The organism is Methanolinea mesophila (genome assembly GCF_017873855.1).
Classification (GTDB): domain Archaea; phylum Halobacteriota; class Methanomicrobia; order Methanomicrobiales; family Methanospirillaceae; genus Methanolinea_B; species Methanolinea_B mesophila.
In genome coordinates, this window is the sequence record NZ_JAGGKR010000001.1 from 2236624 (window position 1) to 2348745 (window position 112122).

The window sequence follows — 112122 nt, forward strand, 5'->3', positions numbered from 1 at the left end:
CGAAGGTCGTTGCCGAGTTTGCGAACGGCCCGGTGGACAACGAGGCCGACGAGCACCTGAGACGACAGGGCATCATCGTCCTTCCCGATTTCCTGTGCAATGCCGGCGGGGTAATAGTTTCATATTTCGAGATGGTCCAGAACACAAACCTGGACCACTGGGACGAGCAGGAGATCCATGAGAGGCTTGAAAAGAAGATGATTGAAGCCTACAATGCCGTGAGGGATCTGGTCGCCTCGGATAATGTCCCCTGGCGACAGGCGGCGTATGCCATCGCCGTGAGCCGTGTCGTCTCGGCCATGCGGCTCCGCGGCTGGGTGTGACCCTCACGGGCTCCCTATATCTTATCTGGTAGCAGGGACCACCTTTTTTATCACTCCGGAAGTGATGGCGTGGAATTCTCGGTCTCGGGTGATATTTTCGCATGGGTGATACTCCCCGCGCTGATCTTCTCGGCAAGGGTCGCCGATGTCAGCCTGGGGACGATCAGGGTCATCTTCATCTCCAAGGGCCTGAAGTACATCGCGCCGGTGATCGGCTTTTTCGAGGTGATCATCTGGCTCCTTGCCATCGGGCAGGTGATGCAGAACCTCACCAATGTCGCGTCCTATGTCGCGTACGGTGCAGGGTTCGCCACGGGCACGCTCATGGGGATGCTTGTCGAGGAGCGGCTTTCCCTGGGGACGGTGATAATCCGGGTAATCACCCGGGTAGATTCCGCCGAGCTGGTCGCGAAGCTCCGGGGGAGGAATTACGGGGTCACCGAGGTCGATGCCGTAGGTTCGACCGGGGAAGTGAAGGTGCTCCTGACCGTGGTCAGGAGGCAGGACGCGGGGGAGGTAATCGCACTGATCAAACAGTTCAATCCCCACGCGTTTTATTCCATCGAAGAGGTGAAATCGGTCAGGGAGGGGGTGTTCCCTGAGCACCACGGCTGGGTGATGTTCCGGGATCCCTGGGGTTTTTTCAGGAAAGGAAAGTGATCCCCCGCGTGGCAGATGGGGCGGCCGGGGAGGGCCGTAATCCTGCCCGCAGCCTACTCCGATGTGCGACCAAAACCGGGGACGCGGAAAGACAGGTAAGGGGGGCAATCCGGAATGAAAAAACGGGGGGGGGGTATTTTCGCTCTGCCGGTCACCCGGTGACGCTGGAGTCGTCCGGGACTCCCGGCCCCCGGGAATTGAAGGGAAAATCCTCCCCTTCTCCGCCCGCAAGACCGCAATCGTCGATCATCTCGGTATAATCGTCGAACCAGTACGCGTCCGGGTTGCTCCGGTAGACCATGAACCGACCCCGGTCGGCAGGGTCGGCCGCCTGGTGGTACTTGAAATACACTGCTCCCTCGGTCTTTCCCACCACCTCGATCTTGCCCGAGGCGTGCGACATGACGAAACGGGCTCTCTTCGCAAGGCCGGAGCAGGCCGTGCGTGCCCGTTCGAATATCTCGTATGCTTCCTCGACCGGGAGTTCGAAGTGCCGGTTCCCGAGCGTCGGGCGGCACTGGAACACATAGTAGGGGGGGATCCCGATGAAAGAGAGTTTCCTGAAGAGATCTGCAAGGACCTCCGGATCGCTGTTGATTCCCCGGGTGAGCGGGGTCTGGTTCACGATTATCGCTCCCGCCTCCCGCATCAGTTCCATGCCGCGGATAGCCTCGGGGGTAAGCTCCCGGGGGTGGTCGAAATGCGCCATAAGGTAGATCTTCTTCTCCGGGGTGCTGTAGTTCCGTATCATGGCGGGAAGCGTGGGATCGTTCGTTATCCTGAACGGGTTGAACGCAGGGATCTTGCTCCCGATGCGGATGATCTTCACGTGATCGATCTCCCTGATGCGGGAGATTATCGCCTCAAGCCGCGGAGTGGAAAGGATGAGCGGGTCACCCCCGGTGAGCAGGACGTTGGTGATCTCGGGATGGTGCCCGATATAGGACATCCCCTGCGAGAGGTCACGTGCGATCTCGTCTTCATGCCGCATAAAAAGCCGTTTTCTGAAGCAGAAACGGCAGACCCCGCCGCACACGTCGACGGCGAGGACCAGCGCAGTCTGCGGGTACTTGTGCTGGACCCCCGGTGCCACCGTGTAGGTCTTTTCGCCGGATGCATCGAGGGCTCCCCAGTCCTCGAGTTCCCGCGAATCGGGGATAATGATCTTCCGGATGGGATCTTCCGGGTCGTTCCAGTCGATCAGGGACAGGTAATACTCGTTGGCCCGGAACGAGAATTTCTTCGTCACATCCGCGAGGGATTCTTTCAGGGGAGGCGGGAGCCCTCCGACCCTGTCGAGCGAGGTGATGTACTGCGGATTCCCGCTGCCCCGGGCCGGGGTTTTTTTGCAACCTTCTCCGAATAGCTGCTGTTCATCAGGTTTCATTTCCGGTCTCTCCGTATGCGGTTTCATCCCTCGATCCCCGGGCCTGTCGGACGGGTGAAGGGACGATTGTGTGTGAAAGCCCCGATGAGAACTCATCGAAGTACTTAGAATGTGCGGTTTCTCTTCTGTATTCAATTCATAAAATAGTTGCTATCGGAACAGCATATAGGGCGGTTATAACTAATTTTTTTTTCTGGGGAAGGTAGAGCGCGGCAATGAAAGGACCCCGGAGCTCAGAGATGCCACCCCGCGTAAGGCAGCCTCGTTCCCGGAGCGGAAGTGCCGCAGCATGAAGTTTGTCACCCGACCTGTGAGGTCCGGGGGAACCAGGGGTGGAGTTATCGCGAGCCTGCCCGCCCGGTCCGCGGGCCGGAATTCCCGACACGCACCGGGGTTGCGGCCCGGCAGTTCTATACCCTTCCGCCCCCTATGCGGGAATGAGACGAGGAAACGTGATGAGTGACGAAAAGAGTGACCCCCTCGCGGGCATGCCCGCTCCAGGGTTCTGCCTCCCCTCGGCAGATGCGAAGGAGGTCTGCCTGGACTCGTTCCGGGGAAAGTGGGTGGTCGTATACTTTTACCCGAAGGACAATACCATGGGCTGCACCCTGGAAGCGAAGGGATTTACCGACGAGTTCGATGAATTTGCCCGGCTTGACGCGGTGATCCTTGGGATAAGCCCGGACACTGAGGAGAGCCACCGGAAATTCATCGGGAAGCATGATCTCCGTATCACCCTGCTCTCTGACACCGGACACGAGGTACTCGAGGCGTACGGAGTATGGAAGAAGAAAAAGATGATGGGCCGCGAGTTCGATGGCGTCGAGCGGAGCACGTTCCTCATCGATCCACGGGGAAACGTGGCGTCGGCCTGGAGGAAGGTCAGGGTTGCGGGACATGTGGCCGAGGTCCGGGAAACCCTGGAAAAGATGGCGGGACGGCCTGGTACGTGAGTAGAGAACAGCGAGGCGGGAACCGGGCTGGTTCCCGGGATAACCGGTTACCTTCCGGCCGCATGGCAAGGGCTATGAGCGGAACATGACGATCCAGGCCGCTGAAAACGTCCCGGACCCGGGAGATCGTTCCCCACGCGATGACGGACTTCCGGAAGATCCCGCGGTGTTTACTATAGGCCACTCGACACATACGCTCGAAGAGTTCATCGGGATCCTGAAAGAAGCGGGGATCTCACTGGTCATCGACGTGAGGACCGTCCCCCGCTCGAGGCACAACCCCTGGTTCAACCGGGAGGATCTCGCCCAGGCTCTCAGGGACTCCGGGATAGGGTACGTCCACTGCGCCGGGCTCGGGGGGTTCCGCCACCCGGTCCCGTTGCAGGAATCGGTCAACAAAGGGTGGAAACATGAAGCGTTCCGTGCATATGCCGATTACATGCAGACCGACGGGTTCTGGGCAAGCCTGCATGAGGCGATGGATCTCGCCCGTTCGGGGAAGGTGGCGCTGATGTGCGCCGAGGCGGTCCCCTGGCACTGCCACCGCTCGCTGATAGCGGATGCCCTCACGATATCGGGAGTGAGGGTCGTGCACATCCTCGATGCGGGAACGAGGATGGCGCACCATTTGACCCCCTTCGCCCGGGTGGCAGGGGGCAGGATTAGCTATCCGAAGGACCCCGGGCAGGAGACCCTCGGCCGGTTTATCGAAGAGGACAACGCGAAATAAAAACGCAGGAAGCGTGATTTGTAAGAGTGGGGGAGAAAGCCTGCCGTGACGGCCTTTCCCGGACCCGCTAAAACGGCAGTTTCCGGTCTCCTGCGGGGGTAAGGACCGCGGGGTCCTTGTTCTGTGGAGCGTTTACCGCGCCCGACACCTGGTAAGCTATCAGAAGGTCTTCCGGGTAGGGGGTGAGAATTTCCCCAAGATCCTCTTCCCCCGGGCTCCCGGGTTCGATCCACCTTTGCTCGAATCCTGGAAGAAGAATCGCAGGCATGCGGTCATGGTACCGCGCCACGAGGGGGTTCGGCGGGGTAGTCACGATGGTGAAGGTACTGAGCGGTTCCGGCGAATCGCACTGGCGGACCTCGTAAAGTCCTGCAAATGCCATTAGCTGTCCATCCTTCCGGCGTATATAGAACGGGACCTTTCCCCGGCCTTCATTCCGCCACTCGAGGAACCCGGTGGCCGGGACGAGGCACCGCCGGTGGAGGGTGGCGGAACGGAAGAGCGGCTGGGTGAGCAGGGTTTCGGCCCGTGCATTGATGGGACGGCGGGAGGTCGCAGGGTCCTTTACCCAGGAGGGGACGAGTCCCCACTGCATCATCCGTAATTCCCTTACACCTCTTTCCGCGGAAAAAAAGATCACCGGAGCCGTCTCCGAGGGGGCGATGTTGTACTGCGGTGCAGGATCCCTGTCAAGGTGCACCAAGAATCTCTCGCCGAGGCCGACGGTGAGGGTGATGGTGAACCTGCCGCACATCAGATTTCCCCCCGGTCCTCTCCGTCCGCCCCGACCAGGTCGAGGAGATCGTCGAACGTCATGAGGACGTGATGCGCACCGCCGTTTCCCGGAGCGGGGGAATAGTCCCCGTACCTGGCGTAGGCGGTGATCAGGCCGAGCCGGTGCCCGGGCTCGATGTCCCGGCGGGGGCTGTCCCCCACCAGGAGGGTCTCCGGCGCCCGTGTTCCGAGCAGGTCCAGCGCGAGGAGAAACGGTGCAGGGTCCGGCTTCTTTTTTCCCGTGTGGTCGCAGGTGACGATGTGGTCGAAATAGGGGGCGAGCCCCGAGATGCCGAGACGTTCGCAGGCGTCCTCGTGGTGAGCGTCCGTCACCAGGGCGGTGGGATATCCGCGGCTGCGGAGGCGGGAGAGGGTCAGGGCGACTCCCGGGTACGCGACGATATGGCGCATCTTCTCTCGCCGGTAAATCCGGCAGCATTCCCGGTAGCCCTCTTCGGTGTACAGCCCGGAGTCGAGGAGGTAGTCCCGGAGGTTCTCGGGGTCTTCGTACTCCCGGACCCTTCTCGTAAAATAGGAATAGATCCGGGCTCCGTCCCTCCTCCGCAGGCTCGCGGAGATCGCGTGGCATGCCTTCCTCTTCGCCCCCACGAGGTCGAACAGGGTGTTGTCCACGTCGAATATTAGAGCCTTGATAGGTTTTTGACACATATTTGGAGACTGAAATTCTATAGTTTCTCGCATTTTCCTGAGAGATTATCATTAATTCTGATATGATAAATGGATGGAATGAGGGAATGGGCTACCGTGATTATCCGCATGTCTCACCGGCACTTTATCTTCAGAAATGATGTTATTGGCCCCCGCACTACAAGTAGAAGGTTAGAATATCAGTGAAAATTTTTAAACGATATATGCAATTTATTTCAAGTTTGCGACTCATATGGGCATTTTTTATGGTGTTTTCGGTCATCGTATTTATCGCAAACTGGTTTTGGGTCACCTGGGGTTTTAACCGCGGCGATCTCTTAATTGAAAAGAGTTTGGAGGCTGGTCCCTACTATCACCTATGATCCCGGCCCCTTTTCCCTGGGGGGTCCATATCTTTTTTGCCTCTCAAATCTTTCAGAAAATTATGAAAGGGGGATTGGAAATTCTTGTTTTGGTGGTAGCTGCCGTTATTGTGTGTGGCTGCACGGATCAAGGAACAACGAGAGTGAATCAGCCAGACCCGATTGTTGGCGTCTGGATTGAAGATCTCATGGACATAAATTCTCCTTATATCGTAACGTTCACTTTTTTTGCTGATGGAACGTTCACCGCTCAAATTCCGGACAGGCCCATACCAGGTCATTGGACCAGGCTCCGGGAGAATCAATATGTAGTAACATACGATTTCGCTGAGGAAACAAGGTCGTTTATTTACGATCCAGATTCTGATACCCTGTCTGAGCCGCAATATCCCTCTTTGACAATTTATCGTGCTTTAAAGATGCCAATTTCCACGACTATCGCTCAAACCTCGATAGCAACACCAAATCCAACGCGGTAAAACTTGCACCGACAATTGGGGCATACGGCAGTCGGGAGCAGGGTGTCTCCGTATATCCCGAAACGACCTCGAAAGGTATTTACAACCGGAGATTCCAAAACCCCCCCTGGAGATTGCGAGAACGATGATCCTACGGCAGATAACCTCCCCTGGCCTTGCCCACAACTCCTACTTCCTGGGCTCGCAGGGAATGGCCATAGTAATAGACCCCAGGAGGGATTGCGAGGTCTTTTTGGAACTTGCGAGGGAGCACGATATGAGGATCACTCATATCTTCGAGACGCACAGGAACGAGGACTACGTCATCGGCTCGCTCGAGCTTGCCGCCCGGTGCGGTGCGGCGATCTTCCACGGGAAGGCGACAGAGTTTGCCTACGGGACCGCGGTCAGTGACGGAGACGAGTTCGCGGTCGGGAGCCTCCGGTGCAGGGTGCTCGAGACCCCCGGGCACACCATGGAGCACATCGCAGTGGCGGTCACCGATACGGAAGTCTCGGCTCTCCCCTTCCTTGTGTTTTCCGGAGACGCCCTTTTCGCCGGGGACGTGGGGAGGACCGATTTCTTCGGGCAGGAGAACAGGGCCCGGGTATCGGGGATGCTCTACGACAGCATCCACGAAAAGATCCTTCCGCTCGGTGACGGGGTCATCATGTGCCCGGCGCACGGTGCAGGGTCGGTGTGCGGTGCGGAGATCGCGGACCACCAGTTCTCCACCATCGGGTACGAAAAAGCGACCAATCCACTGCTGAAGATGGACAGGCAGCATTTTATCGGTTACAAGGTCGCGGAACATCACTATATGCCCCCTTACTTCGGGGAGATGGAGCGCCTCAACCAGTTCGGTCCTCCCGTAAAAGGTCATGTCCCCGACCTCGTCCCCATGGAGATCGGGCAGGTGAAGAACCTGATGGCGAACGGGGTACAGATCCTCGATATCCGGGCTCCGACCTCGTTCGCCGGGGGGCATATCCCGGGGAGCATCTCGATCTGGCGGGAGGGAATCTCCGCGTATGCCGGTTATTTCCTGGACTACCATACTCCCATCGTCCTGGTAGCTGACTTCGACCTGGGTCTGGGGCAGGTCGCCGAGTTCCTCTTCAGGATGGGATACGACAACCTGGAGGGATACCTTGCCGGAGGGTTCCCCGCGTGGTTCAAGGCCGGTGAGCGAACCGCCCAGTCAGGAGCATGGACTGTCCAGAAGTTGTCCTCCGTCCTTTCGGAGAACAGGGACCTTTTCCTGCTCGACGTGCGGGATATCAATAACCGCGAAGATGTCGGATATATCCCGGGTTCGGCGCATATTTACGCGGGGGAGCTCCCGGACCGTGCATGCGAGGTCCCGAAGGACAGGCTCGTCGTCGTCTATTGCGATGCGGGGTACAAAGGCTCGCTCGGGGCGAGCATCCTCTCCCGGCTCGGGTACCCCTCGGTGGTCAACCTGCTCGGCGGGATGGGGGCCTGGATAAAGGCAGGATACCCGGTCGCCGGGAAAAATACGGGAAAATAGTTTGAGAAATTGAGCAAGCGCCGGAATTAAAATTAAAAATATTTATGTAGCCCTGGCGATTACGCAACATCAGGTGAGCGAATGGAGATCGTGAAGATTCCCCGCATGGACAAGAAAGAATACGATAGCCTGATCGAGGAAGGATACGTGAGCCGGATCGCCTTCCAGGGAGAAAAATACCCGTATATCGCTCCCTTCATGTACGTATTCGACGGCAAGTTCATCTATTTCCTTTCCACCAAGTACGGAAAGAAGATTGAGTATTTCAGGAAAAGTCCCTACGTCGCGGTGGAGATAGAAAAATACACCAAGGACCTTTCGTGTTTACCTTCGTCACTATGCAGGGATATCTCGAGGAGGTCACCGACTCGATCGAGAAGAAGATCATCAGGAAGGAGTTCGTGGAGATGATCAAGAGCAAACACCTCTCGACGAACATCCTCGCGGCCCTCGGCCATTCGCCCTCGGACCCCCCGGAGGCGATCGCAAAGGAGGAGCGGTCCCTTGTCTGGAAACTGACCGGGGTCAAGGACCTGGTAGCCCTGAAATCATTGTAACAATTTTTTCGGCATACCGGAGCATACGGTATCATCCATCTCCCGCAGTACCGGCAGGATCAGAACTTCGCATTTTGCCTCGAATACGAACGCGTCTCACTACGCTCCCGACTCGCTGAGGAGGGCCAGGAGCGCGTCTTCCCCGGTGACAGGTGTCCTACAGGACTGGTCAACGCAGAGGTAGGCTGCCGCGGCGCCATCTTTTCCGTGGTACGTGGCACCCCCGTCTATATCCGGTAGTGCGACAGCCGGGTCTACCCTTGCCAGGACGGTCCTGGGATAAAAACCTGTCCTGATCACATCGCAGAGCCGGCTCGCGGCGGGGTCGTGTTTTCCGCCGGCGACGAGCACTCTTCCGGAAGGACCCTTCATCAGGTCGATGCCCATGATCATGAACGGAAAGGCCGAGGGAGAGGAGTGGAGCACCCCGCCCGTCCGGCGAAGGATCTCCCGGCCCCTGGCCTCGTACTTCCGGTCCCCGGTGATCAGGGAGAGGCGGAAAAGATTGTGGCATGCGACCCCGTTATAGGAGGGGATCGCGCCGCCATGGAGCTCTTTCGGGCGCGTTATCAGGTCTTTTTCCGTTTCCGGCGTCATGAAGTAGCCGCCAGAAGAGCTGTCCCAGAAGTGTGAGGAGAAATAGTGTTCCATGGCAAGGGCGGTCTCCAGGTGGCCGTAATCACCCGAAGCCTGGTACAGTTCGATCATCCCAAAGATGGAAAAGGCGTAATCCGGTGCTTTCCCCTCAATTCCTGCATCTCCTTCGCGGAAACGATGGAGCAGCCTCCCTTCGGCGCAAAGGAGGCGGTCGCGAAGGAACCCCGCCGCATGTTCCGCTGCCCCGACGATTCCTGGATCGCCGAACGCCGCACCGGCACGTGATGCGGCGGCGATCATAAGGCCGTTCCAGTCGGTGAGGACCTTGTCGTCCCGGAGCGGGGGGACCCTTTCCCGCCGTGTTGCGAGGAGTTTCTTCCTCGCGGATCCCAGCCGTTCTTCGAGCATGGAACGCGGAATCCCCATCGACCTGGCATGTTCGTCGAGAGGGGCGGAGAGATAGAGGATATTTTCTCCGGTCCGCCCGCCTGCGAATGGATCTACGAAGTTCCCTCCGCTTTGCACCCGGTAGATCTTCTTTACGAGCGCCGCCTCCCCGGGTCCGAGGGCCCGGTCGATGTCATCCCGCGTCCAGAGATAGTACTTACCTTCTTTCCCTTCACTGTCCGCATCGATCGCCGAATAAAACGCCCCTTCCGGGGAAGTGAGGTCGTTCTTCACAAATTCAAGGCATTCGAGAGCGATTTTCCGGTATCGTGGTTCCCGCGTGACGAGGAATGTTTCCGTATATGCCATTATTCCCAGTGCCTGGTCGTAGAGCATCTTTTCGAAATGCGGGACCAGCCAGCGATAATCCGTGGAATAACGGTGGAACCCGTACCCCAGATGATCATAGATCCCCCCCTGGTGCATCATATCCAGGCTTTTTTCGACCATCGACATGGCCGCAGAATCGCCAGACCTGTGGTGGACGCGGAGCAGCATCATGAGAGTATGGAACATGGGGAACTTCGGGGCGCCTCCGAAACCGCCGAACGAGTGATCGAACGCAAGTCTGAGGTCTGCTGAGGCCTGTGCCATCAGGTTCACGTCCGGCCTTCGCACCGGGGCTCTCCCCGGCCCCTCCCGGAGCGAGCGGGTGATCTCGCCTGCCGCGGCGACGGCCCTGTCGCGGTCAGATTTCCACAGATCCGCGATCCTGTCGAGGATTTCCAGGATTCCCGGCCTGCCTCCCGCCGCCCGCCGGGGGATATACGTTGCGGCGTAGAAGGGCTTTTTATCAGGGGTCATGAAGATGGAGAGCGGCCAGCCCCCGCTCCCGGTCAGCATCTGGCATACGTTCATGTAGACCTGGTCGATATCCGGGCGTTCCTCGCGGTCTACCTTCACGGAGATAAAACGACTGTTCAGCGCCAGAGCGACCTCCTCGTCCTCGAACGACTCCCGTTCCATTACGTGGCACCAGTGGCAGGTGGCGTACCCGATGGAGAGAAATACCGGTTTGTCTTCATCCGATGCGCGGGAGAAGGCCTCGTCGCTCCAGGGATACCAGTCGACCGGGTTGGTCGCGTGCTGGAGGAGATACGGGCTCTTCTCGCCTGCGAGGCGGTTCCGGTGCCGGGAACCTCCCCCGGGGCCGATCCCGATGGGGTCATCGCTCCTCATAATTCACACCATGCTCCTTTGAGACAAAAGGGCGGTGCGTCTCTTCAATGTTGTCCTGGAGAGTTATCGTCTTCGCAGGGATCCGGTTATCCCGTCGAAGCCGGGTCCGGGGGTTCACCCGGTTTCTCCGATATCATCCGCGGCCATATGCGGAAGATGAACGCCAGCCCGGCAAGGAAGAAAAGGAAGATCAGCCCTTCGGTGGCGGGAATCCCAATCGTCTGGGACGCGTACACCGCAATGGCATCGACCGCCGCATGCCATGCGATGGCGAGCAGGAGGTACGCGAACGTCCGGCGCATGACGGAGTACATGACCATCAGGGTGAACGCGATCTGAAGGGTGATGGTCATGAGCCGTTCCGCCAGTCCGAACAGGACGTCTACCGGAGTAATCTGGAGGAGGAGGGCGAACTGCGTTTCCGCGGTATTCGTGACCGCCCCCGGAGCGGAGAGGGCTGTTGCCGCATAGAGGTAGGACACCAGGGTGAGAGAGAGGAGGAACCCCACGATTATGCTCTCGACGCCTCCCCAGCCGGCCCCGAACATCAGGGCGTTCTCCCTCGTGTTCCGGGTCCCTTCCCTGGCGAAATAGTACCGGAATACGAGGTAGCGTCCGATCTCCTCGAAAAGCCCCGCCATTATCCCCAGGTACAGGGCCAGCACACCGAGAAGGACGAGAGGGTCGCTGGTAAAGCCCTGGAGTGCACGCGTCAGGGGTCCCTGGGTGAGCAGGACCAGAGGGGTGTGGACGACCTGGACGATGAGGAAGAACGCCAGTCCCAGCAGGAAAAGCCGCCATGAAACCTTCAGTCTCCTGGCGATGAAGAATCCCAGCAGGAGCGGGATGGCGATCTCGAGCGAGATAGTGAGGAGGAATGCGGCGACGACCAGGGGGTCCATACAGAGAGATGGAGGACGAACTTAAAAGGTTATAGCAGTCAGGTATCTGCACCGGTCAGCCGGACACCCGATCCGATCCGTTCCCGGCGGTATCCCAGGTTCTTGTGAGGCTCATGGGTCTGATCCTGTCCGGGATCGGGATCCAGTTAATTTCCTCGGTCTCGGGGCCCTCACTACAGGGGTCGTCGACATCCCGTCCTGAAAGTATTTGCGAGTCCGGCCGCACGAATGCCGGTCCGGAACGGCATCCGTGGATCTCATTACTTCAGGAGGGGGGACTTATCCCCCGGGTTACCGGATCGTTACACATTTCCCATGGGAAAATGATGGTATGGTGAAATGGGAAAGACCGGAGAAGAGTCCGGGCCTTCACCGGGGGGGCGCCTGACCCCGGCAATGGCCCAGTACCAGTCGATAAAGGCCCAATACCCGGGGACCATACTTCTCTTCCATATCGGTGATTTTTACGAGACGTTCGGCCGTGACGCGGAGACCATCTCCAGGGAGCTCGACATCACCCTCACCTCCCGTTCCCGCGACGGCGAAGGGAACCGGATCCCGCTTGCAGGGGTTCCCTGCCACGCGGTTGACGGGTACATCGCCCGGCTCCTTGCGAAGGGCTACCGGGTCGCGGTCTGCGACCAGGTGGAAAATTCCCGTGATGCAAAGGGTCTCGTGAACCGCGAGGTTGTACGGGTGATCACCCCGGGGACCGCGATAGACGAATCCATGCTCTCGTCTCCGGCGGCGCAGTACGTCATGGGAGTCCTTCCCGGTGAGAAGAGTAATGTCGGTCTTGCCTTCCTTGATATCACCACAGGGGAATTTTTCTGTATCCCTGCGTCCCTGGACCCTGCAGGGCACGACCTTCTGACCTTTGTATTCCGCTACCATCCCCGGGAATGCGTGATCCCGGCGAGCGAGGTCCGCCGGCTGGAACCACTTCTCGGGAACCGGGTGGTTCTCACCCCTCTCGAGGACAGCGCATGCGAACGTCAGGCCGGTGAGGACCTGCTCCGCGAACATTTCGGGGTTTCGGACCTCTCCGATCTGGGTATCGGAGAAGACCGGCTGCTTCTCGGTGCCGCTGCGATGGTACTCGGGTATGCAAAAGAGACACAGAAAGCGGGTTTGTCGCACATCCGCACCCTCTCGGTGAAGAACCCCGGGGCTCACCTGATAATGGACGCAATTACCCTGCGCAACCTGGAGATCCTGGAAGGAGTGCGGAGCGGGGGGGTGGAAGGGACTCTGTTCTCGACGATGGACCAGTCGGTGACCCCTATGGGAAGACGCATGCTCCGGGACTGGATCGCCCTCCCGCTCGCGGATGTCGATGCCATTAACCGCCGTCTCGATGCTGTTGAGTATCTTGCCAGGGACTCCCTGCTCCGTGCCGAGCTTCGGGGGCTCCTCAAACAGTGTTCGGACGTAGAGAGGATAGGGGGGAGGATCGCCTACGGCAATGCCGGACCCAGGGATCTCCGGGCGCTCGCAGGCACCCTGGCGCTGCTCCCTGAGATCAGGGCGACTCTGCGGCAGAGCGGGGAAAAAGAACCATCCGCAGTTTCCGAAGCGTCCCGCCTCCTCGTCGAATGCGGCGATATCGTTGACCTGATAGGGTCTGCCATCGTGGACGACCCTCCCGCCGTGGCGAGGAACGGGGGGATGATCCGGTCAGGTTTCGATGCAACGCTCGATTCCTACCGGCAGGCAACCGTATCGGGGAAGGAGTGGATTGCCGCGCTTCAGCAGAAGGAGCGGGAGCGGACGGGGATAAAATCCCTGAAGATCGGGTACAACTCGGTCTTCGGCTACTACATCGAGGTCACCAGATCGAATCTCCACCTTGTCCCGGAGGAGTATACCCGCAAACAGACCACCTCGGGCGGCGAACGCTACGTCCTGCCCGAACTCACCGAAAAAGAAGCCCAGATCGCCCACGCGGAAGAACGGCTCCTTGCACTCGAGATTGCGCTCTACCAGCGCCTGATCGAAACGCTCAAGGGCAGAATGGAGGAGTTCTGCTCCGTTGCAAGAGGTTCCGCGCTCCTCGACGTGTACGCAGCCCTCGCCGAAAGCAGCGCAAAATACGGGTACTGTCGTCCGGAGCTCGACGAGTCCCAGGAGATCCTGATCAGGGAAGGGCGCCACCCGGTGGTGGAGCGGAGTCTCCGGGGGCATTTCGTCCCGAACGATGCGAGGATCGACTCCCGGGACGAGCAGATCCTGATCATCACCGGAGCAAATATGGCCGGGAAGTCCACCTACATGAGGAGCATCGCCCTTATCGTGGTGATGGCCCAGACAGGGAGTTTCGTGCCGGCCTCCTATGCCAGAATCGGAATGGTGGACCGGATATTTACCCGCGTGGGGGCATTCGACGACCTCGCGAGCGGGCAGAGCACCTTCATGGTGGAGATGCTGGAGCTGGCCAATATCCTGAACAACGTCACTCCCCGGAGCCTCGCCGTCCTGGACGAGATCGGGAGGGGGACGAGCACGCTGGACGGGTACTGCATCGCCAGGGCGGTCCTCGAATTCCTGCACGGAAAAGGGAGCAGGGGGGCAAGAACCCTATTCGCGACTCATTTCCACGAGCTCGTGGGGGTTGAGGAGGAGCTCTCACGGGTAAGGAATTACCACTTCGCAGTCAGGGACACCGGGTCAGAGGTAATATTCCTCCGAAAGATCATCCCCGGAGCCACGGACAGGAGTTACGGTATCCACGTAGCCGCCCTGGCCGGGGTGCCTGAAAAGGTCACCCAGCGGGCGGAAGCACTCATGAAGGAACAGGTGTCCGGTGGCGGTGGTGGCGGCCCGGGAGTGAAACGCTATACCCAGATGCTTCTGGTTGACTCCCCGCTCCCCGAACCCCGGACCGATCCCCTCATCGAGGAGTTAAAGATTATCGACCCCGATTCACTCTCCCCCCGTGAAGCGCTCCAGCGACTCTATGATCTCCGGGAAGCCCTGAAAAAAAGGGGTGAGCGGTGATGGACACGGGCGGGCCGGGAGGCAGGATACATCTCCTTGACCCCGAGACAATCCGGCAGATCGCGGCGGGCGAGGTGGTGGAACGCCCCTCATCTGTGATAAAAGAGCTTGTAGAGAATTCCCTCGATGCAGGGGCGCAGACGGTTGAGGTGGAGATCCTTACCCGCGAGAAGAGCATATGGATGATCAGGGTCACGGACGACGGGTGCGGAATGTCGCCGGAAGATGCGGTACTGGCCTTCACCCGTCACGCAACCAGCAAGATCACGGGGATCGACGACCTCGCGAATGCGGGGACCCTCGGGTTCAGGGGTGAGGCGCTCGCAAGCATCGCGGCGGTATCGGCGACCACGCTCACCACACGCCTCCGTGGCGGGGGCCCGGGCGGGGCGAGGGTCGTATACCGGGGCGGAACATGCGAATCGCGGGGGGAATGCGGGTGTCCGGAAGGTACCACGGTCGAGGTTTCGGAGATCTTCTTCAATATCCCGGCAAGAGCGAAGTTCCAGAAGTCCCTCCAGGGTGAACTCGCCTCCATCTCGACGGTCCTCGAATCGATCATACTTTCCAATCCGACGATCGGGTTCCACTACCTGCTGAACGGAAAGGAGCGCCTCTCAATCGCCCCCGGGGGAGGCCTCGTCGACAGGGTCGGCGCCCTCTTCGGGACGGATGTCGCACGCCGCCTCATCCCGGTCCGTGAACAGAGGGAAAAGGTGAGTGTCGGGGGGGTCATCTCCCATCCTTCCATCACCCGGTCAAACCCTTACCAGGTGCTGATTTCGGTGAACGGGAGGTCGATCTACTCCCGCCCGCTTATCGCCGCGGTAAAGGAAGGGTACGGTTCTCTTCTCCCCGCGGACCGCTACCCCGTGGCGGTTCTCGAGCTTACCATTCCCAGGGACGAGATCGATGTGAACGTCCACCCCTCCAAGCGCCAGATACGGATCAGCGGTGAGCGGGAGGTTGCCTCGGGGCTGTCGGCGATGATACGGAACGCACTCCGGACACAAGACCTTCGCCCGAGGGACGTGGGTCTTTCCGCGGATACCCTGCCCGGCCAGGGCTGGAAGGGACCACTGCGATACGAGGAACAGGGGAAAGGCCCGGTGCCGGGGGTCAGGGAGATGTTCCCCGCAGCGCTCCGCACCACCGATCAGCAACTCCGGCAGACCGAGCTCGCGCCCCCCGGCCCTGACCACATCCCGCTCATCCCGGAGATGGAGTGTCTCGGCCAGCTCGGCGACTCCTATATCCTTGCCGCGACCGCCCGGGGCGAGCTGGTGATCATCGACCAGCACGCGGCGCACGAGCGGATTTTCTACGACCAGGTCACGGAGGCCACCAGGAAAGAGAGGATATCCCAGGACCTGCTCGTCCCGGTCGTCCTCGAATTCTCCCCGAGAGAGGCGGATATCCTCCGGACGGCGATACCCCGGATAAAAGAGGAGGGGTTCGGGATCGAGGAGTTCGGGAAGGATAGTTTTGCCGTCGGCGCAATCCCGGTCATCCTGGGAAGGTGCGAGGACCCCGGGGTGATCAGGGAGATACTCGCCGAGATCATCCGGGGAGAGGGGTCCCCAGGTATGGAGAGGGAGCGGATATGCAGGATCATCGCCTGCAGGGGAGCGCTGAAGGCGGGGACCGTATGCACATCCGAACAGTGCACCCGCCTCATCCGGCAGCTCGCGAGGACCAGGGATCCGTGGACCTGCCCGCACGGAAGGCCGACCATGATCGCCTTTTCCCGCGAGAGACTGGACAAGCTCTTCGGCAGGACGTGAATGTTACTTTATTTGTTCTCGTCCTTCGCGGTAACGCTTCCCACGGGTTATTCCCTCGACGTGACGTTCACCGGTTGGGAATAGTCCCGGGAGGAAACGTCCGGGTTGGTGCGCCGGGAAATGATTCCCAAAGACGCCCCTCCTGGCGGCTGTACCGGCCAGGAAATTCAAAACCGGAATCCCTCTCTCGCCATGGAGGCATTCCTCCGTTATTCCCCGCACTCGTGCTTCACCCGTGCCAGGTATCCTTCCATGTCGAATTTCCGTTCCAGGCCCCGGGCGTTCATATACCTGACCTTCCCGAACACGGGCCGCTCACCCCACGGACGGTCGTGTTTGCCGAAACACCAGGCGATCCCTGCATAGCCGTTCGGGTCCCTCCCGTCCAGCTGGTACCGGTCGTTTAACATAACCGCCCGGGTGAACGCGGTAGCGGGGTCGGGCGACCACTCGAGCAGTTTTTTGCCCCAGTACATCCGCATGTAGCCATGCATCCTTCCTGTGCAGCGCACCTGCCGCTGGGCGGCATTCCAGTACGGGTCGTGGGTGTCTCCCAGTTCAAGCTCGTCCATGGTGTAGAGGTAATCGCGCGGGTCCCGTGAATGGACCCCGAGGGTCTCTTTCGCCCACCGGGGGAGCCCGTCGATCGAATCGTAACGGGAGTTGTAATACACGTAGTTTACCGCGAGTTCCCTGCGGACGATGAGCTGCTCCAGGAATGCATCCCTCCCCTCCCCCTCGGTCGCCATGACCTCGCGGGCGATCCGCCCCGGCGAAACCTGCCCGAAGTGCAGGTAGGGGGAGAGGCCGGAGCTACGATCCACCGAGGGGTCGTTCCTCTCGCGGGCATAGCGCTCCAGGTTGCCCCGGATGAATCGTTCGAGTACTGAGGCCGCCGTCGCTGCCCCGCCCCGTATAGCGACCGGGGGGACGGACCGGTCCGGATCGAGAAGTGAGAGGACATATTCCGGTTTCTCAGCCGGTAACGTATCCACGTCGGGAAGTTTCCCCTGGTTCTCAAGTTCGAGCGAAGGAGGGAGGTCGAGAAAAACTGGTACACGGGCAGAGATCCGGGGACGGAATGTCGCCGCCGAATACTCTTCCTTCCCGGAGGCTACGGTCACGGGGACCAGGACATTGCTCTCGACCTGTTCCAGGGGGCAGGTCACAGAACGCGAAACCCGGTCGCACCATTCCCTGTTCGTACGCAGATATCCCTGGTCCGCCACCACCAGGGACGCCCTGCGGGCGAGCGCTATCATGCCGGTGGCAGGATCTTCATGGCGCAGGATGAAGCGGATTCCCCTGGCTTCGAGCTCCCTCGCCGCTTCCGCGAGTCCCTGGATCATGAAGGAATAATGTCTGAGGTTTGCCGAGGGGTAGTCCCTGGTGAGGCCGAAGTAGGCGATAAGGGGGAGATTCAGCCTGTTGGCACGGGATATGGCATGCTCGAGGGCATGGTTGTCAGAGGTCCGGTGGGAGGCCTGCATCCAGTAGATCACGTAATCGCCCTGGCGAAGGGTATGCGAGTTCCGCGGGTGTATCCGGCCGGGTGAGACGGGGGAACCGGGATCTTTCGGCATGCGGCATTACCTGTGCAGATATACTCCCCCTCATGGTTATTATGCTTACACCGGGACCGCAGGCCACACAGTTTTCCTGGAAGTGAAGGATTCGTGACGTGCGTGACCGGATCTGAATTTTTATTCCCGGGTAACGCTCAGATTACAGGTACTGTGAGATCAGCGGACAGGGAGAAAGACCCGGGATCGCCAGTCGCCCTTTCGCCGGAAACCTTTCGTGAACAGATATATCGTTACTATGCACGACACGCGAGGGATTTCTCCTGGAGGAGGGACATCACCCCGTACAGGATCGTGGTGTCCGAGGTCATGCTGCAGCAGACGCAGGTAGAGCGGGTAAGTACCGCATTTCCCCGGTTTATCAGGAGGTTTCCTGACTTTCCTTCCTTGTCCGGAGCCCCCCTTGGGGAGGTGCTCGCGGAGTGGCAGGGACTCGGATACAACCGGAGAGCCATTGCACTGAAGAAGACCGCAGAAAAGGTCGGGGCGGAGTTTTCCGGGGAACTGCCCTGCGACGAGCGGATACTGGAGACCTTTCCCGGGATAGGGAAGGCGACCGCTGCATCGATCATTGTGTTTGCATTCAATATTCCGGTCCCCTTCATCGAGACAAATATCAGGCGGGTGTTCCTGCATTGTTTCTTCCCGGGGGCGGAAGAGGTTCCGGACCGGGAGATCATTCCCCTTGTCCGGGAGACCATGGACCGGACCGATCCACGGACCTGGTTCTGGGCCCTGATGGACTATGGGGCGCATATCGGCCGGACCCGGGGAAATCCGAACCGCCGGAGTTCTCATTACCGGCGGCAGCCCGCGTTTCACGGGTCCGACCGGCAGATGCGGGGAGCAATCCTGCGGATACTCGTCAAAGAAGGCGGTATGGAGCGTGCTCATCTGTGCACCCTGGCCGGGGGGGATGCCGGGCGGGTCACAGACCTTTTAAAAGATCTTGAATCCGAGGGTTTCATCGAAATACGGGAACATATGGTGTCTATTTCCCGAAAATAAGGCGGATACGGATCAGGTTCTCCGGAACACGCCGGCCGGAACCCGGATCTCGAACCTTACACCCCTTCCTTCGCTCCCGCGCTCCCGGATCTCCATCCCGGTGATGGAGAGGATCTCTTTCACGAGGTAGAGCCCGTACCCATTGTTATCGCCCATCCCCGGCTTGAAAAGGTCTTCTTTTTTCCATTCCGGTATGCCTTTCCCGTCATCCGAGTAGCAGAGGAGGAGATCCGCGCCGTCCGGGGCAGAGGACCAGCGCATGGTGGTGAATTCCCCGGCATGGATGTGACTGTTCTCCATGAGGTTCTGGAACGCGGTACGTACCAACGGATCGGCATAGATCTCGATCCCTTCCACTTCGACCACCAGTTTGTCGCGGCAGTTCCGGGGAAGCGGGATCTCAGCGAGGCATCCTGCGATACTGATCCACTCGGGTTCTCTTGCCCCGAGGTCCTGGTAGACCCTGGTCAGAGCGATAGATTCCCGGATCTTCTCCACCGATTGGGATTCGCGGTTGAAATATTCCCCCAGTTCGCCTTCAGGGTTGAGAGCCTTACACAGTTCGATATATCCCTGCAACACGATGATCTGGTTCAGCACATCATGCCGAATGGAGCAGTTCAGGAGGCTCAGTCGTTTATTCGCCCGACGCAGGGACTCTTCGGCCATCTTCCTCCGCGTAATGTCCCGTGCTACAGTCTGGTATTCAAGGACTCCCCGTGAAGGCCCGTTGACGGCACATGTACAGGCCTCGTGCCAGCCGGATCTTCCGTCGGGGAGGGCCACCCGCTGATCGCATTCGACTACGGGTGAGGTGGAGCTTATCGAGGCAAGGTGGCGGGTCAGCGTTTCGCCCTCTTTCAGGTAATAATCCGGGTAAGGATTACCCACCAGGTTTTCCTCATCTTCTCCGAGGTATCTGCAGAAGGCCGGATTGCAGAATGTCAGCCGCATATCAGGAGTATACCGCACGATCAGGTCAACCTGGTTCTCGACGACGCTCCGGCAGGTCTCCAGTCTGGAGATACGTTCCTGCGCATTCTTACGTTCATCAAGGAGAGAGGCGACGGTATCCCGTATAAGACTGAAAAGAACGGTATAATCCTCGTTTTTCCTGAGGTAGAGCGTGGCTCCCAGGTTGAGGGCATTCATCGCCACCCCTTCAGAACCCCTGCCGGTAAAGATAATGAACGGCAGTGTCGGGTCTTTCTCCCGTATCGTGTGCAGAAGCGTGATCCCATCCATCTCCGGCATGGCATAGTCGGATATTACAAGGTCGGGGGAGAACTCTCCGAGTATGGTGATCGCCTCCTTCCCGTTCCGTGCAATTTTTACCTCGGTATCCGGTTCCCTCTCCAGGACTTCCCCAATCAGGCTGGCGATAGCGGGATCGTCATCAACAATCAGCAGTTTTTTTGTCACAGGCCCCCCCCGGATGCCTGAAATCTATCTGTTTTTTTATTGCTCCAATATCGATAAATGTTTTGAAAAAAAATTCGAAGCCGGGATACCTCCCGGCGTTAAAAAACGGACGGTGCATGAGAAGCGTCTGATAGGGAGGGCACTCGTTGCCACCCCCGTGAGAAAAAGAGACCGGGATTTTTGAGATATCCCTGCATATGTGCACGGTACCTTCCATTCCCGGGAATTCCAGGTCTCCTTCAGCCCCGGAGATAGTATCCGATCAGGATCAGGAGGAGCCCCGTGTAGAATATCACCGGGAAGAACCACGGTTCCGGGTTGATAGTATTGATGATGGTCTGGACCCGCTGGAGGTCCTGTATCAGGAGGAGTGCGAACCCGGCCACAAAAGTGACGAGGCTTAACTGTTTTTTGGTATTTTTGTCCATTGTACGCTCCGTTTTTCTCCTGATCAGAGTTGGTGGGTCCCCTCTATATAAGCTTCTCGCTAAATAAGGGCTTGATTCGGGAATTATTCCCCTTCCGCAGGGTTTGTCCTGCCAGGTTCGAGCACCAGGGAGTAAAGCCCCGGCAGGGTCCCGGTAAGCTCCCCGGGAGCAAGCTCCCTTACCACTTCACCGGGGTAGCCCATATCCTGGCAGAGGTATACCTTCACCGGACGTGAGAGTCCGCCGAGCACGGCACGGATATCCCCGAGGTCCAGCCCCGGGTCCGCGAGGAGAAACACGATCTTCCCCCGGGACAGTTCCTCACCCGCGTCCTTCAGCGGTTGTCCACGGTCCCTGCCGTGGGCATCGACCACCGCGACCCGGACGAGGGGGAGATGGAGCCTCGCGGCCGCCACCTGGAGCGACGAGATACCGGGGATCACCTCGCCTCCGAGGCGGCCGAGGCCCGCCAGCATCGGGTCCCCCGTCGAGAGGACGACTGCCTCATCGGGAAGAGTGTGGAGGGACCTGTAGTCCGGTATCGGGTGTACCGCCGTACCGGGAACTATCTGATCCCGGGCGAGATCGATGGCCCGGGACGATCCGTAGATGAGTTTCGCGTTCCCAATGGCGGCTATCGCCTCTTCGGTGAGCATCCCCGGACCGCATCCCACTCCGACGATCTTCATCCCGAGTCCCCCAGGATATTCCCGTCGCGGTCGACCAGCACTACCCGGAGTCCCGGATGCAGGCTCCTCGCCTGTTCAAACGCCGCGTCCATACGGGACAGAAATACCGGGTCACCTGCGAGCTCCTCCACAGTCCGGTAGTTCGTACCTTCCAGCAGCCGGGGGGTGAGGTACCGGAGTACGAGCGCGGGAAGCCCGCATAGAATGGCCGGCCCCTTCAGGACTTCCAGGGCCTGGCCGATCCTGCTCCCCACCAGGATCACCTCCCTTTCGGGGAAGAGCATCCTTGCATACCGGAGCCCGAGGCGTCCTGTGGTCAGGACAGGTCCGTGCGCCGCGGCAACGCGCTCCATCACGCTGGTCTCCAGGTGGTCGTCCCACGGCTCCACGAGGCCGGTGGTGCCAAGGATCGAGATGCCCCCCCCGACTCCCATCTTCGGGTTGAGGGTGAGTGACGCGACCCCCTCTCCGCCGGGAACGGAGAGGCGGACCTCGACTCCTGGGAACCCCGACATATCCAGGCCTTCCTGGATGGAGGAGAGAATACATGCGAGTGCCGGCGGGCTGATCGCCGGTTCTCCCTCGCTGAACCTGCGGGTGGTCCGGGTATACCTGCCGATTCCCTCTCCCGGGATGAGGACAATATCGTTCCCGAGCGGCCTCGCTTCAGCACGGAACTCAAGGCCTGCGGTGACATCCCCCGGGTAGCTCCCCGGGTATTTCTTCGCGATGCCCGATCCCGCTCTTCCCTCTGCCGGAACACAGACCCGGAACCCGGCAGGGATAAGGATCTCGACCACGTCCACCTCGCCCGCGAGGGAACACACCGAGGCCTTGCACGCCGCGGCCGCGGTGGTCCCGGTGGTATAGCCGCGCCGGAGCACCGTCCCCGAGGAGGTCAGGACCGCGAGGCCGGCACCCACGTCCGCAAGGAGTGCCGGGTCATTGCACGCATCGATCCAGGCATCGGGATAGTGGAAACCGGTGACCGGGTCGGAGAGGCCCATAGCGGTTTCACCGGCTCCGTTCCGTGTGGATCACTATCAGCTCGTTCATCGCCGCGACCGCAACCGGGGTGCCGCCCCGGGTCCCCCTGTTCGAGATGGAGGGTACGGAGAGGCTCCTCAGCTCGTCCTTCGACTCCGCGGCGTTCACGAATCCCACCGGGGTCCCGATCACCAGCCGCGGCCTCCTCCCTTCACGGATCATCCCGCAGAGGGATAGGAGGGCCGAAGGTGCGTTCCCGATGACCACGACCGCACCGTCGATCCTCGGCCCTAGCTCGAGCAGGCCCGCAGAGGTCCTGGTGATCCCTTTCTCCGCCGCTATCCCCTGCCCGTAGTCGAGGGCACAGAGCACCTCACTCCGGTGCCCTTTCTTCAGGATCCCGGTCTGGACCATCCTTATGTCGGTTATCAACGGTGCTCCGGCCTCGAGTGCCGCGAGCCCGGCGCCGACCGGGTTGTGGAGAAAGACCATAAGTTCGGCCATGGAAAAGTCACCCACGGCGATGGAACACCGCTGCCGGATCCGGTCTTCGGGGGATTCGTTCCCGACCGCACTCCTGGCGAGCTTCCTGCTCTTCTCTGATATTTCCAGCGCTTCCCTGGTGGTCGCCCCGGGGTCAGTATACGTATTTTTTATGGTATCCCCGGGGTGTAATGATTCCTCTGGCATCTCCGTTCACCTTCCAAATCCTGCTCTCCTCGCCGCCGATGATCACGGAAGAGTGCATGTCGACCTCGTCATTGCAATCCATGATCTCCCGGAGCGTGGTGATGATCACCGTCTCTTCTTCGCGGTATGCGTTCTTCACGATTCCGACCGGGGTATCCGGCCGGCGGAACCGGCCCGCGATCTCCATCGCCCGGGAGAAATTATGCGGTCTTCCCCGGCTCTTCGGGTTGTAGAGCACGATGGGGACTCCCATGGAGAGCGCCGCAGACAGCCTCTCCTCGATGACCTCGAGCGGCACCAGGAGGTCGGAGAGTGAGAGGACCACGAAGTCTCCCGAGAGGGGCGAACCGAGGAGCGACGCTGCAGCGGTTGCGGCGGTGATTCCCGGGACCACCTCCACGTCGACGACACGCCCGGTCCGCTCCACCAGTTCGAGCACGATGCTCGCCATGCCATATACCCCGGGATCTCCCCCGGATACCATCGCGACCCGGTGATCCTGCGCGAGTTCGACCGCTGTTCTGGCCCGTTCGACCTCCCTGCCCATGGAGCTGGAGATCACCTGCTTGCCTCCGAGGAGCTCCGCGAGGGGGGTCAGGTAGGCCGCGTTCCCGATGATATACTCGGCCTCCCCGAGCGCGTTCCTGGCCCTCGCGGTCAGCTGGTCGAGGTTGCCCGGACCCGTTCCGATGATGAACAATTTCCCTTTTCCTTTATCGTGCGATGGCAACAGTAACCCTCCCGTATACTCGCTTCTCCTGCACCAGGACTTTTGCCCTCGAGACCGCCAGGGCCGCTGGTTCGGCGACGCCCGACAGACCTATCCGTGTAGCTCCCGAGGGGCTGATCCCCGGGTTCTTCCGGATCGCCTCGTCATCGACATAGACCAGCACCCCGGAGAGATCCCTCACCGCATCGCGGAGGGCGGAATCTCCCGCCTTCTGGGATGTGGTGGCATAGGCAAGCACCTGGTGTCCGTCCAGTCCGGCGGCCTTAAGGCTCTCGCGTACGGCCAGGACGATGTCGTGCCCCGAAACCTCCTTTCTGCAGCCGATCCCGACGACATACTCGCCTTTCCGGGAGAGAAAGGAGACCCCCGGCCCGGCGATCACGACCCCCGGGCCCCCGATTGCATAGACCGGGACATCGCCCTCAAGAAACCCGGCGTTCACAGCCCTCGTAGATCCGGTGTTCAGGACCGTGCACCCGTGGTCCGCAGCGATCCCCTCGGCCGAGGGTCTCCCGAATACCTCTGTTGCGGTGGTGATCACGGGCGTGAGACCGATTCCGGCGAGTTCTTTCGCGAGCTCGTTTGCACCGTGGTGTCCTCCCACCAGCGGTATGGCCACCCGGCAGTCCGGCGATACGACCACCACCGCGGGATCGGTCCACTTGTCCCGCAGCAGGGGAGCGACGGACCGAACCGCGATGCCCACGGCCATCACCGCAACGATCCGGTCGGCCCGGGAGAACGCCAGGGAGAACGCTGACGGGTCGTAGATCTGAACTTCCGTCGACAGAAATTCTGCGATTCGCTCTGCACACGGAGTGAACTTCGGCAGGGTCACGACCAGATCGGTCATGAGTAGAGCACGGACCTCCGGTGCCCGTGGCGGGAAGGATCGAGAACTCCCCCGACGATCAGCAGCGCAGTCCTGGTAATTCCCGCAGCCCTCGCTTTCCCGGCGATATCAGCCACGGTTCCCCTGACCACTTTCTGGTCGGGCCAGGTGGCGTGATAGACGACTGCCGCCGGGGTGTCGGGCGGGCATTCCACCTTCGCCACGATCTCTTCGAGCTTCTCCGTACCGAGGAAGAACACCAGCGTTGCCTGGTGGCGGGAGAGAGAACGGATCTCGTCCTGTTCCAGCGTAGCGCCCGCGGGACGCGTGACGATGACCGTGTCGGCTACGCCCCCCAGGGTGAGCTGGGCCTGGAGCGCTGCCGCCGCCCCGAACATCGAGGAGACGCCGGGGACGACCTCCACCCGGAGCCCTTCGCGGGAGAGCCCCTCGATCTGCTCCACAATCGCACCGAAGATGGCCGGGTCGCCGGAATGAAGCCGCACCACGCGTTTTCCTTCCTTCGCGTAACGGGACATGGCCTCTACCATCTCCGGGAGTTTCATGCCGAAACTGTCCAGTTTTATCCCGGCAGGGCTTTCGGCCACGAGCTCGGGGTTCACCAGGGAGCCGGTGTAGATCAGTACTTCCGCGGCGAGCAGGAGATTCTTCCCCTTCACCGTGATCAGCCCGGGATCGCCCGGCCCGGCTCCCACGAAGTATACCGGCTCCATTCAACGCCTCGCGAAAAGAATGCTCATATAATCGCTCTCCTCGGGGAGATCCCCGTTTCGGAAGACTTTCATCCGGTCCATGAACATCCTCTCGACGAGGATGAATGTAGTGTAGCCCTCGTCCCGGAGCCTGGCCGCCGTTTCCCGGGGACTGCGCACCTTGAGCATGATCCGGGTCGCGGGTTCGCCCCCGTCGGTGACTGTGAAACCCTCGGTAAGCGAGATCCCGGCGACGGAAGCGAACGCGGTGATGGCGCTGATACCCGGTTCGGTCCTGCACTCGATACCCGGGTGGCGGACGAGCAGCACTTCGCAGAGCCGGGAGAAGGTGGAGAAGAAATTCGGGTCTCCCAGGATCCCGAGCACTGCAGTCCCGGAAGACGCCACCGGGGCGATCTTCTCCGCGTTCCGTTCCATGCACTCCCGGACGGACACGAGGTCGTCGGTCATGGGGAACTCAAGCACTTCCGCATCCCTGTAGGGGGCGACCAGCCGCCGGGCGATCCTCCCGGGGACGAATACCTTGTCTGCTTCCTGTAACAACCGGACCGCCCGGAGCGTCAGAAGCTCAGGGTCCCCGGGACCCAGCCCGAGCCCGATCAGCATACGGGTTCCCCCCCCACGATAATGTAGACAGGGTCGATGGGTCTGAACATGAGCCCGTTTCCGATCGAGGCGGTCCGGGATACCTGAACAGAGAGTGCCTCGGAAAAGATGCCCAGCCGCTGCATGGTCTTTATCGCGAGGTGCATGGTCTCGATCATCACTGCGTTCACCACAACAGAACGGACGCCTCCCCGGGCGAGGATCTCAAGGGTCTGCTCCAGGTCCCTCGATCCTCCGACAAAGGCCGTGTCGATGGGAAAAAGGCCCGGGAGCACTCTGGCAGCATCCCCGGTGAAGAATTCGATATTTTTTACGCCCTGCTTCCCGGCATCATGGCTGGCGTAACGGATGGCCTCCTTCCTTCGATCGATGGCGAAGACCTTCAGCACAGAAGGTGCCGCACAGAGCGACACTTTCCCGGTCCCGCATCCGACGTCCGCAAATATATCGCCCTCGCGGAGTCCCAGTTTCTGCAGGGATATGGCCATTATCTCGTCTTTCGTAGGCCCTCCGGAGGGTGGTGCCGGTTCCTGCATCTTCTAAAGTACAGTTGTGTTAATGTATTAATCCTTGTTTTCCCGGGTTTCGGGCTCCCCTGAATCAGGGGGAGAATTCCGGCCTGTTTCCGCTATTAAAGGGGAATAAGCCAGGGATCTCCTTCCCGGTAGAGCCTCACCACGTCGCCGATTACGATGACTGCCGGGGGTTTCACGCCCGCATCACCGGCGATCGCTCCTATCTCCCTGAGCGGTCCGGTGGTGACCCGCTGGTCCTTTCGGAGTCCCCTCTCGATGATAGCCACCGGGGTTTCCGGGTCTTTTCCGTTGGCGACGAGTGCCCCCGCGATCATGGGCAGATTCTTCACTCCCATGAGAATGACGATCGTTCCCCTCCCCCTCGCGAGCAGTTCCCAGTCCAGGGCCGATTCGGGCTTGGTAGGGTCCTCGTGACCGGTGAGGATGGTGACCTGCGACGCATATTTCCGGTGAGTGAGGGGGATCCCCACCGCACCAGGCACCGCCACCGCACTGGTCACCCCGGGGACGAGTTCGACTTGGATATCGTTCATCCGGAGGACCTCCATCTCCTCTCCTCCCCTGCCGAAGACAAAGGGGTCTCCTCCCTTGAGCCGGACCACCTGCTTCCCTTCCCGGGCATACCGGACCATCAGGTCCTCGATCTCTTCCTGCTCCAGCGTGTGCCGGTTCCCGTACTTCCCGCAGTCGATCTTCTCGGCATGCGCCGGGAGAGCCGAAAGGATCTCCTCTCCCGGGAGCTGGTCGAAGAGGATCACCTCTGCCCCGGCGATGACCTCCATCGCCCGGACCGTGAGCAGCCCCATTCCACCCGGGCCGGATCCGACCAGGTAGACCTTACCCTTTCTTTCCATCTTACTCGTCCTCCTTTAATCCGAGCTCCCGGTAGGCCTCGCGGATCAGGTCTCCCGCCTCGTCCCGGAGCAGCCTCCCCACCCGGCGTGCGTCTTTTAGGTCCGATATCCTCTCCTCCATCCGGACCCCGCGGGACCCGTCGAGGGAGAGCACCTCCGCGATAAGAAGACCGTCACGGCAGTAGATGCCCTGGGGCGTGTAACACCCGCCCCCCACTTCCTCCATGACGGCACGCTCGACGTTCACGTCCCTCCTAGAGGGGGGGTGATCGAGGATTTCCAGCGGGCCGGTGACGGAAGGGTCGTCCCTCGCCACTACCGCGATGGTGCCCTGGTTGGGGCTGGGGACGAAGCGATCCGGGGGGAGCCGGTTGCCGGGGACCGAGATCCCCATCCGCTGCAGCCCTGCCTCCGCGAGCACGATAGCGTCGTACTGCCCCTCCTCAAGTTTCCGGAGCCTGGTGTCCACGTTACCCCGCAACTGGGCCGGTTCCCAGGAACGGTTCATGCGCAGCAGCTGGGCGCGTCTCCGCGTGCTGCTGGTCCCGATGACCCTGATCCTGTCCTCCGGGACGAGATGCACCATGAAGTCCGCCGGGGAGTCCCGTTCGAGTATCGCACAGGTGGTGACCCCTTCCGGTCTGCGGGCAGGGATGTCTTTCATGCTGTGAACCGCGCAGTCGATCTCCCCCCGGAGGATGGCGTCATCCAGGGCGCGTACAAATACCCCCTGCCCCCCGATCTCGTGAAGGGGGACCCCGGTGATGGTGTCACCCGGCGTGGTGATCACCACGGTCTCCGCGGCGATACCCTCCCGATCCAGGAGCGCACAGACTCTCGCGGCCTGCGCCAGGGCGAGCCTGCTCCCCCTGGTCCCGATCAGGAGAGGCATGCCCCGTAGGCCTCCCCGATCAGTGCAGTCTCCGCGTCGCCGTGCGCGATGGAAAGGAAGTTGGTCTCGAACTGCGAAGGAGGAAGGAATATTCCCCGTTCCCGCATAGCGCTCCAGAACCTGAGGAAGGTCCCGGTATCGCATTCCTTCGCCTGGAGATAATTTTCAGGCGGGGAGTCCCGGAAGAAGTGCTTGAACATCGAGCCGATCCGGACGAACGAGCCCTTCTTTCCCTCGGCAGCCTCCCCAATCCTTCTCGCCCGGTCCTCGAGCACCCCGTACACCCCGCGGTTCCGGTGGATCCAGTCCAGCGTGCCGTACCCGGCCGCAAGCGAGAGGGGGTTACCCGAGAAGGTACCTGCCTGGTACACCGGGCCTTCGGGGGCGATGAGCGACATGATCTCCTTTCTCCCGCCGAACGCCCCGATAGGAAGCCCCCCTCCGAGGATCTTCCCGAGCGTGGTAAGGTCGGGTTCGACCCCGAACATGGCCTGGGCACCGCCGATACCCAGCCGGTACCCGGTGATGACCTCATCGAATATGAGCAGCACGTCGTGGGTCCTGGTGATCTCCCTGACATCGGCGAGGTATCCCGGCCGGGGGAGAATGGGGCCGATGTTACCCATCACCGGCTCCATGATAAGCGCAGCGATATCGCGGTTCTTCGAGAGCAGCTCCTCGAGGGCCTCGGAATCGTTGTAGGCGACCTGGCGGGTGCGGGCGGCGACCTCGGGGATGACACCCGCGGAGTCCGGGACCCCGAGCGTGGTGGCCCCCGACCCCGCCTTTATCAGGACCCCGTCGTGGGCGCCGTGGAACCCTCCCTCCAGCTTGACGAGGTCCTTCTTCCCGGAAAATCCCCTGGCCAGCCGGATCGCAGCCATGGTGGCCTCCGAGCCCGAGGAGACGAAACGGACCATGTCCATACCGGGGTGGTCCCTGGTAACCAGTCCGGCGAACTCGGGTTCGAGGGGTGTGGGAGTCCCGTAGAGCCATCCCCGGGAGAGCTGTTCCTCTATCGTCTTTTTTATCTCCGGGTGGGCGTGACCGAGGAGCAGGGGGCCGTAGGCCATGCAGCAGTCGATCAGCTCCTCGTCGTCAACGGTGGTCAGCCTGCACCCCTCCGCCCGGGCGGTATAGAAAGGATAGGGCTTGATCGCCCTGACGGGGCTGCTCACCCCGCCGGGCAGGAGCGTCCGGGCCCGGTCGAAGTACTCACTGCTCTTCATCCAGCCACCCCGCGATATCCTCCGCAAAATACGTGATCAGCAGGTCCGCCCCGGCACGTTTCATGCAGAGCATGCTCTCCATGACCACCTCACGCTCCTTTATCCAACCGCGTTCGGCCGCCGCTTTGATCTGGGAGTACTCGCCGCTTACCTGGTACGCCGCGACCGGGAGCCCGAACTCCCTGATCTTTGCGACAAGGTCGAGGTAGAGCCCCGCGGGTTTGACCATCAGGATGTCGGCGCCTTCATCCGCATCGAGCCGGGACTCCATCAGGGCTTCCCTGCCGTTCGAGGGAGGGAGCTGGTACGTGCTCCGGTCGCCGAAAAGGAATCCCGAGTCCGCAGCCTCCCGGAACGGCCCATAGAGTGCACTGGAAAACTTGGTGGAATAGGACATGATCAGTACCTCGGAGTACCCGTTTTCGTCCAGGGCATGCCGAATCGCACTTACTACCCCGTCCATCATGCACGAAGGGGCCACGATGTCCGCGCCTGCCTCTGCATGGCTCACGGCAATCCTGGCCATAAGGTCAAGCGAGGCATCGTTCTGCACATCCGGACCCCCCCGCCCCGGAGCGACTATCCCGCAGTGGCCGTGAGAAGTGTATTCGCAGGCACAGACGTCGGTGATGATCACCATGCCGGGCATCGCCGCCGCGATCGCACGGACCGCCTCCTGGACGATCCCCCGGGGATGGTAGGCCTGGCTCGCCATCTCGTCCTTCTGGTCGGGGATCCCGAAGAGGAGCACCGCCCTTACACCTTCCTCGGAGAGTTTCCTGACCACCGCCGGGATATCCAGGAGCGGGTAACGGAACTGTCCCGGCATCGAACCGATGGGGACCGGCGCGGACGCGGTCTGGTCTACGAACAGGGGCATGACCAGGTCTTCTTTCCGAACCGAATGCTCGGCGAGGAGAGGTCGGATCTTGCTCTCCCGCAGCCTTCTCATTCTTCGTTGGGGAAACACAGTTTATCACCTCGTGTAATTGCCGAGACCAGCGATTCCGCGGATTTCAGGTCGCCTTCCTCGGCGCACATCCTTACCGATACGGTCACGTCGGCAAGGATCTTGTTCACCAGTACCCTGGTGAGGTCTTCCACCACCTCTTTCGTCCGGGGGTCGCCCGCGCCCAGACGGGCAAGTGCCCGGTCCCGCTCCCGGATCCTGATGGACTCGGCCCAGGTGTGGAGGATCGCGAGTGTATCGTCGGCGGCCTTCCCGTTTAAGAGCCGGATGAACTGGCCGAGTTCCTGCTCGATGTAGTCCCTGGCCTTCTCGGCCTCGGACCTGCGGGTTGACATCGTCATCTCGTTGATCCTCCGCAGGCTGTCGATGGTGAACAGCCGGACCCCGTCGATCCGTTCCGCCCCCTCCTCGACGTCCCGCGGCTGGGCGATATCGATCACGATGAGAGGCCGGGGATGGCCGTCGAGAGGCCAGCACCGTGCCTTCATCACCTGCGCAAGTTCATCGGTCCTGATGACCGGGTGGGGAGCGGACGTGCAGGAGATGACCACGTCCGAGAGTGCCAGGTACCGGGGCAGGTCATTCATCCGCACCGCTTTCCCGTCGATCTTATGGGCCAGGATCTCCGCCCGTTCATAGGTCCGGTTCGCCACGTAGATCGCGGTGAGGTCTTTTGCCGCCAGTGCCTGGGCCACCAGCATCCCGATCTCGCCCGACCCGATTACCAGGATGTGTTTACCCCTGAGCGTGCCGAGTTCCTCCTCTGCGAGCGTGACCGCGGCTGATCCTATCGATACCGCCCCCCGGTTTATCTGCGTCCGCCGTCGGACCTCGACACCCACGTGGATAGCCTTGTTTACGCAGAGCTCGAGGATCGGGCTTGCGGTACCGCATTCCTGTGCGATCGTAAGCGATTTCTTGAGCTGCCCGAGGATCTGGTCCTCCCCGACGATCATGGAGTCCACCCCGCAGGCCAGTTCCAGCAGGTGCCGGAGGGCATCCGTGCCGGTATCCAGGGAGAATGCTTCGCGTCCTTCTTCCTGGAGCAGCGACGCGAGGTGTGCCGCCTCACCATGGACCAGCACCTCCACCCGGTTGCAGGTCTGGAGCAGGGTCACTCCCCGGAAACGGTCCCGGGCTTTTGCCAGGAAGGCCTCCTCGTCAGGGAAGCGGAACCTCTCCAGCTCGTCGACCGCTGCGGTATGGTGGGTGATGCCCGCGATTGCCACAGGCGCGAGGAGCGGGTCGTGAGTCAAAGGTATCGCTCCTTTACAAGGTTCCAGGCGGCCCCCTCTCCATGTGGTAAAAGGTTCCAGACCTCACGATCCTCGAGGACACGGTACAGCAGTTCCCTCCGCTTCTCCTGCGACGGTTCGGTCCGCCGGATCTCGTTCCGCAACCGCCCCTGGAGCGCGATCATCCTGTCGAGGCAGGGGAGTTCCCGCTGGATGTGCTCGCGGAGGTACCGGGAGATCGCGGGGCTCACCCCCCCGGTTCCGATTGCCAGGGCGTAGTTCTTTCCCTTCACTACGGAGGGGATGAGAAGGTCGCCCGACTCACCGTCCGCGTTGTTGAACAGGATCCCCGCCCCTTTCGCCAGCCGGCCGATCCGGTCGTTTAATTCCCGCTCCTGCGTTGCAGCCACGGCGATCGCAGCCCCCTCGAGCAGGCGGGCGAGATCCCGGTCGCCGAGGGCCGAGAGATCGACCTCCCTGCACTCGGCGTCGATTTCTGAAAACGATGGGTCGAACGATCGGGAGAATACCGTCACTCCGGTCTCCCCCGCAAAAAATCCGGCTTTTCGTGCCCCCACGGCGCCTCCGCCGAAGATCACCACCTTCTTCCCATGCAGATCCACGAAGAGAGGGGTCATGATTATAGTACCATGTGGCTCCTGTTTTTAATTAAACTGTTGGAATTGTTCCTAAAAATCCCTTAATCGTGGGAAAATCAGAAATGCGGCCAAAGGTATTATCTGTCTGATGATGGTAAGGAAACGTTGGTCATGTATGAACTGGCGACCCCGGTAAACATCCGCACGGTGATCCGGTATGCGGGCCAACTGCTGGTCGTGATCGGGGGGATACTCCTGGTACCGGCGATATTTGCGGTATTCCTGGGAATGTTGCACGATGCCCTGATCTTTACCCTCACCGCGATCGCCACCGGAGCTGCCGGGTATCTCCTGTTCAGATTCATCCCGGTCAGGGACCTGGAATGGAAGGAGGCCATGGTAGTGGCCGCGCTCGCGTTTCCCCTTGCCGGGGTGGTAAGTGCCGTTCCCCTTGCGCTCATCGCAGGGATCCCTTACCTCGATGCGCTCTTCGAGGCGGTCTCCGGAATCACCACCACGGGGCTCTCGGTCGCCCAGGCGGACCCCGGCCAGGTCTTTCTCTTCACCCGTTCGTGGCTGCAGTGGGTAGGCGGGATAGGGATTGTACTCCTGGTACTCTCGGTGCTGGTCTCACCCGGCCTGACCGCACGCCGCCTCTTCTCTCCGGCCATCGGGGACCAGAACCTCATCTCCGGGGCGAAAACCACAGTTATGATCCTTTTCCGGATATATGCCGGAATTACTCTTGCAATATTCGCCCTGCTGCTTATTGCCGGGATGACACCGTTCGACGCGATATGTCAGTCTTTCACCACGGTGTCCACAGGGGGATTCTCCACCAGGCCCGATTCGATAGCAGGTTTTTCCGGTGCGTTCATCCCGGCGATCATCACCATCGGGTGTATCATGGGGGCGACAAACTTCAGCCTCTACTACAGGGTCACCCGGGAACGGGGTGCATTTTTTAAGAGCATCCAGGTCCGCTGGTTCTTTGGAATCGCTCTCATAGGGATCGTTCTGCTGCTGATAGCGATGCTGCCCGCCGCGGATCCCGCAACTGCCGGGTCGGTCGCCGTCTTCCAGGCGTTTTCGGCACTCACTACATCGGGGTTCTCCACCACGTCGATCGCGTTGCTCCCGGATGCGGCGAAGGCGGTCCTCGCGGTTCTCATGTGGATCGGGGGAGGGGTGGGGTCCACGGCGGGAGGGATAAAGGTCCTCAGGATTGCGGTCCTGGTGAGTATGGTCTACCTTGTGTTCCTCCGCTACTTCCTGCCCCGTGAGGCGGTCACCCCTTTCCGGGTCGGAGGTATCCAGGTTTCCGAGGAGGATATCTTCAGGATCGTCGCCTATTTCTTCCTTTATATCGTGGTCCTGGTGGCTTCTGCGCTGATCTTCCTGTTCTCCGGGTTTCCTGCGCTCGATTCGCTGTTCGAGGTGTCGAGTGCGCTCGGGACCGTCGGCCTTTCCACCGGGATAACCGGAGCGGGGCTTGCTACGGTGCTCAAGGTGACGCTGATCGCGGACATGCTGCTCGGGAGGATCGAGATACTGCCGCTTCTTATAGTGGTTATGCCGCGGACGTGGTGGAAAAGAGGAGCTTAAACCAGGCCATGGGGGGAATTGCCCCTGCGGGGGTGAATACACTGCCTTATGCCGGGAGACGGTGTGGAAAGCCGGGGCGCCGATTGGCGAAACCCGGGCCGGGCGAAAACTACAAAGTGCATGGGGACAGGAGAAGGGTGCGTACAGGGGAACGAACATGACGGAAAGAATGATCGTATCGCAGGGGGAGGTCACATGAGGGTCATCATCGTCGGCGGCGGGTCGCTCGGGCTCGATCTCTCCAGGATCCTGATCGAAGAAAGGCACCAGGTGGTCCTGATCGAGAAGGAGGAGGCCCGGGCGATCGAGCTCGCAGAGTGCCTGGACTGCTCGGTGATTCATGCCGAAGGGACCCGTCCGGACATACTGGAGAAGGCAGAGATCGGAAGTGCCGATGCCGTCGTGGCGGTCACCACCCACGACCAGGACAACATCATCATCGGACTGATCGCGAGGACCTTTGGGATACCGCAGATCATCATCCGGACCGACGACCAGGACTACCTGACGGTGGCGAACAAGCTCGGGTTCCACCGGGTGGTCAACCCGGCTCACACCACTTCGGTCATCATTGCGGACGCCCTCCGGGGGATCGACACCGTGGAGCTCTCCACCCTGGTCCGGGGCGAGGTGCGGTTCGTCGGAGTCATGGTGGGTGAGCCCCATGACGGAAAACATCTCGCGGACCTCCCCCTCCCGGGGAATACCGATTATGTGGGGATCTACCGGGGGGAAGACTTCATCTTCGCCCGGGAAAATCCCGTGCTCGCGGAAGGCGACGAAGTGCTCGTGGTAACGAAGGAGGAGAACCCGAGAGAACTGGACCGGCTTATCCGGGAAGGGATACCCCCGATGCCCCTGTAACCGTTCCCGTTTCCCTCGAAGAATAATCCCGGTTGCCATGGGAGCGGTTTCCTGTTCCCCAGGAAAATCCTCCTGGAAACCTTCTTTTCGATATCCTTATAATCCAGCACCACGTATCATTTAGAGCACATTACGCGCCGATAGTGTAGTGGTTATCACTAGGCGTTGCCAACGCCTAAACCCGGGTTCGAGTCCCGGTCGGCGCATCGCATCTCTGTTTTGCCACATCTTCATTCGCAAATATTCACTGCATTCTTCACCCGACACCATCCACAACAAATACGACCCCGTAATTTCAAAGCAGTACAAGATATGCAGCACCGGAGCGCGATGAAGTGAAAATGACACCGAGAGGCTGGTTCGCTCTCTCCATCCTGGTCAGCCTGACAGTCATCGTCATCGTGTTCGTGACGACCTTCAACGAGCAGACCCTCCGGTATATCCTCACCTTCAACGTCGTCTTCCTCTTCCTTGCCATCTCCTTCCGCCTTCTCGCCCTGGTCTTCTGGGGCCTGCGGATCCAGCTGATGTCCCGCTCGCTCGGGTACCGGGTGCCGCTCCCGCACTGCGTGAACATGGTCCTCGCAGGGCTGCTCGTGGGGACCATCACCCCCGGCTCGGCCGGCGGGGAGCCGCTTCGGGCCCACGAGCTCTACCGGTCCGGCGTCAAGCTCGGCGATGCTGCGGCGGTGGTGATCGTCGAACGCATCCTGGACGGGGTCGTGCTTACTCTCATGGGCGTCATCCTCATGGCGGTCATCACCGAATACGTCCTGGCGACCTTCGGCCCGGCCCTGCTGTTCCTCGTCGTCATCGCATGGATCGTGATGGCCATGTTCCTCGCCATTCCTCTTCTCACCATCAGGTACCCGGAATGGACCAAGAGGCAGCTCCGGAGACTGGTGAACTGGCTGGTGCCGAAACTGTCGTTCTGGCGCTCGGCGAAGAGGTTCGGGGAGATGGCCGACAAGGAGATCGACAACCTCTTTATCAGTGGCAGGCGGTTCATCGGGACCGCACGGATGGGCCTGTTCCAGGGCGGGGTCATGACTGCGCTCTTCTGGGTCACGGAGTTCGCGGTGGCCTCGTTCGTTCTCATGGGCCTCGGGTTCGGTCCGTTTCTGGTGCAATCGTTCTTCTTCCAGATCGTGATCGCAATCATCGGGATGCTGCCCCTCACCCCCGGATCTTCGGGGGTCACCGAGATCTCCACGTCCTCGCTCTATGCGTTGATCATCCCCACTGCCTCGATCGGGGTTTTCGTCCTCTTATGGCGTTTCGTCACCTTCTATCTCAATATCCTGCTCGGCTTTGCCGCCAGCCTGGCGATATTCCGCCGGGAGATCGAGAGCAGGGAGAGGGAGAAAGGGGCAGAGGTAACCGGCGACGAAACCGGAGGAGAGGAGTAACACCCGAAAATCCTGCAGATATGGCGTAAATGGGAAATTAATGCCGGAGGATACGGAAGAAACCTGGTGCAAACAGGCGTGCAGTAAGACGGGATCAACCGGCGGATATGAAGAATGCGAGAAATAAAGCGAAATCTTCAGGCTCCCATGAAAAAAGCCTGATTATTACCGGTTCTTGCCTTCCGTATTAAGATTGCCTGAAACACCTGCCAGGGATGAGAGGGCAAGCCGGAGTTTCCACAGTTTTTTGTTCTTCTGCGTCTGGCCCGGTGGGAACGGTTGTCCTGGCGCTCCCGGTGTATGGTATGCCCGCTTGGTGTAGGAAAACCTTCTTGAGATTCCTCCCTGGAGGACGATGACGTACCATTCGATTATCGTTTTCCAGAACCCGAACTGTTCGTACCTCCGGAAGTCGAACCCGACCTTCATCCCTGGGTCGAACCTGACCCTGCCCCGCCTTCGCATCCGGACAGAGACCTCGAGGTCGTCCCCTGCATCCATGATCCTGTACATTCCCGCACGCCTGAATGCATCCGACCGGAAGGCGGTATTGCACCCCAGGGTGTAGTAGAAAAGCCGTGTTTTCGACCCGACCTTCATGAGAGTATTGAAAAGCAGGACATAGCGCCGGTTTTTCCTGGTGTCCTGGATGGGAGTCACCGGTCCGAATGCACAGACCACACCGGGATCGCTGAATGTAGCGAGGATATGCTCAATCCAGTCGGGGGCGACCAGGCTGTCCGCGTCAGTGGTGGCGAGGATGTCGTACTTCGCCCGGAGGAACCCGTCGTTCCGTGCCCCCGGCACCCGTTCGGACTCCTGGATGAACACGATATCGGCGTACTCGGCCGCGATCTCCCTAGTATTGTCCTCCGAGTTCCCGTCGACGACGATCAGCTCGTACATATCCCGCGGGACGGTCTGGCGGGAGAGTGCCTGCATGCACCGCCGTATGGTCTCGCCTTCGTTGTATGCGGGGACTATAACGGATATCATAATGATCGCCTCCCCGGGGGAACCGGGAAATAAATTCCTTTTAGAGCTAAGGAAACTCAATATTTAAGAGATTTTCTAAAAAGATTTTTCAGGAGTTCCCGGGAGGGCACTTCCGTTTGCCCTGTCACGCGCGGGGATGAAGTCACGCTCCCCCTTTCTGTCCCTTCCTGAATATTTTTGAACCCCGGTCTTTTAATTCTATAGAAGATGCAGAAGGATCTCCCCCGTCCGTACCAGAGGCATTACCTCGCGGTTATCCTGTTATTCTCGCTGGTCTCGACGACCGGGCTTATGTTCTGGGACAGCGGCACGATGGAGATCTCCACGCTTACCGTGAACGGGACCCCCGGCAGGATCGTATTCCTCGCCGATCCCCACATAAGGCCGAACAACCTGGACCAGGCGAGGGGTGTGGTGGAACGGATCAACGCGCTGCATCCTTCGCTTGTGCTCATCGGAGGGGATTTCGTGTACAGGAGCGGGGACGACCTTTCCCTCCAGGAGGTCTGGTCGGAGATCGATGCGCCGGTTTACGCGGTGCTCGGGAACCACGACTACAACGCAGGGATAAAGGGAAGTGGTGTGGAGGGAAAAGTCGCCTGCGCAATGGAGGAGGTGCTCCGTCTGCACGACTATAACACGAGTGAGTTCTATTCCGATACCTGTGACGATGCCTATGCCGATGCACTTGAGGCCGTGCTCGAGAAGAACGGGGTTACGGTGCTCCGGAACGAGTGGGTGACGGTCCCGGCAGGCGGAGGAAACGTCACCCTTGTAGGGGTCGACGATATCTGGGCCGGAAATGCGGCAGTGCCCGGTGACGTGCCGGGTGATTTTACGATCTACATGGTTCACGAGCCGGTGGAGACGCGGTACCCGGATGCGGACCTCATCCTCTCCGGTCATACACACGGCGGGCAGTTCGATATCCTCCCCTTGCAGCTGCTGAACTCGGTGGGGCTCATCAGGACAGGCGGGCTCTACTGGAATGGGGATATCCCGGTATTCATCACCAGGGGGCTCGGGACCTCCAATTTCGAGCATGAGTACCGTCTGGGAGCGACACCGGAGATCGTGGTGATCGACCCGGGCACCGGCGTGTCCGGTCCTGCCGGGATCCCCGCTACGGCCCGCGATTTCCTGACCGGGCTCGTATCCATCCGGGCCCTGTGAAGGGACCGGCACCGTGGCGGGCCGGTTGTATAACGTTAATTGTTCGCGAATTTCAGGGAAAATCCCTGGAAAACGAATGCTGGAAATCGTGGGCCGGGAGTGCCACCCATGAACACCGGCCTACTATAAACCGGAGATTATCCTCTGGAGGAAGAATCTCCAGTAGATTAGACGGATTTTCCCGTAAAAACCAGCATAACACTTAAATAATCCATCGGACGAATCTTATCGTAATTATGACTGAAACTTCAATGGCGCCCGCCGGAATGATGGAGGCGGCGCATTTCTTCCCCTGGTGGGCAGTCCTCATCCAGGGCCTGGTGGCATTTATCATCGGGATCCTTTTCCTGTATTACCCGTACTCGACCCTGTTCGTCCTGGTGGTCTTCCTGGGGGCGTACTGGTTCGTCAATGGAATCTTCTCCCTAATAAGCCTGGGAATGGACAAAACCCACATGGGCTGGAAGATCGTTATCGGGCTCATGGGTATCATAGCCGGGATCCTTATCCTGGCCTACCCGTACTACAGCACCATCATCGTGCCGACGATCTTCGTGATAATGATAGGAGTCTGGGGGATCATCATGGGGTTCCTGGGACTCGGAGCAGCGTTCAAGGGTGCAGGATGGGGCGTCGGGCTGCTCGGGATCCTGGGGATTATCTTCGGGTTCGTCATCCTGATCAACCCGCTGATCACCGCATTATTCCTCCCCTACATCCTCGGAGTGTTCGGGATCGTCGGTGGTCTCTCGGCGATCGTCTATTCTTTCAAGTTGAAGGGAGAACAGGCCGCCCCGGCGGCATGAGCCCCCCCGATTTTCTCTTTCATCCTCGTTGTTCTTCCCGGAAAAACTTCAATATCAGGCAGATTCTATTACCCGTACCATATACCTGCAGGTGAGGTTCCCCAATGCGTGTTATCCCGTCGATTCATCGGATGGAGGAAGGAAAGGAGATAATTGAACTCAGGTTCAAGGCCCTGGAGCAGTTGTTCGATCAAACCGACCCGTCTGTACTCTCACAGCGTGAACTGACTACCGAAACCGAGGAATGTATAATAAGCAATATGGATGTGGTTCACATGAGAAAACCTGTCCGGCTGGACCTTATTTTCCCTCCAGGATCCTCAACGCCTCCCGCCCCGGAGATAATTGCTGCGGTAAGGCACCATTTCGGGTATCTCCTCGAGGAGCACAAGAGGGAAGCGGTTATTTTCATCCGGCACAGGAGGGTAAGCGTGGTATTTGCCGGGGTCAATGTGATCTTCGGCATCATCTATGCCTCAATCCTCTATTTAAATCCGGAACTAGCCTACAACCTGGCCTGGCTCCTGCTCGGCGGCCTGATCATCATTCTCAACTGGACAACCATCTGGGATACCTATGAATTTTTCGTGTATGACGGGCGGTTAATGCACCGGAGAAAGAAAGTCATGCAGAAGGTCCTCGGTTCGGAAATTCGGGTGGTTATGGATGACGAGCCGGGTTCCGGCTCCTGAACCTTTTTCTTTCTCCCGGTTCACCGCCGGCATCGGATACCAGCGGGAACTGCCCCGGACCACCCGGAAAAAGTTAATCTCAACCTTCCCTGCCTCCTGATCGCGTATTCCGGAATATCCGGGGATCACTCCGTTTTGTTTTTCCTCGGGCGCATCATCGCGATGGTTGCGACAATGGAGACGATGATTATTGCAACTACGATAATTACCAGGAACGGGAGAATAGCCTGGAAAAAGGGAAGTTTTCCCAGGAAAAAACCGATCAGGACAAGCGGAACGGTCCACAGGAGGGCCCCGAGAAGGTTATAGACCGCAAACTTGTGCTGGTCCATCCTCCAGATCCCTGCAATGAAAGGCGCGAACTTGCGGACCATGGGGATGTAGTGGGAGATGATGATCGTCTCCGACCCGTAGCGCTCGAAGAAGACGGTCGTCTTCTCGACATGCTCCTTATCAAAGAGGCCCGGATACCTCTCCTGCAGAAATTTCAGCCCGAAATAATTTCCCGACCAGTAACTCACCACGTACCCGGAATATGCCGCCAGGACACCGACCATTATCAGCAGGAAGGGGTTCAGGCTGCCGTCCGACGCCGCTATGCCCCCGACAAACAGGATAGGATTGCCGGTAAGAGGGAGGAAGACCACCCCGCATTCGATAAAAATGACGACAAAGATCAGGAGGTAGATCCAGATCCCGTACTCGTGGATGTATGCCGGGAACGTGCTGTCGAAGTTGAGGATCAGGTTGAGTGGATCTGCCGGCATAGTGTAGCTTCGTGTTGTTTTCTCTATTGCAGGGGTCTGGAGGCCCGGTCAGGTCGAAAATTATCGTGTTCTTTGCATGGAAAGGGAATATTCGGCACTAAAAAAATAATAATAACCCGATCAGGGTTTATGCCGGTCCCTGATGGTGTGCAGCCGGAGCATCCCGTTGCACGAGTTGCAGAGGTAATACTCCTCCGTCCAGCACGAAGGGCAGGCCCACCTCCCGCATACCACGCACTGCCGGAGTTCGGAGAACGCAAACTGGGAGTTACAGAGGTCGCAAAGGAACCGGGAGAAACTCGTGGGGTCCTTGTCCGGGGGGTCCCCCGGTTTCCTTACCCTCGGGATGTCCCGCTTCAGCCGGGAGACGAGATCGTCTGGGTCCCTGCTACCGGTTGGTCTGCTCTTCCAGAGCTTCAATCCGCTCCTCCAGGTTCGAAAGGGTGGCATGCATGTTCTTCTCGAACTCCTTTAACGCATTCACCCTCTGCTCGTCGCTGGCCACGATCTTTGTCTTGTCTTCCCTCCACTTCAGGACCTTCTGGCGGTTCATCAGGGCCCATTCATCGACCATCGATTCAAACCTGCGGTCAAGGTATTCATCAACACGGCTCTCCATGGGCCGGGTAATCTCGACCCGTCCTGAAGATCCCCTGAAGTAGTAGTAGATGATGAACGCGATGATGATCAGGAGAATGATGATCAGCAATGCCTCGGCGGGTGTCATTTCCTCTTCCTCTCCTTAACGGACTCTAACCTTTTCTCAAGCTCGCCCAGTTTGGCAAAAGCCCCCGCCTCGAAACTCGAGATCTTGCGGGTCTCCTCCTCGAGGGCCATGAGACGGGCGGGAAAGTCTCCGAGATCCCCTCTCGTTGCCAGATCCCACTCGTCGATGAGCATCTTCATCCGACGGTCGAGATACCCTCCCATGTAGGAATCAAATCCCTTCATGATCCCTCCAGCTTCTTCAACTCCTTATCGAGGGCATCGGCACGCTTTTCTATAACAGGCCGTTCCTTTTCAAGACTGCTGATTTGTGTGGTCACCCGTGCCAGTCTGCGCTCCATGGTGTCGAGGTGCACGGCGGTGACCAGCCCCCACTCCTCGATAACCGCCGGCAGGTTCTGATCGAAATACCTGTCGAGGTTCTTGTCCATTGAGGGCAGTTTTTCGTCGAAATACCGGGGGATCGCCGCAAGCGATTCCCGAAACCCGTGTTTCTCCTTTACCGGTTCACCACTTCCGGTTACGTACTCGTCGCTCATCCTATTCGCTCCTCTTCTCTCTTGATCTTCTCTACCATCCGGTCCAGCTTGGCCACCTGGACCTTGTTCTCCAGCCGCTCGATCCTCTTCTCGACTTCGGTGTGCCGGGCGAAAATATCAGTCTCAAGGAGGGCGTTCTCGTCATCGATCACCTTGATGTCCTGAAGTTTCTCGGGACTCACCCGGAAGAACGGGCGCCCCTTCTGTTCCATGTCCGTCCTCATGAGGTTTATCTTCTCCTTCTCCAGGCCAATCTTCGCTTCGGTCGTCCTGGTATACATCACCCGTATCTCGCGGATGATGAAGTAGACGATGATCAGGCCGATAAAGAAGAGTATGAAGGGCCAGCTGTTCTCCACCAGCACCAGTATATCGGTCATTCTGACTCTTCTCCGGTTACTCTTGCTTCTCGCCTTTCTCGGGTTTTACTTTCTTTGCTACGGACTCCGCTCCTTTCTCGATGGACTCCTTTGCCGATGAAGCTCCGCTCTTGATACTCTCCGATGCCTTGTGCGCACCTCCTTTTATCGTTTCAGGTGCTTTCGATACCCCGGTCTTCACGCCTTCGGCCGTATCCGAAGCGCCCTTCTTAACCCTGTCCCCCAGGGGGGGACGCTTCTTGACGTTGACCATCGTACCGGGAGCGGTGCCGAGCTTCGCAATGTCCTCTGTACTGAGACGGATAGCACCTTCCTCCACAAGAGAATCGGCAAAAACAGTGACAATGACTGGTTTTTCAGTCTTTCCGGTGGTGAGCTCCACCTCGTCCCCTTCCTTGAGGTCGAGTTTCCCAAGAAGGGATTCATGAAGCCTGGCCCTCCCTTTACTGGGAAAAGCCCTCTGCTGTATCTTAAGCTCGATCGATTCCATGGGAAATCATGTACGACCAAGTTTATAAAGATTTATACCGGTTCTGCGGGTAAATATCCCCGCTCGTGCAGGATGACGAAAGACCGATCAATAAAACATATTTTTTATGTCTATGCACCAAATTAAATCAGGGATTTTACGTGAACCTGCGCAGGATAGAAAACCTGGTTCTCGGCCTCTTCGTGCTGATTTTTCTATATTACGCACTCCAGGCGCTGGTAATCGGTGATACTTTCCGGTTTTTCGTGGTCCTGATCCCGGCGCTGGCGTTTTCGCTCCTCCCCTTGGCCGTTGAGTACATTGGAAAGATCACCTTCCCGGCCGGGGTGAAGCCGCTCATCGCCCTGGCCCTCCTCCTCCATGTCGCTGGCGGAATCGACCGTTTTTACTGGAAATTTGCACCTTTTTACGACAAAGTCGCCCACGTGGTATCGGCGCTCGCCCTCCTGCTGGTAATCTTCACGTTTTTCGTTGCCCTCGATTACTATGGGGTACGCCTGAAGCTTAGGACAGTAATTCTGGCAACGATCACGATAACCGTGGTATTCTTCGTTGCCTGGGAAGTCACTGAGTTCTACATCGACGTGCTGGCCAAGACCTCGTATAACAACGGGATGGGAGACACCATCGGGGACCTGATCTCCGACGTGATCGGGTCGGCACTGGCCCTCCTGGTGATCCGTTATTACCTGTCAAGGGTCCCTCCTGGCAAGGGGATAGGGGAGCTGTTCCGGAAACGCGGTCACATACCGTAGGACCGTGTCCGATCCGATTACCCTTTTTCGAATACGAGCAGCTTCTCGACGTCGTAGTAAGAGAGGATCAGGTAATTGTCCGACACATGATACCGGGTGGTGTTGGATAAACGGGAGAGGAATTCTGCCTCCTGGCCCATAATACCGGAAGGTTCCGCACAGGACCGCTCGGTTGAAGTGAGCGTTCCGATGGTGATCAGTTCGCCCTCGACGGTGTAAGCCGCGGTATACTGGTTGCACCCGCTGTTCCCCTGGAGGGTGCCATCCGGGCTGAACTGCAGGGTGACCTCTCCGATCGCCGGAATGTCTCTGTCGTCATCTCCCCGGTAGGTCACCAGGTGCCACTGCGGTGCCGTAAGATCCCCGGGAGGCGTGGTCGAACCCGAGATCAGGCAGCCGGAAAGCGGTATCAGCACAAAAGCGAGGGAGAACAACAGGGCGATCCGGAGGTTGAAGTGGGAACGGGATGCAGGGCGTCCAGGGGTCATAAGGGTATCAGGTGAAGCATTACACCAAGAAAAAAATTAATTTTCCGGCTTTCGCCTTACCAGGAGCACCAGGAGGGCCACCGCCGCCACTCCTATGAAAGCGGCGCTCCCCGTCGTCGGAGTCGGAGTGGGAGTCGTTACCTGTACCATGGTTGCCGAGACCTGGGTGGTCTGTCCCGCGGTCACCTGGATCTGGGAGGAGTAGTCCTGGTATCCGTTCAGCTTCAGGAGAAGTGAATGAGTCCCCGGGGTAATGGAGTCTATCGTGGAGGGGGTGATCCCCTTGAACACATTGTCAAGGTAGATATCCGCATCCGTAGGGGAGGACGAGATGGCGATGCTGCCGGTATCCGGCTTCTGGGGATTGGGGGTGAGGGTTACGGAAAGGACGAGGTTCTGGCCGGCATACACCGTCCCGCTGGTGGTGTAGTCCTGGTACCCCGTTTTCGAGAGGAGGAGGGTATGGTACCCCGGAGTGACCTGAGTGGAGACGAGTGGCCTGTTGGGGATAGTCTGGCCTACGTACTTCCCGTCGGCATAGACATATGCACCCGAGGGGTCTGAGGTAAGCGATACCGTACCGTAGATCGGCGACGGATCCTTGGCCAGGGTTGCCGAGATGTGTGTCACCGATCCTGCCTGGACCGTCGCCGTGGTGATGTAATCCTGGTAGCCTGCAAGGGAGAGGATCACCGTATGGCTTCCGGCGGCGAGGCTCCCGACCGAGGTGGGGGTGATCCCCTGGTAAATGCCGTCAACGTAGGCTGCGGCACCGCTCGGGCTCGAACTGATCGAAAGCGTCCCGGTGCTGACGACCGGTGAGAGTTGTGCATTCACGACGGAGGTCTGGGCCTTGTACACGGTCACGCTGCTGAAATACGTCTGATATCCTGACAGGTACACTGAAATCTCGTGAGATCCGACGGGAACATTGGTGAAGTATGCCGGGGTGGTCTGGGACTGACCCCGGTCGAGATATGCTATCGCACCCGAGGGATAGGACTGCACGTTGATCTGCCCGGTCGAGGCACTTGGCGTCAGGGTCGCGGAGATGGTGATAGTCTGGCCGTCCTGGGGGTTCCCGTTATAGGTCTGGGTATAGGTGTCGTACCCCGGGAGGCTGATCGTGATCGTGTGCTTCGGGTTCCCGGTGATTGAAACCGGGATGGTCACCGGAGTCTCTCCCGCGTATGGCCCGTCGAAATACACGTCTGCACCCGAGGGGAAGGACGAGATCAGGAAATAGCCGGTCCCTTGCCCCGGCGCGATCGGCTGCGTTATCTCCGGCGTTGCCGGGAGGGTCACGGGTTGGTATGCTGAAACGATCGGCATGCATGCGAGCATCAGGCCGATCGATAAAATCAGGGTGAGAAGAATTTTTGGAGTCATATTCACCTCTTGCTCTGGAAAAGTAGGTGGCGATTGCTTTATATAAGGATATCGGCACAAACACGGACAATCCCCCGGGAGCACACCTGTAAAAACGGAATCCGTGCCTGCGTTGAAAGATACCGGTCATTTCAGGCCCTCGCAGGGATCCGGGATGTTTACCGGGGTCGAAACGCGGGGGTCCCGGCAGGAGCAGGTATACCTGGATCGTAACGAGGGAGATCCGCCAGAACGGGATGCGTTATGCAAAAAGGATGTATGATAAAGGGCCAAACCCTAACGCCTTTTTATTTTCATCTTCACGAGGTCTCTTACTGTCGGCCCTTCGATTACCTGCCCTTCGGGATTATAGCGTGAGCCGTGACACGGGCAGTCCCATGACCCCTCCGCATTGTTCCACCTGACTCTGCAGCCCATATGCATACAGGTCGGATCGAGAGTATGCTCGTTTCCTGCGGCATCTTTGTAAATGGCGACCTTCTTCTCCCCGATTTTGATGACAGAGCCTTCGCCGTTCGGGACGGACGCAAGTTCCTTATAATACGGGCCTGACGGGGTTTCTATCTCGCCACCCGCAGCCTTCAGGAATTCTTCCAGCCCTCCTTCGGGCAGTTCCCCCGCTTCGAATCTCGACGGCGAGAACACCTCCGCCCAGGGACTCGAACGTCCACTGACCAGGTCGGTAAGGATCATGGCCGCAGCGGTCCCGGCCGTCATCCCCCATTTGTTGAATCCCGTCGCGACAAAGATCCTCTCGTGCCCCTCTGCGATCTGGCCGATATACGGAACTCTGTCCGGGGTGAAATAGTCCTGCGCAGACCAGTGGTAGTCTATCCATCGCACGTCATACACAGTCCGTGCGTATGCTTCGAGCCCCCGGTAGTTGGCGCGCGTATCGGTGACAGATCCCGTCGGATGCTCTTCACCGGTCACGATGACCAGTTCCTTCCCGGAATCCCGGTGTGAGCGCCAGGAATGAACGGTCCCGGCGGCATTGATGAACATGCCTTCCGGGAAGGGGTCGTCTATCCGGGCACCGATTGCGTATGATCTCGAGGGCGAAAGCCTGGAGAAGTACGTTCCAGGGCGGTCGAACACCGGATAATGCGTCGCCAGGACCACCGCATCCGATTCAAGATCCCCGCCCGCGGTGGTGACCTTCACGTAGTCCTTGATCTCTGTGAGATCGAGCGCCCTGGTATTCTCGAAAATATGGCTCCCGTTGCCTGGGATCCTTGCGGCGAGACCAAGGAGATATTTTCTCGGGTGAAACTGTGCCTGGTTATCCACCCGGACGGCACCGTGCGATTCCACGGGGAGGGGTATCTCTTCCACGAATCGTGCGGGAAGGCCGAGTACCTTTGCAGTATCGGCCTCCCTCTCGACCCCGGGTCTTGAAGATTCCGATTCTGCATAGGTATAAGCCGGTTTCCGCACGAAGCCGCAATCGATCGAGAGCTCCCTGACGAGATCACCCACTTTCTCGATCGCGTTCTGGTTCGCGTCGGCGTACTGCCGGGCTTTACTGCTCCCGAAGGAATCGACCAGGTGGCCGTAGATGAGCCGGTGCAGCGAGGTCAGTTTCGCCGTGGTGTAACCAGTCGTCCCGCTGACAATCCGCCCGGCCTCAACGAGGGCTACCGTGAAACCTGAATGTTTCAGGAGGTATGCCGCGGTTACACCGGCGATCCCACCCCCGAGAACGGTGACATCCACCCTTCCGTCACCTGCGAGCGGGGGAAATGCGGTCTTTTCCGAAGTCGCGATCCAGTAGGACTCCGCCATTCCGGGGAGTTCGGTGCAGTGTTCCGTATCGTCCGACATATTCCTCCGGTCATCAGGTTTTTTTTGCGTTAAATCATGAAGACCCACGAAAAATATTTAATGTTATTCCCTTCTCGTCGAAGAATTTCAGGTGTTTTTGGGCGAATAAGTGGACTTGTACCACCCCTTTATCCGGTCTCTCTCTATACGTCTCCGAAATACCCTTTCTGCCAGCAACCCGATAAAGTTGTAGAGCGGGTTCACCCGGACGTCCACGTAATATCTCCTGCCCGGGTCGAACCATCCATGCTCCTTCCAGTACTCATGATCCAGGGGAGCCTCTTCCGCGAGGATGTTGAACGAACAGCGCTGGGCATGGAATACTATGACGTCCATAAACGACGGAGATCTCCGCGTTTTACGCCGGAGCGCTTCGAGGAATTTTTTTCCGGCCAGGTCAAGTTCGTCCTCCTGTTCCGGGGTGAACCACCGCGTGCCCCCGACCCTGGGCGTGATGAGCCCTGCGCCCGTCACCACCTCGAACCCCCAAATCCTGGCGACCATATCCAGGTATTTGATCACGTCCTTCTGACCGAGCGCCCCTGTAGTCGAGAGGAGCAGGGCCTTTTTCTCAAAGAACCTCGGACGGTGAAAGACATAGGAGAACCGGTCGATAAATGTCTTCATAAGTCCGGTGACATTCATCCCGAATACAGGCGACGCGAAGATTACTCCGTCGGCATCCTCGAGCCTCTGCAGTATCAGGGATGCATCGTCCTCGATAGGGCAAAAACCCTCACCCTTCATGAAACAAACAAAACAACCCCTGCAGGGGGACAGGTTGGCCTCCGAGAGCATCAGGTAATCGAACTCCACGGCGGACCTTCGCCTCATGGACTCCTCGATCTTCTTTGCTGCGGCATAGGTGTTTCCCTTGTGCGGGCTGCCCATTATTACAAGGACCTTCATTAAAATCGAGAAACTCTACGACAATCATAGTTCTAAACAATTGCGGTGGGAGCTGGTAGTTCACCGGGTCAACGATAGGAACCGTCGTATTACACTCGCGTGACACGAACATCCCCGTGGAACATCCGGTGAGGAAAGGCCGGGCCCGATAAGGGGGGTTTATATTGTCCCGTTCACTCCTGTTGTATCAGCAATGGGTGATCGGTGATGTTTATCGTGGGCCATCGCGGAGCCAGGGCACTGGAGCCCGAGAATACCCTCCGGGCGATCCGTCGTGGGATGGGATGTGCCGATTACGTGGAGATCGACGCCCGGATGACCAATGACGGGAGAGTCGTGGTGATACACGATCCTACCCTGGACAGGACTACCGACGGGACGGGCGAGGTGAAGGAATACCCCTTCGATACCTTGCGGGAGTTCGATGCGGGCCTCGGAGAACGCATTCCTGCACTGGAGGAGGTCTCCCGGGAAGTGAAGGATACCTGCGGGCTCTTCGTAGAAATAAAAGAAGAGGGGAGCGAAGAGGATATCTGCAGGATAATCAGGGACTCGGGGCCCTCCGACGTGTATTTCGTCTCGTTTCACCAGGAAAGCCTGTCCAGGGTAAAGGAACTGCTTCCCGGTGCGCGGACAGGGCTAATCTTCTCGAAAGATACCGGGGACTCTTTTCGACGCGCCATCACGATCAAGACCCATGCAATTCTCCCCAAATTTACTCTCCTCTCGGAAGATCTGGTTACGAAAGCGCACAAGGAGCATCTCCAGGTAATTCCCTGGACTTTGAACGGAGAACCCGAGTTCGCCAGGGCACAACGGCTCGGGGTTGACGGGTTCGCCACCGACGATCCCTGCAAAGCACGGGAGTTTTTCAAGGGGAGGGTGACATGAACTTTCCTGAACCGGTAACTTACCGGGCGCGGGAAGACCCCGGAGCCGTCAGGAAGGTGCCTGCGGCACCATGAACGTGCTGATGGGAATCGGGAACACGCTCCTTGGAGATGACGGGGTCGGGAGTTATATCGCCTCAAGGTTCAGGGACGATGACTGGACCGTGTTCGATTGCGGGACCGTGCCCGAGAATTTCACCTCTCCTGTGCGGAAGGTGCACCCCGGGATCCTGATCCTCGTGGACGCGGCGGAGATGGGGCTCACCCCCGGAGAGTTCAGGGTGGTCCCGCCCGACCGCATCGCCGACGTGAGCATCGGAACGCATGCGCTCCCCCTCAGCCACCTTATCGATTACCTTTCACCGGATGCGGGCCGGATCGTTTTTGTAGGGATCCAGCCTGAATCCATGATCATGGGAGACGGGCTCTCCCCTGCCGTGAAGGAAGGGGCGGACCGGTTCATGGACCTGCTCAGGGAGGGATCGTTTCGGGAAATTTTGGAATATGACGAGGATCAGGGGTAAGGGACGCAGGGGAAGGGATTCCCTGGCGGTATTCTGCTTTCGTTTGACAGGAGAAAACCCGGTGCCGGACGGCCCTGGCCCGGAGGGAACATCCGGGTTCGGGGTACGGCCGCGAAGAGGACTGCCGGATCCGGTGTTCTGTTGAATATGCCCGCATCCCGCGGAAATCCCCGTTATGCGCGATTTGCTGCAATCATGGCCGGGTACTCCGGATCATGACCGCCGGAAGATCACCCGGAACACTGGGAAAAAAATAAATTATCCCGATGGGTCAGCCGAAAAGGTTCCTGAAAAATGAGAGTATCTGATCGAAGATGCTGCTCCCCGGTGTGCTGCCACCCCGGTCTTCTGCCGCTTCCCCGGGGTCCGCCACTAATGTGACCTCTCCCGAAGGATGTTCACCCTCTTCGGCCGGAACCGTGCCGGATATGGAGTCGGCGCCGCTCCCACCGCCCGGCCCCGGGACAACGGTCCTCGATTCAACCAGTCTGTTGTTTCCCGGGATGACCGTCAGCGCCACGACCTCGACCCGACCAGTTTCCGAAACCTGCGGTGCGGTTCCCGTAAGGTTTATCCGGACGGGGATCTTCCCCGAAGCTGGATAGATGAGATCCTTTCCTTCGAGGACAAGGTGGGTGGTGGTCCCTGTCTTCCATACCTTTTCCCCTCCCTCGTCAAATACCGTGACGCTCCATTTCGGGTCCGCAAGGCCGGTAGCGAGATCCAGTGTTTCCTGGGGGGAGGTTTCGCCCGACATCGCGATGAAGGTGAGTGTGAATGAAGATTCAACCCGGGTATCCCCGCCCACCAGATCCCCCGGGGGAGAGACAGGAATCGAATCTAAGCCTATCCCCGCGGATACGGAACCCGCGAGTGCTAGGAGTGCCAGGATCAGGATACTACAGCAGATCCTCATGATGTTCCTCGAGCACAGCATACATCCCTGGAGGCAAAAATCTGTCGCAGGAGATCCCTGGCCGATTGCGGGAATAAAGTTCCTTGCCGATTCGCGTGATCGGGATTTCCGGGAAAAGAATTTGTTAAATACCCTTCCCCTCGAGCAATTACCGGCGGGTATCTGTCATTCCGGAAATATCGCAATGATGGTGCTACGGGAGTGGAGGAGCGGAATACACTGTGGACGACAGGAGAATCGCTGTGCTATCAACGCAAAAAAAGGGATTTATTCGACGATCAGGTTCTCAGAGTACCGGTTTTCGTCGGCAAGCAGATACTCCCCGGTCATCTTCAGCCCGCCCTTCGGACAGATGTCGGTGCATTGCGAACAGAAGATGCACTGGTCGACCCAGATGCGGATCCTTTTCGTCTCTTTAATCAACTCGATGGCATTGGACGGGCAAATTTTAACGCACAAGCTGCAGCCGATGCACCCGTCCCGGTCATAGGAGATCTTGCCGCGGAACTTCGGGGGGATGGCAATCGGAGGATTGAGCGTCGCCTCTCCCCGGCCCACTTTCTCCAGGTATTTCGTGACCGAGGGCGGGAGGTACTTGGCCGGGAACTTGTTGGTGGCCGGCGTCCGGAAGAGCTGCCGGAGCAGTTCCGGGATCATGGGGAGCGAACTCATGCCCCCACCCCCGCAAGCGGGATCACCGTGTCCGCCATGAGCAGGAGCAGGCCAACGAGACCGATCACGCTCAGGTATGTCCAGTATACCGGGATTACCTGGCTGATCCTGAACCGTGCCATCGCGACCCTGACGAGGGTCACCGAGAAGAACAGTACCAGGATGACTTTTGCCAGGAAGAACAGGAGGTCGACCGGTAATGCCACTGTTGCGGGCATTGCAACGAATGTCGAGATATTCCACGGGAAGAAGATCGCCACCACGAGCGCTCCCATAACCAGGGACTTGACCCCCTGGGAGAGGTAGAACATGGCCAGGTTCCGGCCGGAATACTCCACCAGCAACCCGCCGGCGAGCTCGGTCTCCGCCTCCTGGGTGTCGAACGGTATCCGGGAGAGCTCCGCAGGGGTGATCGCCGCACTGATGAAGAGCAGGAGCAGGATCCCGAGTATACCGAGCGGCCCCACTACCGACCAAATGGGATTGGAGGCGATGGTCGTCAGGGTGAACGGTTCGGCAAGCCCTGCAGCCCCGAGCCGCCAGGCCACCGCTACCACCACGATGGCGAGGGGGAACTCGTAGGCGATCATGGTGACCATCTCTCTCTGTGCACCCACGGTCGCGTAGGGCGAACCGGATGCGAACCCCCCCGCTACCAGCGCGAGGGCCGGGACGGTGAGCAGGTACATGACCAGGATCAGGTCCCCGTACGAACCGAGCGGGGGCATGACGCTCCCCGCCGGGAGGTAGAGGAGGATGACCAGGCTTGACGCGAGCGCCATGATCGGGGCGAGGTTGAACATCCAGGGGATGGCATTCGCCGGGATCACGCTCTCCTTGATCAGGAGTTTGCGCACGTCCCGGAACGGCTGGCGAAGCGGAGGACCGATCCTCGCCTGCATGTGGGCGGCGAGCTTCCGGTCGATCCCCAGGAGGAAGAGCCCGACGAGGATGCCGTAGACGCTGATTACTACGGTCCACCCGATTATCATCGCCGCCGTGAGTGCGGTGCTCATGATGAAAGCCTCCTGGTCTTCTCCACCGATAGACGGTGCAGCTCCTCCTTGGTCATGATCTGTCTGGAATTATCCTTCACCACTGCCACCCTGTCGGTGCAGGAGAGGCAGGGGTCGATGGACGCCACGATGATGGGGATATCGGCGATCTGTTCGCCTCGAAGCATCGGTATCCAGGACATCAGGTTGCTGTAGGAGGAGGCTTTCACCTTCCATCCCTCCGGCGACTCCTTCCCGTTCATCCGGACGTAGTGGAAGCATTCGCCGCGGGGGGCTTCGACCCGGCCTATCGCTTCTCCCCTGGCCTTCTTGCATATTGCGAGGAGCTTCGCGAGCTTCTCTTCCCCGGTGATCGGCCCGGAGGGCATCTGGTCCAGGCACTGCCGCACGATCCCGCAGGACTGGCCGACCTCGATCAACCGGACGACGATCCGGTCGTATACGTCTCCCCTCGTCTCGCCCATATGCTGGTCGGGGAGCACCGCGGTGATGTCGAGGTCCCCGTATGCGCAGTAGGGATAGTCCTGCCGGAGGTCCGCATTGACCCCGGAAGCCCTGGCGGTTGGACCGACGGTACAGAGCTCGAGCGCCTGCTGGCGGGAGAGCACCCCCCTGTCCCTGCACCTGAGCGTGATGCTCCGGTCGTGTAAGAACAGGTCGAGCAGTTTCCCGAGCAGCCCCTCGTACGTGGAGAGGCAGTCTTCGATTATCTTGTGTTGATCGGGAACGATGTCCCTCCTGACGCCGCCCACCTGGACGATGCCGTAATTCACACGGTTTCCGGTGAGGTTCTCAATCACGTCCATCGACTGTTCCCGGACCCTCCAGGTGAGGTGGAGCAGGGAATCGAACCCGAGTTCGTGGGCGGCGACTCCCGCCCAGAGCAGGTGCGACTGTATCCTCTCGAACTCGGCGAGGATGGTCCGAATGTAGTCTGCCCTTGGCGGGACCTCGATCTCTGCGATCTGCTCGACGGCACGGGCAAATGCGAGGGTATGGTGCACCCCGCATATTCCGCATATCCGATCGGTGAGGTGCACGATCTGGACGGGGTTCCTTCGCATCCCCATCCATTCGATCCCCCGGTGGGTCTGTCCCGGGGCGAAATCCACATCCTTTATCGATTCGCCTTCCATCTTGAAGGTGAACATCACCGGTTCCTTCAGTGCGGGGTGTGTCGGGCCGATAGGGACCACATAGGGCGCTTTCTTCCCTTCGTTTCCGCTCATTCCTTCACCTCCTTCTGTTCTGTGGGTTGTTCGGGAGACGAGGCCGGGGCCGGTTCCGCCTTCGGTTCAATCTCGCAGAGTTCTTTCTCCCCGGCAGGCGGTGCGGGCCGGTCCGTCGGCCGCTGCGACATGTAGAGGTCTTTTACCATGGAGTCGGGGACACCCGTCTCGTCCTTCCTCCAGGGATACACGCCTTCGGGGAAGTCCTCGGGCAGGAAGAGCCGGCGGTTGTCGGGGATGCCGACAACCCTGATCCCCAGGAACTCCTGCTTTTCCCGTTCGGTGAAGACTGCACCCGGGATCAGGTCCGAGATGGTGGGAATGGAAAGATCGGTCTTCGGAACGTGGACCGCGAGACTTACGGTGTACTCCCCGTGTTTCTTTCCGTAGTATATGGAGAAGTGGTAGATCATCCGGATCTCCTCCCCGAGATCGGTCCCCGAGATTACCGCGAGATGCGGGTAATCCAGTTCCATTAATGCGAGTATCGCGGGTTTCAGGAGCTCCCGGTCCAGGTCGATCCAGATGTTGAAGTTGGGGTTCCTCTTTGCCCCTTCGCGCCGTTCGGTCACCCGGGTCTCTTTCACTCCGGCGCCGAACCGCTCCCGGAAGTACTCCGGGACCTGTTCTGCGGTGAGGACGGTGTCCGGGCTCATTGCCCCACCCCCTCGATCCGCTCAAGTTTTGCCAGGGCCTTTACTACCCCATGGATTATCGCTTCCGGCCGGGGGGGGCACCCGGGAACGTACACGTCCACAGGGACCACGTCGTCTACAGGACCTTCCAGGTTATAGGAGTCGTAAAATACCCCTCCCGATATGCCGCAGGTGCCGACGCACATCACCACCTTCGGATCGGGGATCTGTGCATAGACCCGCAGGAGCCGGTCCTTCATCTTCTTCACCACCGGGCCGGTAATGATCAGCAGGTCTGCGTGTTTCGGTGATCCCACCAGCTTGATCCCGAACCTCTCGGGGTCGTAACGAGGGGTGATCGCCGCCACAATTTCTATCTCGCACCCGTTGCAGGACCCGGAGTTGAAGTGGAAGGCCCAGAGGGATTCGTTGAATGCACGGGTCGGTTTCATGAGAACACCACCACGATCACCATAATCAGCGCCGTGATCCCCAGGTACCATAGCACATAGTCGTTCATGTCTCCTGAATGGAGCGGGACGATCCGCTCGTAATATCCTTTCAGCGCATCGGTATACCCCCAGTAGAGGTTTCCCGCCCTTACGTGCAGGTCACCTTTCGGAGGTTCCTTGTTCCCGGAGATGAACGGGGCGGTCTGTTCGGTTCCCTTCTTATAGGAACGCTCGCCCCTGGCCCAGATGAGGTAGGCAATAACCGCAGCCACCACGAATGCCAATAACCAGGCCAGCGGGTTCCAGGCCCCCGATCCGGAAAGCAGCGAGGAGAATATTTCCATCTCACGCACCTCCCAGGACCGCCGAGATATACGCGCCCTGGTTCGTGAGGGCATGCGCCGCCGGGGCGATAAGGGTATTCACCACCGCCTCGGGGAAGATCCCGAAGAGGATCACGATCACGGCGAGGATTCCCATGCCGATCAGCATGGAAAGCGGGGCTTCTTTCACATCGGCATGCTCCGGCAGTTTCGGCCCCATGAAAATGGAATGGAAGACCTTGACGAAAGATGCGAGGGTGAGGATGCTTACCACCATGGCGATAACGGCGAGGATCGGGTTGAATACGTACACCGATTCGTATATCATCCATTTCGAGGCAAAACCATTAAACGGTGGGATCCCGGCAATGGCGAGTGCGCCGATGATGAAGAAGACCATGGTCCACTTCATGCTGTGACCGAGCCCGCCCATCTTGTTCAGGTTATAGGTCCCGATACGGAAGAAGACCGCACCGGCGGTCAGGAAGAGCAGGCCCTTGTACATGGCGTGGTTGATGATGTGGAAGATCCCTCCCTCCATGGCGACATAGCCGAAAGAGTCCATCAGGGGCTGGTTCCCGAGCACCGCGAGGCCAACCCCCACCCCGAGCAGCATGTACCCGGTCTGGGAGATCGCATGGTATGCCATCAGCCGTTTCACGTTCTTCTGCGGGATCGCCATGGTCACGCCGACGACCATGGAGAGCACCCCGAGCACGATTATGATCCATCCCACCGTCGCAGTGTTGAGGGTGACGTTGTAAAGGGTGAAGAGCACCCGGAAGATCCCGTACAGGCTCGCCTGGCTCGCTACTACAAGCATCGCGGTGATGGACGAGGGAGCCATGGAATACGCGTCCGGTGTCCAGAAGTGCATGGGAACCGACCCGCATTTCATTGCCAGTGCGGCCATGATCAGCACCAGGGCAACCTGGTCGAGCACCGTAAACTGCATGCGGGAGGCGATCATCGCGATGTTGAGTGCGTTATATTCACCGTAGTAGATCCCTATTGCAAACAGGATAGCGAGTGCGCCGATCGTTGAGAGGACGAAATACTTGAGGGCGGCTTCCACCGCGAGCCCTTTGTCCACCCGGTAGGCGATCAGGCCCGCCGATGCGATAGAGAGGATCTCCAGGAACACGAAGAAATTGAAGAGGTCCCCCGTGGAGACCATCCCCATGATACCGGTGATCATCAGCAGGTAAAGGGTATAGAAACTCGAAAGTCCGGAATGACGTTGCTCGCTGCTTATGGAATAGAGGATTATGGCAAGCCCGGTGATTGCCGCGATGATCTGCATCAGGGCGCTCATGGGATCGACCGTGAAGATGATCCTCACCGGTATGCCTCCCGAGTCCATCGGGAGCGCAAGGTTCGCCGCCTGGGCTCCGAAGACGTAGATCCTGGTCCCGAACGCGTAGACGTCCCATGCAAGGATCAGGGCGATTGCGGAGGTGAGCGCCATGCCCGCCGCAACCCAGATATTCCTTACCGTATTGGAAATTTTTCCGATAAATGGACAGAAAAATGCAAATACCAGGGGTATTGCGATGAGGAGTGCGGGGGACTGGGCAATAATGACGTTTATGACATCCTGGCTCATTCCTTCAGCCTCCTGATCTTGTTCGTCTCAATCGACCCGTATTTCTTCCAAAGCACCATTGCGAAGGTGAGCATCACCGCGGTGGTGGCGACCCCGATTACGATCGAGGTGAGGGTGAGCGCCTGGACCGTGGAGAACACCATCTCCTCACCTGCGGGTGCGTTGGTGTATATCGGGGCGATGCCCCCTTCACGGTAGCCGAGGGCGATGAGGAACAGGTTGACCGCAGATTCGAGGATAACGATCCCCAGGAAGATCTTTATGAGATTTCTTTTGAACAGGACCGTAGCGAGGCCTATCAGGGCCAGGACCACTACGGCGATGTAGGGAATATTGAAAAACATTCAGACCCTCTCCCTGGCGATGCCGGAAAGCATGTAGAATACAATCAATGCCAGCCCTCCCCACACCTCGATCCCGACGGCGATGTTCATGATAGGGATGACCCCTGCGGTGTCGAGTTCTCCCGGGTTGGGCCCGAACGGTACCGGCATCCCGAAGAGGGAGCCGCTATTGGCGAGGTAATTGTAGAAGAACGTCACCCCCAGCCCCATGGCGAGCAGGGCGGTCCCGATGAAGAGGAGCAGCCCGGCAGATTCCTGGAGGGTGAAGGTCACTTTCTTCAGCATTGCGAGGACGTCTTCGTAGGAGAACGCCACGAGTATCAGGGCGACGCCTGTGGCGACCACTGCACCGCCCTGGAACCCCCCGCCGGGGGTGAGGTGTCCGTGCAGGATCACGTAGAGCCCGAAGATAATGACGAAAGTATACAGGAGGTTCGCCGAGATACGGACGATTTTACTCATCCTCAAGCTCTTCACCTCCATGCAGTTTCCGGAAGAGCAGCCCCACGCTCACGACCGCGGTAAAGAGCACCACCGATTCGCCAAGGGTATCGAACCCACGATAATCGAATACCACGCTGGTCACGATGTTGTTGGCGGCGGCCTGGAGCTGCCCGTAATTCAGGAAGTACAGGTCCATGTCGGAGTATGCGGGAACCCCGAAGGTCATGAACAGAGGAACGGTGAGCATGGCCAGCCCCAGGACCGTCAGGACCAGCCACGACACGAACCGCTTCATTTCTCCTCCTCCCTCTCACCCTCGTAACGGGTGGTCCCCCGGATGGCGACGATGAAGATCGCCGTGGTCAGCCCGGCTCCGATGCCTGCCTGGGATATGGCCACGTCGGGGGCCTGGAGAAGGTAAAACTCGACGGATATCAGGAAGCTGAAGAACCCCGCCGCGATGGCCGCGGCGAGGAGATCCTTGAAGTAATAGACCAGCAGGGCGGAGACGATCAGCCCTGCGATCACCAGGAAATGCAGAATCTCGGGGATCATGGTTCCACCTCCGACAATCTGTCCACCACGGCCGGGCTCGGGAGTATTCCGCTCCTGTGCGCCGCCCGGGCGATAGCGTGTGAACTCACCGCATTCGTGAATGCGAGTGCGATCACCGCGATCAGCACGTGGATGGAGAGGGTGATGTATTGCACCTCCGCCACTGTCACGTACATCCATATGCCGTAGACGATGACCGAGACGCCGGTGAAGATCGAGCCGAATGTCGTGGCCTTTGTCGCCGCGTGCATCCTCGTATAGAGGTCGGGGAAGCGGAGAAGCCCGAGTACCCCGAGGGCATTGAATATCGTGCCGATTGCGAGCAGCACGATCACAATCCAGTCTGCTATCATGCTAGAGCTCCCCTCCCAGGTACTTGGCGATGAACAGCGTGCTCACGAACGAGAGCAACGCATAGACGATCGCCACGTCGACGAAGATTATCTGACGGAACGAGACCCCGAGGAGGATAAGGACCGCAACCGTGAGGGTATTGACCGTATCCACCGCAATGGCCCTGTCCGCAGGCGTAGGTCCGAGGTAGAGTCGTACCAGGCAGAGCAGGATGAGCGCGACCAGGATCAGTGCTGCCGCGTAAAAATACTCTATCATTCCGCGATCCTCCGGATCCAGGCCGGAAGGTTGGCCAGGGAAAAGAGTTCTTCTGCGGGAATCTCGGACTTCTGCTCCTCACCGGGATGGATATTGATATTATGCACGTAGAGATCGCGGGTCTCTTCGTCTATGTCCACGGTGATCGTCCCGGGGGTGAGCGTGATGGAGTTGGCCAGGAGAAACATCCCCAGGTCGGTGTTCATCCCTGACTTCACCTTTATGATACCGGGCCGGATCCGCCCGGTGATCACGCGGTACGCAACATCGAGATTGGCTTTCGCCATCTCCACCAGGAAGGGCCCCGCAACATAGACGGGAAGAAGCAGCCATCGTGCGGGATTTGCCATCCGGAAGTCCCTCGAGCGGCAGAGGAAATTCCTGGTGACACCCCCGGTGACCACGGCGAGCGCAACCCCCGCCACCAGTTCGGAGGGGGACCATAGCCACACATCTCCGCTTCCTGCGGTGAGGAGGAGGTAGATGAAGAGCGCGAGGACCGTAGTCAACAGAAATGCGATCACGGTATCCCCCCGGCACATGGCGTCCCATATCGGGTCTGTTCTTGTGGGTTCATGATCATCACAGAATGCTAGAATGGTTGGCACTTTACTCCTGAGTATGAGCGAGTGAATTCTCCCTCTCATGGCAGGGTCGTGTCACAAGGAATATCTGTACCCTATATCTTAAACCATCCCTTTTGCATCGGGGAAAATCACGCGTTAATCATAGGCAATTTAAAAACAGAGGCTAATTTTTGAGGATATTGCGTGTTTCCTGTTCACCCGTTCAGGAGCCGGAACAGGCTCCCTGCAGGTGTTCGGGGAACTCCAGGCGGAGCGGGGACCCTGGGATACATACATCCGCTCCAAGTTCGCAGCGAAGGAACTTCCCTTCTTTTCTCGTCACGATCAGGCCTTCCCGTACGAGAGTTGCGAGGTGCCTGCTGACGGTAGGACCCGCAATTCCCAGGTACTCAGCGATATCCTGCCGGGTTGCACCGTGGTGGGTGGCGACGTAACGAAGGATCTCGCCCGAAGTCCCCTTCTCCAGGTGGTGTATGACCATCTGGTCCCTCCTCGAGAAGAGCCCGTGGTTCTGGAAGTATCGTGTGTTGCCGTCTGCCGACAGCACGGTGATCTTATGGGATGAGGCCAGTTGCCTGAGATGATACCTTGTTGTCTCGCGGTTCATCCCGCACGCCCCGGTGACCCCGTTCAGGTCGGTTCCCGGGTGCTGGCATATATGGTCGTAGATCCTTTTCCGCGAGGGGTTCGCGAGGACGTTCTTCCCGAAGATCCTCCGGTATCCCAGGGGGATAAGCGGCGGGAACACCAGGGGGAACGCAGCCGGAACCGCGGGGGTATCCCCCGTCGTTTCGATCGTCGCATGCTGCCAGGAACGCGGCCGGGGAGTCCTCCTCTGATCTTCCTGTGCCTGCGGGGCAGGCGACATGACCGTCCCCGCGGGGTTAGGTCCGTAGGGAATATGCCCGAAGGGGACTTCACCGTAGGGGACGTGGCCCGGCGGGACAGCAGGCCCGCCGTTCATGCCGCCCGGTCCTCTTCCCTTCGTTTCCGATGGGCCGCGAGGAATATCCCTCGCATATGCCTCTCCATCGGTTATCGTCCCCTCCAGGGAGTAGGACCACCCCGGGGTAAAACCGGACTCCGGGGAGCGGCCGGCTGAGGCCCTGCTCTCCGCTCCTGAAAGTCCGGCTCCACCCGTTCCCGCGTCGCCGGCCCTTGCCTGCCCCCGGGCTCCGGATCCTTCCGTGGCGGCCCCCTTCTCGCCCGCAGGATCCATCCCCTGCGGGCCTTCCGGCGAACGTGCCGATCCTTGCGCGCCCTGCTGCGGAACCCTTGCCACCTGGCCGGTCCCGGCCGGATTGTCTCCATACCCGCCGGATATCCCCGTAAACCCGGGGTTCCTCCCGGAGCCGGTGGCGGATCCGTCAATGGTGGGCAATCCCTCGCTGCTGCCCCCCTGTCCTGTGCCTGCGGGTGCGGGTGCCGCCTCTGCGGTCGATCCTGAATATTCCGTCTGCCCGGACCAGGCAGAAGCGACAGATGAGGGAGCGGAGACCTCCCCTTCATCCGCCCCTCCGGCCGGACCCTGGGGAACTGCATCGGAGTTCCGGGAGAAGGCCCCTTCATCCCGGCTCCCTCCCTGGCCCACGGAAACGGCATCCCCGGAAACTGGCGAGCCATACGATCCCTGTGAATCGGCTCCTTCAATGGATTGACTTCCGGCCCCCGCAACATCCTCCCCGGGGCCTGAATTTCCTCCACCGGCGGATCCGCCTCCCGCAAGGACCGGGGCTACGAGGAACAACACCAGAATTGCGGCGAGGACCGGCCAATGAACACGGGGGGAGGTCATGGTCGGATCAATCTTTGGAGGGGTGTAATAAATTATTATTGACCCTGACAGCTCCATGTTCGAAAAGAACGGTCATAAGGTCGCGGTTATCGGGCCCGTGCTATCACCCTTTCCTATTTATGGGATACACAACAATATTTCGGGGTAAATGCGCCCTTCTTATCTCGGAAAGATCCTCCTCCGCTGGTGCGATACCTGCCATGTCCCCGTGCTCTCGGAGCGGTGCGGGTGCGGGGCGCCGACCCGGGAGGTGAAAGTCACCCCTCCAGGGGACGCACGCCCGGCATTCCCGTCTGATATCGCCCGCATCAACCGGATATTCGAGGATCATTTCGGGAGCACCCTCATCCCCCCCGGGCACCTCGTACTCCTGAACAAAGTCCCCGACCCCGACCGGATGGAAGAGATAGTCCTCGGCGGCGCGGTGGTGGGTTCGATCCGCTACATCCCGGAGGAGAAGCGATGGGAACCCATCCCCAGGCCGGAAGCATCGGTGTTCATGACCCCGGAAAAACGGTTCGTGGTGGTGGATGACGGTGCGGTGGAGTCGATCCGGGAGGAAGGAGCGAGCGTCCTGGCCCCGGGACTTGCAGAAATAGACGATTCGGTTCGGAAGGGCGATGAGGTGTTCATTCTCGACCGGAATGGAGGATGTGCCGGGGTGGGAAGGGCCAAGACCGATGCAGAGGCCGCCAGGCGTATGGAGCGGGGTTCGATCGTCCGCACCAGGAAGAACGTACGTTCCCCCGCAGTCCCGGGCTGTGCCACCTGGGAGGACGCGGTCGAGGCGAACAGGGAGGTGATCGATGAAGCGGAATGGCTCGCAGTAAAGTTCGTGAGCGACATCGCAGGCCGGTACGATCTGCCAGCGACGATCTCCTACTCGGGCGGAAAAGACAGCCTGGCGACGCTGCTGGTGGTGAGAAAGGCGATCGGCAACGTTCCGCTCATATTTGTCGACACCGGGCTCGAGTTCCCGGAGACCTACGAGAACGTCGAGGCCGCACGGAAGGAGTACGGGCTCGAGGTGATCAGGGCCTCGGGCGAAGCGGCATTCTGGGAGACCTTCGAACGGCAGGGACCCCCTGCGGTGGACTACCGCTGGTGCTGCGGGGTGTGCAAACTCGAACCGGTCAGGGGCCTGATACGGGGCGAATGGGGAGAATGCCTCTCTTTTATCGGTCAGAGAAAGTACGAATCGGCGAAGCGCATGAAGAGCGAGCGCGTGTGGAGGAACTCCAGGGTGAAGAACCAGATCTCGGCCGCACCGATACAGCACTGGACCGCGCTCCACGTGTGGCTCTATATCTTTCGGGAGAAGGCCCCTTACAATCCGCTTTATACTCTGGGTCTGGACCGTATCGGCTGTTTTATGTGCCCATCGAGCGATCTTGCCGTGATGGAGGAGATCGCGGAACGTTATCCGGACTTGTGGGAGACCTGGACGGAACGGCTCGAAAAGTGGCGGGTTTCACAGAATCTTCCCGAGGAATGGGTGAATGAAGGCAGGTGGAGGATGAGGGGGCGGGTGACGGATGAAGAAGATTATTATTATTGACTACGGCCTCGGGAACCTTCGGAGCGTCTACCGCGGCCTCGAGAAATCGGGTGCCGCTCCCCTGATATCCTCCGATCCCGGGGAGATCGGCGCCGCGGAGGGGATAGTCCTTCCAGGGGTGGGAGCCTTCCGGGACGGCATGGAACAGCTCGGCGAAATGAAGGAGACCCTGCTTGAGACCGCAGGAAAGGTCCCGGTTCTCGGCATCTGCCTCGGGATGCAGATGCTCCTCGACTGGAGCGAAGAGCACGGTATGCACCGTGGGCTCTCGCTCATCCCCGGTACGGTCAGGCGTTTTCCCCGGAAAAAGGGGTACAAAATCCCCCACATGGGATGGAACTCGCTCCGGTGCGCACGCGACGGCGACCCCCTGCTCGAGGGACTTACCGGAGGGGAGTACGTATACTTCGTCCATTCTTTTTATGCCGACCCTGACCCGGGCTATTCGGTGGCTACCACGGACTATATCTGCAACTTCTCGTCCGTGATCGGAAAGGGCCGGGTGTACGGTGTCCAGTTCCACCCGGAGAAGAGCGGGTCGGTGGGGATACGGATCCTGAAAAATTTCATTGATATGGTAGAGTAAAGTCGCAGGGATTTGTACCGGGGGACCGGGATGGCGGCGACCACTGCGAACATCTCCGATATATCGTCAGTTATCCGGGAGCGAGGAAGTCGTTGACCGCCGGTCCGGATGAGGATAACCGGCAGATTCAGGGATCGACCTTCAGAAATCAATGATATAACTCATATCCTCTATATCCGGTGAGAACAGCTCCACAAACATATTCCCTCCCCGGGTCCCAGATTGAGCTATGAAAAAAGTAGGTCTGGCAGTAATCCTTCTTATCCTCCTTGTTGCGGGAGCACAGGCGTACCTGGTCACCATCGATGCCCCCGTAACGGTTCAGGCCGGCGCCCCGCTCGTGGTGACGGGCACTACCACGTTCCCGGTCGGCACCCTCATCGATATCGTAATCTACCCCACGGAGTTTGCGGTTCCCTCCGAGATCGCCAGGAAGACCGTCGTCGTGGACGAGACGAAATCGTTCATGGTCACGTTCCCCACCACCGACCTCCAGGCCGGCCAGTACAAGGTCGAGGCCCAGCTCGCCCCTGACCTCACCAGCAGCCTGGGAAGCGGGTCGGTCCTTTGGAAACTTGTGCAGGTCGTGGACCGGTCGAAGGAGATCGTGCTGACTGTCCCGAAAGACCAGGACCTTCACAATGCCCTGATGATCGAGGGGCACCTGGTCGATTCGGGCGTTACGACGCTCACGCTCGATGTCACCGGACCGAAGGACTTTGCCATCCCTCCGGTGAACATCAGGACCACCACTCAGATGGGCCAGAAGGACGGGTATTTCTCGACAAAGATCAACGTGTCCGACCCGGGAAATTACTATGTCTCCTTCTACGACCCCAAAGGCTTCATGGCGACGATCAAGTTCTCGGTCTTTGAACCGCAAATGACCACTCCGTCAACCGAAGCGACGACGGTTGCACCGGAAACGAGCGCCGGTACCACCAGCATCCCTCTCGGCGGGCTGGTCGCCCTGGCAGCGATCGGTGCGGCGTGTGCGGTGTTCCTGGTAAAGAGACGATAAATAGAGAAACACTCCACTTTTTGTCCGGTCCATTTGGATTTGTTTCGTCCGGTCCGGTGATGCGGGGCTTACGCCGGACCTCTTCGGGAAGACCCTCTGCCGGGATTGATAAAAACAAATTTTCCGCCTGAATGAAATCCTTTTTCCGTCTTTCTCCGGAATATTATATAAAATAATTTTCCGGGTCGGGAATTGCCAGATGGATCAGACTTTCCGTCTATGAATGTCCCGGGCTCTGCACCGCTGCCACGGCGCCATAACAGGATATGCCCGATTTGTCGTATTTCCCCCCCGGTCCGGTCCCGTGCAGGCTAAATAAACAACGTAGTACTCCGGAAAAGTAAAAAAATGGGTTTGAAGAGGGCGGTTATTTATTCTTCCGCCATAGGTACGCTTCGTAGACCGCCAGCATCAGGATAACCAGGCATCCTCCGAGGAAGAAGGCGAGGACCGGGTCGAACGACGGGGCCGGCGGTGCGAACGCTCTTTGGGCGACCTCGGAGGTGGGGGCGGGGGCGGACATGATCCCGACGGACTTTTGCTCCTGCACGAAGCTCCCGTCATTCACCCCGCCACCCCCGCCGGTGGGTCCCGAGACCGCGGGGCCGAGCAGGGGGAGGTAGAAAAACCCCGCGAGGGATATCAGCGCCACGATCGCGAACAGGGACGCATATTTGAGGAGGAGCGACCGGATATTCTGCATTTTCGGTGCGACGATGAGGAGCTGGTCCCGCAGTGCATAGACCTTGATCTCCCTCCCCTTGATGCTGTACTTGGTCTCCACTACCTCCACAAGTCCTGCATCGAGCAGGTTTTCCAGGTGGTATTTCACCGTGCTCATGGGGAGGTCGAGGGACCCGGTAATATCGGTGGCGGTCTGGTGCCCGTCCCCGAGCAGGTGAAGGATATCGTTCGCGGTGCTGCTCGAGATGGCCTTCGCGATCTTCTGGGCCCGGGAGTCGCCGGGCGACAGGATGATGACTTCTTCACTCATTGCAACGCTGCCAGGATCCTGTCCCTGCCGACCCTGATGGCCAGGTCGACCTTGTCGATCTCGGGCCCCCCTCCCTGGGCCATGGTCTTCGATCCCCCGCCTTTACCCCCGAGCAACCCGCAGACCTGGCCGATGACTTCCCCCGCATCGACGTTCTCGGTCCCGGACATGAGCACCACGTGGGCCCTTTCGGAACCTCCGGCGAGGAGGGCGACCCCGCCCTGTCCGGAGACCGATGCTGCCAGCGCCGCCATGTCACGCGGGGGGAGATCGATGCGTTTCACGACCACCGGGACACCGTTGATCATCTCGGGCTCGATAGTCTTCACTTCGAGGTCGACCACCTGCTGGGAAAGCCGCTCGATCTTTTTCTTCTGGTCCTTCCACTCGGTGAAGAACCGGGCCACCGTCGGGGGAAGGTTCTCCTGCTGGACAGAAAGGATCTCGGCGGACTCGGCGACGATCTTCTCCAGCGAGTGGCTGTACTCCAGGGCGGCAATCCCGGCCGCAAACTCAAGCCGCTCGATTCCGTCCTGGATATGCTCCACCCGGATGATCTTGATCAGCCCGATCTCCCCGGTCATCCGGCAGTGGGTGCCGGCACAGGCCTCGACGTCCCCGCCGACCTGCACGACCCGGATCTCCCTCCCCGGGGGGACGCCTCCCTGATAAAGGGCGAATCCGTAGGTCTGCTCGGCCTTCACTCTGTCCTCGAAACTCACGTCCACGGGCTGGTCGGCCATGACCATCCGGTTTGCGTCGATCTCGATCCGGTGGAGTTCTTCGGGAGTGATATGCTTGTAATGCCGGATATCCAGGCGCGAACTTTCAGGCCCCTTCTGTGCCCCCGCCTGGTGGATGTGTGCCCCGAGCACGTCCTTGCTCGCCTTGAGAAGGAGGTGGGTGGCCGTGTGGTGCCGCATCAGGGACCACCGCCGCTCTTCGTCGACGATCCCCTTGACCCGGTCACCGCGCCGGAGCACGCCGCCGGTGATATGGTGGAGTATCACCTCGCCGATCTTCTGCACGTCGTCGACCCTCACCATGTTCTCGGCCCCGATGAGCATCCCGGTGTCTGCAGGCTGTCCTCCGCCCTCGGGATAGTAGAGCGTCTGGTCGAGAACCACGTAGCTCTCGAAGGCGTCGATCACCATCGCGTCGAATTCCATGTCGCAGGTCTGCTCGTAGTAGAGCCTCCTTGTGACCGGGAGGCCCGCGATCCGTTCGCGGAATTTTGCGAAGGGGTCTTCAACCTCTTCCCGGCCGCTCTCCGAGTGCATGTCGGCGATGAGGGAATAGAAATTGTCCGGGAGTTCCACCACCGCGCCCTCCGCCACCGCGACCTCCTTGATGATCTCGGGAGGGATCCCATGGGAGTCATAGAGGGTGATCACCTCGCGGAGCGGCACCCTTTCGCTTTTGCTCTTGTAGTTCCGGGCGATCTTCTGGACGATCTTCGTCCCGCGGGCCATGGTCTGGTTATATTTCTCCACCTCCCGCTCGATGATCTCTCTCATGATCACCACGTCCTGCTCGAACGACCCGGTACCGATGATCCGCATCTGCTCTTCGACCAGGTCTGCAAGAGGCTCCTGAACTTTGAGGTCGTTCATCATGCGAAGCGTCCGGCGAAGTACGAGCCTGGCCAGGTATCCTTCACGCACATTCGAGGGGACGATGAGGTCCCCGAGCATATAGGCCAGACACCGGGAATGGTCGACTACCGAGTAGACCTTCTCGATGGGGGTGATCATCCGGTCGAGTTTCTCGATCGGGACGTCGATCGCGGTGGCGACCTTCTTCCGGAGCTGGTAGAGGTTCGTTCCGGATATGTCCATAACCCCGGCGAACTTGGCCGAGAGCGCGAGAATCTTGGTGTACTCGACATTGTCGAGCATGTGCTCCATACCTGCGGATTCCATGACCCGCGAGACCATCTCCGGAAAGACCGCATCGTAGATGGTAGGGGATCCTTTCGATGCCCATACGAACCGTTCGAGCCCGTACCCGGTATCCACGATGTAGTTGCTCATGGGATAGTAGGTCTCTCCGTTGAGGTCGACCCCCGGTTTCTGGGTTTTTTTCCGGCCGAGGTTCATGAACACGAGCGTGGCGACCTCGAGCCCCCCGATCAGCACTTCCAGGCTCGGTCCCGCGTTTCCTCCTCCGATCCAGGGGTGTTCCTTATAGGTTACCTTGTCGAGATCACCCCCAATCGAGGCGATGAACTGTTCACAGAGCTCGACGGTGCGGTCTTTCCAGTAGATCTCCTCAAGGTCCGAGTTGAAGGCGTGGTGGGCCATCATCTCGAAAAGGGTGAGATGCCGCCCCGATCGTCCGACAGAATCGAGGTCGTTCAACCTGATGCAGGGTTGGGAGATCGTCAGCGGGTTCGCCGGCGGGGGGACGATGCCGCCGGTTACATAAGGCTGGAAGTCGGCAATCGAAGCAATGGTGAGATAGATGTCGTCCCTCCAGCGGGCGACGACAGGATAGCGTTCAATCCTCGTATGGCCGTTTCGTTCGAAGAACGAGAGGAACGCCTCCCGCATCTCGTCCACGGAATGGCGGCGGAACACGGGATTCCCGATAAAATTATAGGTCTCGCAGGGCGCGTCGCCGCAGATCTCCTGGTCCGGGTTCCGGGTCCAGAATGCAGCCCCGCATTTCCTGCACTGTTTCCGTATCAGGCCTTGTGTCTGAAAATATTCCAGCCGATATTCATCTTCCAGCATCTTGAACCACGTGATACCAGATTATTCGGTTTCGGAACGATAAAAGACTGTTTATCAGGGGTGTTTGCCCCCCGTCCATCGTTCCTGGTACCACCGTTGTACCGGGACGTCACGGCCGGTGCAGCAGGCGATCATGACCGCAAGAATATGCCAGCAGGTCCCCCCGCGGAAAACGAAGTCGCGGCAGGTGCAGAACTCCTCGTCCACGATGTATTCCCCCGATCCCCCCTCGACCACGTAAAAATCCAGGTACCGGAGGACTCTTCCCTCATTCACCGCATCGATCGCCTTCCTTCCGCGGCTCTTCCAGACATCAAGGATCTTTTCCTCCAGTGCAGGCGTGAGAGATTTTTCCCTGCAGATGGTCTCAACTAGTTCCCGGAAGTCCATAGCGAGAGAGCGGGAGGGTCGTCGATATAGTTCCACCCGAACCTGCGGGCGAGTTCCCGCATGGCCGGTGCTTCCAGCGAGTAATGGGTCGCCTCGATGAGGGGGATCGGGGCGGCACGGGCCACCGAATGCTTCAGTTCGGCAGAGAGGAAGGCATCCGCGCCCTGTTCGTATGCTTCCCGTATCAGGAGTGGGTCAAACCCGCTCCCCCCGACGACCGCCAGGCGGGACACTGTCTCAAGCTCGCCCCACACCCGGAGCGGCACCCCGAGCAGACCGGAGATTTCGGAGATCGATAGAGGACAATCCCCCACCAGGCCCAGGCTGAGTGGAATGATATCCGAAAGCCGGAGCATCTCCGCCAGCACGTCGTTCACCCCCCCGGGGGCGTGGTCGAAGTTCGTGTGCAGGACGTACACATTCATTCCTGATCTGAGCACCCCCCGTAGAAACGCCGCGAGATCGCCGTCTATCTTCGTTACCGGGGCCCAGATGGGAGTGTGATGGACCACAAGCATGTCCGTACCGTCAAGAAGCGCCTTCTCCACCACCCGCGGGCTCGCATCCAGCGCACAATATATCGATCCGGTCTCTTCCCTGCCCTCCACAACCAGCCCGATCCTGCCCGCATCGAACTCTTCCGCAAGCTCGGGAGGGGCTAAGGCCTCCAGATGCCGGATTACGGCCTCCCTTTCCATGGAAGGATATGTGGTGCGGTGAGGTAAAAGAGCACTTATTACTGCAAGTAATAAACACTACCTATAAATATTCATATAAAAATATACCATGGTATGGACAAGTCCATCGATCTGATCAATCAGAGGATCAGGGACGGGAATGCGCGGGTGGTGACCGCAGAAGAGATGCCTGCCCTTGTATCCGAACTGGGGGAGGAGGGGGCGCTTGCCGAGGTTGACGTGGTGACGACAGGGACCTTCGGCGCGATGTGCTCCTCGGGGACCTTCCTCAACTTCGGGCATGCGGATCCACCCATCAGGATGGAGAGAGTCTGGCTCAACGACGTGGAGGCATATGCGGGGCTCGCCGCGGTGGACGCCTATATCGGGGCAACCCAGGAGTCAACCACCCGGGAGGACCAGTACGGCGGGGCTCACGTTATCGAGGATTTTATCGCCGGAAAGTCCGTTGAGCTCAGGGCGATCTCCCGCGGAACCGATTGTTATCCGCGAAGGACCATAAATACCGAGCTGCGCCTGGAGAACCTCAACCAGGCGATCATGGTGAACCCACGGAATGCATACCAGCGGTATAACGCGGCGTCGAACAGCACCGATCGTACCATGTTCACCTACATGGGAATGCTTCTCCCAAACCACGGAAACGTGACCTACTCGGGAGCGGGACTTCTGAACCCCATCTCGAACGACCCGGGGTTCCGGCTGATCGGGAGTGGCGTCCCTGTCTTCCTCGGCGGGGGTAAGGGGATGGTGGTCGGAGAAGGGACCCAGCACTCCCCGGGGTCAGGGTTCGGGACGCTGATGGTGACCTGTGACGTTAAGGAGATGTCTTCCGATTACCTCAGGGCGGCGACTATGCACGGCTACGGGGTAACGCTCTACGTAGGGCTTGGCATCCCCCTCCCGGTCCTTGATATCGAGACGGTGAGGAACTGCGCGGTCAGGGACGAGGACATCGCCGTGGACATTGTCGATTACGGTATTCCTGCCAGGGATCGCCCGTCGTTCCGCAAGGTCACCTATGCGGAGTTAAAAAGCGGATTCGTCGAGATCGCGGGCGAAGAGGTGCGGACCTCATCGCTCTCAAGTTATCGCAAGGCGAAGGAGGTCGCAACGGAGCTCAAGAGTTGGATCGAGAAGGGATCGATGGAGCTGGCGCTTCCAACCCGCAAAATCTCCTCGCAGAAGAAGGCCATGCCCATGAAAGAGACGGTGCATGCTCCGAGGGTACTTGATATCATGGACACACGGGTGATCTCCATCGGGGAACACGACGAGATCCGGACCGCGGCCATGAGGCTCCTGAAAGGTGAGACGAACCATCTCCCGGTGATCGATCAGGCCGGGGTGCTCGTCGGGATAGTGACTACGTACGATATCTCGAAGGCGGTCGTGAACCCGTCCAAGGGGAGTCTTGTGCGGGATATCATGAGGACGAAGGTCATCACTACCACCCCGGAGGAGCCTGTCGATGTTGCGATCCAGAAGCTGGAGAAGAACAATATCAGCGCCCTTCCCGTGGTGGACAAGGGACATCACGTCCTGGGGATGCTCACCGCGATGGACCTCTCGAAGCTTTTCGGGGGGAGGTGGCTGAAATGAAGCTCATCGTGACATTCTCCCGGAAAGCGGGGAAAAAACCGATCATCGCCCAGGTGGTGAAGGAGACAGGGGTCCTGATCAATGTCGAACGCGCCCAGATCGATTCGTCAGAGGGAGAGGCCTTAATCGACATACCTGACGAGAGCTGCGAACTGATCAGGCAGAGACTCGAGGCGCTTGGTGCATCGGTGCGAATCCTGGAGGACCAGATCGAGTTGAACGAGCAGGAATGCGTTGACTGCGGGGCGTGCATCAGCATATGCCCGCAGGAAGTATTCTCATTCGGGGAGGACTGGAAACTCCGGGTTGAGGCAAAGCGCTGTGTCCTCTGCGGCCGGTGTATCGAGATCTGCCCCCATCATGCGCTCTCCCGTAAATCCGAAGGGTGACGAAGGAGATCCTCATCTCCCTGATTTTCCCCTGATTCCGGGTCAATAACGGAACTATCCGGAATCTGCGGGGTATCGGGGATCCGGAACCTCACCCATGAGGGATAGGGTGGAGGGGATTGCAGGTAACCTTCCCGGTTTCCCTTCCTTTGAGTTAACAGGGCGTGAACAAGTCCTTTCGTTCCTTCCAGGTCTTTGTCGCGAGGTCATACTCTTTCCATAGCGCCCCGTTCCGGATCACGGCAATCCCGGAAACCTGCAGCTCTTCTGCGCCCGTATCACAGATCCGTCCGGGCACCAGGGATCTTTGCAGGCACGCGGAATGCAGGACATGCTCTCTTATCCGGAACGCAAGCGGTGCAGGCAGATTGAATGCAAGAGTGATATGGATCACTCTCTTATCCGGTTCCCGGTCGAGCCAGGTGCAGTCACCTGCATGCCGGAAAAGACAGACCGAGATCTCCCGGTATGCCGTTTTCATCTCTTCCGGGAGGATCACCTTCCAGACGACGGCCTTTCCCTTCCTCCCCTGGAGCTCGAGGAGCTCACCAAGGGAGTACGCGGTCTCATGGATATCTGCGGACGCGCCGGCAATGCAGTCGAGGATCTCCCGCTCAGTGTCAGGGTCTTCAAGGGTAAACGGTCCGAAAAGGGTGATATGGGGCATCCTCATGTCAGAGGGAGAGAGGAAGAAGGTGGTCGCCAGATCGTGCATAAGTCCGGCGATGCAGGGGTGAAGAACCCTGACAAGGATGAGATACCGGACCTCCGGGGAGCGCCGGGAGAGGAGTCTCCTCCCCACCCTCCGCACCCATCCGACTGCCATACTAACTGCCTCGCGCTCCCGGGCAAAAAAGGTTTATTGAGCTGGTTTATTCTGGTACATTCACCACACTGTTCTTCCGGGAGCATGGACAAGAGGCAGGATAAAAGCCGTGAGATCATCCGGCATCACTTCGAGTTCAGGCAGACCATTGCCACGATCCTCGCACTCGATCATGCCCACATCCGGGCCGCCAGGGAGGGAATGATCCGGGCCCGTCATGAACTGGAGGATTATATCGCAGGCGACCGGTTCTTCGCCACCACGTTCGACCCGTACCCCGTGACCCGTGCGCCGCTGATCGTGGAGAGGATGTCGTCCGCCGGCATCGAGGCGGGGGTCGGACCCATGGCTGCGGTTGCGGGGGCGATAGCCTGGGCCGGGGCGGAGGCAATGAAGGATGCGGGCGCGATATTCGGGGTTGTCGACAATGGGGGGGACATCGCACTGTTGAGCGACCGCGAACTGAAAATCGGGTTATTCGCCGGGGAATCGCCATTCAGCGGTCGTTATGCGTTCCGGGTCCCGCCCCGGAGGGAGATCCTGGGGATATGCACCTCCTCCGCAACCGTCGGCCCGTCTGTTTCGCTGGGGATGGCGGACGCGGTTACAGTCTTTTCGGATGACGTCGCCCTTGCCGACGCCTGGGCCACCTCGATCTGCAATCAGGTCACCCCCGCGGACCAGGAGGTCTTTTCCCGGCTTGACCCGGCGAGGGTCACAGGGGTGATGGTGGTTGCCGGAAGCTGGACGACCCGGTGGGGGACTGTACCCGAACTGATACCCGCGAGAGTGGAGACCGGGCTGATCACCGCGGGGCACGGACCCTACTTCCCATAACCATCCGTGGTTTCTTATCACGGCGACCCGGAACGGACATACCCGGGACCCCGGGAACAGGGACGGACCGGGGGGTGTCCCGGATTAACCCTGTAAATTCCGGTTCCGATAATGTGGGGGCTTATCCCCTGTAGTTCCGGTTCAGCCAAGGAATCAGAGCGTTTCGTCTATGAACTCCTTGGCTCTCCGGTATGCATCCTTTCCACGGAAGTTGGCCAGGATCTGGTCGTCATCGGTGACCGAGATGACCCCTCCTTCTTTATCCAGCCGAAACACCAGTTCGAGCAGTTCGATCTCGTTGATGGTAACCCCGCCGGCGAGCGAGGATGCAGGCTCGAGTTCGAGTCGCTCGCGCTCAAAATCTCCGGGATCCTCCCTGAAATAAAAATAAAAAACCTGGAAGGCATTCAGAAGGTCGGACCGGAACAATTCGTCGCGGAGATGCGGGGGGAAGCGGTCAAGTTCCTTCACAAGTGCATCCGTGTCCTCGTCGACCCTGTCCAGGAGGGCGTCCACGGTTTGGGAAAGTTCACGGTAACTGATCCTGTGCTCCTCCGGTATCCCGGCACCCCCGGGCTGTTCGGTGTCTTCGGGCATTGAATACGTGCTGGTGTCTCCGCGGCAATAATAGTTCCCCGGGAGATCGGACGGAATCAGGGGGAAGAGAATAAGCTATATTCCCGGAATTGCCGAATGAATACAGGTGAAAGAAGAGGACCAGGACTGGCTGATCTACCACCTGCTGGCGGATCCCGGCCGCGCGGGAGTGAAGGACCTTTCGGAGCGGGCGGGAATTCCGCCCGAATTGGTGGAAGAGTCCCTGCAAAGGCTGGAGCAACAGCTCCTGGTGCAGCGGAAGGGGGAAGAATATTCCGTCCTTTCCGTCCAGGAGATGATGCTACGGTGCCACTGCAGGTATGACCCGCACCTTCCTTACGAGATCGAGAATGGGGTAATAAAAATGAAGATTCGCCGGGAAGACGACCATGCCTGAGATCGCGGTACTCCGGATCGGGCACCGTCCGGAACGGGACCAGCGGGTCACCACCCATGTCGGGCTCACCGCGAGGGCCCTGGGAGCGAGAGGTATGTTCCTGGCCGCGGACGACCGGGGCGTCGCAGAGAGCATCAGAGACGTAGCAGGTCGCTGGGGCGGGGATTTTTTCGTCACCGACGGAGTGCGGTGGAAACGCTGTATCCAGGACTGGAAAGACTTGGGAGGGATAGTCGTGCACCTCACCATGTACGGGATCAACCTTCCTGACGTCGAGGCAGACCTGCGCACGAAGGATAAGATCCTGGTGGTGGTAGGGGCGGAAAAAGTACCGGGAGAACTCTACTCCCTCGCCGATTATAATGTCGCAGTAACCAACCAGCCCCATTCCGAGATCGCGGGACTCGCGGTATTCCTCGACCATCTCTTCATGGGGAAGGAACTCTCGGGTGAATTTCCCGGGGCCCGGATCCGGGTAATCCCCAGCAGGGAGGGGAAGTTCGCCGAGGAGGTATGAAACCTTCGATACTTGTTGCCGGGTTTGCCACCCGGCATGTGGCGATGTCGGCATTCGCGGCCGGGTACCGGGTCTATGCGGTGGACCATTTCCGGGACCAGGACCTCTCCTGGTATACGGCCGACACCGCGGGGTTCGAAGAACTCGGCGACCTCCCGGGAGCGATCGGGGAGATGATCGGGCGGCACCCTGTCGATTATGCGGTCCTTACCTCGGGCGCGGAATCCCTCCGGCCCGGGGTTCCGATCTGCGGGACGCCCCCCGATAAGATCCGGCGGTTCCTGGATAAGCTCACCATGCAGAATTTTTTCGGGGAACTCGGTGTCCCCACCCCCGCGCTCTCTCCGCCGGGGGTTTATCCCGCCATGCTCAAACCCCGGGAGGGTTCGGGAGGCTGGAGGAACCGTGTCGTGTTCACACGGGCTGAACAGGAGGAATGGGAAAAATTCTTTGAATATCCCGATTTCATCGCTCAGGAGGTCGTGGAAGGGCTCCCCTCCTCGGTCTGCTGCGTGAGCGACGGGATCCGCGCACGCGCCGTGGCGGTGAACGAACAATTGCTCAGGGGAGAAGAATCGGCAGCATACGGCTTTTCGGGCTCGATCACCCCTCTTGATCACCCCCTCGCACCACGCATGATGGATATTGCAGAGAAGATTGCGGGGGCATCCGGTTGCGTGGGGACGCTCGGCGTAGATTTCGTGCTCGGGGATGCCCCCCGGGTGATCGAGGTGAACCCGAGGTTCCAGGCGACCCTGGACACGGTCGAACGGGCGACCGGGGTGAACCTGTTCTCGCTCCACGCGGGGGCGTGCAGGGGAAGAATCCCGGCGGAACGCCCGAAGACCACGGGAGTCGCGGCAAGGAAGATCCTGTTCGCGGAACGGGAAACGGTGATCAGGACCGATCTCTCGAAACTGGGGCCAATTGTTGCGGACATCCCTTACCCCGGGACAGAGGTCGGGGAAGGACGGGCAATCGTCAGTGTACTCGGGTGGGGAAAGGACCGGGCCGGGGCGATGGGTATGTTGGATAAGCATATTAGCGCAGTACTGCAATATATGGGCTGAAGGGGCATGGAAGAGTTACTCAGCAATCCTGCAATACAGGCATATCTGGACCGGTTGATCGGAGAGGAGGGGATCAGCCTTCTGGAAAAATTCCCGCCGGAAGGGGAATTTTCGGACGAAGACCTTGCGTCGCAGACCGGGATCAATCTGAACTCGGTGCGGCATACCCTCTATACTCTCTATGAAAAAAGGCTGGCCGAATACAGGAGAATAAAGAATAACGAGACGGGGTGGCTCACCTACCTGTGGCACCTCCGGATGGACCTGATTTACGAGGTAATCATGGAGGATATGGAGAACGTGCTCGAGAAGCTCGAGGCACGGGAGCGCTACGAAGAGGAGAACGATTTCTATATCTGCAAGGAATGCAGCGGCATCCAGACGTTCGTTCAGGCGACCGACAGCAATTTCCAGTGTCCCATATGCGACCAGCCGCTCGAACACTTCGATAACCAGATCCTTCTCCGGGCCCTGAAAAAGAGGATAAAGGATATGAAAGAGTCCCTGGGCCATGCCTGAAGACGGGGACTGCGAAAGACTTCTCAGAGATGCGGGCTGTTCCGCGAATGTCATAGATCATTGCTCGCTGGTGGAAACGGTCTCCGTCCGCTATGCCAGATGTTCCGGGATGGCGGACACCGGGCTCGTGGCATGCGGGGCATGCCTCCACGATATCGGGAGGGGGATTACGCATTCTCTTCACCATGCGCAAATGGGGGCTGCCTACTGCAGGGATATCGGGCTCCCCGAAGAGGTGGCAAGGATCGTGGAATGCCACACCGGGGCCGGACTTTCTGCTGACGAATGCACACTGCTCGGGCTCATTCCTATCTCATGCATTCCCATTACTCTTGAAGAGCGCATAGTGGCCGCGTCGGATAACCTTGTCCGCGGGGGACGGGTGATCACGATCTACGACCGAATCGCCCGCTCGTACGCACTTTCCCGGAAGATCCGGAGGAGAATATATCATCTATGGCTGGATGTGGAACGTATCGCCGAACCGGGCGGGTAACGCTTCCCGGCGGGCTAATCCCGTTCTCCGCGTTCAAAGAATAACCTGTTTTACCTGGGGGAGATGCCGTATCTCGTCGATAACCAGGGGAGGGAGTTCCCCGTCCACGATGATCACAAGGCGCGGCTCCTCGGAGAGGTAGGGATCGGTGACGAATATCTGCCGGATGGAAAGATCGTGGCCCGATATGACCCTGACCGCCGCTCCGACGATCCCTTTCTCACCCGCATCGCGGGGATGGATTACGATCACCGAAAGGCCAAGGGATTCCGCGAGCCTGGACAGGTCGGGAGTCGCCCGCATATTGGTAAAAACCTCGCGGAGCACAGGGTGATTGAGGATTCGCTGGGCGGTCGCATCCACCACGCGCCGGTCCGTCCGGATCGCCCGGGCGATCTGGGTGGAAGGGATCTCGATACCGTTCACCGTTACACGGCCTTCGTTGTTCACCCCGAAACCGTTTTCCAGCAGGAATCTGACCACCTTGTTCTGGGAAGGCGAGTCGGAAAACTCGCGGGCAATCTCCGACCACATAGTATGATCTAGGTCGGGTGATGTTACATATACATTGGTGTCTTAATCTGCGCACCCATCGGGTCCGCCCCCCTGGGTCGTTTCTGACCGGAGAGGACCGGAGCATCTGCGCCCCAATGATAAATGGATACTTTATTTTACCTAGAACTCATTTGTATAATGGTCACGGGCGAGGGTTGCCGAGACAGGTCAAAGGCGCAGGCTTGAGGGGTCTGTCGCGCAGGCGTTCGTGGGTTCGAATCCCTCCCCTCGCATTTTCTACGATTCTTTTCGACTAAAATTGTTTACCCGGGGCAATCCAGGAGTATATCGGGGATCGGCTTCTCCCGGGCTGTACGATACATGCTGATAATTTTGGATTGCAGGTGGAATCGCGCATCATTTCTTTTTTCCGCCCCGCTTCGTAACCTGCCGTCCCTTCAGACGAGGGGGTCCGGCAGGTTACCCAAATCGAACGGAAGATCGGCCCCCATCAGGACTACAGGCTGGTCCAGGACCCTGACCTTCTCGAGGAGGAGGTCCTTTCCTGCAGGGGTCATCGCGAAGACCGGTATGGAAGAACCTGCCTGGAGAAGTGCTCTCGACCCCGCGATCTCCCGCACGAACCTCGAGGCGCAGGAGGTCACGAGATCACACGTCTCGGCATATATCAGGGCGGTTTCCTGGGAAATTCCGGTCGTATGAACCGCGATAAGGAAAGCCGAGGGATACCTGCGGCGCAGGGCCAGGGCATCATCCGCCGTGGCCAGGGTCACTCCTACTCTGCGATACCCCTTCCTGAACGCGAGAGATACTCCTTCCACCTGGTCTATCGTTCCGGCAGCGGGATCGAGGACCACTCCACCTTCGTCTTCGATCCGGGTTATGACCCCGGGATACGGAGAGGTGCTGACCAGCCCTGACATTCTCCCCCCGATCCCCTGGATAAGATGAGGGGATGAAGCAAGCACCGTCCCTGCACCATCGGCAGCAATCACAGCACAGTCGAGAACCCCGTTTGTCAACGCAAAAGAAAGCAGTTCGGATGCCCCGAAACCAACGAACTCTCCCTTCATCGTGACATGTCTCTCCGGAGTGCACAGTCCGAAGGTCTTCATGCGGTATTCGATGTTCTCCCGCACATTTTCGGGAGTGATAGGGTCAACCGGGATCCCGAACCTCCTGGCCAGGGGACAGCTTCTGATCAGCGGAGTTCCCACCTCGATGATCTTCCCGTCCCTGATAACGATCCTGCACCGGCCTATTGCTTCCATCACGTGGGTATTCCGTGTATCGGGATCGTGGGGCACTATACTCACCGGGGCCGCGTGAATAGCGCCAGAATGCCAATCGTGATCACGAGCGCGGCAAGAACCGATCCCGCGGGGAGTGGAGCGGGTGTCGGGGAGGGTGTGGGAGTTGGTGTGAGGGTGGGTGTCGGCACCGTGGTGGCGATGGTTGTCGGAGTGGGGGTCGGCGTCGGAGTGGTGGTCACGATCCGGTAGGTGTAGAGCTCCACGTTATCGAGGTATCCCTCCGCCTTGTTCTGCTGTGCATAGTCCCCTTTCGAAGTGATCGCGAGCCGGTTCAGGAACTGGAGATCCTGGCCGACCATGACATAATACCCCCATACCAGGTTCCCGCTCTCTTTCTCGGTCACCCGTATGTCGGCGTTCTGGAGGTCGTCGTTGTACCTCAATACCACATGATACGTTACGTTATCGCTGAACTCAACGGTGTCGCAGTTCTTGAGATCCCCGCAGTACGATCCGGACCAGCTGGTGACCTCATGGAGGTGGTTATTCTGATCGATGACCTTGAGCCCCATCAGGGGCCCGTATTTTCCATTCTCGAACTGGGAAAGCACGACGGTCCCCTGGGTGATATCCATCTCGTCACTGGTGATGCCGAACCGGAACGCTCCATCCTTTCTGGTGCTGACCGGGGTGACGTCAAATTCGAGGAAGAGCGAGCCGCCGTCGTACGAAACGGGAATGAACGCATACCCGTTGGTGGCTCCCTCGGTCAGGTAGTGGTATGACTGAAGGGCAGGGTCCCAGTAATAATACGAGGGGCTGTTAGTCGTCCATTCCGGACTGGTGGAAAAATCGGTCTGGTAGAGGATCACCTTCTCCGACACTCCGGCAGATTGTACCGGCAGTATGAGGGACGATGCAAGGGCCAGGAGGCATATTGCCCATAATATGGCGTTCTTTTTCATTTTCACTCCGAATATCCGATATAGAATCCGGTAGATCTGCCTCGCAAACCCCCTCCGGAGGCGGGGGAAGGCAGATATAGGATAGATCGTAACACGTGTAATTTTGCAGTCAGATCTTTATAATTTTTCGAATAGGAAATGGGAGAAGACCGCTTCCGAATCCGACCCGGGAGAAAGGTATATGCTCCATCTTCTCACAAAAGGGAAATAAGCAGTACGTTCTCAATGACGTCCGGGCAGGCACGCGGGGGGGGTTTTTATCCATTACGAGATCTATTACAACAGGGGCGTTGCGTATCACCGGAAAGGGCGGTACGATGAGGCCATTACTGATTATACCAGGGCGCTTGAACTCTGTCCCGGAGATCCCGAAGCGCTCAATAACCGGGGTGTTGCGTGGGCAGGGAAAGGTGAATACGCTAAGGCAGTAGAGGATTATACCCGGGCAATCGCCTCAAATCCGGAATTTTCAGAGGCTTATTATAACCGGGGGGTGGGGTATTCCCGTCTTTCGAGGAGAGAGGACGCGATCGGAGACTTTACCAGGGCGTTGGAGATCGATCCCGGTTTTTCCGAAGCCTATTATAACCGGGGGGTGGAATATTCCGAACTCGACGATGACCAGCGGGCCCTCGAAGACTTCGACTTCGCCCTTTCTCTCAACCCACAATACTGCGAGGCGCTCAATAACCGGGGGGTTGTCCTGGCCCGAAAAGGGAGGTCCGACGACGCGGTAGCAGATTACACGCGTGCCATCGGGCTGGATCCCCACTTTGTCGAAGCGTACTTCAACAGGGGGATCGAGTACAGCAAGGTTGGGATGTACGACGAGGCCGTCGCTGATTATGACAAGGCCCTCGAACTACGACCGGGAAACCCCGATATTTTCTATAACCGCGGAGTGGCATACGGAAAAGCGGGCAGGAACAGGGAGGCGATCGAAGATTATCACCGCTGTCTTGAATTGGATCCCGACAATGCCCCGGCGTGCAACAACCTTGGGGTGGAATACACCAAAAATGGTGAGTTCGATCGGGCCGTCGAATGGTATTCCCGTGCGATCGGGATACGACCCGATTTTGTGGAGGCGTATAACAACCGGGGTGTCCTCTATAACCGTGTCGGGAAGTACGACGAAGCAATCACCGATTTTTCTATTGCCATAGACCTTGCCAAGTGCGTCGACAGCCCGGGACCGGAACCCGATATCATCGTCCAGAACGAGAGGCTGGAGAGTGACACTGCAGTCATCGAGCAGAAGATCGACGTGGTCTCGCCGGAAAGCCGCCCGATTTCTCCGCAGGTCCGGGAAGACTGGGTGCCTGAAGGCCTGGAGGTCCTCGAGATCGAGAAGGAGATCGCGGACCTCACCCGTTCGATCTCGGAGGCGCCCGACGACGGGGAGCTCTATATACAACGCGGAGTCGCGTATTCGCGACTGGGATGGAGCGAGAAGGCGCTGGCCGATTTTACCAGGGCAATCGAGCTCGATCCCGGAAATATCGAGGCGTATTATAACCGGGGGAACGAATACGACCGGGTGGGAATGACCGAAGAGGCGCTCCACGACTATGCGAAGGCCCTGAGTATCAACCCTTCGTATGCCCGGACGTATTTCGACCGGGGTCACGAGCTGGAACTCCAGGGTGAGTGCGACCGTGCGATCACGGAATATACCAAGGCATTGGGAGTCGATCCGGACTTTTCCCTCGCGTACCTGTCAAGAGGGAGGGCATTCCTTGCAATGGGTCTTGGAGCGATGGCGTTGCGGGACCTCGACCGGGCTCTCGAGCTCGAACCGGGCAGCAGGGAAGCCCTCCTGATGCGGGGCAGGGCGTATTCCCTGACCCAGGACTATCCGAAGGCGCTGGACGATTATTCCCGGGTGCTTGAGAAGGACCCCGGGAATTTTGATGCCCTTCTCTGTCTGGGGAATGCGTTCAGCGGTGCCGGACGGGGGGACGAGGCGATAGATGCCTACAATCGTATCCTTGAGGCAGCTCCGGATAACGCCGAGGCGATAACCAGGAGAGGAGAAGAATACCAGCGTAAAGGAGACCTGGACCTGGCGCTTGCGGACTACGAACGCGCGGGAGAGATATTTCCTACGTCCCCGTTTCCCCTGCTCCGGCAGGGAGAACTCCTTGTCCTGATGGGACGGCCCGATGATGCGCTGGAACGGCTCTCAAGGGCTCTCCAGCTGGACCCCGGTCTCGAAGAAGCCTATCTTCAACGGGGGGAATTGTACCGGAGCCAACAGAAATACCCTCTCGCAATCGAGGATTTTACCCAGGCATTGAGACTCAACCCCGGATTCAGGGGATACCGGATGAGGGCTTCTGTCTACGCGGATGCAGGGAATCCGGGTGAGGCAATCGAAGACTTTACCAGGGCGATCGAGAGGAATGGAGACGAGGAATGGATTTATGTGCTCCGGGGGGTAGAACACGAGAAGGTGGGAGAACCGGAGCTGGCGTTTGTTGACTACTGCTATGCACTCGAACTGAACTCCGGATACGTCGAGGCGCTGAATCGCCGGGGAGCGCTCCTGGGAGCCCAGGGCCGGTACCAGGAAGCGATGGAAGACTTTAACCAGGCCATCCTTTTGGATCCCCGGAATTTTACCGGGTATTACCTCAGGGGATCGGAATTCGCGAGAAGAGGAATGATCGAGGAGGCACTTGAGGATCTCCGGCATGCCATCGGGATAAAACCCGAGAACGCGGAGGCGTATTTCGCACTGGGGAGTATTTACTATAATCGCAACCAGGCGGAGGATGCTATCGCTGCATTCGACCAGGCCCTTTCCCTTGACCCGGATTACGGCCGGGCCTACATAAACAAGGCACTCGCCTGCGAGAGATTGCAGAGACTGGACGAAGCCAAAGCCGCCTATGAAGGATATCTCAGGACCGAGGGGGGATCCGGGAAACTGAATGATTTCGTCACGCACCGGTTGAAGGATATCACTTCCCTGGTCTTGAAAACCAAAAACAGGTAAAATCCCGGGAACCCGGGTAAAGGATCGAAGATGTTGCGTGCATCTTTCTGTAAAAAACCCGGAAACTTCGCTTCGGAATAGAAAAAAAAATTATCCTATTGTTACCCCTCCGGCACCTCCCACATACGTGAGAGTTCCGACTTTCTGGATGTAATACATCCTGCCCGAACTGTCCTGCCTGAGGTCAGAGAACGTGACGGTGTCCGTGGAAGAGGGGCTTACCCTGCTCTCATCGACAAAGAGAGTATATCCTGTCTCACCGGGAGGGATCCGGATCCCGAGGGTGGAGACGAGGCCGTCGAATGCGGGGACGTTGATAGATGACACGGTCCCTTTCTCAACGAGAATGCCGTTTACGTACATGCGCACCCCGTCGAAATAGAATGTGTTTATCCCGCTCGCTGCGACGTCGATCTCTCCCACGGGGACCTCTCCGATGAATAACTGGACCTTGTCTCCTTCCTGGAACTGATAGACATGGCCGGCGATCTTGATGTTACCCGCGGGCGCACCGACCACGAACTGCAGGTACCCGTCAGGCAGGAGGTACCCGGTGACGCTGTTCTGGAGATAGACGTTATGGGTCATGGTCTCGCTTACATGGATGTAATTGCTCTGGATCCGGGTGTTGGAACCGAAGGTGTTCGCGGCGGTGAGCGTCACGGTATAGCTCCCCGGCTTGAGATAGACATGGGACGGGTTCCGCAGCACGGATTGCTCCCCGTCGCCGAAGTCCCAGGTCCACCTGTCGGGGGACCCCGATGAGAGATCGTTGAACTGGACCGTCATGGGAGCGGGACCGTCGCGGGGAGTACCCACGAAGTTTGCCTCCGGGATGATACCTACTGCGATATAATCGTTAATGGTGCGGGTATTGGTCCCGTATGCGTTCTCCACGGTGAGCGCCACAGAGTAGACCCCGGTTGAAGAATATGTGTGGAGCGGGTTTTGTTCGATAGAGGAAGTGCCGTCGCCGAAGTTCCAGATCCACGAGGTGGGGACACCGGAGGAGAGATCGGTGAACCTGACCTGGAGCGGGGATTCGCCCGAGCGAGGACTGGCCGTAAATGCAGGGACAGGCGGCTGGGGGACCGAGGGGCCAATCGGGGGAGTAACGGTTTCCGCGGGAGTTGTCATCACCGGTGTCGCACCGGTCGCAGATACGGTGGGTGTAATCAACGACGTCGCTACGGTCGAGATGGGGATGGGAGTGGTCTGCGGACCCTGTACCTCGGTGGAATAGACCAGCTCCTGGGTGGATCCGCTGGAATAGATGACCTGGACCAGCTGCACCGGGTCTGTCCCGGGGTATGCCACCTGGAGCGTTTTACCTGCGGTCCAGGGCCAGTCCTGTCCATGGAGGAATACGGCATTGCTGGCAGGTATGGCGAGACCGTTGATCCTGAGGATCGTGGTATCCTCATAGAGTGCATCCCCCCCGTCATGATACAGGTAGACGAGGTTTCCGGATGTTTCGACATTTGCGGAGAATTGGGGCACGACATCGGGATGGGGAGGGAAAAGGACCATCACTATGACCGCCCCTATCACGATCACCGCCACCGCCACGATCACTATCAGCAGAATATTTCTGGAAATTGCTTCTTCCTTATCCATGAGACTCCTACCCAATCCGAATCGCGTTCACCGGTGCCGGTGGATCCGGACTCAATTTAAATACTAATTTGTCACCTCTCCGGGGTATATGAATGTATTGGAAAATTTCGGGAATATCGGGGCCCGATTGCGAGGGATGGCGCCCGCGGAGGGGGGGAAACCCTCCGTTAGGGAAAAGCGCACGGGGCGGCCTTGGCCTGATTCTGTCATCGTCGAAGGACCGCATCCGGATACTCCTTCGTGAAGTATCCCACAGGAAGGAGACACTCCATAGACGTTGCCACATAATCCTTGGAGATCTGCACATGCCGGGAGGGAGGGGCCGTATCTTATTTTAGAGCGAAAAGAATGGTTCTGACCGGACTCAAAGGAAGATTGTGCTCCGGTTGGAACCCCATTGAAGATATCGGTTTTTCTCCTTTTTCTTCTCATCTTCGTCCTGATATCACGATACCCAACATCGAAATGATCCTCATCCGGCAGAAACAGCGTCGTACGGTGACGACCCGGGGAGACAGGATCCTGCGGGCAGGAATCCTGTATCGCGCCGTTCTGCAACAGGTTCCGGAAGAAAGAATGGCGGGAATTGCCGGGACTAATCCCGGATACCTGAGGTACTTCCCTGGAAGTAGGTTGAGCCGGGCATCGAGGTATCCACGACCAGGTCTCCCGCCCGGTCAGGGATGAGGTCCAGGAGGGTGAGTCTGCCCTGCAGGGTTGACAGGTCGGTGGTGCTCCCCTCGACGATCAACCGTCCTTTCATCGATTCGGGCGGCAGGAAGAGGGTGAGATTGGAGACAAACCCGTCGTAGGCCGGGATGGAAATGTCACTTATCCTGCCCTTTCCCGCGGGCTGCCCGTTTACCTCGACCTCCGTATCATCGAAGGTCCATTCCAGGATAAAGGGGTTATGGACCGAGATCTTTCCCTGCCCGTCGTTCCCGAGAACGATCCGGACCGAATCGCCGGGTTGAGGAGTTAAAATCCTGCCCCCCACTTTTATCCTGGCGCCGCTTCCTGTGACCGTGAACAGGGCGAATCCTCCCGGAAGGAGCGACCCCGGTCCCCCGGCATCGAGGGTCACCTCTCTGGTCTCCGGCGACCCCACGCCGATATAGTTCTGCATTATGCGGGTATTCGCCCCCTCTGCGTTTGCAACTTTCAACGATACCGTGTAATTTCCGGTCGCGGTGTAGGTATGGACCGGGTTCTTTCCGGTGGATTCCGCTCCATCTCCGAAGTTCCATTCCCACTGGTCAGGAGTCCCCGTCGAGAGATCCGTGAACGAGACGGTGAGGGGATAGGGACCGGACCGGGGGGATGCCCCGAATGCAGCCTGCGGGGGTCCGGGAGGGGTTGGCGTGGCGGGAACCGTTGTGGGGTGGGTTGTTATGGCAACGGTGACCGGGGCGGTGATCGGAATTGTTGGTTCGGTTTCCGGGATAGAGATGGTGGGGGTTACGGTCGGTAATTCAGTTGCCGGGGGGATTGTGGCGGTGAAGATTTCGGTGCGGGAGGTGCCGGTGTCATAGGATACGGTGAGGGTCTGAGGTTCCGTTGAGGGGTAATAGGGGATGACGAGGGTTTTTCCGATAGAAAAGGGCCATTCCTGGCCCTCGACGAATGAAATCTGCGAGGATGGAATGACGATTCCGTTGATCTGAATAATGAGATTGTCACCCGGGAGGGAATCGCCTCCGTCATGGACAAGAAGAATCGTATCCCGGTCCTGGAAAGCGGTGAGGTTGACTGAAGGTTCACCCGTTCCCGATTGCTGTATCAGGAGGAATAGTATGGCAATGACCAAAAGTATCGCGATGGTGGTGATGACAATCCAGGTCATTCTATGACGATTCTTCTGACCTGACGACTCTGCCATTTTAACACAGTTTGGTTGTCCGTGGGGATAAGGGTTCAAGGTATGGAATGAAGGTGGAATCCTAAAACTGTGGTACAGAAAAAATGTGTTGCACCCTCACACAGGACAGGCGGCATAGTTCCCGCTGCAATCTATGTATACCGATGTTGATTTGAGGTCGATCCTCGCCTGCCCGTCCGGGGGAACACCGATATTCACAATATCAACTATGTCGCCGTTCAAAGGATACCAGTCGATCAACACATTCCCATTCGCCTCAAATCTGGTCGAAGAAGTGATCGAGGGCATATGGAATGAAAGCGTGGACATATAGGAATCATACACCTTTATCCAAATTTTATCGACAGACCCGGTTCTGTAGGGCGTATTCAGATCGTTGATATAGAGATCGGCGTAGAAATTGAAACGGGTAATCTGGGATGTATAAATATCCGCATCTCCTGTGGTCTGATCGCCGTGGATTGCGAGGCGAACCGTATCCCCGTATGCCAGATCGATTGTTTCTCCGTTGATCCTGATATAAGAATGATCGTTTGACGTGCCATAGATGTTCCTTACCTGCACGTATGTCCCATCTTTAAGGAAACCGTGAACGCTATTGTCATTCCAATTTTTATTGAACAGGATAGGATTGCCGTATCCGCTCATGCATGAATTTATGACAATATATCCAACTTTTTGAATTGCGACGGTCTGCCAGCTATTCGAAACAGTCAATGTCACGGTATAGGTTCCGGGATTCGGGTAGGTGTGGGTCGGGTTTTTATTCGTGGAAGTGCCTCCGTCACCGAAATTCCAGAGCCAGGAGCTGCTCCCTGTTGACAAATCCGTGAAATCCACTGTAAGGGGTGCAGGGCCGTTTCTTGGCGACCCGCTGAAATCAGGCGCCCACTTGTTCCCGAAATTCACATCAGTCGCATAGCATTTTGGCGGGACTCCCACTGAGCCGGGGCCCGGAGGTTCCAGGTGAACCTCCCACGAACCACTTGCCGGGAAGGTCTCCTGCCATCCGGTCTGCAATGTTTCCTGTACGAGGTAATCGTTTGCGGGATGGTAAGTCAGGCCGGTAAAGATGTAATATCCACTCGAATTAGTCACGGTGGTTGCCAGGGAAGTCCAATGATTTCCTTGTTTTTCGGAGACGTTAATCGTCCATCCGCTCAACCCGGGTTCACCTGAATCCCAATTGCCATTCCCATTCAGGTCATTCCACTTGTACCCGGAGATGGTACCGCAGGCAGGAGCGGGTGAGGTGGCATTTATCAGATTCGTAAAAGTTACGGATCCCGAATTTCCACAGGTCGTGTTGAATGCGGTCAGAGTCACAGTATAAGACCCTCCTGCCGCGTACGTATGGATCGGGTTCTGGACGGTTGAATTGACAGTCCCATCCCCGAAATCCCATTGCCAGGAGTTGGGGTGGCCGGTGGACGTATCGGTAAAGGTGACCGACAGCGGAATGTCCCCGCTGGTCGGGACGGCATTGAAATTCGCGATAACCGGAACGCAATACGGCGGAGAGGTGGAGAACGACGCGGAGATCGTATGGTTCGCGACGATATCCCCGAACGTATAGGTGGCTACCGGCCCTACCGCCGATCCGTCGACCAGAACATTCTGGACATAATACCCCGGCGAGGGAGTTATGGAAAAAGTCTGCGACCCGTGGCAGGTGGCGGGGACCGTGCCGTTCGGAAGGATTGATCCGTTCGCTCCCGCAGTCGCAACGATTGAGAGGGTATTCGACGCGAATGCTGCAGATATCGTATGGTCCGCCTGGACATTATTGAAACTGTAACTGCTCACCGCACCTGCCGGGGAACCATCTACGATGACGCCGGATATCCGGTAACAGGGATCCGGGGTTACGATGAAATTCTGGAACCCGCCGTCCGGGACCTGGACCTGGCCCGAAGGTGAGATATGTCCTCCTGACCCGGCAATTGAGGTGATCGTATGGTACGAGCCGGGCGGGAGCGTGGGAGCGACTGACGCGGGTGTCTCGGTGAACGTCGCGGTCAGCAGCAATGCCTGAGACGAACCTCCGTTGTAGATCAGGGAGACGCTCTGGGGAGTCCGGGAGTCCGGGATGACCAGCGTCGTCCCGACAGTCCAGTCCTGGGTCGTCCAGTTGGCCTGGGTCCCGTTCTCGTAGCGAAGAAGTATCTGGTCGTTCGGAACCGGATTTGGGTTTCCATCGATCCTTACGATAGTTTCCAGGGGGGTAAGCGGGTCCCCCCCGTTGTGCCTGATGAATATATAGCTCGTATTGTTTCCGGCCACGGCATTTACCTGGGGAATTTCCCGGGGTGGCGGCTGGGAGAGAAGGGCCACTGCGACTATCATCATTGCCAGGATCACCAGTGCGACGAGAAGAATGGCACCTGCAATTTCCGAAACTCCGTTCTCGTTCTCCATATACATGCCTCGGTTAGGCTCCGCACCATTTTCTGGCGGCTTTGGGTATTAAGTGTTGGCTTCCGACTAAAAAATACCATTATTCAAAATTTTTTGAGAAGAGCACGACCCCTTCGGAAATATCCTCACCCTGATAAACCAGGGTGACGGAACGGACCCCCGTCACGGGAGTGAGGGTAAGGGTCTGCCCTATCATGAACGGAGTAACGGAGGGAGGTGGGGTGAAATCTGCGGTTCTGTCAGCTGAGTTGACCAGGATGCGATAGGTTCCGGGGGGCAGTGTATCACCCCCCTGGTTCTGCAGGGTGAGATTGTAGCCTTCATCAATTACGAACACCCGTACTGCGGGTATATCGCGTGGCACGGGTTGGGAGAGAATTGCGACGGCAACAATACCTACGGCCCCGGATATTATGGCGATAAGGATGAGGGTTCCCACCAGCTCGGATACGGCGGAAGTGTTCTGCATGGTTCGATCAGATAGCCACGGTCTGTATCGAGGTGCTCAGATTTACCCGAGTATATTTGACAATGATGTCGAAATCGGTGGACGATGGCCCGGAGATGGTGAAATTGCACTGCGACCCGGACCTCGTTACGGAGCTCCAGTCCCAGGGCACGTTATTCTGGACCCCGATCGCCCGGACCTGCTGGAATGCACCCTCCCACATGGTTGCTGCGGGAACATCCTCGGCGTTCACGTAAATCGTCACCTCCTGTGCGTTCGGAATTCCCCGTGCGATCACGGTCCCGTCGATCGTATCGGTCGACTGGTCCTCAATAAATCCCGTCACCTCGACCGGAGAGGTTCCCCCGAGCGACTGGGTGGAGGAATTGACCACAAGATCCGTTATCTGGACGATAAGGATATCGGGCGTCTGGAGCGTGAGGGATATCGAGGGTAAGATCTTCACCACTCCGGCCGCTTCGCCGGGCTGGAACAGGAATACTCCGCCGTCCTGGTAAATGTAATTCTGCTGGATCCAATAATTGTTGTTCGAGAGATATTCGAGCGAACCCATCCGGTGCGGGGTGCTGATGAATGACTGGCGTGTATACCCCGCCGAAACAGGGTATTTGTAATTCCAGGCCGGTGTTTTCACGAACGTCAGTTCCGCCGGGGTGGTGAAATCCTCACTGAGTCCGTATGCGGGATCAAGCAGGTCGATCAGGTAGTATCTGGAATTCTGTATATCCGGGACCAGGATCAGGCTGCTGAACGTGGCATTGTTGTTCTTAATCAAGGTCAGGGTCAGTCCGTTGGTATAATTTGAAGAAGCGGATACACTCCCGGACCATGGGACGATCTGTGTATTGATATAGTTGAGGATCTGGTCGAACTGGTTTCCACCCGTGTAGGTAAAGGTAGGAATCGGGGTGATCGGGGTTGAAACCGACGACCCGGTGATAACTTTTGAGGAATTTATCTCCATGACCCAGTTACCGGTGGTGGGGGTGATGGTGATCCCTCCCCCCTGGGTCTTGTCCGTCGTCATAACCTCGACATAGAGGTGCTGCGGCAGATCCCGAATAGGAGTAACATTCGGTGCATAATCCCCCGGGAAACCCTCTGTTATTACGTCGGGAAATGCGTAACTAATCGTATCCGTCCTCCCGTTCACCACCATCGTCCCCCCGGAACCGTAGGGGGTAAAGAGCGGGAGATTGATGAAGGAAGACCCCTGGGTGGCGCTGCCCAGCGTTCCCAGCTGGATGGTCCTTCCCAGTGTCACATCCGTTCTGCCATTCACCCAGAGACTGTCCATACTGATCTTGTAGCCGGTAAACTCGTCCTGAATGTACTGCATGTGAGTGATCTCGTTTGCCCGGCCCTGGGCCGGCACTGCATAGGTGATATAGAGCGAGGCGATGGCTGCGATGAGTGCGATGATGAGGATAAAGCCTATCACTTCCGAGAGTCCCGACTCACGCCTTATTGATGCCATCGAAGAACAGTGCAATATTTGGTGATGCATTATATAAAAATTATCAGAGGGGGCTTTCTTTTCTGGAATTTAAAAAAATAATCATCGTTCTGTTCATTACGTTTTTCAGTCCGGGCCGGGATACCCTCCGGGGGGTTCGTTCCTCCTGATCCTCATGAGGGGAGACTCTTTCAGGATGAACCGGGTGATGAACAATGAGAACGGGTCCATCCAGCACTCGTCCCCTTCTTTTAATTCCCAGAACTCCTCCATCGACTGCTTGACGTGCTTCCCGAGTCCCACCTCCAGCACCAGGTGGGATTTGAGCAGGTCCCGTGCATGGGGGTAATTCCTGGAGATCTCCACCACGTAATTCCCGTCCTCGATGAAGGGCCCGGCGAGGAGATCCAGCTGGCGGAGGTCGTGGTATTTCTCCGTGAATTTCAGGGCATTCACCTTCGTCCATGCGGGAGGCCCCACGTGCCGCCGGATCGCAGGCAGAGTATCGACCAGAAGCTCGAGGAGTATCATGGAAAGGTCCTCGTCCATTGCGCAATCGCACCGGTTGACCAGGAAGCCCTGACGCTCGAGGAGCGCCCTGATGGCATCGGTGCTCTTCCGGAGCTGGGGGACCACGATATCCTCGATGAGCGGAGGAGTGTCGAAGACCAGCGCGTAGAGGCAGGTGCCCCTGAACTTGAGATGTTCCCGCAACTCCTCGCGTGATATGACCTCTTCTTCCGGAGGAAAGAAGAAGGCGGACGATGGGTGCTCGATATATCCGCGAGCGAGCTCGATGAACTCGCACATCCTGGTGAGCGAGAGTGAAGCGGAAACATTCCTGTTGGGATCGACGGGATCAACCACCACCAGGGGCTCGGTGAATTTCTTTGCGGCGTGTCCGTTGAGATCAATCACCGTTCCGGGTTTCCAGCCCGCTGCGGCCTCGATGAGGGGGTGGAACCCCTTGTAGTGCAGGACCAGGAGTTCACAGAGATACCCCGCAAACCCTTCGGTCATCTGGTCCGACCCGTACACTCCGCCTCCTTTGGCAAACTGTTTCAGGAGGAGGACGTCATCCGTAAACGGTGCGATCCGGTCGACGATGTACCTCGTATGAAAGGGGGTGCGATCTACCGCACTCTGGATGCCGGCAGCGGAGGGGACCCGGTAACAGGGGACAAGGTCGACATCGAGCCCGTCGATCCGGGCATTGATATAGGGATGTTCGGCATACTTTTCCCGGTATTCCGCCCCGAACTGTTCCGCGATCTCCTTCGCAAGGCGTAACCCCTCATACTCGAGCTCTTCCCGGGATAACCCCGGGTCAAAGAGCATGAATATGTCCAGGTCCCGATCACCACGGACGAAGGTGTTCCTCGCCACCGAGCCGACCAGCATCCCCTCGGCGTTTCCCCCCGATGAGACCATGCCGATCAGTTGGTTCGCTACGTGTCCCACATGCGCGATCTCCTCGGGAAGAGGGCGGATCTTCTCCAGAACTGACAATTCCGCCCGGGAGAAGCTCAACAGGAGACCTCCATCAGATCCTCGTAAATCGGTCCCGAAGGAGTCAGGGTACTTTTCTTCAGGATTATCCGTTCGACCCTGCAGGATCCGAACTCGCGACCCTTCAGCTGCTGGAGGGCCTCATCCAGGTCCGGGTGATAGGATTTCACCCGTGCAACGGTGGCATGGGAGGTAAACGCACGGTCCTCGCGGGGGACCCCCAGAGGCAGGAGGACATCTTCGATCCGGCGGTGGAGCTCCTCGCTCTCTCCGCCGTCGCGAATGCTGCACCATATGACCCTGGGGCGACGGGGGTTGTTCGCCTGGATGGTCCCCACCTCGAGGCCGTAGGAGGTGAACCTGATCTTCTTCAGTGCTTCTCTGATCTTGTCTGCGGTAGGTTCGTCCACCTCGCCAATGAACTTCAGGGTGAGATGGATCTGATCCGGTTTCACCAGCGTGACCCTCGCCTTTCCCGTCTTCAGCTCGGCCTGGCACTCGCGGATCTTCTCTCTGATCTCCACAGGGAGATCGACTGCCACGAAAAGTCTCACCATATTATCGATTCCTTCCCGATCTTTCCGGGAGTCTCAACCACCCACATCCCATCGCCTGCTCCTGCCCTCGTGCACCAAACGCCCTGCTTATATACAATCGCGACCCCATGAACAAAATATTTTTTCACCAATCAGGGATAATGGGTGAAGAAGAGAATTCCCGGGGGAGAGTAATGGATACCACTACGCAATTAATTGTTTATACACTGGAATTTTGTCCTAATTGCGAACTGCTCAAGGAATTCCTGTCCGGCAGCGGGATCCCCTATGCCGAACGGGATCTCTCGTCCGCGGAGTCGCTCACCGAGCTCCGGGTGAACGGGGTCTTTGTGAACGAGGCCCCGGTGCTGCAGAACGACGACCGGTTCCTCACTTCGGAAGACCTGTTCTCTTCCGGAAAGGTCAGGGAAGACCAGATTAAGAACCTGATCGAGGGAGCCTGAATGGCAGCCCGGGAGACCAGGCAGGCAACCCTTGACGGTGTCTTCGTCTCCCCGATGCCCCCCGTGCGTACCACGGACGGGCATATCGTCGAGTGGGACAGGGAGCGCATCGTCAGGCAGATCGTCGAGGAAACCAGCCTGGTAAAGACGTTCTACGGGTTCGAGAGCGCCAACGAGGAACTGGCCCAGGAAATCGCCCGCACGGTGGAGCAGCGGATCCAGTCTATGGGGATCCAGGCTCTGAGCGGCCCCCTTATCCGCGAGATCATGAATATCACCCTGCTCGAGCAGGGAATGGTCCAGTACAGGAATGTCTGCACAAGGGTGGGGACACCGGTCTTCGATGCCCACCTCATCGACGTGGGGCGGGGATTCGAGGCCAAAGACAATGCAAACCTGCAGGAGAACGCGGAGACCTCACATAAGAAGAAAGCGGACAAGATCAGCAAGGAACAGTACCTCCTCCAGCTGCCGCCCCACCTCGCCGATCACCACCTGGCGGGAGACATCCATATCCATGACCTCGAGTATTTCGGGACCAGGCCGTTCTGTCAGGACTGGGACCTGCGCTACTTCTTCTACTACGGGTTGATGCCCGACGGGAACGGGACCAAGGCGTCGGTGGCCGGCCCCGCGAAGCGGTGCGAGGTCGCGGTCCTCCACGCGGTGAAAGCGCTCGGAAGCGCCCAGACAAACTTCGCGGGCGGGCAGGGGTACTATAATTTCCTCACGTTCCTCTCCCCGTTCTTCGAGGGAATGGAGTACGGGGAGATCCGGCAGATGATGCAGATGTTCGTGTACGAGATGACCCAGATGATGGTCGCCCGTGGCGGACAACTGGTATTCTCTTCCGTTCAGCTCAGTCCCGGGGTGCCATCGCTTTGGAGGGACAAGCCCTGTGTCTACAAGGGCAAGGTGTGGGACGGGTCTTCCGGACCGAGGAGGACTTACGGGGAGTTCGAACGAGAAGTCCGCCTGTTATTCAGGGCGATGATTGAGGTGATGATGGAGGGGGACTACTGGGGCAAGCCGTTCAGCTTCCCCAAACCCGAGATCAGCATCGAGCCGGATTTCTTAAAAGAGGACGAAGAATTCAACAGGAATAACCCCGATCTTCCCACCTACCAGGACCTCTATCTTCTTACATTCGAGCTCGCGTCGAAGTTCGGGACGCCGTATTACGATAACCAGATACCCGCATACCGGGGCGCGGGGAAGGGGATCTCCTGTTACCAGTGCTGCGCCTACCAGTTCTCCGCCCTTGCGGACGAGGACACGCAGTTCGAAGATAAGCTGTTCTTCAGGGACGGGAGGCACTTCTCGATGGGTTCGTGGCAGGTGGTCTCCCTCAACTGCACAAGGGCGGCGTACGAAGCAGAAGGGGACGATGCCCGGCTTTTTGCCGAGCTTCGCGCACTGATGGACATCTGCGTCGAGGTATTCCGGATCAAGCGCCGCTGGCTGGAGATCATCCGCGCCAATGGTCGGATGCCGTTCGCGATGCAACGACCGAAAGACCCGGTTTCAGGGGAGCGGGGTTCCATCGCGGTCGATCTGGACGGGCTTGTCTACACCATCGGGGTGGTAGGGGTGAACGAGATGGTGCAGCACCACGCCGGCGCCCAGCTGCACGAATCGAAAGATGCGTTCAAGCTGGCGGTGAGGGCCATGACCGAGATGGAACTCTACGCCCGCGAACTCTCCGAGCGGCACCACATGACTATCGCACTTGCCAGGACGCCGGCGGAAACGACGGGACAGCGGTTCGCGGTCTCGGACCTGCTGAACAAGAACTACCGGGACTCTGCAGAGAAGGTGATCAAGGGAGACCTGGAGACGGCGCTAAAGAGGCTCGGAACCACCCGCGACCTTCCCATCTACTACACGAACGGGACCCACGTGGCACCGGGGGCGAACATCACCCTCGCGAAGAGGATGGAGATCGAGCACGTCTTTTTCCCCATCGTGGACGGGGGAAACATCTTCCACATCTGGCTCGGCGAATCGAGGCCCGACCCCCGGGGCCTGATGGACATGGCGATGAAACTCTGCCGGACCACGCAGATCGGATATTTCGCATTCACCCGCGACCTGACGGTTTCTCTTCGCAGGTTCAGGGAATTCCCCTCGGGCGGGGAGAAGGTCCCGGCATGGATGCCGGGCTCCTCGAAGATACAGGCCTGATCTTTTAATTTTTTTTATTCCTGCGATTGACATATTTTTTGGCATGGCGAGCCGGGGGCTTTCCCCGATCGTGGCAACTCCTCGGGAGATATCTCGGAAATAAGGTAATCCTGACTGACATCGCTCAATATTACCACGAAAAAAGAGCCTGGACTTCCGACAGTCCGGGCGCATGCAGTCAGGCCGTCGCAGCAGCGGGGCGTAACCCCGGAGCATCAAAGCAAAGCGGACAGGTCAGAACTTTGCCTGCCAATCGGCTTTCGTCGGGCCTTTCTTGAGGATGATATCCATGACCCCGTGACGGACCTGGTAGAAGCTGTGGATGAGGTCCACCGGGCTGTCAAGCTCGATCCCGGTCCGTTTCTCACCGTGTACGATCTCCACCCGGGTCGGCTTGATATCGGCATATACTGCACTACGAATGCCCGGAGGGATCTCTGCGGTGATGAATACCCGGTCTTCTGTCTCGATCAGCTCGTAGTGCAGATCTTCGCCGGCACCCTGCACCGGGACGAACTGCTCGGGAAGGTCTCCGGGGGCCCCCGAGATGATGGTGCACCCGATGAACCTCGCAGAATCTCCTTCGGGCATGTTCCTGATAACATCCTCGACCATTTTTGCCAGGTTTTTTAAGAAATCGTCGTATGGGCTATTCGGCATGGGCACCACAGAGCCGGAACGTATCTCCTTTCTGCTCGATCAGTCTCTGTTTCTTCAGCATATCAAGCCGCTCTTTGAGGGCGTCCGGGGGGATACTGGTGACCTCTTCCAGTTCTCCGAGGGTAAGGTCGTAATGGGCCAGGGCGATGGCGAGTTCCGTATCGAGCCCGCCGGAGAAGACGGTTTTCCCAAGCTGGACCACCTCCTTGATCTGCGCATCGATGTCCTGGTCCAGATGGAGCAGGTTCGTTGCCACATCGTCCCGTGTAGTGACCAGTTTCTTCAGTTTCAGGAGGGAGAGCCTCAATCGCAGGGTCTTATCGTCGGCCCGGGAACGGTCGCCGGTCTCCATCCGGTTGAGGCTGACGACGATGTTGATATCATTTGCGAGGAAGTAATATTTTCGCCTCCGCTCGTCAAGCCTGAACGAGAGGATCTCCTCCCGTTCCATCATCTGCAGGTGCTCTATCACCGCTTTCGGCGAAAGCATGAGCCTGTCCGAGATCTCCGTGACAAAACAGGGCTTCTGCCTGAGCAGGTCGATAATCCGCCTTCTGTTCCGATTCCCCAGTATGTCGAGGATACGGGCTACCTCAACATGGTCGAGCATTAATAACTTTATGTTAGTGCTGATAATATTTAAATCAAACTCAGAAATCGATGGTAATCCATGAGTAGTCCCTGTATAATGTATAGGAACACAGGATTTTGTGAAAAAAACGAAAAAGAAATATTCAGAGTTACTCAGTCAACCGGTAATTCGGGGCCTCATCCGTGATCAGGATGTTGTGGGGATGGCTCTCCGTGTATCCCGCGTGGGTGATGTGGATAAACTTCGTTTTTGAGTGCATCTCCGCGATCCCTTTCGATCCGGTGTACCCCATTGCTGATTTGAGACCTCCGATCAGCTGGTAGATCACGTCGGAGACCTTGCCCACGTAGGGGGTCACTCCTTCCACGCCCTCGGGCACGTACTTGGTACTGCCGATCTCCTTCTTCTGGAAGTACCGGTCGCTGGAGACACCACTGCTCATTACACCCAAAGACCCCATTCCCCTGTACTGCTTATAGCGGCGGCCTTTCATGGTGATAACCCTCCCCGGGGACTCGTCGGTCCCGGCGAAAAGACTCCCGATCATCACCGAGTCGGCGCCTGAAGCGATCGCCTTGGCCACATCCCCGCTATAGCGGATTCCTCCGTCGGCGATGACCGGGAGGTCGATTTCTTTCGCCATCTCCGCGACATTCGCGATCGCAGTGATCTGGGGGACCCCTACCCCGGCGACGATCCTCGTGGTGCAGATGGACCCCGGCCCAATCCCCACTTTCAGGGCATCCACGGTCCCCATCAGGGTGGAAGCGGCCTTGGCGGTGGCGATGTTCCCTGCCACCACGTCCGCCCTTGCACTGGCCTTGATGTCGCGGACCGCTTTCACCACGTTCATGTTGTGACCGTGAGCGCAGTCGACTACCAGTGCGTCGACCCCGGTCTGGTCGAGGAGCATGGCGCGTTCGAAGTCGAACGGCCCTACCGCGGCCGCTACCCTTAACTTGCCGCACGGGTCCCTGCTCGCATTCGGATACTGTTTCTTCTCCAGGATGTCCTGCATGGTGATGATCCCGATAAGACGCCCGTCATGGTCCGCCACCGGGAGCCGCTCCACCTTGTTGGTGTACATGACTTCGAGCGCCTCCTCCATGCTGATATCCTCCCCCGCGGTAATCGGTTCGCGGGTCATGATGGCCCGGATGCTCTCCTGCCCCCTCCGGGAGACGATCCCCCTCAAGTCTCTCCGGGAGACGATCCCCACGATCTTCCCGTCCTCGAGCACCGGGACGCCCCCGATCTGGTGCTCGTTCATCAGGCGCTCGACCTCGGAGACAAGGGCGTCAGGACCGACGGAGAGGACCCTTCTCTCGATGAGCTCCTCCACCTGCTTGACCAGGGTGATCTCCTCCGCCTCCTGCTCGGCGGACATGTTCCTGTGGATAACCCCGATGCCGCCTTCCCGTGCAAGGGCCACCGCCATCGAGCCTTCGGTAACCGTATCCATGGCCGAGCTGACCAAGGGGATGTTTATCGGGATATTCCGGGAGAACCTCGACCTCGTGTTCGCTTCGTTCGGTTCCACCCAGGACTCCGCAGGCTCGAGGAGGACGTCATCGAATGTCAGCGCAAGCGGTATCTGCAGTTTTTCAAGATACATACCTCACCTTACCTTCGCGATGAGTTCGTGGACGAGCTCCTCCCTGATCGCAGATTCACGGTCCCCGCCACAGACCATTCCCCTGACCCCGATGATGGTGGGGTTGACCCGTTTCAAAAGAGGGAGGTCCTCGAACTTCAGGGATCCCGCAAGGGCGGTCATAAGCCCTGCGTCATGGGCCAGCTGGTTAAATTCGGAGAGCGCGTCCTCGTTCATAAACTCAAGAGTACTTCTTCCGTCTTTAATCCCGGTGTCCACCATCACCACGTCCGCTCCTTCCCTGGCGGCAAGAGGGACCATGGCGAACGGGGATATGGAGCCGAGCCTTTCCCAGTCGGAATATGCGGCGATGACAACGTATTTCTCGGGAAATTCGTCTTTTACCGCCCTGACCACACCCTGGATGAATTCACCCGCCCTCGCGGCACCGTCGAACATCAGGCCGACCTTGATATAGTCTGCACCCGCACATGCCGCCCCATATGCGGCGAGTGCGGCCCCCCCGGGCTTGAAATCAAAATCCCCGATGGCAGCGCTCACCGGTTTGGACGAGAGATCCTTGATCGCCCGGATCACCCACGGAAAATTGGCGCCGAGAGATCCTTCTTTCGGTCGTTTGACATCCACGATATCAGCAGCAAGAGACCGTCTCGCCTCTTCGATATCCCTTGGGCTGACCAGCAATCGCATAGGATTTAATGATCCTGTAAACTAATAGTGATTACGCTATCTTATGGATTTGATACTGGCAATGGATTTGCTGGGCGGCCTGGTCGTACAGGGGAAAAGCGGAAACCGCAGCTCCTATACGCCCCTGACCTGGGGACTGGCGCCTTCGGCAGACCCCCCCCGATACCTTGAGTTCATGCGCCCGAAATACCTCTATATCGCCGACCTTGATAGCATCGAAGGTCGTATTTTCGATGCCGCGCTGATCAGGTCCTGCGTATCGGGAGTGGAACGGTGCTACCTGGACCGCGGAGTGAGATCCACCCGTGACCTGGTGGACATCCAAAACGTCATAAACGTCGTCGGCACGGAGACCGCGGGCGCCGATCTCGCCGTTTACCGGGATCACTTCCTGAGCATCGACATCAGGAACAGCAACGTAATCCCGGGAGGGGGGGACCCGGGAGACCTCCTCCGGAATGCTGCGGATCAGGGATTCCGGGGATGCATCCTCCTCATGATAAGTTCGGTCGGGACCGGCACCGGTGTAGAGGACCGGAACATGCTCGATCACTACCGCAGTCTTTTTCCAGGCACGCTGCTCTATGGGGGAGGGGTCAGGGCCCCGCAGGACCTGCAGCGACTGAAAGACGCGGGTTTCGACGGTGCGATCGTCGCAACCGCGGTTCACAAAGGAGCTATTCCGCTTGAATGGCTCCGGAGGGGGCATCCATGCTGATCACCCTCGAGGGGATCGACGGGAGCGGGAAAAGCTCGTTGATCGAAGGGTTGAAAGAAGACCTCCGGGATCTCTCCCCGGTATTCACACGGGAACCCGGTTCCACCTGGATCGGGGAACAGGTGCGGAAAGCAGTCGCGCTCCGCATCGACCCGGTGGCCGAAGCCCTTTTGTTTGCCGCAGACCACGCCGCCCACCTTGACCAGGTGATTCGTCCTGCGCTCGAGTACGGAGCGCTGGTGATATCAGACCGGTATACCGACAGCAGGTTTGCCTACCAGAGCGCGACTCTCGAGGGGGTGATCCCCGATCCCCTCCAGTGGCTTCGCGATGTTCACCGTGGATGGAGTATTCGACCGGACCACACGTTCCTGCTGGTCCTCCCGGTCGAGATCGCGCTCTCCCGTATCGGAGACGGCAGGACCCGGGAACATTTCGAGGACCAGGACTTTCTCGAAAAGGTTCAGGAAAATTATCTCTCGCTTGCCCGCGAAGAACCCGCCCGGTTCGTAGTCATCGATGCGGAACTGGAAAAAGAAGAGATCCGGGGTCTGATTTCCAGGGCAGTCAGGAACTTTTCCGGACCGTCACGATGAGGTCCCCGACGGTGACCAGGTCAACTTTCTCTCCTTCGACCATGTAGGAATACTGGAGCGAGAACGAGTTCTCGGGGACCATTACTTCGGTGCCGTTGACCATCACGGAGCGCGGCGGGTTCTCCTGCAGGTCCGCGGGGAGCCGTTGTATCGCGTCCATATAGGCCTTCGCCTCCTTCCGGAAGAGGGGACCGATCACGCCCATGTTAAACTGCACCCCGGTGAGCGCTTTTTCAAGTTTCGCGACCCCTGACCGCCAGATGACCTCGGCATTCAGGGTACGTGCCATATCACCGGAATCGTCCATGGGCAGGGGTGAAAAGACCGTGATCTTCCCCATCGGGGCATTGAGCGCCATGCCGTTCTCATGTTTGTAACGGCGAAGTTCGGAGACGAGCTTCACCAGCATCTCACCTTCTTCGAGAGATGCCCGATCGGGAGCGGCAGCCTCCGGCCAGGAGGTCTTATGTACGCTTCCCCGGTCCAGGAACGAATAACACTCCTCTGCGAAGTGCGGGGTGTAGGGGGCCATCATCCGGCACAGGGTGTCGAGCGCGGCAGTGAGCGCTCTGCATGCCCCGTCCCTCCCGGGCTCATCGGAATACAGCCGGCCTTTCACCAGTTCGATATAGTTGTCGGCCAGGACGTCCCAGGCAAACTCCCTGATGCCCTTCAGCGCCCGGTCGAACTGGTAGTGGTCGATCGCATCGGTGACTTCATCGACCGTGACGGAAAGACGTGCCATGAGCCACCGGTCCGCAAGTGCCGAATACGGGGCATCAGCATCGAACGCTTTTCGTTCCAGCTGCAACAGAATGAACCTGGCGATGTTCCAGAGCTTGGTCTGGAACCGTGACGCGGAGACCACGTCGTTCCAGTTGAACATGATGTCCGATCCGGTGGCTGCTCCCGCCGCAGCCCATTGCCGGAGGGCATCCGCACCGTACTCCTTCACGATCTCCTCGGGGGAGATGATGTTCCCCCGGCTCTTGCTCATCTTGAATCCGTCTTCCCCGAGGACCATGCCGTTGATCAGGATCTCATCCCAGGGGCGTTTCCCGGTCAGGGCAACCGAGCGCAGGATTGTATAGAACGCCCAGGTCCGTATGATGTCATGCCCCTGTGGCCGTATCTGGGCGGGGAAGATCCCGGGTACCCCGCTCCCGTCCCACCCGGTGACGTTCAGCACCGATATCGAAGAGTCCATCCAGGTGTCCAGTACGTCCTCCTCGCCGATGACCTCATCCGACCCGCATGAAGGGCAGGGAGCGCGGGGCTTGTCGGTGGTCGGATCAATGGGAAGATCGGCTTCGTCGGGGAGGATCATCCCCCCGCATTTCGCACAGAACCAGACCGGGATGGGGGTGGCAAAGATCCTCTGCCGGGAGATGCACCAGTCCCATTCCATCTGGTCCACCCAGTTTTCCATGCGGAGGAACATGTGCGGTGGGTTCCAGGCAACTTCTTTTGCCGCGGCCATGATCTCGGGGGGGACGATCTTCACGAACCACTGCCGCTCGGAGAGGATCTCGATGGGGGTTTTGCACCGCCAGCAGGTGCCCACCCGCTGCTGGAGGGGCTCGGACCTCTTCAGGATCCTGCCTGCCACCATGTCCGCAAGGATGGCTTTACGACATTCGTCGGGTTTCATCCCGGCGTACTTCCCCGCGATCGCGGTCATTCTCCCGGACTTGTCGATGGCCTTCCGAAGGTCGAGCGAGTGCTGCTTCCACCAGTGGACATCCTGCTTATCCCCGAAGGTACAGATCATGACTGCACCGGACCCGAACCCGGGATCCACGGCTTCATCGGCGATAACAGGCACCTCGTGGCAGAAGATGGGCACCTTCAGGCTCCTTCCCTGAAGGCCGGTATACCGTTCGTCCCCGGGATGCACAGCGACGGCGACGCACGCCGCGAGAAGTTCCGGCCTGGTGGTCGCGATCTCCACCCCGTCGAAATCGAAGAAGTTGAGCACGGTCTCCCGATCCTCGTAGGATACCTCCGCAAAGGCGATGGCAGTCTCGCATCGCGTGCAGAAATTCACCGGGTGTTCGCTCTGGTAGATATACCCGGAGTTCGCCATTCGCAGGAACGAGAGCTGGGTTTTCCGGTAGTATGCCGGGAGCATGGTGATATACTCGTGGCTCCAGTCCACGGAAAATCCCATTCTCCGCAGGGTCTTCCTCATCTTCTCGATATTTCCAAGGGTGAGTTCCCTGCACATCCGGCGGAATTCGTCACGCGGGACATCGTTTTTGGTGATCCCGTGGATCTCCTCTACTTTTACCTCGGTGGGGAGCCCGTGACAGTCCCATCCCTGCGGGAACATCACGTTGTATCCGCACATCCGCTTGTAACGGGCAAGAAAATCGATATAACACCAGTTGAACGCATTTCCGATGTGGAAGCTCCCTGTGGGGTAGGGTGGGGGCGTATCGATCACGAACGGCGGTTTTTCGGAGCCGGGATCAAAAAAATGATCCTCGTCACGCCAGACACTCTGCCAACGCCCCTCCACCTCGGCGAAGTCATAGTTTTTGGGGAGATCCCGTGAGGGTGACATTTCTTTATTATCTGCTCTGGAATGACATATACTGTTCGAAGGCCCGGTGCGATTCCGGGTGGATATTCCTGCGTTCCGCCGGAAAACTTTATACCGCCCGGAAAATTCCCCCGGTGCGCGAGAGATAAGCATTTTTTAACGGAGCGCAAACTGATCTCCTCAATGCTGAACCATCCCGGCGACAGGATCGCAGTCCTGCTCACCCTCGTATTCGTGCTCGCAGCACCGGTCGTCCAGCCGCCATGGTTCCTTGCAGTGATCATAGTTCCGTTTTCCCTTCTCCTGCTCCTGATCAGGAACACACGGAACCTCGGCCTCGCCCTCATCCCGGTCGCAGTGCTCTATGGTATCGGGATTCTCCCGCTATTGGTCTTCTGCTGCACCCTGACAATCCTGGTGATCGGCGAGCTCGCCTTCCGGGGAGGGCTCGAGAAACTGTACTCTTATCTCCTCTACACGTCCGCGACACTGGTGGGATGCACCCTGGTCATGCTGTACCTGGACATCATCGCACCCCTGGTCGTTCTCTTCGGGATAATCGTCGCGGTGCTCCTCAAGGCCATATTAAAGGAACGCGATGACGCCATGATGCTCGAGGCGATGGGAATCGCGATGACCATGTTCCTGATCGACGAACTCAACTACCAGGCGAATTTAACCCTCATCGCGCTCGCGGTGATAATCGCGTTCTCTTTCGGGTATTTTTCCTACCGGTTCAAGGCGGCGGACGTAAGCGGTCTTTTTTCAGGGGCGCTTGTCGGGGTGGTCCTGATAGTGTTCGCGGATGTGCGGTGGTTCCTGGTGATGCTGGTCTTCTTCATCCTTGGTGCGGTCTCGACCCGGTGGAAGTACGAGTACAAGCTCAAAATGGGAGTCGAACAGTCCCACGGAGGTGCCCGGGGATACCTCAACGTATTCGCGAACGGGAGCGTGGGACTCGCCGCCGCGGTATTATGGGGAGTATCACAGGATACCATATTTCTCGCGCTCTTCGTGGGAAGCGTTGCCACGGCGGCCGCTGATACCATGGCATCAGAGATCGGGGTATGCGGAGGAAGGCCCTACCTGATCACCACCTTCAAAAAAGTCCCTACCGGGACGAACGGGGGTGTCACCCTGCTCGGAGAAGGAGTCTCCCTCATCGGTGCGGTGATCGTCTCCCTCTCTGCCTACCTCATGGGAGTGATAACCCTCCCGGTGGCAGGGATCTGTGTCCTGGCAGGGTTTATAGGGACCAATATCGACAGCGTTGCGGGGGCACTTCTGGAGAACCGGGGATACATAGGGAATGCAGGCACGAACCTCATCGCGACCGCGGGAGGGGGGATTGTCGCAATGGTGTTCGCCTATTTCCTGTAAGAGACGCGCAACAGAGATTCCTGACTTTCAGACTGCTTTTTCTCTTCGTAGGGAACAATTCTCACGGTATGTTCGGGATGGGACAATCGTCGATTCCGCTCAGAATAGCGGCGGGATAGTATGCAATCCCCGTGTTCAACAGTGCGGATTCCGGATAAAGGCATCGTAACTCGCGTGCAACAGTATTTGGCATGCTCCCCGGGTCCGTTCTCTCCGGGGCGTTCCGGAGGAAGGGGTTCATCCCCGCGGGCTTAAAAAGAAATTCTGTAGATTCCTGTTGCGTTCAGGGAGTGAACCCATGCCCGGAACGAGCAGATACAAAAAAAGGATGTCAGGTATATTTGTACCATCGGCCCTTGCTGTCGAATTCTCCCTCTGCGGGGACTTCACTGGTCCCGGGGGTGGTTTCTGCAATGGCCTTGAAGAGTGTTGCTTTGAAGGTATACAGGATCGAGAACACGAGGGTGATGCCCACGAATGCGAGTGCCGCGGTGATCAGGATCCCCTCAAAGCCCAGGAGCTGGTTGATGCTTTCCAGCGTGATCTGCTGGACTTCTTCGGGTGAAAGCTGGGTCAGGGGCAGCAGCTGGTCGTAGAGTATCCCTGTCCAGGCGATCATGAGGCCGAACACGATGATCCCGCCGGCAATGAGGGATCCAAAAAGAAATCCGAGCGAGGCGCCGGGGTTTCGGAGGACGACCTCGACGCTCCTACGGATCGACTCAAAGACTTTTGTCCGCTCGAACACCGCGACGTTATCGAAGAACATGGTGAAAAATCCGATAGGTATCGCGCTCCCGAAGAATGCCACCCCGAGGAGCCCGATATTTGCTCCCTGTGTCACGAGTCCGACCGGTATGGAGATGAGGATCACGGTGATGAGTATCGCGAGGACGATGATCACCAGCGGGAGGATGATGCGGAAATAGTTCTCTCTCATCCCCTTCAGAAATGTAGCGCTGTCCCTCGCGTCCCCGCCAAGGACCTGGAGCATGCCTCCCATGAAAAAGGGCATCGCGACCAGCTCCAGGATGAACAGCCTCTGTGCCGTGAAAAGCCCGAGGGTAAACTGTAAGACAATGTCGACTGCGACAAAAAGCCCGGCGGCCAGACCCGGTATCCACAGCAACGGGTTCGCTGCCAGGAGCCTGATCGCCCTTCCGAATGCAGACCCGATCATCGGTCACCGCACCCGCGGCATGGCCACGATCTCGCGTACCTGGAGGTCGAAGAACGTGGAGGTGTGAGCCGGCCTGATAACCACGACGGTATCGGCCCCGCTCGCGGTCCCCCCGACGGCAACAACCTCCTCGTCGACAGGTATCGCGCCCTGGTCCGCGGCGATCAGCACGCACTCGACGGCGACCTTCAGCCCGACCGCAACAACGCGGCGAAGCGCCTCAGCGACGGCCTCGGATCGCGAACCTCCACCCACCTTCCCCGAACGGGAGAATGCCCTCTCCACGCCGGAGAGCGCATGAGTACCGGTGACGATGGTCACCCCTTCTTTCCGGAGCATGTCCGCAGCATTTTTCCTGAACTCCCATTCGCCTGGCCGGGAGAACCCTACCACGTGGCTCACGACGACCAGGGAGACCCCGGTCCCTTTCAGCACCTCATGGAAGATCTCCGCGGTCGCGCCGGAAGTGCTCGCGACCACCACCCGGGAGAGCCCGAGTTCCCTGGCCCTCTCGAGCGCGAAACGTGCGCAGTCCCTGGTGTTTTCAGGGCCGGGAGCAGCAAAATAATAGGTTTTCCTGACCTCAAACGACATAGTATCAATATTAATAAACCAATCACTTAAAGGGAATTGCTATGATCACTCTTGCCCTGGCAGGAAAGCCGAACTGCGGGAAATCGACTTTCTTTCGGGCCGCAACAATGGCTCATGCCGAGATCGCGAACTATCCGTTCACCACTATCGATGCCAACTTCGGAGTGGCCTATATCCGTACCGCCTGTCCCTGCAGGGGCCTTGACCTGCAGTGCGGTAACTGCACCGACGGGGTCCGTTTCGTACCCGTTAATCTCATCGACGTGGCAGGCCTTGTCCCCGAGGCTCACAAGGGAAGGGGGCTCGGGAACCAGTTCCTGGACAACCTCCGCCAGGCAGATGCGATAATCCATATCGTGGATGCGAGCGGCGCCACCGACAGCGAAGGAAACCCCGTGGATATCGGGAGCCACAACCCGCTCGGGGATATCGAGTTCCTCGGGTTCGAGATGACCATGTGGATCTACGGCATCCTGGACAAGCACTGGGCCAAACTGCAGCGCCAGGCACAGAGCAAGACCTATTCTCTCTATAACGGGGTCTCGGACGTGCTCACCGGGCTTGGAATCTCTCCCGAAGAGGTGAGGGATGCCGAGGTTTCCGCGGGGATCGAGCTCTCGCATGCCGGCGAACAGGAACTGATCATGTTCTGCAGGGAGATCATGAAGATCTCAAAACCCATGGTGCCAGTGGCCAACAAGGCCGACCAGGCCCCGCCCGCGATGCTCGAGAAACTTGTTGCGGGAGGAGCGATACCTGCAAGCGCCGCCGGCGAGCTCGCATTGCGGAATGCGGCGGCGGCGAACCTGATCCGTTACCTGCCGGGGGACCCCGTGTTCTCGGTAGCGAACGAGGGAGCGCTCACCCCGCCCCAGAAAGCAGGCCTCGCGAAGATATCGGAGTATATGGCAAAGTTCAAAGGGACCGGTGTCCAGCAGGCGATAAATTATACCGTTCACACCCTGCTGGATATGATCGTGGTGTACCCGGTCGAGGACGAGCATAAGTTCTCTGACAGCAGAGGGAGGGTGCTCCCCGACGCGTTCCTGATGAAAAAGGGATCGACCCCCCGCGACCTTGCCTTCCAGGTGCACACCGATATCGGTGAACGTTTCCTGTACGCGGTAGATGCCAGGACCAAGATGCGCATCAAAGATACCTACGAGCTGCGGGAAGGCGATATCGTCCGTATCGTAAGTGCCGCGAAATAACCTCTTTTTCCCCCATCAGGGGCAATAATCCGGTAGTTTACCCATTAAGCTTAAATATGAGGACTGTTTATACTGAATATTAATATGGGTGGCGAGATATTCCAGGCCCAAATCCTGCGTAATTTCTTCGATACTATAACGGGTACCGACAGGAATCTCACCCGTATCTACATGTGCGTGATCAGCCTGGCGAAGCTCCGGATGGAATCCCCCGAAAAAGTCACCTTCCTTGTCGACCAGTTGAAAAAGAGCAAGCAGCAACGCGAGCTCTCCATAGATATTCTCGATTATATGGCCGACTGTGCCCTCCAGCTGGAGATGAACGTGGTGCAGACGGCGTTCGGGGTAAAGGAAGTCGGCGAGATGGTCCAGGATTTCAATACTATCAGCCTGGACTCCCTGTAATCCCGACCGGGGTCCCCTGTAATTATATTAATTTTACACTAATTCTGCGGTATTTTTCTGGCAGGCGACCCCGGATACATCCAGGTTCCGGTTGAATTTGGGAAAAAATGAATGATCCCCCTGTTCGGACGCCGTCCGGGTCCGGATCCTCCCGCTCCGCGGATCGTTCAGAGACCGAGCTGCTCTTTATAAGAACTGATGATCTGAAGCGGGAAGTTCTGGTGCTCGTCGAGTGCCTGCCCGTCGTCGGGAGATTCAAGGTATGCCACCGCGTAGAGCAGGAGGATTGCATTGTTCAGGATTAGCGTGTCCCTGTCCTCGACCTGGTCCGGGGGGAGGCGGATGGCGAGATAGTCCTCCTGGTCAGGGGAGAACATGACCGGTGAATAACCCGAAACCCTCGCATTCTCGAGGTTGTCCGACCGGTCCCTGACAATTTCGAGGGCGGCTTTCAGGACACGATGTTCAGGCGTCGCGTCGAGTCTCCGGATCGCGTTGTCTGCGCTCGCAATCACCTTCCGGTAGAGGGCGAACTTGAATGAGAGCACCGCGGAGGCAATCTCATGAGCGGTCACCCGGTCCATTCCCCGGTATAGCGGGGAAAGCCTGGTAATATAGTTGTAGAGAAATTTTTCCATGGGATCTTCTCCTGTCACTTTGGTGCGAGGCACATTAAACCGAACGTTGAGCCTGATCATCAGGATCGTGATGCTGGCGGCAAACAGCAGCTGGAGCAGCAGGCTCGGCCGGAGCTCCAGGGGGACGATAAAGATCATCAATGCATAAAATGGCGCCAGGAGCGAGACGATGTCCTTTCGAGGTTTAAGCCAGGCGAGATATGCGAGCAGGATCGATGCGATCACCGATCCCCAGTAAAAGTCGCCTGCTTCTGAGATCACTCCCGAGGCCTGGAGGGAATACGCAAGTGCAGCCCCTCCGAACGAGAATACCGGGACCGCGATCGAGAGGATCAGCTCGTTCCGGCGAAGCCCGAAAAGACCGTGATGTTCTGTTTCGGCCATGATTGCGTATGTACATAGTTGAGGAATCGTGATAACTCTTTTTTATGGGTCCCGCAACGGTGCGGGAGCATAAAAATCCTGCCGGGCGAGGATTTCGAAGAATCCGTACCGGAACAATACCGCAGAAGCGTCCCTCACTATGGTTAATGAGAAATGGAAGCGCATCCTCTTGCATGAAGGTCTGCATTATGTGCGGGGGCGAGGGCACGAGGCTCCGCCCGCTTACCTTTGAGCGGCCCAAACCCTGCATTCCCATCGTGAACCGCCCCTCAATCCAGCACCTGGTCGCCCACCTCGCCAACCTCGGGTTTCGTGAAGTGGTAGTCACTCTGGGCTACATGGGGGATGCGATCGAGGCCGCCCTCGGCGACGGGTCGCTTTTCGGCGCAGATGTGACCTATGTGCACGAAGAGGTCAAACTCGGCACCGCGGGAAGCGTGAAAAATGCGCAGGAGTTCCTCGACGGCCAGAATTTTCTCGTCGTCGGGGGGGACCACGTCACCGACCTCAACCTGTTGGAATTCTACCGGGAATTCAACAGGAAAAAATCGATCCTTTCCATCGGGCTGATAAGCATCGACGAGCCTTCGGAGTATGGCATCGCGGAGATCGACGTCTCCTACCAGATCAAGCGGTTCAAGGAGAAACCTTCTCCGGGGGAGATATTCTCGAACCTGGCCAGCACCGGGATATACGTCTGCAGTCCCGAGATATTCGATTACATCCCGCCCGGCACCAAGTTCGATTTCGCCCGGGACCTCTTCCCGAAACTCATGGAACAGGGCCACACAATCTCCGGGTGGCTGGCCCGGGGGAACTGGACCGACGTGGGAAGTCCCGGGTCCCTCCGCCAGGCGGAGAAATGGAAGTTGCAGGATATCCCGTTCACCAGCATCACCGGGGATCTCACCATCCGCTCCGGCCAGATTCAGGGGCCTGTCATGCTGGGCAACTCGTTCTCCATGGGCTACAACTCAAGGGTCATCGGTCCGGTAGCCATCGGAGAAGGAACTACGATCGGGGACAGTGTTCTGATCGGCCCCTATACGAGTATCGGCGACAACTGCCACATCAAGAACGACGTCAAGATATTCTCCTCATCGGTCTACAATCGGGTTACGGTAGGCAGGAATACCACGATCTCCGGGTCGATCATCGATAATGACACGGTCATCGGGGACGATTGCAGCCTCGAGCACGATACTGTGATAGGGCCGAGGGCGGTGCTCAGGAACAGCGTGGTGGTCCATTCCCGGACCCGGCTCTGGCCCGAAGTGGTGGTGCCGCAGGGCACCGTCGTAAAAGAGCACGTGCTTAACGAGAAATACGACCTGCGCTGCGAGGGGTCCTAGGCCCTCCGGACCAGCCGGTGAGTGACGGCGACCAGGGGGTGGCGGGCATAGTCCATCACCTGGATATCGTCGAGAGAATGCAGGTTCATCGCTTTTGCGGTCCTTTCCAGCCCGAGTTCGATATCCTCGCACACGTCAATCACATAAGCATCGAGTGTCTTGATCCCGAGCTTCTTCGCCGCGATCGCCCGGTGGTGCCCGTCGACGAGTATCAGCCGGTTCGGCCTCCTTACCACGATCAGGGGCTCCGCAAGGCCCTTCCTGATCTCGTACATCCTTCCCTCGAGCTCGTCTTCATAAATCCTCGACTGCGTGGGGATGAGTTCGTTGATGGGAACGCTCTCCCGCTTCAGCTCGGGTTCGACCCCGTGGAGTTTCTTGAGGGTGGTGATGAAATTAAAGACCTTTTCCGGTGAGACATGCTCGATCTGGGAGCGGATGACGTCCGTATTGGAGATGATCCCGAGAAGCACATTTTTCTCGTCGACCACCGGGAGTTTCTGGATTCCCGAGCGGAATATCACCCGTGCGGCATCGTTGATACTCATGTCAGGGTCTGCCACGATGAGGTGCTGGGACATCACCTTCTCGACCGGGGCGGTGGGAGGGACGAAGAGCAGATCCCTGGCAGCGATATATCCCACCACCTCCTTTCCGTTGACCACCGGAAATCCGTCGTGTTTCGTGGTCTGGATCTTCTCGATCACCTCTTTTATGGTTCCGTGTACATCAACGGTCACCACATCGTAGGTCATGTAATCCCTGACCTTTTTCTTGTCCATGGGATCAGTACTTGTTGGTTTTTACCCATCAAGCCATCGGGGAAAAAAAGGAGGCCCGGTTATTCGATGGGGATCCTTGTCCCCTTGTCTACGGCCGCTTTTTTGAGCCGGATCTCGAGCACACCGTTCTTGAACGAGGCATTGGCCCGTTCTTCGCTCACTTCACGGGGAAGGACCACAATTCTCTTCATCGACCCGGAAAACCTTTCTTTTACAAAGTATTCCTTCTCCCTCTCCTCGCTCTCCATTCTCCTGAATGTAGCGATCTCCAGGGTCACGGGGTTTATCAGGCTTACGGAAATGTCTTCTTTCTCCAGCCCGGGAAGGTCTGCGACTACGATCACCTCCTCTTCAAGGTCCCGGACATCCACCCGGAACTCTCCCCTGATGGCCGGAAGCATGCGGTCGGCGATCCCCCCCGGAGGGAGGATCCTGACGGCGGTCGGCCCCCACATGCGCTCCATATCGAGCATCAGGTCTTCCATATCCCGCGACATCCAGTGGAAAGGATATCTTCGTCTCCATGCCATGGTAGTACCTCATTCCTGTAGATCCGACCGGGCCGGGGCCCCGAAGGACTAGCCTCCAGTTACGGTTCTTTAATGATAAAATTAACCTATGCACGGCGGGAGAATATATCAGCCGCAGGTGGTTCGCGACCGGTTAAATCCCGGTATCGTCCGGTCCTGTAAGTGAATGTTTATCAATATTCGTGACGGATGGTACTCCAGATGAATAAGAAGAAAACATCGGGCCAGAAGGGTAAAAAAACCTCCTGGAACTCCACGAAAATCTTAATGGTGGTGTTCGGGGTAGGTTTCGTGATTTTCATGATTCTGAGTTCGCTGGGCATGGGATGGCTCGCCGGGCTCCGCCCCGCATCCGCGGGCGATTCGGTCATGATCGACTATACTATCCAGGACAACCAGGGCATGCCCGTACTGACCTCGAATCCGCGGATCTTCAATGCCACTCTTGACCAGGGAAGGCTCTGCATCCTCACCAATTACCTCATCGTCCCGGTGAATTCCACCAGCGGGTCGGTAGTCTACACCTTCCCCGACGCGACCGGGACCGCACAGGTCGGGATCTTTTCGAGCGAGTACAATTCTCTCGCCAGTGCCATTGCAGGGATGAAGGACGGGGAGACCAAGGTGGTATCCTTCCCCGACAAAGACGGACTTTCCTGGAACATGACCATCGAGAACTTCCAGAGCATCGGGGGCAACTATACGACCGCACGGGTAGGGGACGAAGTCCTCATGAACTTCGCCAAGAACCCGGAGATCAACGTGGACGACACCCAGCCGACACCGGATAACTACTACTACAGGATCGGATACATCAAAGAGAAGACCGCGGACGGCGTGATCATCGACTTTGGATATTCCCAGATCCAGCTCGACGTGCTGCGCATCAATAACCGCTGAACCGGGGCAGAGGTTTTTATAACTCCGGACCCTCTTTTCTTGGTATGGCACTTCAGGTGATCAGTTTTTACCAGGAAGGGTGCATGGCCTGCCAGGAGCAGGAGCCCATCAATAAAGAGATAGAAAAGGCCTTGAACATCAGGATCGAGGCGATAAATCCCCTGAAGAATCGTTCTTATATCTCCCAGTACAATCTCCGCGTCACTCCGACAGTCCTGGTGATCAGGGACGGTGAAGTGGTTGCACGCTTCGAAGGGGTTGTCCACAGGGAGGAGCTCGAAGCGGCAATAAAAAAGAATCTATAAAAGGGAATCTATAAAGGATACCCGTATACACGCCGTATCCGGCTGGCAACCGTCCTGTACCCCTCTTTTCGGAGCACTCCCCCGTCCCTGAGCTTTATCTGCGCCACCCTGAACTTCCATTTCCCGACTGTGTAGACCGCTCCCACCTCGTACATTGTGTCCCCGGCAACACCGGCCTCCAGGGGGATGGTTTTCCACCCTTCGTGGACCGAGAACCGCACTACCACTTCTTCTATCTTCCGTGTCCATAGTGCGGAGATATCCTTTGCGGGTGCCTTTTTGAGCCTCTTAGGCCCTGCTTCGATCCCCGTGATCTCGACACCGATGTAGTCTTCCCCGCATCCGGCGACATGATGATCGCCAAGTTCGCACAGCTCGTCGGGGAACAGCTCTATCCCGCACACCCTGGAAGCGCCCTCCTCGCTGACTATGGTTTTAACCGTTATTGGTTCCGGCTCTTCATGGCGGGGGGTATGGAAAACCGTACCGCATTGTCCGCATCTGACCAGGAGGTCCCTCGAATCGGCAAGGATTTCGCATTCAAGCATATCCCGGCAGGTCGGGCACCAGGCCTCTGTATTCATTAATAAGAATGGTGAACCTGTGATATAAAAGGATGAAGGCAACGGAACGGATCGTCTGCAAAGGACATAAAAACATCACCGCACAGCATCGCACCACCTTCGAGGTCACCTGCGAAGATCAGCTGACCCTGCAGGGAGACTGCATCATCGGAGTTGGCGCCGACAGGAGTGCGGCGGATCTCGGAAGCGAGTTCCGGACGGTGATGACCTCTCCCC

118 protein-coding genes, 2 tRNA genes and 1 pseudogene (2 of these 121 cut by a window edge) are annotated in these 112122 nt (G+C 58.5%); 44 read left to right on the forward strand and 77 right to left on the reverse strand.

What is annotated here, in order from left to right; translation table 11 throughout:
- Both J2741_RS10665 and J2741_RS10670 read left to right on the forward strand, forming a co-directional pair.
- Positions 1 to 323 carry the final stretch of a Glu/Leu/Phe/Val family dehydrogenase gene (locus J2741_RS10665; protein ID WP_209675235.1) on the forward strand. Its footprint begins 928 nt before the window's first position, so only the last 323 of its 1251 coding nucleotides appear in the window; the start codon falls outside the window, past its left edge; its stop codon occupies positions 321 to 323.
- A gap of 69 nt (positions 324 to 392) precedes the next feature.
- Complete coding sequence (locus J2741_RS10670) at positions 393 to 983, forward strand: DUF2179 domain-containing protein (RefSeq protein WP_209675236.1); 591 nt, start codon at positions 393 to 395, stop codon at positions 981 to 983.
- 151 nt (positions 984 to 1134) lie between these two features.
- On the opposite strand, the gene J2741_RS10675 is transcribed toward J2741_RS10670, so the two are convergent.
- Positions 1135 to 2370, reverse strand: coding sequence for a KamA family radical SAM protein (locus J2741_RS10675; RefSeq protein ID WP_209675237.1), 1236 nt, complete (start codon positions 2368 to 2370; stop codon positions 1135 to 1137).
- A 455-nt stretch (positions 2371 to 2825) separates the two neighbouring features.
- Here J2741_RS10675 and bcp point away from each other — a divergent pair, with 455 nt between their 5' ends.
- Positions 2826 to 3323 carry a thioredoxin-dependent thiol peroxidase gene (gene bcp / locus J2741_RS10680; RefSeq protein WP_245249494.1) on the forward strand — a complete coding sequence of 166 codons (498 nt, stop codon included), beginning with the start codon at positions 2826 to 2828 and terminating at the stop codon, positions 3321 to 3323.
- A gap of 85 nt (positions 3324 to 3408) precedes the next feature.
- Positions 3409 to 4053 carry a DUF488 domain-containing protein gene (locus J2741_RS10685; protein WP_209675238.1) on the forward strand — a complete coding sequence of 215 codons (645 nt, stop codon included), beginning with the start codon at positions 3409 to 3411 and terminating at the stop codon, positions 4051 to 4053.
- A 67-nt stretch (positions 4054 to 4120) separates the two neighbouring features.
- Here J2741_RS10685 and J2741_RS10690 read toward each other — a convergent pair whose 3' ends face one another.
- Positions 4121 to 4807 (reverse strand): SOS response-associated peptidase, encoded by a 687-nt coding sequence (locus tag J2741_RS10690; RefSeq protein WP_209675239.1) that lies wholly within the window; start codon positions 4805 to 4807, stop codon positions 4121 to 4123.
- Positions 4807 to 5496 (reverse strand): HAD family hydrolase, encoded by a 690-nt coding sequence (locus tag J2741_RS10695; protein ID WP_209675240.1) that lies wholly within the window; start codon positions 5494 to 5496, stop codon positions 4807 to 4809. Before J2741_RS10695 ends, J2741_RS10690 begins: the two co-directional genes overlap by 1 nt.
- Positions 5497 to 5920: 424 nt before the next feature.
- Here J2741_RS10695 and J2741_RS10700 point away from each other — a divergent pair, with 424 nt between their 5' ends.
- The 3 genes and pseudogenes from J2741_RS10700 to J2741_RS10710 all read left to right on the forward strand — a co-directional run bounded on the left by J2741_RS10700 (position 5921) and on the right by J2741_RS10710 (position 8404).
- Entirely contained in the window at positions 5921 to 6337 is a 417-nt protein-coding gene (locus tag J2741_RS10700; RefSeq protein ID WP_209675241.1) for a hypothetical protein, read from the forward strand.
- Positions 6338 to 6461: 124 nt separating this feature from the next.
- Complete coding sequence (locus tag J2741_RS10705; protein ID WP_209675242.1) at positions 6462 to 7847, forward strand: MBL fold metallo-hydrolase; 1386 nt, start codon at positions 6462 to 6464, stop codon at positions 7845 to 7847.
- Between the two features lie 81 nt (positions 7848 to 7928).
- Positions 7929 to 8404, forward strand: a pseudogene (locus tag J2741_RS10710) (pyridoxamine 5'-phosphate oxidase family protein).
- A 99-nt stretch (positions 8405 to 8503) separates the two neighbouring features.
- On the opposite strand, the gene J2741_RS10715 reads toward J2741_RS10710, so the two are convergent.
- Both J2741_RS10715 and J2741_RS10720 read right to left on the reverse strand, forming a co-directional pair.
- Positions 8504 to 10627, reverse strand: a complete 2124-nt coding sequence (locus tag J2741_RS10715; protein WP_209675243.1) for a thioredoxin domain-containing protein — start codon at positions 10625 to 10627, stop codon at positions 8504 to 8506.
- A gap of 86 nt (positions 10628 to 10713) precedes the next feature.
- Entirely contained in the window at positions 10714 to 11529 is an 816-nt protein-coding gene (locus tag J2741_RS10720; RefSeq protein WP_209675244.1) for a YhfC family glutamic-type intramembrane protease, read from the reverse strand.
- Between the two features lie 339 nt (positions 11530 to 11868).
- On the opposite strand from J2741_RS10720, the gene mutS reads away from it, so the two are divergent.
- Entirely contained in the window at positions 11869 to 14526 is a 2658-nt protein-coding gene (gene mutS, locus J2741_RS10725) for a DNA mismatch repair protein MutS (protein ID WP_209675245.1), read from the forward strand.
- On the forward strand, positions 14526 to 16310 hold the full coding sequence (gene mutL / locus J2741_RS10730; RefSeq protein ID WP_209675246.1) for a DNA mismatch repair endonuclease MutL: 1785 nt from the start codon (positions 14526 to 14528) through the stop codon (positions 16308 to 16310). The genes mutS and mutL overlap by 1 nt, the downstream gene beginning before the upstream one ends.
- 209 nt (positions 16311 to 16519) lie before the next feature.
- Here mutL and J2741_RS10735 read toward each other — a convergent pair whose 3' ends face one another.
- Positions 16520 to 17893, reverse strand: a complete 1374-nt coding sequence (locus J2741_RS10735; RefSeq protein ID WP_209675247.1) for a deoxyribodipyrimidine photo-lyase — start codon at positions 17891 to 17893, stop codon at positions 16520 to 16522.
- Positions 17894 to 18046: 153 nt separating this feature from the next.
- Between J2741_RS10735 and J2741_RS10740 the strand changes: the two genes are divergently transcribed.
- Complete coding sequence (locus tag J2741_RS10740; protein WP_209675248.1) at positions 18047 to 18901, forward strand: A/G-specific adenine glycosylase; 855 nt, start codon at positions 18047 to 18049, stop codon at positions 18899 to 18901.
- 12 nt (positions 18902 to 18913) lie between these two features.
- Here J2741_RS10740 and J2741_RS10745 read toward each other — a convergent pair whose 3' ends face one another.
- The 16 genes from J2741_RS10745 to J2741_RS10820 form a co-directional block, all read right to left on the reverse strand.
- Positions 18914 to 20323 carry a response regulator gene (locus J2741_RS10745; protein ID WP_209675249.1) on the reverse strand — a complete coding sequence of 470 codons (1410 nt, stop codon included), beginning with the start codon at positions 20321 to 20323 and terminating at the stop codon, positions 18914 to 18916.
- 239 nt (positions 20324 to 20562) lie between these two features.
- Positions 20563 to 20751: a hypothetical protein gene (locus J2741_RS10750; RefSeq protein ID WP_209675250.1), complete on the reverse strand. Its 189-nt coding sequence runs from the start codon at positions 20749 to 20751 to the stop codon at positions 20563 to 20565.
- 83 nt (positions 20752 to 20834) lie between these two features.
- The gene (locus tag J2741_RS10755) at positions 20835 to 21440 is read right to left on the reverse strand and encodes a cobalt-precorrin-7 (C(5))-methyltransferase (RefSeq protein WP_209675251.1); all 606 of its coding nucleotides are present in this window, start codon (positions 21438 to 21440) and stop codon (positions 20835 to 20837) included.
- Positions 21437 to 22447, reverse strand: a complete 1011-nt coding sequence (locus tag J2741_RS10760) for a cobalt-precorrin-5B (C(1))-methyltransferase (protein ID WP_209675252.1) — start codon at positions 22445 to 22447, stop codon at positions 21437 to 21439. The genes J2741_RS10755 and J2741_RS10760 overlap by 4 nt, the downstream gene beginning before the upstream one ends.
- Positions 22448 to 22454: 7 nt before the next feature.
- On the reverse strand, positions 22455 to 23117 hold the full coding sequence (locus tag J2741_RS10765; RefSeq protein ID WP_209675253.1) for a precorrin-8X methylmutase: 663 nt from the start codon (positions 23115 to 23117) through the stop codon (positions 22455 to 22457).
- A complete protein-coding gene (cobJ, locus tag J2741_RS10770) occupies positions 23065 to 23847 on the reverse strand; it encodes a precorrin-3B C(17)-methyltransferase (RefSeq protein ID WP_209675254.1) in 783 nt (260 codons plus the stop codon). Before cobJ ends, J2741_RS10765 begins: the two co-directional genes overlap by 53 nt.
- Positions 23831 to 24700 (reverse strand): cobalt-precorrin 5A hydrolase, encoded by an 870-nt coding sequence (gene cbiG / locus J2741_RS10775; RefSeq protein WP_209675255.1) that lies wholly within the window; start codon positions 24698 to 24700, stop codon positions 23831 to 23833. Before cbiG ends, cobJ begins: the two co-directional genes overlap by 17 nt.
- Positions 24697 to 25413 (reverse strand): cobalt-precorrin-4/precorrin-4 C(11)-methyltransferase, encoded by a 717-nt coding sequence (locus J2741_RS10780; RefSeq protein ID WP_209675256.1) that lies wholly within the window; start codon positions 25411 to 25413, stop codon positions 24697 to 24699. The genes cbiG and J2741_RS10780 overlap by 4 nt, the downstream gene beginning before the upstream one ends.
- The gene (locus J2741_RS10785) at positions 25414 to 26019 is read right to left on the reverse strand and encodes a cobalt-factor II C(20)-methyltransferase (RefSeq protein WP_209675257.1); all 606 of its coding nucleotides are present in this window, start codon (positions 26017 to 26019) and stop codon (positions 25414 to 25416) included.
- The gene (locus J2741_RS10790; RefSeq protein ID WP_209675258.1) at positions 26013 to 26555 is read right to left on the reverse strand and encodes a bifunctional cobalt-precorrin-7 (C(5))-methyltransferase/cobalt-precorrin-6B (C(15))-methyltransferase; all 543 of its coding nucleotides are present in this window, start codon (positions 26553 to 26555) and stop codon (positions 26013 to 26015) included. The genes J2741_RS10785 and J2741_RS10790 overlap by 7 nt, the downstream gene beginning before the upstream one ends.
- A 95-nt stretch (positions 26556 to 26650) precedes the next feature.
- On the reverse strand, positions 26651 to 27409 hold the full coding sequence (gene cobA / locus J2741_RS10795; protein WP_209675259.1) for a uroporphyrinogen-III C-methyltransferase: 759 nt from the start codon (positions 27407 to 27409) through the stop codon (positions 26651 to 26653).
- A gap of 1 nt (position 27410) precedes the next feature.
- A complete protein-coding gene (gene hemC, locus J2741_RS10800; protein ID WP_209675260.1) occupies positions 27411 to 28301 on the reverse strand; it encodes a hydroxymethylbilane synthase in 891 nt (296 codons plus the stop codon).
- On the reverse strand, positions 28289 to 29530 hold the full coding sequence (hemL, locus tag J2741_RS10805) for a glutamate-1-semialdehyde 2,1-aminomutase (protein WP_209675261.1): 1242 nt from the start codon (positions 29528 to 29530) through the stop codon (positions 28289 to 28291). The genes hemC and hemL overlap by 13 nt, the downstream gene beginning before the upstream one ends.
- Positions 29517 to 30482, reverse strand: coding sequence for a porphobilinogen synthase (gene hemB, locus J2741_RS10810; RefSeq protein WP_245249496.1), 966 nt, complete (start codon positions 30480 to 30482; stop codon positions 29517 to 29519). The genes hemL and hemB overlap by 14 nt, the downstream gene beginning before the upstream one ends.
- The gene (gene hemA / locus J2741_RS10815; protein ID WP_209675263.1) at positions 30479 to 31756 is read right to left on the reverse strand and encodes a glutamyl-tRNA reductase; all 1278 of its coding nucleotides are present in this window, start codon (positions 31754 to 31756) and stop codon (positions 30479 to 30481) included. The genes hemB and hemA overlap by 4 nt, the downstream gene beginning before the upstream one ends.
- Complete coding sequence (locus tag J2741_RS10820; protein WP_209675264.1) at positions 31753 to 32373, reverse strand: precorrin-2 dehydrogenase/sirohydrochlorin ferrochelatase family protein; 621 nt, start codon at positions 32371 to 32373, stop codon at positions 31753 to 31755. Before J2741_RS10820 ends, hemA begins: the two co-directional genes overlap by 4 nt.
- 132 nt (positions 32374 to 32505) lie before the next feature.
- On the opposite strand from J2741_RS10820, the gene J2741_RS10825 reads away from it, so the two are divergent.
- From J2741_RS10825 to J2741_RS10840, 4 genes are all read left to right on the forward strand, one after another.
- Positions 32506 to 33939 (forward strand): TrkH family potassium uptake protein, encoded by a 1434-nt coding sequence (locus J2741_RS10825; protein WP_209675265.1) that lies wholly within the window; start codon positions 32506 to 32508, stop codon positions 33937 to 33939.
- Between the two features lie 195 nt (positions 33940 to 34134).
- Positions 34135 to 34803 carry a potassium channel family protein gene (locus J2741_RS10830; protein ID WP_209675266.1) on the forward strand — a complete coding sequence of 223 codons (669 nt, stop codon included), beginning with the start codon at positions 34135 to 34137 and terminating at the stop codon, positions 34801 to 34803.
- Positions 34804 to 34937: 134 nt separating this feature from the next.
- A tRNA-Gly gene (locus tag J2741_RS10835) sits at positions 34938 to 35009 on the forward strand.
- Between the two features lie 135 nt (positions 35010 to 35144).
- Entirely contained in the window at positions 35145 to 36212 is a 1068-nt protein-coding gene (locus tag J2741_RS10840; protein ID WP_209675267.1) for a lysylphosphatidylglycerol synthase transmembrane domain-containing protein, read from the forward strand.
- A 165-nt stretch (positions 36213 to 36377) separates the two neighbouring features.
- Here the strand turns inward: J2741_RS10840 and J2741_RS10845 are convergent, their stop codons facing one another.
- Positions 36378 to 37208 (reverse strand): glycosyltransferase, encoded by an 831-nt coding sequence (locus J2741_RS10845; RefSeq protein ID WP_209675268.1) that lies wholly within the window; start codon positions 37206 to 37208, stop codon positions 36378 to 36380.
- A 207-nt stretch (positions 37209 to 37415) separates the two neighbouring features.
- Between J2741_RS10845 and J2741_RS10850 the strand changes: the two genes are divergently transcribed.
- The 3 genes from J2741_RS10850 (at position 37416) to J2741_RS10860 (ending at position 39879) form a co-directional block, all read left to right on the forward strand.
- Complete coding sequence (locus J2741_RS10850) at positions 37416 to 38381, forward strand: metallophosphoesterase (protein ID WP_209675269.1); 966 nt, start codon at positions 37416 to 37418, stop codon at positions 38379 to 38381.
- Between the two features lie 236 nt (positions 38382 to 38617).
- Positions 38618 to 39187, forward strand: coding sequence for an HdeD family acid-resistance protein (locus tag J2741_RS10855; protein WP_209675270.1), 570 nt, complete (start codon positions 38618 to 38620; stop codon positions 39185 to 39187).
- Positions 39188 to 39318: 131 nt separating this feature from the next.
- Positions 39319 to 39879: a hypothetical protein gene (locus J2741_RS10860; RefSeq protein WP_209675271.1), complete on the forward strand. Its 561-nt coding sequence runs from the start codon at positions 39319 to 39321 to the stop codon at positions 39877 to 39879.
- Positions 39880 to 40004: 125 nt separating this feature from the next.
- Here J2741_RS10860 and J2741_RS10865 read toward each other — a convergent pair whose 3' ends face one another.
- The 7 genes from J2741_RS10865 to J2741_RS10895 all read right to left on the reverse strand — a co-directional run bounded on the left by J2741_RS10865 (position 40005) and on the right by J2741_RS10895 (position 42781).
- Positions 40005 to 40646: a DedA family protein gene (locus J2741_RS10865; protein WP_209675272.1), complete on the reverse strand. Its 642-nt coding sequence runs from the start codon at positions 40644 to 40646 to the stop codon at positions 40005 to 40007.
- 120 nt (positions 40647 to 40766) lie between these two features.
- Positions 40767 to 41066 carry a hypothetical protein gene (locus J2741_RS10870; protein ID WP_209675273.1) on the reverse strand — a complete coding sequence of 100 codons (300 nt, stop codon included), beginning with the start codon at positions 41064 to 41066 and terminating at the stop codon, positions 40767 to 40769.
- Positions 41035 to 41373, reverse strand: coding sequence for a hypothetical protein (locus J2741_RS10875; protein WP_209675274.1), 339 nt, complete (start codon positions 41371 to 41373; stop codon positions 41035 to 41037). The genes J2741_RS10870 and J2741_RS10875 overlap by 32 nt, the downstream gene beginning before the upstream one ends.
- Positions 41370 to 41597 (reverse strand): hypothetical protein, encoded by a 228-nt coding sequence (locus J2741_RS10880; protein ID WP_209675275.1) that lies wholly within the window; start codon positions 41595 to 41597, stop codon positions 41370 to 41372. Before J2741_RS10880 ends, J2741_RS10875 begins: the two co-directional genes overlap by 4 nt.
- Positions 41594 to 41911 carry a hypothetical protein gene (locus J2741_RS10885; protein WP_209675276.1) on the reverse strand — a complete coding sequence of 106 codons (318 nt, stop codon included), beginning with the start codon at positions 41909 to 41911 and terminating at the stop codon, positions 41594 to 41596. The genes J2741_RS10880 and J2741_RS10885 overlap by 4 nt, the downstream gene beginning before the upstream one ends.
- Positions 41908 to 42291, reverse strand: coding sequence for a hypothetical protein (locus J2741_RS10890; RefSeq protein ID WP_209675277.1), 384 nt, complete (start codon positions 42289 to 42291; stop codon positions 41908 to 41910). The genes J2741_RS10885 and J2741_RS10890 overlap by 4 nt, the downstream gene beginning before the upstream one ends.
- A 16-nt stretch (positions 42292 to 42307) precedes the next feature.
- Positions 42308 to 42781, reverse strand: coding sequence for a hypothetical protein (locus tag J2741_RS10895; protein ID WP_209675278.1), 474 nt, complete (start codon positions 42779 to 42781; stop codon positions 42308 to 42310).
- A 140-nt stretch (positions 42782 to 42921) separates the two neighbouring features.
- Here J2741_RS10895 and J2741_RS10900 point away from each other — a divergent pair, with 140 nt between their 5' ends.
- Positions 42922 to 43536 (forward strand): hypothetical protein, encoded by a 615-nt coding sequence (locus tag J2741_RS10900; RefSeq protein ID WP_209675279.1) that lies wholly within the window; start codon positions 42922 to 42924, stop codon positions 43534 to 43536.
- A gap of 17 nt (positions 43537 to 43553) precedes the next feature.
- On the opposite strand, the gene J2741_RS10905 is transcribed toward J2741_RS10900, so the two are convergent.
- The 4 genes from J2741_RS10905 to J2741_RS10920 all read right to left on the reverse strand — a co-directional run bounded on the left by J2741_RS10905 (position 43554) and on the right by J2741_RS10920 (position 48146).
- Entirely contained in the window at positions 43554 to 44024 is a 471-nt protein-coding gene (locus J2741_RS10905; protein ID WP_209675280.1) for an META domain-containing protein, read from the reverse strand.
- A gap of 36 nt (positions 44025 to 44060) precedes the next feature.
- On the reverse strand, positions 44061 to 45413 hold the full coding sequence (locus J2741_RS10910) for a PEGA domain-containing protein (RefSeq protein ID WP_209675281.1): 1353 nt from the start codon (positions 45411 to 45413) through the stop codon (positions 44061 to 44063).
- Positions 45414 to 45689: 276 nt separating this feature from the next.
- On the reverse strand, positions 45690 to 47237 hold the full coding sequence (locus tag J2741_RS10915; protein WP_209675282.1) for an FAD-dependent oxidoreductase: 1548 nt from the start codon (positions 47235 to 47237) through the stop codon (positions 45690 to 45692).
- An 87-nt stretch (positions 47238 to 47324) separates the two neighbouring features.
- The gene (locus J2741_RS10920; RefSeq protein WP_209675283.1) at positions 47325 to 48146 is read right to left on the reverse strand and encodes a flavodoxin family protein; all 822 of its coding nucleotides are present in this window, start codon (positions 48144 to 48146) and stop codon (positions 47325 to 47327) included.
- A 207-nt stretch (positions 48147 to 48353) separates the two neighbouring features.
- Here J2741_RS10920 and J2741_RS10925 point away from each other — a divergent pair, with 207 nt between their 5' ends.
- Both J2741_RS10925 and hycI read left to right on the forward strand, forming a co-directional pair.
- Entirely contained in the window at positions 48354 to 49037 is a 684-nt protein-coding gene (locus tag J2741_RS10925; RefSeq protein WP_209675665.1) for a glycerophosphodiester phosphodiesterase, read from the forward strand.
- A 70-nt stretch (positions 49038 to 49107) separates the two neighbouring features.
- Complete coding sequence (hycI, locus tag J2741_RS10930; RefSeq protein WP_209675284.1) at positions 49108 to 49560, forward strand: hydrogenase maturation peptidase HycI; 453 nt, start codon at positions 49108 to 49110, stop codon at positions 49558 to 49560.
- A 271-nt stretch (positions 49561 to 49831) separates the two neighbouring features.
- On the opposite strand, the gene J2741_RS10935 is transcribed toward hycI, so the two are convergent.
- The 16 genes from J2741_RS10935 to J2741_RS11010 all read right to left on the reverse strand — a co-directional run bounded on the left by J2741_RS10935 (position 49832) and on the right by J2741_RS11010 (position 60746).
- On the reverse strand, positions 49832 to 50497 hold the full coding sequence (locus J2741_RS10935; protein ID WP_209675285.1) for a hypothetical protein: 666 nt from the start codon (positions 50495 to 50497) through the stop codon (positions 49832 to 49834).
- 246 nt (positions 50498 to 50743) lie between these two features.
- Positions 50744 to 51148 carry a 4Fe-4S binding protein gene (locus J2741_RS10940; RefSeq protein ID WP_209675286.1) on the reverse strand — a complete coding sequence of 135 codons (405 nt, stop codon included), beginning with the start codon at positions 51146 to 51148 and terminating at the stop codon, positions 50744 to 50746.
- Positions 51145 to 52164, reverse strand: coding sequence for a respiratory chain complex I subunit 1 family protein (locus J2741_RS10945; protein WP_209675287.1), 1020 nt, complete (start codon positions 52162 to 52164; stop codon positions 51145 to 51147). Before J2741_RS10945 ends, J2741_RS10940 begins: the two co-directional genes overlap by 4 nt.
- Positions 52161 to 53393: a hydrogenase large subunit gene (locus J2741_RS10950; protein ID WP_209675288.1), complete on the reverse strand. Its 1233-nt coding sequence runs from the start codon at positions 53391 to 53393 to the stop codon at positions 52161 to 52163. Before J2741_RS10950 ends, J2741_RS10945 begins: the two co-directional genes overlap by 4 nt.
- Complete coding sequence (locus J2741_RS10955; protein WP_209675289.1) at positions 53390 to 54049, reverse strand: NADH-quinone oxidoreductase subunit C; 660 nt, start codon at positions 54047 to 54049, stop codon at positions 53390 to 53392. Before J2741_RS10955 ends, J2741_RS10950 begins: the two co-directional genes overlap by 4 nt.
- Positions 54046 to 54480 carry an NADH-quinone oxidoreductase subunit B family protein gene (locus tag J2741_RS10960; protein ID WP_209675290.1) on the reverse strand — a complete coding sequence of 145 codons (435 nt, stop codon included), beginning with the start codon at positions 54478 to 54480 and terminating at the stop codon, positions 54046 to 54048. The genes J2741_RS10955 and J2741_RS10960 overlap by 4 nt, the downstream gene beginning before the upstream one ends.
- Entirely contained in the window at positions 54477 to 54824 is a 348-nt protein-coding gene (locus J2741_RS10965) for a hydrogenase (protein ID WP_209675291.1), read from the reverse strand. Before J2741_RS10965 ends, J2741_RS10960 begins: the two co-directional genes overlap by 4 nt.
- Position 54825: 1 nt before the next feature.
- Positions 54826 to 56409: a proton-conducting transporter transmembrane domain-containing protein gene (locus tag J2741_RS10970; RefSeq protein WP_209675292.1), complete on the reverse strand. Its 1584-nt coding sequence runs from the start codon at positions 56407 to 56409 to the stop codon at positions 54826 to 54828.
- Positions 56406 to 56753 (reverse strand): sodium:proton antiporter, encoded by a 348-nt coding sequence (locus J2741_RS10975; protein WP_209675293.1) that lies wholly within the window; start codon positions 56751 to 56753, stop codon positions 56406 to 56408. The genes J2741_RS10970 and J2741_RS10975 overlap by 4 nt, the downstream gene beginning before the upstream one ends.
- Positions 56754 to 57215: an MnhB domain-containing protein gene (locus J2741_RS10980; protein WP_245249499.1), complete on the reverse strand. Its 462-nt coding sequence runs from the start codon at positions 57213 to 57215 to the stop codon at positions 56754 to 56756.
- Positions 57208 to 57492: a hydrogen gas-evolving membrane-bound hydrogenase subunit E gene (gene mbhE, locus J2741_RS10985; protein WP_209675295.1), complete on the reverse strand. Its 285-nt coding sequence runs from the start codon at positions 57490 to 57492 to the stop codon at positions 57208 to 57210. The genes J2741_RS10980 and mbhE overlap by 8 nt, the downstream gene beginning before the upstream one ends.
- A complete protein-coding gene (locus J2741_RS10990; protein ID WP_209675296.1) occupies positions 57489 to 57752 on the reverse strand; it encodes a DUF4040 domain-containing protein in 264 nt (87 codons plus the stop codon). Before J2741_RS10990 ends, mbhE begins: the two co-directional genes overlap by 4 nt.
- Positions 57749 to 58105, reverse strand: coding sequence for a monovalent cation/H(+) antiporter subunit G (gene mnhG / locus J2741_RS10995; RefSeq protein ID WP_209675297.1), 357 nt, complete (start codon positions 58103 to 58105; stop codon positions 57749 to 57751). Before mnhG ends, J2741_RS10990 begins: the two co-directional genes overlap by 4 nt.
- 1 nt (position 58106) lies before the next feature.
- Positions 58107 to 58364: a monovalent cation/H+ antiporter complex subunit F gene (locus tag J2741_RS11000; protein ID WP_209675298.1), complete on the reverse strand. Its 258-nt coding sequence runs from the start codon at positions 58362 to 58364 to the stop codon at positions 58107 to 58109.
- A complete protein-coding gene (locus J2741_RS11005) occupies positions 58361 to 58972 on the reverse strand; it encodes a Na+/H+ antiporter subunit E (protein WP_342452262.1) in 612 nt (203 codons plus the stop codon). Before J2741_RS11005 ends, J2741_RS11000 begins: the two co-directional genes overlap by 4 nt.
- 181 nt (positions 58973 to 59153) lie before the next feature.
- Entirely contained in the window at positions 59154 to 60746 is a 1593-nt protein-coding gene (locus tag J2741_RS11010) for a helix-turn-helix domain-containing protein (protein ID WP_209675299.1), read from the reverse strand.
- A gap of 148 nt (positions 60747 to 60894) precedes the next feature.
- On the opposite strand from J2741_RS11010, the gene J2741_RS11015 reads away from it, so the two are divergent.
- The 3 genes from J2741_RS11015 to J2741_RS11025 all read left to right on the forward strand — a co-directional run bounded on the left by J2741_RS11015 (position 60895) and on the right by J2741_RS11025 (position 63911).
- A complete protein-coding gene (locus tag J2741_RS11015) occupies positions 60895 to 62304 on the forward strand; it encodes a phosphoadenosine phosphosulfate reductase domain-containing protein (protein ID WP_209675300.1) in 1410 nt (469 codons plus the stop codon).
- Positions 62282 to 62890 (forward strand): imidazole glycerol phosphate synthase subunit HisH, encoded by a 609-nt coding sequence (hisH, locus tag J2741_RS11020; RefSeq protein ID WP_209675301.1) that lies wholly within the window; start codon positions 62282 to 62284, stop codon positions 62888 to 62890. The genes J2741_RS11015 and hisH overlap by 23 nt, the downstream gene beginning before the upstream one ends.
- Positions 62891 to 63119: 229 nt before the next feature.
- On the forward strand, positions 63120 to 63911 hold the full coding sequence (locus J2741_RS11025; RefSeq protein ID WP_209675302.1) for a hypothetical protein: 792 nt from the start codon (positions 63120 to 63122) through the stop codon (positions 63909 to 63911).
- A gap of 367 nt (positions 63912 to 64278) precedes the next feature.
- Here the strand turns inward: J2741_RS11025 and J2741_RS11030 are convergent, their stop codons facing one another.
- Genes J2741_RS11030 through J2741_RS11045 form a run of 4 tightly spaced genes read right to left on the reverse strand, consistent with a single transcriptional unit; the run spans position 64279 to position 68728 of the window.
- On the reverse strand, positions 64279 to 64905 hold the full coding sequence (locus J2741_RS11030) for an ArsR/SmtB family transcription factor (RefSeq protein ID WP_209675303.1): 627 nt from the start codon (positions 64903 to 64905) through the stop codon (positions 64279 to 64281).
- A complete protein-coding gene (gene alaS / locus J2741_RS11035; protein WP_209675304.1) occupies positions 64902 to 67640 on the reverse strand; it encodes an alanine--tRNA ligase in 2739 nt (912 codons plus the stop codon). Before alaS ends, J2741_RS11030 begins: the two co-directional genes overlap by 4 nt.
- A gap of 54 nt (positions 67641 to 67694) precedes the next feature.
- Positions 67695 to 68030 carry an SWIM zinc finger family protein gene (locus tag J2741_RS11040; protein WP_209675305.1) on the reverse strand — a complete coding sequence of 112 codons (336 nt, stop codon included), beginning with the start codon at positions 68028 to 68030 and terminating at the stop codon, positions 67695 to 67697.
- Positions 68012 to 68728 carry a Nif3-like dinuclear metal center hexameric protein gene (locus tag J2741_RS11045; protein WP_209675306.1) on the reverse strand — a complete coding sequence of 239 codons (717 nt, stop codon included), beginning with the start codon at positions 68726 to 68728 and terminating at the stop codon, positions 68012 to 68014. Before J2741_RS11045 ends, J2741_RS11040 begins: the two co-directional genes overlap by 19 nt.
- Before the next feature lie 93 nt (positions 68729 to 68821).
- Here J2741_RS11045 and J2741_RS11050 point away from each other — a divergent pair, with 93 nt between their 5' ends.
- Together J2741_RS11050 and J2741_RS11055 are read left to right on the forward strand one after the other, a co-directional pair.
- Positions 68822 to 70330 carry a homocysteine biosynthesis protein gene (locus J2741_RS11050; RefSeq protein WP_209675307.1) on the forward strand — a complete coding sequence of 503 codons (1509 nt, stop codon included), beginning with the start codon at positions 68822 to 68824 and terminating at the stop codon, positions 70328 to 70330.
- Entirely contained in the window at positions 70327 to 70719 is a 393-nt protein-coding gene (locus tag J2741_RS11055) for a 4Fe-4S binding protein (protein ID WP_209675308.1), read from the forward strand. The genes J2741_RS11050 and J2741_RS11055 overlap by 4 nt, the downstream gene beginning before the upstream one ends.
- A 154-nt stretch (positions 70720 to 70873) precedes the next feature.
- Here the strand turns inward: J2741_RS11055 and J2741_RS11060 are convergent, their stop codons facing one another.
- Positions 70874 to 71545: a 2'-5' RNA ligase family protein gene (locus tag J2741_RS11060; protein WP_209675309.1), complete on the reverse strand. Its 672-nt coding sequence runs from the start codon at positions 71543 to 71545 to the stop codon at positions 70874 to 70876.
- A gap of 114 nt (positions 71546 to 71659) precedes the next feature.
- Between J2741_RS11060 and J2741_RS11065 the strand changes: the two genes are divergently transcribed.
- Positions 71660 to 72382, forward strand: a complete 723-nt coding sequence (locus tag J2741_RS11065; protein WP_209675670.1) for a UPF0280 family protein — start codon at positions 71660 to 71662, stop codon at positions 72380 to 72382.
- Between the two features lie 153 nt (positions 72383 to 72535).
- Here J2741_RS11065 and J2741_RS11070 read toward each other — a convergent pair whose 3' ends face one another.
- Complete coding sequence (locus J2741_RS11070; RefSeq protein ID WP_209675310.1) at positions 72536 to 72979, reverse strand: hypothetical protein; 444 nt, start codon at positions 72977 to 72979, stop codon at positions 72536 to 72538.
- A 106-nt stretch (positions 72980 to 73085) separates the two neighbouring features.
- Here J2741_RS11070 and J2741_RS11075 point away from each other — a divergent pair, with 106 nt between their 5' ends.
- Genes J2741_RS11075 through J2741_RS11095 form a run of 5 tightly spaced genes read left to right on the forward strand, consistent with a single transcriptional unit; the run spans position 73086 to position 75978 of the window.
- Positions 73086 to 73376 (forward strand): MarR family transcriptional regulator, encoded by a 291-nt coding sequence (locus J2741_RS11075; protein WP_209675311.1) that lies wholly within the window; start codon positions 73086 to 73088, stop codon positions 73374 to 73376.
- Complete coding sequence (locus J2741_RS11080) at positions 73369 to 73893, forward strand: tRNA (cytidine(56)-2'-O)-methyltransferase (RefSeq protein WP_209675312.1); 525 nt, start codon at positions 73369 to 73371, stop codon at positions 73891 to 73893. The genes J2741_RS11075 and J2741_RS11080 overlap by 8 nt, the downstream gene beginning before the upstream one ends.
- Positions 73890 to 74963 (forward strand): ATP-grasp domain-containing protein, encoded by a 1074-nt coding sequence (locus tag J2741_RS11085; protein WP_209675313.1) that lies wholly within the window; start codon positions 73890 to 73892, stop codon positions 74961 to 74963. The genes J2741_RS11080 and J2741_RS11085 overlap by 4 nt, the downstream gene beginning before the upstream one ends.
- A gap of 6 nt (positions 74964 to 74969) precedes the next feature.
- Positions 74970 to 75482 carry a transcription factor gene (locus J2741_RS11090; protein WP_209675314.1) on the forward strand — a complete coding sequence of 171 codons (513 nt, stop codon included), beginning with the start codon at positions 74970 to 74972 and terminating at the stop codon, positions 75480 to 75482.
- A complete protein-coding gene (locus J2741_RS11095; RefSeq protein ID WP_209675315.1) occupies positions 75475 to 75978 on the forward strand; it encodes an HDIG domain-containing metalloprotein in 504 nt (167 codons plus the stop codon). Before J2741_RS11090 ends, J2741_RS11095 begins: the two co-directional genes overlap by 8 nt.
- A gap of 33 nt (positions 75979 to 76011) precedes the next feature.
- Here the strand turns inward: J2741_RS11095 and J2741_RS11100 are convergent, their stop codons facing one another.
- Positions 76012 to 76512, reverse strand: a complete 501-nt coding sequence (locus tag J2741_RS11100) for a regulator of amino acid metabolism, contains ACT domain protein (RefSeq protein WP_209675316.1) — start codon at positions 76510 to 76512, stop codon at positions 76012 to 76014.
- Positions 76513 to 76681: 169 nt separating this feature from the next.
- Here J2741_RS11100 and J2741_RS11105 point away from each other — a divergent pair.
- Positions 76682 to 76766, forward strand: a tRNA-Leu gene (locus J2741_RS11105).
- A gap of 165 nt (positions 76767 to 76931) precedes the next feature.
- Here the strand turns inward: J2741_RS11105 and J2741_RS11110 are convergent.
- Both J2741_RS11110 and J2741_RS11115 read right to left on the reverse strand, forming a co-directional pair.
- Positions 76932 to 77801, reverse strand: a complete 870-nt coding sequence (locus J2741_RS11110) for a methanogenesis marker 8 protein (protein ID WP_342452263.1) — start codon at positions 77799 to 77801, stop codon at positions 76932 to 76934.
- Between the two features lie 5 nt (positions 77802 to 77806).
- Positions 77807 to 78712 (reverse strand): hypothetical protein, encoded by a 906-nt coding sequence (locus tag J2741_RS11115; protein ID WP_209675317.1) that lies wholly within the window; start codon positions 78710 to 78712, stop codon positions 77807 to 77809.
- Positions 78713 to 78983: 271 nt separating this feature from the next.
- On the opposite strand from J2741_RS11115, the gene J2741_RS11120 reads away from it, so the two are divergent.
- Complete coding sequence (locus J2741_RS11120) at positions 78984 to 81713, forward strand: tetratricopeptide repeat protein (protein WP_342452275.1); 2730 nt, start codon at positions 78984 to 78986, stop codon at positions 81711 to 81713.
- Positions 81714 to 81803: 90 nt separating this feature from the next.
- On the opposite strand, the gene J2741_RS11125 is transcribed toward J2741_RS11120, so the two are convergent.
- The 7 genes from J2741_RS11125 to thpR all read right to left on the reverse strand — a co-directional run bounded on the left by J2741_RS11125 (position 81804) and on the right by thpR (position 91618).
- On the reverse strand, positions 81804 to 83330 hold the full coding sequence (locus J2741_RS11125; protein ID WP_209675319.1) for a PKD domain-containing protein: 1527 nt from the start codon (positions 83328 to 83330) through the stop codon (positions 81804 to 81806).
- 595 nt (positions 83331 to 83925) lie between these two features.
- The gene (locus J2741_RS11130; RefSeq protein WP_209675320.1) at positions 83926 to 85173 is read right to left on the reverse strand and encodes a PKD domain-containing protein; all 1248 of its coding nucleotides are present in this window, start codon (positions 85171 to 85173) and stop codon (positions 83926 to 83928) included.
- Positions 85174 to 85305: 132 nt separating this feature from the next.
- On the reverse strand, positions 85306 to 87627 hold the full coding sequence (locus tag J2741_RS12970) for a PKD domain-containing protein (protein ID WP_245249503.1): 2322 nt from the start codon (positions 87625 to 87627) through the stop codon (positions 85306 to 85308).
- Positions 87628 to 87706: 79 nt separating this feature from the next.
- Positions 87707 to 88096 carry a type IV pilin gene (locus tag J2741_RS11145; protein ID WP_209675321.1) on the reverse strand — a complete coding sequence of 130 codons (390 nt, stop codon included), beginning with the start codon at positions 88094 to 88096 and terminating at the stop codon, positions 87707 to 87709.
- Between the two features lie 7 nt (positions 88097 to 88103).
- Positions 88104 to 89573, reverse strand: a complete 1470-nt coding sequence (locus tag J2741_RS11150; RefSeq protein WP_209675322.1) for a hypothetical protein — start codon at positions 89571 to 89573, stop codon at positions 88104 to 88106.
- Positions 89574 to 89678: 105 nt separating this feature from the next.
- Complete coding sequence (gene cca / locus J2741_RS11155) at positions 89679 to 91082, reverse strand: CCA tRNA nucleotidyltransferase (RefSeq protein WP_209675323.1); 1404 nt, start codon at positions 91080 to 91082, stop codon at positions 89679 to 89681.
- Positions 91079 to 91618, reverse strand: a complete 540-nt coding sequence (gene thpR, locus J2741_RS11160) for an RNA 2',3'-cyclic phosphodiesterase (RefSeq protein ID WP_209675324.1) — start codon at positions 91616 to 91618, stop codon at positions 91079 to 91081. The genes cca and thpR overlap by 4 nt, the downstream gene beginning before the upstream one ends.
- A gap of 140 nt (positions 91619 to 91758) precedes the next feature.
- Between thpR and J2741_RS11165 the strand changes: the two genes are divergently transcribed.
- On the forward strand, positions 91759 to 92061 hold the full coding sequence (locus J2741_RS11165; RefSeq protein ID WP_245249507.1) for a glutaredoxin family protein: 303 nt from the start codon (positions 91759 to 91761) through the stop codon (positions 92059 to 92061).
- Complete coding sequence (gene nrdD, locus J2741_RS11170) at positions 92062 to 94245, forward strand: anaerobic ribonucleoside-triphosphate reductase (RefSeq protein WP_209675325.1); 2184 nt, start codon at positions 92062 to 92064, stop codon at positions 94243 to 94245. It abuts the gene before it with no gap.
- Between the two features lie 234 nt (positions 94246 to 94479).
- On the opposite strand, the gene J2741_RS11175 is transcribed toward nrdD, so the two are convergent.
- From J2741_RS11175 to J2741_RS11190, 4 genes are all read right to left on the reverse strand, one after another.
- Positions 94480 to 94905, reverse strand: a complete 426-nt coding sequence (locus tag J2741_RS11175; protein WP_209675326.1) for an Hsp20/alpha crystallin family protein — start codon at positions 94903 to 94905, stop codon at positions 94480 to 94482.
- Positions 94895 to 95515 carry an ArsR/SmtB family transcription factor gene (locus J2741_RS11180; protein WP_209675327.1) on the reverse strand — a complete coding sequence of 207 codons (621 nt, stop codon included), beginning with the start codon at positions 95513 to 95515 and terminating at the stop codon, positions 94895 to 94897. The genes J2741_RS11175 and J2741_RS11180 overlap by 11 nt, the downstream gene beginning before the upstream one ends.
- Before the next feature lie 130 nt (positions 95516 to 95645).
- Positions 95646 to 97112 carry an IMP dehydrogenase gene (guaB, locus tag J2741_RS11185; protein ID WP_209675328.1) on the reverse strand — a complete coding sequence of 489 codons (1467 nt, stop codon included), beginning with the start codon at positions 97110 to 97112 and terminating at the stop codon, positions 95646 to 95648.
- A 3-nt stretch (positions 97113 to 97115) separates the two neighbouring features.
- Positions 97116 to 97802 carry a (5-formylfuran-3-yl)methyl phosphate synthase gene (locus J2741_RS11190; protein ID WP_209675329.1) on the reverse strand — a complete coding sequence of 229 codons (687 nt, stop codon included), beginning with the start codon at positions 97800 to 97802 and terminating at the stop codon, positions 97116 to 97118.
- Between the two features lie 61 nt (positions 97803 to 97863).
- On the opposite strand from J2741_RS11190, the gene J2741_RS11195 reads away from it, so the two are divergent.
- Together J2741_RS11195 and tmk are read left to right on the forward strand one after the other, a co-directional pair.
- Positions 97864 to 98520 (forward strand): HisA/HisF-related TIM barrel protein, encoded by a 657-nt coding sequence (locus J2741_RS11195; RefSeq protein WP_245249509.1) that lies wholly within the window; start codon positions 97864 to 97866, stop codon positions 98518 to 98520.
- A complete protein-coding gene (tmk, locus tag J2741_RS11200; protein WP_209675678.1) occupies positions 98514 to 99116 on the forward strand; it encodes a dTMP kinase in 603 nt (200 codons plus the stop codon). The genes J2741_RS11195 and tmk overlap by 7 nt, the downstream gene beginning before the upstream one ends.
- Here the strand turns inward: tmk and J2741_RS11205 are convergent.
- Complete coding sequence (locus J2741_RS11205) at positions 99088 to 101682, reverse strand: valine--tRNA ligase (protein WP_209675331.1); 2595 nt, start codon at positions 101680 to 101682, stop codon at positions 99088 to 99090. The two genes, tmk and J2741_RS11205, sit on opposite strands and share 29 nt — an antisense overlap.
- Before the next feature lie 162 nt (positions 101683 to 101844).
- Here J2741_RS11205 and J2741_RS11210 point away from each other — a divergent pair, with 162 nt between their 5' ends.
- On the forward strand, positions 101845 to 103041 hold the full coding sequence (locus tag J2741_RS11210; protein ID WP_209675332.1) for a TIGR00297 family protein: 1197 nt from the start codon (positions 101845 to 101847) through the stop codon (positions 103039 to 103041).
- Between the two features lie 331 nt (positions 103042 to 103372).
- Here the strand turns inward: J2741_RS11210 and J2741_RS11215 are convergent, their stop codons facing one another.
- Positions 103373 to 104221, reverse strand: coding sequence for a DUF7847 domain-containing protein (locus tag J2741_RS11215; protein ID WP_209675333.1), 849 nt, complete (start codon positions 104219 to 104221; stop codon positions 103373 to 103375).
- Between the two features lie 3 nt (positions 104222 to 104224).
- Positions 104225 to 104815 carry a pyruvate kinase alpha/beta domain-containing protein gene (locus tag J2741_RS11220; RefSeq protein ID WP_209675334.1) on the reverse strand — a complete coding sequence of 197 codons (591 nt, stop codon included), beginning with the start codon at positions 104813 to 104815 and terminating at the stop codon, positions 104225 to 104227.
- Between the two features lie 41 nt (positions 104816 to 104856).
- Between J2741_RS11220 and J2741_RS11225 the strand changes: the two genes are divergently transcribed.
- Positions 104857 to 106026, forward strand: coding sequence for a redox-regulated ATPase YchF (locus J2741_RS11225; protein WP_209675335.1), 1170 nt, complete (start codon positions 104857 to 104859; stop codon positions 106024 to 106026).
- A gap of 84 nt (positions 106027 to 106110) precedes the next feature.
- Positions 106111 to 106431 (forward strand): hypothetical protein, encoded by a 321-nt coding sequence (locus J2741_RS11230; protein ID WP_209675336.1) that lies wholly within the window; start codon positions 106111 to 106113, stop codon positions 106429 to 106431.
- A 167-nt stretch (positions 106432 to 106598) separates the two neighbouring features.
- Here J2741_RS11230 and J2741_RS11235 read toward each other — a convergent pair whose 3' ends face one another.
- Positions 106599 to 107453, reverse strand: coding sequence for a hypothetical protein (locus tag J2741_RS11235; protein ID WP_209675337.1), 855 nt, complete (start codon positions 107451 to 107453; stop codon positions 106599 to 106601).
- Positions 107454 to 107626: 173 nt separating this feature from the next.
- Between J2741_RS11235 and J2741_RS11240 the strand changes: the two genes are divergently transcribed.
- Positions 107627 to 108805: a sugar phosphate nucleotidyltransferase gene (locus tag J2741_RS11240; RefSeq protein WP_245249511.1), complete on the forward strand. Its 1179-nt coding sequence runs from the start codon at positions 107627 to 107629 to the stop codon at positions 108803 to 108805.
- Here J2741_RS11240 and J2741_RS11245 read toward each other — a convergent pair.
- The gene (locus J2741_RS11245; RefSeq protein ID WP_209675338.1) at positions 108802 to 109587 is read right to left on the reverse strand and encodes a CBS domain-containing ParB/RepB/Spo0J family partition protein; all 786 of its coding nucleotides are present in this window, start codon (positions 109585 to 109587) and stop codon (positions 108802 to 108804) included. The two genes, J2741_RS11240 and J2741_RS11245, sit on opposite strands and share 4 nt — an antisense overlap.
- A gap of 59 nt (positions 109588 to 109646) precedes the next feature.
- On the reverse strand, positions 109647 to 110117 hold the full coding sequence (locus J2741_RS11250; RefSeq protein ID WP_209675339.1) for an Hsp20/alpha crystallin family protein: 471 nt from the start codon (positions 110115 to 110117) through the stop codon (positions 109647 to 109649).
- Positions 110118 to 110318: 201 nt separating this feature from the next.
- Between J2741_RS11250 and J2741_RS11255 the strand changes: the two genes are divergently transcribed.
- A complete protein-coding gene (locus J2741_RS11255) occupies positions 110319 to 111017 on the forward strand; it encodes a hypothetical protein (protein ID WP_209675340.1) in 699 nt (232 codons plus the stop codon).
- A gap of 44 nt (positions 111018 to 111061) precedes the next feature.
- A complete protein-coding gene (locus tag J2741_RS11260) occupies positions 111062 to 111322 on the forward strand; it encodes a thioredoxin family protein (protein ID WP_209675341.1) in 261 nt (86 codons plus the stop codon).
- 8 nt (positions 111323 to 111330) lie between these two features.
- Here the strand turns inward: J2741_RS11260 and J2741_RS11265 are convergent, their stop codons facing one another.
- On the reverse strand, positions 111331 to 111906 hold the full coding sequence (locus tag J2741_RS11265; protein WP_209675342.1) for an HVO_0476 family zinc finger protein: 576 nt from the start codon (positions 111904 to 111906) through the stop codon (positions 111331 to 111333).
- 32 nt (positions 111907 to 111938) lie between these two features.
- Here J2741_RS11265 and J2741_RS11270 point away from each other — a divergent pair, with 32 nt between their 5' ends.
- Positions 111939 to 112122, forward strand: partial view of a DUF371 domain-containing protein gene (locus J2741_RS11270; protein WP_209675343.1) — the 5' portion only. Its footprint extends 251 nt past the window's final position; only the first 184 of its 435 coding nucleotides appear in the window; it begins with the start codon at positions 111939 to 111941; its stop codon lies beyond the right edge, outside the window.

Coding starts and splice junctions, on each gene's coding strand:
- J2741_RS10675 (WP_209675237.1), bottom strand. CDS start 2,370: ATGAAACCTGATGAACAGCAGCTATTCGGAGAAGGTTGCAAAAAAACC.
- bcp (WP_245249494.1), top strand. CDS start 2,826: ATGAGTGACGAAAAGAGTGACCCCCTCGCGGGCATGCCCGCTCCAGGG.
- J2741_RS10685 (WP_209675238.1), top strand. CDS start 3,409: ATGACGATCCAGGCCGCTGAAAACGTCCCGGACCCGGGAGATCGTTCC.
- J2741_RS10690 (WP_209675239.1), bottom strand. CDS start 4,807: ATGTGCGGCAGGTTCACCATCACCCTCACCGTCGGCCTCGGCGAGAGA.
- J2741_RS10695 (WP_209675240.1), bottom strand. CDS start 5,496: ATGTGTCAAAAACCTATCAAGGCTCTAATATTCGACGTGGACAACACC.
- J2741_RS10700 (WP_209675241.1), top strand. CDS start 5,921: ATGAAAGGGGGATTGGAAATTCTTGTTTTGGTGGTAGCTGCCGTTATT.
- J2741_RS10705 (WP_209675242.1), top strand. CDS start 6,462: ATGATCCTACGGCAGATAACCTCCCCTGGCCTTGCCCACAACTCCTAC.
- J2741_RS10715 (WP_209675243.1), bottom strand. CDS start 10,627: ATGAGGAGCGATGACCCCATCGGGATCGGCCCCGGGGGAGGTTCCCGG.
- J2741_RS10720 (WP_209675244.1), bottom strand. CDS start 11,529: ATGGACCCCCTGGTCGTCGCCGCATTCCTCCTCACTATCTCGCTCGAG.
- mutS (WP_209675245.1), top strand. CDS start 11,869: ATGGGAAAGACCGGAGAAGAGTCCGGGCCTTCACCGGGGGGGCGCCTG.
- mutL (WP_209675246.1), top strand. CDS start 14,526: ATGGACACGGGCGGGCCGGGAGGCAGGATACATCTCCTTGACCCCGAG.
- J2741_RS10735 (WP_209675247.1), bottom strand. CDS start 17,893: ATGCCGAAAGATCCCGGTTCCCCCGTCTCACCCGGCCGGATACACCCG.
- J2741_RS10750 (WP_209675250.1), bottom strand. CDS start 20,751: ATGGACAAAAATACCAAAAAACAGTTAAGCCTCGTCACTTTTGTGGCC.
- J2741_RS10755 (WP_209675251.1), bottom strand. CDS start 21,440: ATGAAGATCGTCGGAGTGGGATGCGGTCCGGGGATGCTCACCGAAGAG.
- J2741_RS10760 (WP_209675252.1), bottom strand. CDS start 22,447: ATGGGCCTCTCCGACCCGGTCACCGGTTTCCACTATCCCGATGCCTGG.
- J2741_RS10765 (WP_209675253.1), bottom strand. CDS start 23,117: ATGCCAGAGGAATCATTACACCCCGGGGATACCATAAAAAATACGTAT.
- cbiG (WP_209675255.1), bottom strand. CDS start 24,700: ATGACCGATCTGGTCGTGACCCTGCCGAAGTTCACTCCGTGTGCAGAG.
- J2741_RS10780 (WP_209675256.1), bottom strand. CDS start 25,413: ATGGAGCCGGTATACTTCGTGGGAGCCGGGCCGGGCGATCCCGGGCTG.
- J2741_RS10785 (WP_209675257.1), bottom strand. CDS start 26,019: ATGCTGATCGGGCTCGGGCTGGGTCCCGGGGACCCTGAGCTTCTGACG.
- J2741_RS10790 (WP_209675258.1), bottom strand. CDS start 26,555: ATGCAGGAACCGGCACCACCCTCCGGAGGGCCTACGAAAGACGAGATA.
- cobA (WP_209675259.1), bottom strand. CDS start 27,409: ATGGAAAGAAAGGGTAAGGTCTACCTGGTCGGATCCGGCCCGGGTGGA.
- hemC (WP_209675260.1), bottom strand. CDS start 28,301: ATGCCTCTCCTGATCGGGACCAGGGGGAGCAGGCTCGCCCTGGCGCAG.
- hemL (WP_209675261.1), bottom strand. CDS start 29,530: ATGAAGAGCAGTGAGTACTTCGACCGGGCCCGGACGCTCCTGCCCGGC.
- hemB (WP_245249496.1), bottom strand. CDS start 30,482: ATGAGAAGGCTGCGGGAGAGCAAGATCCGACCTCTCCTCGCCGAGCAT.
- J2741_RS10820 (WP_209675264.1), bottom strand. CDS start 32,373: ATGACCCCTCTCTTCGTGGATCTGCATGGGAAGAAGGTGGTGATCTTC.
- J2741_RS10825 (WP_209675265.1), top strand. CDS start 32,506: ATGTATGAACTGGCGACCCCGGTAAACATCCGCACGGTGATCCGGTAT.
- J2741_RS10830 (WP_209675266.1), top strand. CDS start 34,135: ATGAGGGTCATCATCGTCGGCGGCGGGTCGCTCGGGCTCGATCTCTCC.
- J2741_RS10840 (WP_209675267.1), top strand. CDS start 35,145: ATGACACCGAGAGGCTGGTTCGCTCTCTCCATCCTGGTCAGCCTGACA.
- J2741_RS10845 (WP_209675268.1), bottom strand. CDS start 37,208: ATGATATCCGTTATAGTCCCCGCATACAACGAAGGCGAGACCATACGG.
- J2741_RS10850 (WP_209675269.1), top strand. CDS start 37,416: ATGCAGAAGGATCTCCCCCGTCCGTACCAGAGGCATTACCTCGCGGTT.
- J2741_RS10855 (WP_209675270.1), top strand. CDS start 38,618: ATGACTGAAACTTCAATGGCGCCCGCCGGAATGATGGAGGCGGCGCAT.
- J2741_RS10860 (WP_209675271.1), top strand. CDS start 39,319: ATGGAGGAAGGAAAGGAGATAATTGAACTCAGGTTCAAGGCCCTGGAG.
- J2741_RS10865 (WP_209675272.1), bottom strand. CDS start 40,646: ATGCCGGCAGATCCACTCAACCTGATCCTCAACTTCGACAGCACGTTC.
- J2741_RS10875 (WP_209675274.1), bottom strand. CDS start 41,373: ATGACACCCGCCGAGGCATTGCTGATCATCATTCTCCTGATCATCATC.
- J2741_RS10880 (WP_209675275.1), bottom strand. CDS start 41,597: ATGAAGGGATTTGATTCCTACATGGGAGGGTATCTCGACCGTCGGATG.
- J2741_RS10885 (WP_209675276.1), bottom strand. CDS start 41,911: ATGAGCGACGAGTACGTAACCGGAAGTGGTGAACCGGTAAAGGAGAAA.
- J2741_RS10890 (WP_209675277.1), bottom strand. CDS start 42,291: ATGACCGATATACTGGTGCTGGTGGAGAACAGCTGGCCCTTCATACTC.
- J2741_RS10895 (WP_209675278.1), bottom strand. CDS start 42,781: ATGGAATCGATCGAGCTTAAGATACAGCAGAGGGCTTTTCCCAGTAAA.
- J2741_RS10905 (WP_209675280.1), bottom strand. CDS start 44,024: ATGACCCCTGGACGCCCTGCATCCCGTTCCCACTTCAACCTCCGGATC.
- J2741_RS10910 (WP_209675281.1), bottom strand. CDS start 45,413: ATGACTCCAAAAATTCTTCTCACCCTGATTTTATCGATCGGCCTGATG.
- J2741_RS10915 (WP_209675282.1), bottom strand. CDS start 47,237: ATGTCGGACGATACGGAACACTGCACCGAACTCCCCGGAATGGCGGAG.
- J2741_RS10920 (WP_209675283.1), bottom strand. CDS start 48,146: ATGAAGGTCCTTGTAATAATGGGCAGCCCGCACAAGGGAAACACCTAT.
- J2741_RS10925 (WP_209675665.1), top strand. CDS start 48,354: ATGTTTATCGTGGGCCATCGCGGAGCCAGGGCACTGGAGCCCGAGAAT.
- hycI (WP_209675284.1), top strand. CDS start 49,108: ATGAACGTGCTGATGGGAATCGGGAACACGCTCCTTGGAGATGACGGG.
- J2741_RS10935 (WP_209675285.1), bottom strand. CDS start 50,497: ATGCTGTGCTCGAGGAACATCATGAGGATCTGCTGTAGTATCCTGATC.
- J2741_RS10940 (WP_209675286.1), bottom strand. CDS start 51,148: ATGAGTTCGCTCCCCATGATCCCGGAACTGCTCCGGCAGCTCTTCCGG.
- J2741_RS10945 (WP_209675287.1), bottom strand. CDS start 52,164: ATGAGCACCGCACTCACGGCGGCGATGATAATCGGGTGGACCGTAGTA.
- J2741_RS10950 (WP_209675288.1), bottom strand. CDS start 53,393: ATGAGCGGAAACGAAGGGAAGAAAGCGCCCTATGTGGTCCCTATCGGC.
- J2741_RS10955 (WP_209675289.1), bottom strand. CDS start 54,049: ATGAGCCCGGACACCGTCCTCACCGCAGAACAGGTCCCGGAGTACTTC.
- J2741_RS10960 (WP_209675290.1), bottom strand. CDS start 54,480: ATGAAACCGACCCGTGCATTCAACGAATCCCTCTGGGCCTTCCACTTC.
- J2741_RS10965 (WP_209675291.1), bottom strand. CDS start 54,824: ATGGAAATATTCTCCTCGCTGCTTTCCGGATCGGGGGCCTGGAACCCG.
- J2741_RS10970 (WP_209675292.1), bottom strand. CDS start 56,409: ATGAGCCAGGATGTCATAAACGTCATTATTGCCCAGTCCCCCGCACTC.
- J2741_RS10975 (WP_209675293.1), bottom strand. CDS start 56,753: ATGTTTTTCAATATTCCCTACATCGCCGTAGTGGTCCTGGCCCTGATA.
- J2741_RS10980 (WP_245249499.1), bottom strand. CDS start 57,215: ATGAGTAAAATCGTCCGTATCTCGGCGAACCTCCTGTATACTTTCGTC.
- mbhE (WP_209675295.1), bottom strand. CDS start 57,492: ATGAAGCGGTTCGTGTCGTGGCTGGTCCTGACGGTCCTGGGGCTGGCC.
- J2741_RS10990 (WP_209675296.1), bottom strand. CDS start 57,752: ATGATCCCCGAGATTCTGCATTTCCTGGTGATCGCAGGGCTGATCGTC.
- mnhG (WP_209675297.1), bottom strand. CDS start 58,105: ATGATAGCAGACTGGATTGTGATCGTGCTGCTCGCAATCGGCACGATA.
- J2741_RS11000 (WP_209675298.1), bottom strand. CDS start 58,364: ATGATAGAGTATTTTTACGCGGCAGCACTGATCCTGGTCGCGCTCATC.
- J2741_RS11010 (WP_209675299.1), bottom strand. CDS start 60,746: ATGACCTCCCCCCGTGTTCATTGGCCGGTCCTCGCCGCAATTCTGGTG.
- J2741_RS11015 (WP_209675300.1), top strand. CDS start 60,895: ATGCGCCCTTCTTATCTCGGAAAGATCCTCCTCCGCTGGTGCGATACC.
- hisH (WP_209675301.1), top strand. CDS start 62,282: ATGAAGAAGATTATTATTATTGACTACGGCCTCGGGAACCTTCGGAGC.
- J2741_RS11025 (WP_209675302.1), top strand. CDS start 63,120: ATGAAAAAAGTAGGTCTGGCAGTAATCCTTCTTATCCTCCTTGTTGCG.
- J2741_RS11030 (WP_209675303.1), bottom strand. CDS start 64,905: ATGAGTGAAGAAGTCATCATCCTGTCGCCCGGCGACTCCCGGGCCCAG.
- alaS (WP_209675304.1), bottom strand. CDS start 67,640: ATGCTGGAAGATGAATATCGGCTGGAATATTTTCAGACACAAGGCCTG.
- J2741_RS11040 (WP_209675305.1), bottom strand. CDS start 68,030: ATGGACTTCCGGGAACTAGTTGAGACCATCTGCAGGGAAAAATCTCTC.
- J2741_RS11045 (WP_209675306.1), bottom strand. CDS start 68,728: ATGGAAAGGGAGGCCGTAATCCGGCATCTGGAGGCCTTAGCCCCTCCC.
- J2741_RS11050 (WP_209675307.1), top strand. CDS start 68,822: ATGGACAAGTCCATCGATCTGATCAATCAGAGGATCAGGGACGGGAAT.
- J2741_RS11055 (WP_209675308.1), top strand. CDS start 70,327: ATGAAGCTCATCGTGACATTCTCCCGGAAAGCGGGGAAAAAACCGATC.
- J2741_RS11060 (WP_209675309.1), bottom strand. CDS start 71,545: ATGGCAGTCGGATGGGTGCGGAGGGTGGGGAGGAGACTCCTCTCCCGG.
- J2741_RS11070 (WP_209675310.1), bottom strand. CDS start 72,979: ATGCCCGAAGACACCGAACAGCCCGGGGGTGCCGGGATACCGGAGGAG.
- J2741_RS11080 (WP_209675312.1), top strand. CDS start 73,369: ATGCCTGAGATCGCGGTACTCCGGATCGGGCACCGTCCGGAACGGGAC.
- J2741_RS11085 (WP_209675313.1), top strand. CDS start 73,890: ATGAAACCTTCGATACTTGTTGCCGGGTTTGCCACCCGGCATGTGGCG.
- J2741_RS11090 (WP_209675314.1), top strand. CDS start 74,970: ATGGAAGAGTTACTCAGCAATCCTGCAATACAGGCATATCTGGACCGG.
- J2741_RS11095 (WP_209675315.1), top strand. CDS start 75,475: ATGCCTGAAGACGGGGACTGCGAAAGACTTCTCAGAGATGCGGGCTGT.
- J2741_RS11100 (WP_209675316.1), bottom strand. CDS start 76,512: ATGTGGTCGGAGATTGCCCGCGAGTTTTCCGACTCGCCTTCCCAGAAC.
- J2741_RS11115 (WP_209675317.1), bottom strand. CDS start 78,712: ATGAAAAAGAACGCCATATTATGGGCAATATGCCTCCTGGCCCTTGCA.
- J2741_RS11125 (WP_209675319.1), bottom strand. CDS start 83,330: ATGGATAAGGAAGAAGCAATTTCCAGAAATATTCTGCTGATAGTGATC.
- J2741_RS11130 (WP_209675320.1), bottom strand. CDS start 85,173: ATGACCTGGATTGTCATCACCACCATCGCGATACTTTTGGTCATTGCC.
- J2741_RS12970 (WP_245249503.1), bottom strand. CDS start 87,627: ATGGAGAACGAGAACGGAGTTTCGGAAATTGCAGGTGCCATTCTTCTC.
- J2741_RS11145 (WP_209675321.1), bottom strand. CDS start 88,096: ATGCAGAACACTTCCGCCGTATCCGAGCTGGTGGGAACCCTCATCCTT.
- J2741_RS11150 (WP_209675322.1), bottom strand. CDS start 89,573: ATGGCATCAATAAGGCGTGAGTCGGGACTCTCGGAAGTGATAGGCTTT.
- thpR (WP_209675324.1), bottom strand. CDS start 91,618: ATGGTGAGACTTTTCGTGGCAGTCGATCTCCCTGTGGAGATCAGAGAG.
- J2741_RS11165 (WP_245249507.1), top strand. CDS start 91,759: ATGGGTGAAGAAGAGAATTCCCGGGGGAGAGTAATGGATACCACTACG.
- nrdD (WP_209675325.1), top strand. CDS start 92,062: ATGGCAGCCCGGGAGACCAGGCAGGCAACCCTTGACGGTGTCTTCGTC.
- J2741_RS11175 (WP_209675326.1), bottom strand. CDS start 94,905: ATGCCGAATAGCCCATACGACGATTTCTTAAAAAACCTGGCAAAAATG.
- J2741_RS11180 (WP_209675327.1), bottom strand. CDS start 95,515: ATGCTCGACCATGTTGAGGTAGCCCGTATCCTCGACATACTGGGGAAT.
- guaB (WP_209675328.1), bottom strand. CDS start 97,112: ATGTATCTTGAAAAACTGCAGATACCGCTTGCGCTGACATTCGATGAC.
- J2741_RS11190 (WP_209675329.1), bottom strand. CDS start 97,802: ATGCGATTGCTGGTCAGCCCAAGGGATATCGAAGAGGCGAGACGGTCT.
- J2741_RS11195 (WP_245249509.1), top strand. CDS start 97,864: ATGGATTTGCTGGGCGGCCTGGTCGTACAGGGGAAAAGCGGAAACCGC.
- tmk (WP_209675678.1), top strand. CDS start 98,514: ATGCTGATCACCCTCGAGGGGATCGACGGGAGCGGGAAAAGCTCGTTG.
- J2741_RS11205 (WP_209675331.1), bottom strand. CDS start 101,682: ATGTCACCCTCACGGGATCTCCCCAAAAACTATGACTTCGCCGAGGTG.
- J2741_RS11210 (WP_209675332.1), top strand. CDS start 101,845: ATGCTGAACCATCCCGGCGACAGGATCGCAGTCCTGCTCACCCTCGTA.
- J2741_RS11215 (WP_209675333.1), bottom strand. CDS start 104,221: ATGATCGGGTCTGCATTCGGAAGGGCGATCAGGCTCCTGGCAGCGAAC.
- J2741_RS11220 (WP_209675334.1), bottom strand. CDS start 104,815: ATGTCGTTTGAGGTCAGGAAAACCTATTATTTTGCTGCTCCCGGCCCT.
- J2741_RS11225 (WP_209675335.1), top strand. CDS start 104,857: ATGATCACTCTTGCCCTGGCAGGAAAGCCGAACTGCGGGAAATCGACT.
- J2741_RS11230 (WP_209675336.1), top strand. CDS start 106,111: ATGGGTGGCGAGATATTCCAGGCCCAAATCCTGCGTAATTTCTTCGAT.
- J2741_RS11235 (WP_209675337.1), bottom strand. CDS start 107,453: ATGGCCGAAACAGAACATCACGGTCTTTTCGGGCTTCGCCGGAACGAG.
- J2741_RS11240 (WP_245249511.1), top strand. CDS start 107,627: ATGAAGGTCTGCATTATGTGCGGGGGCGAGGGCACGAGGCTCCGCCCG.
- J2741_RS11245 (WP_209675338.1), bottom strand. CDS start 109,587: ATGGACAAGAAAAAGGTCAGGGATTACATGACCTACGATGTGGTGACC.
- J2741_RS11250 (WP_209675339.1), bottom strand. CDS start 110,117: ATGGCATGGAGACGAAGATATCCTTTCCACTGGATGTCGCGGGATATG.
- J2741_RS11255 (WP_209675340.1), top strand. CDS start 110,319: ATGAATAAGAAGAAAACATCGGGCCAGAAGGGTAAAAAAACCTCCTGG.
- J2741_RS11260 (WP_209675341.1), top strand. CDS start 111,062: ATGGCACTTCAGGTGATCAGTTTTTACCAGGAAGGGTGCATGGCCTGC.
- J2741_RS11265 (WP_209675342.1), bottom strand. CDS start 111,906: ATGAATACAGAGGCCTGGTGCCCGACCTGCCGGGATATGCTTGAATGC.